The 113,455-nt window shown below is 63.1% G+C and carries 103 protein-coding genes, 1 tRNA gene and 1 other RNA gene (1 of these 105 cut by a window edge); 48 read left to right on the forward strand and 57 right to left on the reverse strand.

Annotation, left to right across the window (positions count from 1 at the left end):
* The 7 genes from ABIE35_RS07885 to ABIE35_RS07915 form a co-directional block, all read left to right on the forward strand.
* Nucleotides 1-1,662: alpha/beta hydrolase (locus ABIE35_RS07885; RefSeq protein WP_354513851.1), on the forward strand; the 1,662-nt coding region annotated here is incomplete at its 5' end.
* A gap of 122 nt (nucleotides 1,663-1,784) precedes the next feature.
* The gene (locus ABIE35_RS07890; RefSeq protein WP_354513853.1) at nucleotides 1,785-2,177 is read left to right on the forward strand and encodes a hypothetical protein; all 393 of its coding nucleotides are present in this window, start codon (nucleotides 1,785-1,787) and stop codon (nucleotides 2,175-2,177) included.
* 151 nt (nucleotides 2,178-2,328) lie between these two features.
* Nucleotides 2,329-2,634, forward strand: a complete 306-nt coding sequence (locus ABIE35_RS07895; protein ID WP_354513854.1) for a hypothetical protein — start codon at nucleotides 2,329-2,331, stop codon at nucleotides 2,632-2,634.
* Between the two features lie 289 nt (nucleotides 2,635-2,923).
* Nucleotides 2,924-3,319, forward strand: coding sequence for a hypothetical protein (locus ABIE35_RS07900; protein WP_354513856.1), 396 nt, complete (start codon nucleotides 2,924-2,926; stop codon nucleotides 3,317-3,319).
* Between the two features lie 132 nt (nucleotides 3,320-3,451).
* The gene (locus tag ABIE35_RS07905) at nucleotides 3,452-3,844 is read left to right on the forward strand and encodes a hypothetical protein (RefSeq protein WP_354513858.1); all 393 of its coding nucleotides are present in this window, start codon (nucleotides 3,452-3,454) and stop codon (nucleotides 3,842-3,844) included.
* Between the two features lie 127 nt (nucleotides 3,845-3,971).
* On the forward strand, nucleotides 3,972-4,892 hold the full coding sequence (locus ABIE35_RS07910) for a Cof-type HAD-IIB family hydrolase (protein WP_354513860.1): 921 nt from the start codon (nucleotides 3,972-3,974) through the stop codon (nucleotides 4,890-4,892).
* Between the two features lie 222 nt (nucleotides 4,893-5,114).
* On the forward strand, nucleotides 5,115-6,530 hold the full coding sequence (locus tag ABIE35_RS07915) for a stealth family protein (protein WP_369745986.1): 1,416 nt from the start codon (nucleotides 5,115-5,117) through the stop codon (nucleotides 6,528-6,530).
* On the opposite strand, the gene ABIE35_RS07920 is transcribed toward ABIE35_RS07915, so the two are convergent.
* From ABIE35_RS07920 to ABIE35_RS07940, 5 genes are all read right to left on the reverse strand, one after another.
* Nucleotides 6,508-7,491 carry a phosphodiesterase gene (locus ABIE35_RS07920; protein WP_354513862.1) on the reverse strand — a complete coding sequence of 328 codons (984 nt, stop codon included), beginning with the start codon at nucleotides 7,489-7,491 and terminating at the stop codon, nucleotides 6,508-6,510. The two genes, ABIE35_RS07915 and ABIE35_RS07920, sit on opposite strands and share 23 nt — an antisense overlap.
* 141 nt (nucleotides 7,492-7,632) lie before the next feature.
* Nucleotides 7,633-8,115, reverse strand: a complete 483-nt coding sequence (locus ABIE35_RS07925; RefSeq protein WP_354513864.1) for a glutathione peroxidase — start codon at nucleotides 8,113-8,115, stop codon at nucleotides 7,633-7,635.
* 120 nt (nucleotides 8,116-8,235) lie between these two features.
* Nucleotides 8,236-9,927 carry a M23 family metallopeptidase gene (locus ABIE35_RS07930; RefSeq protein ID WP_354513865.1) on the reverse strand — a complete coding sequence of 564 codons (1,692 nt, stop codon included), beginning with the start codon at nucleotides 9,925-9,927 and terminating at the stop codon, nucleotides 8,236-8,238.
* 326 nt (nucleotides 9,928-10,253) lie between these two features.
* Nucleotides 10,254-11,351, reverse strand: coding sequence for a phenylacetaldoxime dehydratase family protein (locus tag ABIE35_RS07935; protein WP_354513867.1), 1,098 nt, complete (start codon nucleotides 11,349-11,351; stop codon nucleotides 10,254-10,256).
* Nucleotides 11,352-12,386, reverse strand: a complete 1,035-nt coding sequence (locus tag ABIE35_RS07940; RefSeq protein WP_354513869.1) for a carbon-nitrogen hydrolase family protein — start codon at nucleotides 12,384-12,386, stop codon at nucleotides 11,352-11,354. It lies immediately after the preceding gene.
* Between the two features lie 186 nt (nucleotides 12,387-12,572).
* On the opposite strand from ABIE35_RS07940, the gene ABIE35_RS07945 reads away from it, so the two are divergent.
* The gene (locus ABIE35_RS07945; RefSeq protein ID WP_354513871.1) at nucleotides 12,573-13,544 is read left to right on the forward strand and encodes an AraC-like ligand-binding domain-containing protein; all 972 of its coding nucleotides are present in this window, start codon (nucleotides 12,573-12,575) and stop codon (nucleotides 13,542-13,544) included.
* Nucleotides 13,545-13,610: 66 nt separating this feature from the next.
* On the opposite strand, the gene ABIE35_RS07950 is transcribed toward ABIE35_RS07945, so the two are convergent.
* Entirely contained in the window at nucleotides 13,611-13,988 is a 378-nt protein-coding gene (locus ABIE35_RS07950; protein ID WP_172324606.1) for a MarR family winged helix-turn-helix transcriptional regulator, read from the reverse strand.
* 115 nt (nucleotides 13,989-14,103) lie between these two features.
* Here ABIE35_RS07950 and ABIE35_RS07955 point away from each other — a divergent pair, with 115 nt between their 5' ends.
* Both ABIE35_RS07955 and ABIE35_RS07960 read left to right on the forward strand, forming a co-directional pair.
* Nucleotides 14,104-15,546, forward strand: coding sequence for an MFS transporter (locus tag ABIE35_RS07955; protein WP_354513873.1), 1,443 nt, complete (start codon nucleotides 14,104-14,106; stop codon nucleotides 15,544-15,546).
* 99 nt (nucleotides 15,547-15,645) lie between these two features.
* Entirely contained in the window at nucleotides 15,646-16,569 is a 924-nt protein-coding gene (locus ABIE35_RS07960; protein ID WP_354513875.1) for an oxygenase MpaB family protein, read from the forward strand.
* Between the two features lie 207 nt (nucleotides 16,570-16,776).
* On the opposite strand, the gene ABIE35_RS07965 is transcribed toward ABIE35_RS07960, so the two are convergent.
* Nucleotides 16,777-20,250, reverse strand: coding sequence for a bifunctional proline dehydrogenase/L-glutamate gamma-semialdehyde dehydrogenase (locus ABIE35_RS07965; protein ID WP_354513877.1), 3,474 nt, complete (start codon nucleotides 20,248-20,250; stop codon nucleotides 16,777-16,779).
* A 123-nt stretch (nucleotides 20,251-20,373) separates the two neighbouring features.
* Between ABIE35_RS07965 and ABIE35_RS07970 the strand changes: the two genes are divergently transcribed.
* Nucleotides 20,374-21,303, forward strand: coding sequence for a LysR family transcriptional regulator (locus ABIE35_RS07970; RefSeq protein WP_354513879.1), 930 nt, complete (start codon nucleotides 20,374-20,376; stop codon nucleotides 21,301-21,303).
* Nucleotides 21,304-21,368: 65 nt separating this feature from the next.
* On the opposite strand, the gene ABIE35_RS07975 is transcribed toward ABIE35_RS07970, so the two are convergent.
* Nucleotides 21,369-21,453 (reverse strand) — tRNA-Ser (locus ABIE35_RS07975).
* 304 nt (nucleotides 21,454-21,757) lie between these two features.
* On the opposite strand from ABIE35_RS07975, the gene ABIE35_RS07980 reads away from it, so the two are divergent.
* The 5 genes from ABIE35_RS07980 (at nucleotide 21,758) to ABIE35_RS08000 (ending at nucleotide 26,824) form a co-directional block, all read left to right on the forward strand.
* On the forward strand, nucleotides 21,758-22,081 hold the full coding sequence (locus tag ABIE35_RS07980; RefSeq protein WP_354513881.1) for a YqfO family protein: 324 nt from the start codon (nucleotides 21,758-21,760) through the stop codon (nucleotides 22,079-22,081).
* Between the two features lie 88 nt (nucleotides 22,082-22,169).
* Nucleotides 22,170-22,266, forward strand: an RNA gene (gene ffs, locus ABIE35_RS07985) — signal recognition particle sRNA small type.
* A 33-nt stretch (nucleotides 22,267-22,299) separates the two neighbouring features.
* The gene (locus ABIE35_RS07990; RefSeq protein ID WP_354513883.1) at nucleotides 22,300-25,563 is read left to right on the forward strand and encodes a DNA polymerase III subunit gamma and tau; all 3,264 of its coding nucleotides are present in this window, start codon (nucleotides 22,300-22,302) and stop codon (nucleotides 25,561-25,563) included.
* 33 nt (nucleotides 25,564-25,596) lie between these two features.
* Nucleotides 25,597-26,196, forward strand: coding sequence for a recombination mediator RecR (gene recR / locus ABIE35_RS07995; RefSeq protein ID WP_354229015.1), 600 nt, complete (start codon nucleotides 25,597-25,599; stop codon nucleotides 26,194-26,196).
* Between the two features lie 37 nt (nucleotides 26,197-26,233).
* Nucleotides 26,234-26,824, forward strand: a complete 591-nt coding sequence (locus tag ABIE35_RS08000) for a dihydrofolate reductase family protein (protein WP_354513885.1) — start codon at nucleotides 26,234-26,236, stop codon at nucleotides 26,822-26,824.
* On the opposite strand, the gene ABIE35_RS08005 is transcribed toward ABIE35_RS08000, so the two are convergent.
* Nucleotides 26,821-27,906: a hypothetical protein gene (locus ABIE35_RS08005; protein ID WP_354513887.1), complete on the reverse strand. Its 1,086-nt coding sequence runs from the start codon at nucleotides 27,904-27,906 to the stop codon at nucleotides 26,821-26,823. The two genes, ABIE35_RS08000 and ABIE35_RS08005, sit on opposite strands and share 4 nt — an antisense overlap.
* Before the next feature lie 251 nt (nucleotides 27,907-28,157).
* Between ABIE35_RS08005 and ABIE35_RS08010 the strand changes: the two genes are divergently transcribed.
* Nucleotides 28,158-28,538: a DUF427 domain-containing protein gene (locus ABIE35_RS08010; RefSeq protein ID WP_354513889.1), complete on the forward strand. Its 381-nt coding sequence runs from the start codon at nucleotides 28,158-28,160 to the stop codon at nucleotides 28,536-28,538.
* 148 nt (nucleotides 28,539-28,686) lie between these two features.
* Nucleotides 28,687-30,033, forward strand: a complete 1,347-nt coding sequence (locus ABIE35_RS08015; RefSeq protein WP_011773413.1) for an aspartate kinase — start codon at nucleotides 28,687-28,689, stop codon at nucleotides 30,031-30,033.
* 72 nt (nucleotides 30,034-30,105) lie between these two features.
* Here the strand turns inward: ABIE35_RS08015 and ABIE35_RS08020 are convergent, their stop codons facing one another.
* A complete protein-coding gene (locus ABIE35_RS08020) occupies nucleotides 30,106-30,702 on the reverse strand; it encodes a TetR/AcrR family transcriptional regulator (protein WP_354513891.1) in 597 nt (198 codons plus the stop codon).
* A gap of 134 nt (nucleotides 30,703-30,836) precedes the next feature.
* Here ABIE35_RS08020 and ABIE35_RS08025 point away from each other — a divergent pair, with 134 nt between their 5' ends.
* The 3 genes from ABIE35_RS08025 to ABIE35_RS08035 all read left to right on the forward strand — a co-directional run bounded on the left by ABIE35_RS08025 (nucleotide 30,837) and on the right by ABIE35_RS08035 (nucleotide 35,067).
* On the forward strand, nucleotides 30,837-32,117 hold the full coding sequence (locus ABIE35_RS08025) for an MFS transporter (RefSeq protein ID WP_354513893.1): 1,281 nt from the start codon (nucleotides 30,837-30,839) through the stop codon (nucleotides 32,115-32,117).
* A complete protein-coding gene (locus ABIE35_RS08030) occupies nucleotides 32,118-34,613 on the forward strand; it encodes a beta-glucosidase family protein (RefSeq protein ID WP_354513895.1) in 2,496 nt (831 codons plus the stop codon).
* 154 nt (nucleotides 34,614-34,767) lie between these two features.
* On the forward strand, nucleotides 34,768-35,067 hold the full coding sequence (locus tag ABIE35_RS08035) for a DUF4193 domain-containing protein (protein ID WP_011773410.1): 300 nt from the start codon (nucleotides 34,768-34,770) through the stop codon (nucleotides 35,065-35,067).
* Between the two features lie 123 nt (nucleotides 35,068-35,190).
* On the opposite strand, the gene ABIE35_RS08040 is transcribed toward ABIE35_RS08035, so the two are convergent.
* The 3 genes from ABIE35_RS08040 to ABIE35_RS08050 form a co-directional block, all read right to left on the reverse strand.
* Entirely contained in the window at nucleotides 35,191-35,568 is a 378-nt protein-coding gene (locus ABIE35_RS08040; protein WP_354513897.1) for a LapA family protein, read from the reverse strand.
* 70 nt (nucleotides 35,569-35,638) lie between these two features.
* Complete coding sequence (locus ABIE35_RS08045) at nucleotides 35,639-35,875, reverse strand: hypothetical protein (protein WP_354513899.1); 237 nt, start codon at nucleotides 35,873-35,875, stop codon at nucleotides 35,639-35,641.
* Nucleotides 35,876-36,041: 166 nt separating this feature from the next.
* Complete coding sequence (locus tag ABIE35_RS08050; protein ID WP_026541816.1) at nucleotides 36,042-36,266, reverse strand: hypothetical protein; 225 nt, start codon at nucleotides 36,264-36,266, stop codon at nucleotides 36,042-36,044.
* 105 nt (nucleotides 36,267-36,371) lie between these two features.
* Between ABIE35_RS08050 and ABIE35_RS08055 the strand changes: the two genes are divergently transcribed.
* From ABIE35_RS08055 to ABIE35_RS08070, 4 genes are all read left to right on the forward strand, one after another.
* Nucleotides 36,372-36,839, forward strand: coding sequence for a MarR family winged helix-turn-helix transcriptional regulator (locus ABIE35_RS08055; RefSeq protein WP_354513902.1), 468 nt, complete (start codon nucleotides 36,372-36,374; stop codon nucleotides 36,837-36,839).
* A 136-nt stretch (nucleotides 36,840-36,975) separates the two neighbouring features.
* Nucleotides 36,976-37,494, forward strand: coding sequence for an SSI family serine proteinase inhibitor (locus ABIE35_RS08060; RefSeq protein WP_354513904.1), 519 nt, complete (start codon nucleotides 36,976-36,978; stop codon nucleotides 37,492-37,494).
* Nucleotides 37,481-38,419: a 3-methyladenine DNA glycosylase gene (locus tag ABIE35_RS08065; protein WP_354513906.1), complete on the forward strand. Its 939-nt coding sequence runs from the start codon at nucleotides 37,481-37,483 to the stop codon at nucleotides 38,417-38,419. The genes ABIE35_RS08060 and ABIE35_RS08065 overlap by 14 nt, the downstream gene beginning before the upstream one ends.
* Nucleotides 38,420-38,448: 29 nt before the next feature.
* Nucleotides 38,449-38,850 carry a serine protease inhibitor gene (locus ABIE35_RS08070; protein ID WP_354513908.1) on the forward strand — a complete coding sequence of 134 codons (402 nt, stop codon included), beginning with the start codon at nucleotides 38,449-38,451 and terminating at the stop codon, nucleotides 38,848-38,850.
* 74 nt (nucleotides 38,851-38,924) lie between these two features.
* Here ABIE35_RS08070 and ABIE35_RS08075 read toward each other — a convergent pair whose 3' ends face one another.
* Together ABIE35_RS08075 and ABIE35_RS08080 are read right to left on the reverse strand one after the other, a co-directional pair.
* Nucleotides 38,925-42,101: a S8 family serine peptidase gene (locus tag ABIE35_RS08075; RefSeq protein WP_502921371.1), complete on the reverse strand. Its 3,177-nt coding sequence runs from the start codon at nucleotides 42,099-42,101 to the stop codon at nucleotides 38,925-38,927.
* Nucleotides 42,102-42,306: 205 nt separating this feature from the next.
* A complete protein-coding gene (locus tag ABIE35_RS08080; protein ID WP_354513910.1) occupies nucleotides 42,307-45,249 on the reverse strand; it encodes an exo-alpha-sialidase in 2,943 nt (980 codons plus the stop codon).
* Nucleotides 45,250-45,426: 177 nt separating this feature from the next.
* Here ABIE35_RS08080 and ABIE35_RS08085 point away from each other — a divergent pair, with 177 nt between their 5' ends.
* Both ABIE35_RS08085 and ABIE35_RS08090 read left to right on the forward strand, forming a co-directional pair.
* The gene (locus tag ABIE35_RS08085) at nucleotides 45,427-46,374 is read left to right on the forward strand and encodes a phosphoglycerate dehydrogenase (RefSeq protein ID WP_354513912.1); all 948 of its coding nucleotides are present in this window, start codon (nucleotides 45,427-45,429) and stop codon (nucleotides 46,372-46,374) included.
* Between the two features lie 128 nt (nucleotides 46,375-46,502).
* Nucleotides 46,503-47,474 (forward strand): manganese catalase family protein, encoded by a 972-nt coding sequence (locus ABIE35_RS08090; RefSeq protein ID WP_354513913.1) that lies wholly within the window; start codon nucleotides 46,503-46,505, stop codon nucleotides 47,472-47,474.
* A gap of 61 nt (nucleotides 47,475-47,535) precedes the next feature.
* On the opposite strand, the gene ABIE35_RS08095 is transcribed toward ABIE35_RS08090, so the two are convergent.
* Both ABIE35_RS08095 and ABIE35_RS08100 read right to left on the reverse strand, forming a co-directional pair.
* The gene (locus ABIE35_RS08095; RefSeq protein ID WP_018779990.1) at nucleotides 47,536-47,826 is read right to left on the reverse strand and encodes a DUF1540 domain-containing protein; all 291 of its coding nucleotides are present in this window, start codon (nucleotides 47,824-47,826) and stop codon (nucleotides 47,536-47,538) included.
* A gap of 161 nt (nucleotides 47,827-47,987) precedes the next feature.
* The gene (locus tag ABIE35_RS08100) at nucleotides 47,988-48,173 is read right to left on the reverse strand and encodes a hypothetical protein (RefSeq protein WP_089593594.1); all 186 of its coding nucleotides are present in this window, start codon (nucleotides 48,171-48,173) and stop codon (nucleotides 47,988-47,990) included.
* A 340-nt stretch (nucleotides 48,174-48,513) separates the two neighbouring features.
* On the opposite strand from ABIE35_RS08100, the gene purS reads away from it, so the two are divergent.
* From purS to purL, 3 genes are read left to right on the forward strand one after another with little or no spacing between them, the layout of a single operon-like run.
* Nucleotides 48,514-48,765, forward strand: coding sequence for a phosphoribosylformylglycinamidine synthase subunit PurS (gene purS / locus ABIE35_RS08105; RefSeq protein ID WP_011773385.1), 252 nt, complete (start codon nucleotides 48,514-48,516; stop codon nucleotides 48,763-48,765).
* Nucleotide 48,766: 1 nt separating this feature from the next.
* On the forward strand, nucleotides 48,767-49,537 hold the full coding sequence (purQ, locus tag ABIE35_RS08110) for a phosphoribosylformylglycinamidine synthase subunit PurQ (protein WP_354513916.1): 771 nt from the start codon (nucleotides 48,767-48,769) through the stop codon (nucleotides 49,535-49,537).
* Entirely contained in the window at nucleotides 49,534-51,843 is a 2,310-nt protein-coding gene (gene purL, locus ABIE35_RS08115; protein WP_354513918.1) for a phosphoribosylformylglycinamidine synthase subunit PurL, read from the forward strand. The genes purQ and purL overlap by 4 nt, the downstream gene beginning before the upstream one ends.
* A 77-nt stretch (nucleotides 51,844-51,920) precedes the next feature.
* Here the strand turns inward: purL and ABIE35_RS08120 are convergent, their stop codons facing one another.
* The 6 genes from ABIE35_RS08120 to ABIE35_RS08145 form a co-directional block, all read right to left on the reverse strand.
* Nucleotides 51,921-53,345, reverse strand: coding sequence for a putative bifunctional diguanylate cyclase/phosphodiesterase (locus ABIE35_RS08120; protein ID WP_354513920.1), 1,425 nt, complete (start codon nucleotides 53,343-53,345; stop codon nucleotides 51,921-51,923).
* On the reverse strand, nucleotides 53,342-53,845 hold the full coding sequence (locus ABIE35_RS08125; protein ID WP_354513921.1) for a hypothetical protein: 504 nt from the start codon (nucleotides 53,843-53,845) through the stop codon (nucleotides 53,342-53,344). The genes ABIE35_RS08120 and ABIE35_RS08125 overlap by 4 nt, the downstream gene beginning before the upstream one ends.
* Complete coding sequence (locus tag ABIE35_RS08130; RefSeq protein ID WP_354513923.1) at nucleotides 53,842-55,026, reverse strand: GGDEF domain-containing protein; 1,185 nt, start codon at nucleotides 55,024-55,026, stop codon at nucleotides 53,842-53,844. The genes ABIE35_RS08125 and ABIE35_RS08130 overlap by 4 nt, the downstream gene beginning before the upstream one ends.
* Before the next feature lie 129 nt (nucleotides 55,027-55,155).
* Entirely contained in the window at nucleotides 55,156-57,114 is a 1,959-nt protein-coding gene (locus tag ABIE35_RS08135) for a glycosyltransferase (protein WP_354513925.1), read from the reverse strand.
* Nucleotides 57,114-58,823 (reverse strand): ArnT family glycosyltransferase, encoded by a 1,710-nt coding sequence (locus ABIE35_RS08140; protein WP_354513927.1) that lies wholly within the window; start codon nucleotides 58,821-58,823, stop codon nucleotides 57,114-57,116. The genes ABIE35_RS08135 and ABIE35_RS08140 overlap by 1 nt, the downstream gene beginning before the upstream one ends.
* A complete protein-coding gene (locus tag ABIE35_RS08145) occupies nucleotides 58,813-60,876 on the reverse strand; it encodes a cellulose biosynthesis cyclic di-GMP-binding regulatory protein BcsB (RefSeq protein WP_354513929.1) in 2,064 nt (687 codons plus the stop codon). Before ABIE35_RS08145 ends, ABIE35_RS08140 begins: the two co-directional genes overlap by 11 nt.
* 161 nt (nucleotides 60,877-61,037) lie before the next feature.
* Here ABIE35_RS08145 and ABIE35_RS08150 point away from each other — a divergent pair, with 161 nt between their 5' ends.
* Nucleotides 61,038-61,331, forward strand: a complete 294-nt coding sequence (locus ABIE35_RS08150; RefSeq protein WP_207596162.1) for a DUF503 domain-containing protein — start codon at nucleotides 61,038-61,040, stop codon at nucleotides 61,329-61,331.
* Here ABIE35_RS08150 and ABIE35_RS08155 read toward each other — a convergent pair.
* Nucleotides 61,328-61,969 (reverse strand): GntR family transcriptional regulator, encoded by a 642-nt coding sequence (locus ABIE35_RS08155; RefSeq protein ID WP_354513931.1) that lies wholly within the window; start codon nucleotides 61,967-61,969, stop codon nucleotides 61,328-61,330. The genes ABIE35_RS08150 and ABIE35_RS08155 overlap by 4 nt on opposite strands.
* A 218-nt stretch (nucleotides 61,970-62,187) precedes the next feature.
* Between ABIE35_RS08155 and ABIE35_RS08160 the strand changes: the two genes are divergently transcribed.
* From ABIE35_RS08160 to ABIE35_RS08185, 6 genes are read left to right on the forward strand one after another with little or no spacing between them, the layout of a single operon-like run.
* Nucleotides 62,188-63,543, forward strand: coding sequence for an MFS transporter (locus ABIE35_RS08160; RefSeq protein WP_354513933.1), 1,356 nt, complete (start codon nucleotides 62,188-62,190; stop codon nucleotides 63,541-63,543).
* Entirely contained in the window at nucleotides 63,540-64,334 is a 795-nt protein-coding gene (locus ABIE35_RS08165) for a carbon-nitrogen family hydrolase (protein WP_354513935.1), read from the forward strand. The genes ABIE35_RS08160 and ABIE35_RS08165 overlap by 4 nt, the downstream gene beginning before the upstream one ends.
* 35 nt (nucleotides 64,335-64,369) lie before the next feature.
* The gene (locus tag ABIE35_RS08170) at nucleotides 64,370-65,053 is read left to right on the forward strand and encodes a DUF2848 family protein (protein ID WP_354513936.1); all 684 of its coding nucleotides are present in this window, start codon (nucleotides 64,370-64,372) and stop codon (nucleotides 65,051-65,053) included.
* A complete protein-coding gene (locus tag ABIE35_RS08175; RefSeq protein WP_354513938.1) occupies nucleotides 65,053-66,525 on the forward strand; it encodes a 4-hydroxyphenylacetate 3-hydroxylase family protein in 1,473 nt (490 codons plus the stop codon). The genes ABIE35_RS08170 and ABIE35_RS08175 overlap by 1 nt, the downstream gene beginning before the upstream one ends.
* A 2-nt stretch (nucleotides 66,526-66,527) precedes the next feature.
* Nucleotides 66,528-66,899 carry a cupin domain-containing protein gene (locus ABIE35_RS08180; RefSeq protein WP_354513939.1) on the forward strand — a complete coding sequence of 124 codons (372 nt, stop codon included), beginning with the start codon at nucleotides 66,528-66,530 and terminating at the stop codon, nucleotides 66,897-66,899.
* A 1-nt stretch (nucleotide 66,900) separates the two neighbouring features.
* Nucleotides 66,901-67,425 (forward strand): flavin reductase family protein, encoded by a 525-nt coding sequence (locus ABIE35_RS08185; RefSeq protein ID WP_354513941.1) that lies wholly within the window; start codon nucleotides 66,901-66,903, stop codon nucleotides 67,423-67,425.
* A gap of 78 nt (nucleotides 67,426-67,503) precedes the next feature.
* On the opposite strand, the gene ABIE35_RS08190 is transcribed toward ABIE35_RS08185, so the two are convergent.
* The 15 genes from ABIE35_RS08190 to ABIE35_RS08260 form a co-directional block, all read right to left on the reverse strand.
* On the reverse strand, nucleotides 67,504-67,824 hold the full coding sequence (locus tag ABIE35_RS08190; protein WP_354513943.1) for a putative quinol monooxygenase: 321 nt from the start codon (nucleotides 67,822-67,824) through the stop codon (nucleotides 67,504-67,506).
* Nucleotides 67,825-67,886: 62 nt separating this feature from the next.
* Nucleotides 67,887-68,381, reverse strand: coding sequence for a GNAT family N-acetyltransferase (locus ABIE35_RS08195; RefSeq protein WP_354513945.1), 495 nt, complete (start codon nucleotides 68,379-68,381; stop codon nucleotides 67,887-67,889).
* A gap of 111 nt (nucleotides 68,382-68,492) precedes the next feature.
* Nucleotides 68,493-69,386, reverse strand: coding sequence for a carbohydrate ABC transporter permease (locus tag ABIE35_RS08200; RefSeq protein WP_354513947.1), 894 nt, complete (start codon nucleotides 69,384-69,386; stop codon nucleotides 68,493-68,495).
* A complete protein-coding gene (locus tag ABIE35_RS08205; RefSeq protein WP_354513949.1) occupies nucleotides 69,386-70,405 on the reverse strand; it encodes a carbohydrate ABC transporter permease in 1,020 nt (339 codons plus the stop codon). The genes ABIE35_RS08200 and ABIE35_RS08205 overlap by 1 nt, the downstream gene beginning before the upstream one ends.
* A 5-nt stretch (nucleotides 70,406-70,410) precedes the next feature.
* Nucleotides 70,411-71,820 (reverse strand): N-acetylglucosamine/diacetylchitobiose ABC transporter substrate-binding protein, encoded by a 1,410-nt coding sequence (ngcE, locus tag ABIE35_RS08210; protein ID WP_354513951.1) that lies wholly within the window; start codon nucleotides 71,818-71,820, stop codon nucleotides 70,411-70,413.
* 175 nt (nucleotides 71,821-71,995) lie between these two features.
* Nucleotides 71,996-72,622, reverse strand: a complete 627-nt coding sequence (locus ABIE35_RS08215) for a hypothetical protein (RefSeq protein WP_354513953.1) — start codon at nucleotides 72,620-72,622, stop codon at nucleotides 71,996-71,998.
* A 96-nt stretch (nucleotides 72,623-72,718) separates the two neighbouring features.
* Nucleotides 72,719-73,129: an MmcQ/YjbR family DNA-binding protein gene (locus tag ABIE35_RS08220; RefSeq protein ID WP_354513955.1), complete on the reverse strand. Its 411-nt coding sequence runs from the start codon at nucleotides 73,127-73,129 to the stop codon at nucleotides 72,719-72,721.
* 50 nt (nucleotides 73,130-73,179) lie between these two features.
* A complete protein-coding gene (locus ABIE35_RS08225; RefSeq protein WP_354513957.1) occupies nucleotides 73,180-74,046 on the reverse strand; it encodes a polysaccharide deacetylase family protein in 867 nt (288 codons plus the stop codon).
* Nucleotides 74,047-74,130: 84 nt separating this feature from the next.
* Nucleotides 74,131-74,556, reverse strand: coding sequence for a CoA-binding protein (locus tag ABIE35_RS08230; protein ID WP_354513958.1), 426 nt, complete (start codon nucleotides 74,554-74,556; stop codon nucleotides 74,131-74,133).
* Nucleotides 74,557-74,659: 103 nt separating this feature from the next.
* Entirely contained in the window at nucleotides 74,660-75,526 is an 867-nt protein-coding gene (locus ABIE35_RS08235; RefSeq protein WP_354513960.1) for a hypothetical protein, read from the reverse strand.
* Nucleotides 75,523-76,077, reverse strand: coding sequence for an RNA polymerase sigma factor (locus ABIE35_RS08240; protein WP_354513961.1), 555 nt, complete (start codon nucleotides 76,075-76,077; stop codon nucleotides 75,523-75,525). The genes ABIE35_RS08235 and ABIE35_RS08240 overlap by 4 nt, the downstream gene beginning before the upstream one ends.
* Before the next feature lie 304 nt (nucleotides 76,078-76,381).
* Nucleotides 76,382-77,755 (reverse strand): HNH endonuclease, encoded by a 1,374-nt coding sequence (locus ABIE35_RS08245; protein WP_354513963.1) that lies wholly within the window; start codon nucleotides 77,753-77,755, stop codon nucleotides 76,382-76,384.
* Between the two features lie 142 nt (nucleotides 77,756-77,897).
* A complete protein-coding gene (locus ABIE35_RS08250) occupies nucleotides 77,898-79,172 on the reverse strand; it encodes an alpha-L-fucosidase (protein ID WP_354513965.1) in 1,275 nt (424 codons plus the stop codon).
* Nucleotides 79,169-79,783 carry a TetR family transcriptional regulator gene (locus ABIE35_RS08255; RefSeq protein WP_354513967.1) on the reverse strand — a complete coding sequence of 205 codons (615 nt, stop codon included), beginning with the start codon at nucleotides 79,781-79,783 and terminating at the stop codon, nucleotides 79,169-79,171. The genes ABIE35_RS08250 and ABIE35_RS08255 overlap by 4 nt, the downstream gene beginning before the upstream one ends.
* Nucleotides 79,780-80,826 carry a saccharopine dehydrogenase family protein gene (locus ABIE35_RS08260; protein ID WP_354513969.1) on the reverse strand — a complete coding sequence of 349 codons (1,047 nt, stop codon included), beginning with the start codon at nucleotides 80,824-80,826 and terminating at the stop codon, nucleotides 79,780-79,782. Before ABIE35_RS08260 ends, ABIE35_RS08255 begins: the two co-directional genes overlap by 4 nt.
* Nucleotides 80,827-81,206: 380 nt before the next feature.
* On the opposite strand from ABIE35_RS08260, the gene ABIE35_RS08265 reads away from it, so the two are divergent.
* Entirely contained in the window at nucleotides 81,207-82,343 is a 1,137-nt protein-coding gene (locus ABIE35_RS08265) for an AI-2E family transporter (protein ID WP_354513971.1), read from the forward strand.
* A 31-nt stretch (nucleotides 82,344-82,374) separates the two neighbouring features.
* Here ABIE35_RS08265 and ABIE35_RS08270 read toward each other — a convergent pair whose 3' ends face one another.
* Complete coding sequence (locus ABIE35_RS08270) at nucleotides 82,375-82,830, reverse strand: iron chaperone (RefSeq protein WP_354513973.1); 456 nt, start codon at nucleotides 82,828-82,830, stop codon at nucleotides 82,375-82,377.
* A gap of 119 nt (nucleotides 82,831-82,949) precedes the next feature.
* On the reverse strand, nucleotides 82,950-84,278 hold the full coding sequence (locus tag ABIE35_RS08275; RefSeq protein WP_354513975.1) for an aspartate aminotransferase family protein: 1,329 nt from the start codon (nucleotides 84,276-84,278) through the stop codon (nucleotides 82,950-82,952).
* A gap of 127 nt (nucleotides 84,279-84,405) precedes the next feature.
* On the opposite strand from ABIE35_RS08275, the gene ABIE35_RS08280 reads away from it, so the two are divergent.
* Nucleotides 84,406-85,935 (forward strand): PucR family transcriptional regulator, encoded by a 1,530-nt coding sequence (locus tag ABIE35_RS08280; protein WP_280626438.1) that lies wholly within the window; start codon nucleotides 84,406-84,408, stop codon nucleotides 85,933-85,935.
* Between the two features lie 13 nt (nucleotides 85,936-85,948).
* Here ABIE35_RS08280 and ABIE35_RS08285 read toward each other — a convergent pair whose 3' ends face one another.
* Nucleotides 85,949-87,454: a CoA-acylating methylmalonate-semialdehyde dehydrogenase gene (locus ABIE35_RS08285; protein ID WP_502921372.1), complete on the reverse strand. Its 1,506-nt coding sequence runs from the start codon at nucleotides 87,452-87,454 to the stop codon at nucleotides 85,949-85,951.
* Nucleotides 87,455-87,568: 114 nt separating this feature from the next.
* Here ABIE35_RS08285 and ABIE35_RS08290 point away from each other — a divergent pair, with 114 nt between their 5' ends.
* The gene (locus ABIE35_RS08290) at nucleotides 87,569-88,186 is read left to right on the forward strand and encodes a hypothetical protein (RefSeq protein WP_354513979.1); all 618 of its coding nucleotides are present in this window, start codon (nucleotides 87,569-87,571) and stop codon (nucleotides 88,184-88,186) included.
* 120 nt (nucleotides 88,187-88,306) lie between these two features.
* Nucleotides 88,307-88,441 carry a hypothetical protein gene (locus ABIE35_RS08295; protein ID WP_354513981.1) on the forward strand — a complete coding sequence of 45 codons (135 nt, stop codon included), beginning with the start codon at nucleotides 88,307-88,309 and terminating at the stop codon, nucleotides 88,439-88,441.
* Between the two features lie 95 nt (nucleotides 88,442-88,536).
* Here the strand turns inward: ABIE35_RS08295 and ABIE35_RS08300 are convergent, their stop codons facing one another.
* Entirely contained in the window at nucleotides 88,537-89,067 is a 531-nt protein-coding gene (locus tag ABIE35_RS08300) for a hypothetical protein (RefSeq protein ID WP_354513983.1), read from the reverse strand.
* 233 nt (nucleotides 89,068-89,300) lie between these two features.
* Between ABIE35_RS08300 and ABIE35_RS08305 the strand changes: the two genes are divergently transcribed.
* Nucleotides 89,301-91,007, forward strand: coding sequence for a PHP domain-containing protein (locus ABIE35_RS08305; RefSeq protein WP_354513985.1), 1,707 nt, complete (start codon nucleotides 89,301-89,303; stop codon nucleotides 91,005-91,007).
* Between the two features lie 3 nt (nucleotides 91,008-91,010).
* Here the strand turns inward: ABIE35_RS08305 and ABIE35_RS08310 are convergent, their stop codons facing one another.
* The 5 genes from ABIE35_RS08310 to ABIE35_RS08330 all read right to left on the reverse strand — a co-directional run bounded on the left by ABIE35_RS08310 (nucleotide 91,011) and on the right by ABIE35_RS08330 (nucleotide 96,667).
* Entirely contained in the window at nucleotides 91,011-92,150 is a 1,140-nt protein-coding gene (locus tag ABIE35_RS08310) for an App1 family protein phosphatidate phosphatase (RefSeq protein ID WP_354513987.1), read from the reverse strand.
* A gap of 59 nt (nucleotides 92,151-92,209) precedes the next feature.
* Nucleotides 92,210-92,875, reverse strand: coding sequence for a class F sortase (locus tag ABIE35_RS08315; protein ID WP_354513989.1), 666 nt, complete (start codon nucleotides 92,873-92,875; stop codon nucleotides 92,210-92,212).
* Between the two features lie 85 nt (nucleotides 92,876-92,960).
* On the reverse strand, nucleotides 92,961-94,274 hold the full coding sequence (locus ABIE35_RS08320) for an ice-binding family protein (protein ID WP_354513991.1): 1,314 nt from the start codon (nucleotides 94,272-94,274) through the stop codon (nucleotides 92,961-92,963).
* A gap of 412 nt (nucleotides 94,275-94,686) precedes the next feature.
* Nucleotides 94,687-95,988, reverse strand: coding sequence for a cation:proton antiporter (locus ABIE35_RS08325; RefSeq protein WP_354513993.1), 1,302 nt, complete (start codon nucleotides 95,986-95,988; stop codon nucleotides 94,687-94,689).
* A gap of 115 nt (nucleotides 95,989-96,103) precedes the next feature.
* The gene (locus tag ABIE35_RS08330) at nucleotides 96,104-96,667 is read right to left on the reverse strand and encodes a TetR/AcrR family transcriptional regulator (RefSeq protein WP_354513995.1); all 564 of its coding nucleotides are present in this window, start codon (nucleotides 96,665-96,667) and stop codon (nucleotides 96,104-96,106) included.
* Between the two features lie 95 nt (nucleotides 96,668-96,762).
* Here ABIE35_RS08330 and ABIE35_RS08335 point away from each other — a divergent pair, with 95 nt between their 5' ends.
* From ABIE35_RS08335 to ABIE35_RS08345, 3 genes are all read left to right on the forward strand, one after another.
* On the forward strand, nucleotides 96,763-97,596 hold the full coding sequence (locus tag ABIE35_RS08335; protein ID WP_354513996.1) for an alpha/beta fold hydrolase: 834 nt from the start codon (nucleotides 96,763-96,765) through the stop codon (nucleotides 97,594-97,596).
* A gap of 225 nt (nucleotides 97,597-97,821) precedes the next feature.
* Nucleotides 97,822-99,171, forward strand: coding sequence for an MFS transporter (locus tag ABIE35_RS08340; RefSeq protein ID WP_502921373.1), 1,350 nt, complete (start codon nucleotides 97,822-97,824; stop codon nucleotides 99,169-99,171).
* A gap of 157 nt (nucleotides 99,172-99,328) precedes the next feature.
* Nucleotides 99,329-100,315, forward strand: a complete 987-nt coding sequence (locus ABIE35_RS08345) for a malate dehydrogenase (RefSeq protein WP_354514000.1) — start codon at nucleotides 99,329-99,331, stop codon at nucleotides 100,313-100,315.
* A gap of 6 nt (nucleotides 100,316-100,321) precedes the next feature.
* Here the strand turns inward: ABIE35_RS08345 and ABIE35_RS08350 are convergent, their stop codons facing one another.
* Nucleotides 100,322-101,263, reverse strand: a complete 942-nt coding sequence (locus ABIE35_RS08350) for a LysR family transcriptional regulator (protein WP_354514002.1) — start codon at nucleotides 101,261-101,263, stop codon at nucleotides 100,322-100,324.
* Nucleotides 101,264-101,334: 71 nt separating this feature from the next.
* Between ABIE35_RS08350 and ABIE35_RS08355 the strand changes: the two genes are divergently transcribed.
* Complete coding sequence (locus ABIE35_RS08355; protein ID WP_354514004.1) at nucleotides 101,335-103,083, forward strand: L-aspartate oxidase; 1,749 nt, start codon at nucleotides 101,335-101,337, stop codon at nucleotides 103,081-103,083.
* Between the two features lie 6 nt (nucleotides 103,084-103,089).
* On the opposite strand, the gene ABIE35_RS08360 is transcribed toward ABIE35_RS08355, so the two are convergent.
* A complete protein-coding gene (locus ABIE35_RS08360; protein WP_354514005.1) occupies nucleotides 103,090-105,930 on the reverse strand; it encodes an FAD-binding and (Fe-S)-binding domain-containing protein in 2,841 nt (946 codons plus the stop codon).
* 131 nt (nucleotides 105,931-106,061) lie between these two features.
* Between ABIE35_RS08360 and ABIE35_RS08365 the strand changes: the two genes are divergently transcribed.
* Complete coding sequence (locus ABIE35_RS08365) at nucleotides 106,062-106,730, forward strand: GntR family transcriptional regulator (RefSeq protein ID WP_354514007.1); 669 nt, start codon at nucleotides 106,062-106,064, stop codon at nucleotides 106,728-106,730.
* A 47-nt stretch (nucleotides 106,731-106,777) separates the two neighbouring features.
* Here ABIE35_RS08365 and ABIE35_RS08370 read toward each other — a convergent pair whose 3' ends face one another.
* The 4 genes from ABIE35_RS08370 to ABIE35_RS08385 are packed head-to-tail and all read right to left on the reverse strand — an operon-like array spanning nucleotide 106,778 to nucleotide 110,112.
* Complete coding sequence (locus tag ABIE35_RS08370) at nucleotides 106,778-107,011, reverse strand: DUF6480 family protein (RefSeq protein WP_091465072.1); 234 nt, start codon at nucleotides 107,009-107,011, stop codon at nucleotides 106,778-106,780.
* 35 nt (nucleotides 107,012-107,046) lie between these two features.
* On the reverse strand, nucleotides 107,047-107,922 hold the full coding sequence (locus ABIE35_RS08375; RefSeq protein WP_354514009.1) for an SMP-30/gluconolactonase/LRE family protein: 876 nt from the start codon (nucleotides 107,920-107,922) through the stop codon (nucleotides 107,047-107,049).
* A 10-nt stretch (nucleotides 107,923-107,932) separates the two neighbouring features.
* Entirely contained in the window at nucleotides 107,933-109,390 is a 1,458-nt protein-coding gene (locus tag ABIE35_RS08380) for an MFS transporter (RefSeq protein ID WP_354514011.1), read from the reverse strand.
* On the reverse strand, nucleotides 109,387-110,112 hold the full coding sequence (locus tag ABIE35_RS08385) for a TetR/AcrR family transcriptional regulator C-terminal domain-containing protein (protein WP_354514013.1): 726 nt from the start codon (nucleotides 110,110-110,112) through the stop codon (nucleotides 109,387-109,389). Before ABIE35_RS08385 ends, ABIE35_RS08380 begins: the two co-directional genes overlap by 4 nt.
* Before the next feature lie 121 nt (nucleotides 110,113-110,233).
* Between ABIE35_RS08385 and ABIE35_RS08390 the strand changes: the two genes are divergently transcribed.
* On the forward strand, nucleotides 110,234-110,977 hold the full coding sequence (locus tag ABIE35_RS08390) for a DUF2306 domain-containing protein (protein ID WP_354514015.1): 744 nt from the start codon (nucleotides 110,234-110,236) through the stop codon (nucleotides 110,975-110,977).
* A gap of 40 nt (nucleotides 110,978-111,017) precedes the next feature.
* On the opposite strand, the gene ABIE35_RS08395 is transcribed toward ABIE35_RS08390, so the two are convergent.
* From ABIE35_RS08395 to ABIE35_RS08405, 3 genes are all read right to left on the reverse strand, one after another.
* A complete protein-coding gene (locus tag ABIE35_RS08395) occupies nucleotides 111,018-112,307 on the reverse strand; it encodes an adenylosuccinate synthase (protein ID WP_026005435.1) in 1,290 nt (429 codons plus the stop codon).
* A gap of 226 nt (nucleotides 112,308-112,533) precedes the next feature.
* Nucleotides 112,534-113,064, reverse strand: a complete 531-nt coding sequence (locus tag ABIE35_RS08400) for a hypothetical protein (protein ID WP_354514017.1) — start codon at nucleotides 113,062-113,064, stop codon at nucleotides 112,534-112,536.
* On the reverse strand, nucleotides 113,061-113,455 hold the 3' portion of the coding sequence (locus ABIE35_RS08405; protein ID WP_354514018.1) for a hypothetical protein. Its footprint extends 361 nt past the window's final position; only the last 395 of its 756 coding nucleotides appear in the window; the start codon falls outside the window, past its right edge; its stop codon occupies nucleotides 113,061-113,063. The genes ABIE35_RS08400 and ABIE35_RS08405 overlap by 4 nt, the downstream gene beginning before the upstream one ends.

Below are 113,455 nucleotides of genomic sequence, written 5' to 3' on the forward strand. Positions count from 1 at the left end.
ATGGTCCTGGACCCGAGGCCCGAGAGAACGCCGGTCCCTGCACCGGCTGTTTCAGCGGTGTTTTCTGCGCGGGACCGGCCCCGGTTCGCCGGCGGGCCGGGAACCGGAATCACCTCGGCTGATCCGGGCAAGCTGCGCGGCTTCGCATCAGTATCCCGGACTGCTACGAACACCTTGAACTCACACTTTGTCGCAGTCCGGAACGCTTGGAGCAGCTTCACAGCATCGTGTTCCTGGGTGACCATCGAGACTGAATCGTTTGTTGCTGGTTTTGAGCAGCTGCTCGCCGCCAACGCAGCAGACGCCGATTGGATAGAGCAGGTCGCCACCGCATTCGAAACAGCAGGCAACGGCTCTATCGCGGACAGCATGCTCAACGGGCTCTTCATCCAGTACGCAGCACCAAACCAAGTGGGCTTGAACGACATCGGAACCATGAGTGCAGCGCAACTGAAGGTTTGGCTCGGTAGCGGTGGCACGGCCCGGCTGCGAGAACTCCTGACCCAACCAGGACTGGACCCCGTAGCGACTGCCACGTGGTGGTCTGGTCTCGGCCACACTATCGACCGTATAACCGGCACAGTCACCGTTGGTGAAGAACAGCACCTTCTGATCGATGCACTGCCGGAAGTTATCGGTAATCTGAACGGTGTCACCGCGACCGCCCGGAACCTTGCCAACCGCAAGAAGTTGTTGCAGATGCACGACTACTGGAAGAAGTACCGCGACGAGCACGGCGGAGAAGTTGATGAAGGCTCCCAGGAAGGCATGGTCAACAAAGTCTGGGAATCGCTCTACGACAGCGAGGGCAACGAAAGAGCCGCCCATGCTGATGACAGGTCATCGATCTTTCAACTCGTAAGCTTCGTGCCCTTTGGCCGGGGGCAAGGATCGGAGACTGGGTTCGGTGCATCTATTTCTGTGGGAGACCTTGACGCCGCCAAGCACGTCAGCTTTCAGATCCCCGGGCTGGACACCACCGTCGGCAAGGACATGGCCACCAAAACCGAGCAAGCCAATGATCAGCGGCTTGATCAACGCAAACTCGCCGGTTCCAACGGGCTGGATAAGAACCGGATTGCTGTCGTTGCTTGGATTGGTGTTGAGCCGGCCCAGGGTTTGGGTGTGTTCAGCAACGACCAGGCAAAAGTCGTGGGTCCTGCCCTTCGCACCTACGTGACGGGGGTCAACGCCGTTCATCAGAACCTCGACAATACTGCCATGACAACAGCCGTTGGGCACTCCATGGGTTCCCTCGGGGCCATGGAGGCAGCTAAAGCCGAGCTGCCTGTCGATAACCTTGTTCTCGTCGGTGATGTTGGTGCCCCTGATAACGTGACCTCCGTGAACGATCTCCACCTGAACCCCGGCGGAACCGTTTACCGGGGAACTTACGACTGGGACCACGTAGCTGAAGTCGGGCATGGGCTCGGCTGGCAGCGTAAGAGTACCGCAGACTCCGGATTCGGCGCCGTCACCTTTGGCACGGACGGCACTACGGGACCGGATGGTGCCACAGAACTCCCAACGAAAACCCACGACGGACAAACCGGCGGCAAGGACGGTCTCTACGGGTACTTCGATAGGAGAACGCAATCAAGCTATAACCAAGCCAGGATCGCCCTGGGCTTGGCCGACCAACTCACGAATGCGAAACGATGATAGTCGAAACCCCTATCCGATACAGGCGCGTCCTTCCCGCCGCAGCGGTCCTTCTTCTCACTGTTGCAGGGTGCGGGACAACGCCGAGCACCAATCCACCTACCAGCACCGCGGAGCAGACCATGGATCCGGAACAAGCCCGCAAGGAATACCTCGACATCTTCACGGAAGCCCAAGCCCTCGCCCCTGGTGACTGGACGAAAGTCACACCAGATAAACCAGGCGGGGTCTGTGTCCGCCCCCTCGGCACGGAAGGAACCAAAGTCTCTTTCGACACCAGTAGGAGTCCGCTGAGCCGGGAAGAAATGGACGCTCTGCACGACAAGGTTAAGGCCTTGTTCGAGGCCACCGGCTTCACCGTCAAACAAGAATCCGATGGAGGCCCGAACTTCGTCAGACACACCGACGTGTTCGGGCCCGACAAATTCGTCATGGGACTCACCACTGGAAAGTACGAAATAAACCTTGGCGGAAATACCCGCTGCTTTGCCGACCCGGAAGGCAAATTTCGCTAGGAAACGATGACGACCCTGCACCGCCCCCTTTATTGGCGCGTACTTTCCACGAGTGCCGTCTTGCTGCTGCTCGTGTCCGGATGCGCCCGCCGGGTCTTCGGGACAAGACACTGTTACAGCCCCATCAACCTCTCAAACCGCAGCGAGCAACATGCTTCCCGATGACGGGAAGGGCGTCACCACGACAGCGGATGAGGCCAGAACGGAGTTCTTCGGACTCCTCGATGACATCCAGGCCATGGCCCCTGGTGACTGGGTGAACGAGGACATACCGGCAGGTGGATACTGCAACTACCAGGGAACCGGAAACGGCAAACAGTTCGCCGGCGGCCGGACCACGGGCCCCCTTAGTGTCATGGACCGCGAGACGCTCAGACAAAAAGTCGAGCAGTTCTATGAGGCCCGCGGCTACAGCGTGTCTTTGATCAATCGACGACTTCAAACAAGCTCATCATGACCAATGGATTTGGACCAGATGACCTGGTTATCCAGCTCTATACCGGCGACGTCGGCACAATAATCGATGGCAGCAGCCGCTGCGTCCCAGACCCGGAGGGGAGCAAATACCCTGTCCCGGGCAGGCTAATGATTAGCGGCGAATGAGGGAATCAAGAACGTTGAATCGACTACTGATGGTGTCTAGGTCCAGACATGTCCTTACCGCCGCGGCGGTCCTTCTTCTCACCCATGCTGGGTGCGGGACAACGCCGAGCACCAACCCACCTACCAGCACCGCGGAGCAAACCATGGACCCAGAACAAGCCCGCAAGGAATACCTCGACCTCTTTACCCGAATCCAAGCTCTAGCCCCAGGAGACTGGGGTGTTGTGGTCCCCCCTGACATCAAAGGCGATGTGTGCCGGCTCCCGGACAGGTCTGACGGCACACAATTCTCAATTGATCTCCATCGCGACCCGCTGAGCCGGGAAGAAATGGACATTCTTCACGACAAGGCCAAGGCACTTTTCGAAGCCACCGGGTTCACAGTCAAGCAGGAGTCCGATGGCGGCCCGAACTTCGTCAGACACACCGACGTGTTCGGGCCCGACAAATTCGTCATGGGGCTCACCACCGGCAAATATGGCATTTCCCTCGGCGGAAATGCCCGCTGCGTTCCCGACCCGGAAGGCAAATTCCGCTAGGAAACTATGACAGCCAAACGTAACCGCCAATCCAGGTGCGTCCTTCCCGCCGCAGCCATCATTCTTCTCTTCCTTGCAGGGTGCGGGGCAACGCCGAGCACCAATCCTCCTACCAGCACCGCGGAGCAGCTCATGGACCCGGAAGAAGCCCGAACAGAGTACCTTGAACTCTTCAACAAGGTTCAAGCTCTCGCCCCGGGCGACTGGACAAAAGTCACTCCAGAGGCTCCGGGGGACGTCTGCCATCTGCCTCTGGGCATGGAAGGGACTCAATTCAGCTTCGACAGCATGCACGGCGCGATCTCAGAAGATCAGTCTGAAGCTATACATAGGACGGTAAAGGAAGTCTTTGAAAGCAAAGGGCTAAGAGTTGAACAAACCCAGCCCTCGGGGGCGAACCGAGACCAGATCACCACTGGCTTTGGCGATGGCAAGTTCTCCATGCAGCTTGGAACGAGCAGCTTCGGCACCACGCTCGGCGGCAACACCCGATGCGAGCCGGATCCCGAAGGCAAATTCCGGTAGGAACCAGTGACCAGCAAGGTCCGCCGGTACTGTCGCGTACTTTCCACGAGTGCCGTCTAAATCCTTCGTAGGGCGTCACAGACGTCACAGCTGTGAGCGCACCCGCGCGGACTGACAGAATAGGGGCATGACTCAACCGCTCCAAGGTACTGACCGGACCGCTGCCCACACCACGCCTGCCTTGGCGTTGCTGTTGGATGTCGACGGCCCCATCGCCAGCCCTGTTACGCGGGATGTCAAGCCGGACATCATCGTGGACCTGGTGGCCTTGGCCTCTGCGGGCATTCCCGTCATCTTCAACACGGGCCGCTCGGATGCGTTCATCAGCGAGCAAGTCATGGAACCCATGATTGCCGCCGGGATGCCGGCCAACACTGTTATCCACGCGATCTGCGAGAAGGGTGCCGTGTGGTTCAGTTACACCGCCGAAGGCCCCGGTCCCATCCATGTGGACCACGAACTCGCCGTGCCCAAGGCTTACGGGGACGACATCCGCAGGCTGGTTGCCGAAGACTATTCCGCCCACATGTTCTTTGACGAGACCAAGCGCGCCATGGTTTCCGTGGAGCAGCACCTTGAGGTAGCCAGCGCGGACTACCTGGCGGAACAGAAACTCTTCGACGCCGATGCCCTGGACATCATGGGACGCCACGGCCTCAACGCCGCGATTCTGGACCACCATGCACCGGAATCCGATGACACGGCGGACTACCGGCTGGACCCCACCATCATCTCCACGGACATCGAATCCGTCCGCCTCGGCAAGGACCTCGGAGCCAGCCGCGCCGTCGAACTTCTCGCGGCCCAGGGCATCACTCCGCTCTCGTGGAGGACGGTGGGTGATTCCCGCACGGACTATGCCATGGCAGACTGGCTTCACCACAACGATCACGACGTAAAGCACGTGGACGTCCGGCCCGCAGACGGCGTACCGGTGAAGCCCTACACCATCCTGACGGCCTCTGACCTCCAACTGGCGGACGACGTCATCCACGACGACGCCGGCGGCGCTTTCCTCCGCAGCTGGCGCGAGGCACTTTCCATCTAACAACCAGCGAGTCCAGTTTCACGCACCGACGATCCCGGAGATACAGCCATCACACAAGCACAGGTCGATCCGATTTACCACGGCAGCCCGTCCATTGAAGAGGACACGATTGCTGAGGCGATCTCGCCTGCCGTCGTCGCGCACCTTAAGCACCGGTCCGACGTCGTCCGTCACCGTGGGCGGTATGCCCTGATCAACGCCGACCTCACCCCGCAACAGGCCATGGTGTCCGATCTCCTGGCTGTCAGGGCGGCATTGGACGCTGCCGGCGTCGATTTCATCCTGGTGCGCGGCAATGACGAGAGGCCGGTTGTCGCTGTCGACTGGGAGTCGCGCAAGGAGGTCCGTGAGGCGCTGGTGTCAGCGTTCCGGAACGAGCCCTTCTACTCCATGACAGTGGACGCCAAGAAGAAAACCTCGGTCCTGGTGGCTGACGGCGAGCTGTCCGCCAACCGGAAAGCCCGCATCTTCCGCCTGTACCGCCCGCGTGTCGAAACGGGCGGTGGCCTGTGGTACGGCCCGGCGTTGGGTGTGCAGCTGGAACTGTGGCGGTTTGAAGGCGACCATCTTGAGTTGCCCGTGGAGAACTCGCTGACCCGCCGCACCATGCTGCGGCAAGACGCTGTCCGTGGAACCGTCCAGCGGCACGGCCTGACCTGGCCCACCATCGAGAACATGTTCGCGGACCACGCCAGCGACATCGACTTTGATATCGACATGGTTTTCTCGTGGGTGGACGGCAGCGACCCCGAGTACATCGCCAGGCGGCGCGCGCAGCAGGCCGGTGCAGTTCTGGGCGAGGGTGACGACCATGAGGCCCGCTTCCGCCAGATCAACGAACTGAAATACGCGCTGCGTTCGGTGCACATGTTCGCGCCCTGGGTCCGGCGGATCTTCATCGCCACGGACTCCCCCGCCCCGGAGTGGCTGGCCGATCATCCGTCAGTCACGATCGTTCGCAGCGAGGAGTTCTTCGCCGATACCTCAGTCCTGCCCACGCACAACTCGCAGGCCGTGGAATGCCAGCTCCACCACATCGAGGGGCTTTCCGAGCACTTCCTGTACTCCAATGACGACATGTTCTTTGGCCGCCCCGTGGGCCCGGACATGTTCTTCACTCCCGGCGGCATCACCAAGTTCATCGAGGCTGACACCCGGATCGGGTTGGGCGAGAACGACGCCGAACGCAGCGGCTTCGAGAACGCGGCACGCGTCAACCGGAAGCTGCTCTGGGAGCGCTTTGGCCGGATCACCACCCGGCACCTCGAACACACCGCGGCTCCCCTGCGCCGCAGCGTGGTGGCCCGCATGGAGAAAGAATTTCCGGCGGAATTCGCCAAGACCGCCGGGAGCCGTTTCCGCGCTGCGGACAACATCTCGGTCACCAACTCGTTCTACCACTACTACGCGCTGCTCACGGGCCGCGCCGTCACGCAGACCAACGCCAAGGTCAGGTACGTGGACTCCACCATGTGGGCAGGCCTGCATTACCTGCCCAAGCTCCTGGCGAAGCGCCACATGGACTTCTTCTGCCTGAACGACGGCAGCTTCCCGGAGGTTGAAGCCAATGAGCGCGCGGACCTGGTGACGGACTTCCTGGAGAAGTACTTCCCGGTTAAGGCGCCTTGGGAGAAGTAAAGCCACCGGGAGTAACAAGCGGCATCGACGAGGTGTGCGTGCCCGGCGATGTGTGGGCACCCACCCGCGACTCGTGGGGAATGCGGATGCCGGCTTCAGCCAGCCGACGCTGAACCTCGTCAGCGTCCACGGGCTCGCCCACGGTGACGCCGCCGGACATTGGCACCACCGAATGCACAATCGTGTGCTCGTACACGTGGATCATGTTGTACGACTGTGCACCGTCCCTGCCGCGCTGCGCGCCTGCGCGGACACCAAGGTCCTGCGTGTAACACGTGGCCGAGGCCACCGATACCGGGATGCCGGCGAAGCCCGCCGTCGTGGAGTAATGCAGGTGGCCACCCAGGATGGTGCGGACGTCAGTATTACGCACGACGGCGGCCAGTGCGGCTTGGCCGCGCAGCTCCACCAACACGGCGAGGTCCTGGACGCATGGGACGGGCGGGTGGTGCAGGGCAAGGATGGTGCCATCGGGGGCCGGGGTGGCCAATTCGGCAGCCAGCCATTCGAGTTGGGACTCTGACAGTTCACCGTAGTGGTGGCCGGGGACGGTGGTGTCCAAGGTGATGATGCGGAGCCCGTTGACGAAGTAGCTGCGGTCCACCGGGTCGTGGGGCTTGCTGGCCTCGGAGGCGTCCACGAAGGCGGAACGGAAGTTGGCACGGTTGTCGTGGTTGCCCATGGCCCAGATGGCCTTGGCCCCGAGGGTGTCGCAGACTGGTTCGATCATGTCGCGGAGCCGCTTGTACGCTTCCAGCTCACCCTTGTCCGCGAGGTCTCCGGTGAAAATGATGGCTTCCGGCCTGATCCGGGAGGCGATGATCTGGTCGCAGATCTCCTGGAGCCTGGTGGCGCTGTCCACAGAGCCATAGAGCGTGCCCGGACCACCCACCAGGTGCAGATCACTCAGGTGCAAAAGCACATGACCTGGTTTGGGGTACTCGGCCTCGATGAGCTCCATAGCTTGCCTTAGCGTTTGGTGGGAGACGGCGTCTCCCGTATCAATCCAGTAGGGCCAATCCAACCAGACAACTAGCCAACAACTGGCTAACATCCGGCGGAATGTTGGAAAATTACTTTCCTCCCTTCAGAATTGATGGCTTTACGCCAGCGCCTTTTCCACTGCTTTCACAAGGTCTTCGGAGTCAGGCTCCACTGTGGATGGGAACCTTGCCACAAGATCTCCGCCCCGGTTTATGACGAACTTCTCGAAGTTCCACTTCACCTTGGCAGGCTGGCCATTCTCGTCCTGGGTCAGCTGCGCGAACAGGGGGTGCTGCTGCTTTCCCAGGACGATCGCTTTGCTGGTCAGCGGGAAGGTTACGCCGAAATTCCGCTCACAGAATTCCGCGATCTCCTCATCCGCGCCGGGTTCCTGCCCACCGAACTGGTTGCAGGGCACGCCGAGGATCTCCAGGCCCTGTTCGCGGTATTTGCCGTACAGCTCTTCGAGCCCGGCGTACTGGCGTGTGAAGCCGCACTCGGAAGCCACGTTGACCACCAGGACCGCTTTCCCCTCGAACCGGCCGAAGTCCGCTTCCGAGCCATCGTTGAAGGTGAGGGGAATGCTGTACAGGCTGGTCATGGGATTCGCTTCCTGACGACGTCGGCTGGCGGGCTTGCCGCCATCGAGCTTACGGGAGCTGGCTTTGGGGCGCGAAACGCAGGCGTGCCGGCGTTTCGCGTGCCCTCGGCGTAGGGACCTCTAGGGCGTCGGAGGAAGGACAAGGGTGGACAACAGGACCACCGTGCCGTTGGGCAGCCGGACCTTGTCCGGTGCGACGAGGACATATCCGGGCGGAAGAACCACCACTGGGAGCGTCGTCGGCAGTACCGCGACGGGTGCCGGAGCAGGCACAGGAGCCACCGGCGCAACGGGAGCTGGAGCAGGAGCCACGGCCTGCGTGACGGCCGGCGCAGCAGGTGCTGGAGCCACCACTACAGGAGCCGGGACTACTGCGGCCGGTACTGCCGGAGCCGGTGCGGCCGGGGCAACCACGGCGGGCGCCACCGGCGCTGGTGCGGCCGGTGCCGCAGGCGCTGGTGCCACAGGAGCGGGAGCCGCCGGCTCTGGTGCGGCCGGTGCCGGTGCCGCAGGAGGCACGACGGCGGTCGGCGGGGAAGCGTCGGACGACGTCGCTGGTGGTGCCACAGTTTTCGCTGCCGGCGCCGTGGTCGTAGCCGGTGCGGTGGTGGTGGCCGACGGTGTCGGAGTCGGGGTAGCTGTCTGCGTAGGCGTGGTCGTGGGTGAAGCAGTCGGCGTGGCGGTTGGCGTCGGAGTCGGCGTAGCAGTCTTCGTCGGCGTCGGCGTCGGAGTCGGCGTCGCCGTCACGGACGGTGAGGCGGTCGCCGTCGGACTCTGCGTTGGTGTCGGAGTCTGCACCGGCGGTGTGGTGGTGCCCGGCGTCGTGGTGCCCGGCGTCGTGGTGCCCGGTGTCGTGGTGCCCGGCGTCGTGGTACCCGGCGGAACCACAACCGGGAGTGGCTCATGCTCTTCGTGCTCTCCACCGATGACGGCGCGGTTGGTGCCGTCGGCTACCGGAACGGCCCATACCGGAGCCGCAGACGTTCCCGTACCAACGCCGGGCTGGTAGTTGACCATCGAGATGGTCTGCAGCGGATCAATCTGCCGCATGGGCAGGTAGGTCCAGCCGTTGGGGTTGGTGTGCAGGCCGTTCACGATTGTCTCGAAATGGAGATGGCAGCCTGTGGACCAGCCGGTAGTGCCAACTTGGGCGATGACCTCGCCAACCCGGACGGACTGGCCTTTGGTGACGCCGATGGCCTGCAGGTGGTTGTAGGTGGTGACCAAGCCGTTGCCGTGTTCGATCTCCACGCGGTTTCCGCCACCCCACAGGTGCCAGCCGACGGCCCGGACCACACCGGCGTCGGCCGCGTAAACCCGCGTTCCGCAGGCGGCGGCGTAATCCTGGCCCCAGTGGAACTCGCCGGCCAAGCCCGTCAAGGGGCTGTAGCGGTAGCCATAGTTGGAACTCAGGTTGAGGACCTCGAGGGGTGCGTACAGTGCACCGGCAGGCGGACGGGACAGCCCGGCGGAAGCTACCGTGAGGCTTGTGGAACCGTCTTTGCTGACGGTTCGGACCATAGCGCGGTCAAAGTAGACCATGGGGGTGCCGGGAAGTTGTTCCGGAGGTTCGGGCATGGGATCGATGACGAGCGTCTCGGCCTCCGGCGGCACCAGGGTGCCCAATGCCGTGGGCCCGACGACGCCCTGCGCCAAGGAAGTATCAACCGTGCTGGCGGGGACCGCATTGAGCGGTTGGAAGCCGAAGGCGAAGAAGGCCAGAACTGCGAGGCTTCCCGCGATGAAGACGCGATGGAATCCTTCGGCACGGATCAGGTCTATTGCCCGGTCTGAATCATGATGCTTGCCCACAAAACACTCCCCAAAAGCCAGCGGCACCAAACCCCAGCCTGGCGTGCAAGCACCATTGTTGCGGGAATCACATCAGAAATAAAGGCTTCGCGGGTCCTTGCCGCGGAAAGGTTCCATCAGTTTTTGCTCAAGATGTCTTGAGTGATCAATGGGAACTCCGTGTTGGCCGTTGGATAGTCGTTTTTTGATCTTGATACTGCAGGTCTCGTGCCCATGTTGGATCAGCGGGATTGCGGAAGGCCAGACCAGCCCGGGGATCCTGGGCGCCCCGAATCGGGGAACTGTGAAGTCGCTCGGACAGACTTACTGGCTGGCCACCTTGCGGATCATGTCTTGAGTTGGGGGTGCTGAGTCTGCGGCCTGCTCGCGCCGAGCATGCCTGTTGCAGCGTGGCAATTGTTGTACTCGTAGTACTGCTGTTCGCGTGAGACCACTGCGACTTCATGGCTGAGGAGAAGCCTTGCGCCGGCGTTTGCCTGCAGGAATTTCATGGCAGACATAAAGATGGCAACGTGGGTCGGATGTGATTCCGCCCACCTCTCCATGTCCTCCAGGCTATGCCAGAAGCTCAGTCCGAAGCTCTGTTGAAGCACATTGCCGTTTCCGTCGCTGCTCGTCATGTACCTGTTGGAGTAGCAGCCGATTGACGCACCTTCCGTTGTCAGGAAGTCCATACCAGCTTTGAGTTGGGGTTCCACGTCGCCGAAATAGGAGGCACGTTCCGCGTCGTCGCAAAGGCTCCAGTTTTGACCGGAGCGAATGATCGCCAGGTTGTCGTGGGGTTCCACCCTGACGATCCTCGGGTTCTCGGGGACGAATGGGTTGCCGGCAGGCTCGAGGGCTTCGGATTGAGCAATCGGCAGACGGTCGCGCATGCTGCCCCAGTACCCGTGTTCCTGGATTTCCCCGCTGAATCCTCCGGTGGCCATCCGCGCGACCCCTTCCGGGAACGTGTTGGAAGAATACAGGGTCTCAAACCCGCGTGCTTCCGGGGTGACTGCTTCGATCCAGCGTCCGTAGCCGGCAAGCTTCAGGCCAGCACCGATGACTGCATCACGGTGCTTCTCGAACCAGCGCCTGTAGGCCCCGGCGTCGTCCCAATAGGCAATGATTACCTGGTTGTCGAAACCTTGTTCGTCCGTGTGGACGGCATGCTCTCGGGATATTGGTCCGTTTTCCTGGGCACACAGCTCCCACATTCCAGCGGAGGCTGCTTTCGCCTCCATGGAGAGCGGGTGCCTGCTCTGCACGCCGAGGAAGGCGCAAACAAGACTGCTGACGCCTTCCCCGAATCGCACGGAATAGGACGGGTAAGGCGGTGTGTACCTATCACCTACCCGCTTTGGGCGCGTCCGTTCAACCATGAGGTGTGCCGGGATCGAAGACTCCATAGCCGATTCCTGCCCGCTGGGATCAGGTGCCATCTAGAGTTCCGCCATGACTGGAAGCACTGGTTCTTCTGCGTGGCGGAGCTGTTCAGTACCGGGGGCTGAATCCGTTGGCGGGGCGGTGTGGATGACAGCCCGCCGAGGAGCCTTGTTGAGCACCAGCTGCGTGGCATCGGGGCGGGAGTAGTGGCCTGCAGGGTCGGAAATAGCCTTCGATGCTGGGATAAGACCCAAATCTATCTCAGCGTAGATGAGGCCTTCCTGGTCTTCCGGGAGGGACTCGTGGAGTTGCTGGCCGTCGGGTCCGAAGATGCGGGCATGTCCGCCTCCGGTTTTCAGGAGCGCCTTCTGCATGTCGGTGGTGCACATTTCGTCCACCATGTCCTGGGACACGGTGGCACACGGGGCCAGGACGAAGCACTGGCCTTCCACGGCATAGATCCGCGAGGCGGATGTGTTGACCTCCGGGCCGAGTGCGTGGGCGCCACCTTCGTATAGGGAAAAGCTCGGCCATGCGGCGACGTGGACCTGCTCGTTCTGGGCGTACATGGCGTACTTCGACAACGGCTGCAGGTGCTCCCAGCAGCAGAGCCCGCCGACCCGGCCCAGCCTGGTGTCCCAGACAGCGAGGTCGCTTCCATCGCCTTCGCCGAAAATGGTGCGCTCGACATACGTGGGCTTAAGCTTGCGCCGCTGGGAGATGGTCTGCCCTTCACTGTCGATGAACCATTGAGCGATGTAGAGGCTGCCGTCGTGGCGTTCGCTCAGCCCGACGCTGACCACGATGTTATTGTCCTTCGCGGCCTTCGAGATGCGGTCCGCCTGGGGAGTTCCGTATTCGAGGGAATTATCGAAGTAGCGTTTGGTGTATTGCGGTAGCCACAGGGCAGGCGCATCGAGCCAGGCGTACCATGGGTAACCCGGGAGCCAGGTCTCGGGGAACGCAATGATCTCCGCGCCGTTATGGGCCGCCTCCTCGATCAGTGCAATCGTTTTATCTATGGTCATGTCCAAATTGAGGAATACCGGTGCTGCCTGAACGACGGCTGCTTTGAACTGTGGGTGGTTCATGGTGATCTCCTAAAGCATGTGATGCCAGTCATGGAAGTGGATGTGTTTCCACGGTATGACTCAATTCCGGGGCATTCTTGATCGAGAATCGCAGGAACGTTGACTGCGTGTATCACGTTGCATGCATCCCCCTCTGCCTTGCGAAACCAGCCCCCAGGTGGGCACAAGGCGACGGTAAGATGGGGCATGGCCAAGGTAGTGAGCACAGCGGCGGTGCCTCCTCGGAACAGTGTCTCGTTCTGGACGGAGGCCGTCTCTCATACTTTTGTTGACCTCGACTGCAAGCCGAGTGACGGCCGCGAGTCCATAGACGGCGAAATAGCTGTCCAGACTCTGGCGTCGCTTGATTTGGCCCGTGTACGCGCCTCTGCGCAATCCGTCTATCGCACACCAGCTGCCATCGAGGCTTCCTCCGACGACTACTATCTCGTCGGCATGCAAACCGAAGGCTCATGCCTGGTCACTCAGGATGACCGCTCGGCAGCCCTACACAACGGCGGATTCGCGCTTTATGACACCACTCGACCATATTCACTGCTGCTGACCGACCACTTTGAGCAACTTGTGATCCGCCTTCCGAGAACGGCTTTGGAGCGACACTTGCCCCAAGCCGCCAGACTCACCGCACTGGCAGTGAACGCGGACCCGGGGGCTGCACGTCTGCTGGTAAATACCGTGCAGTTCCTGGCGAACGATATTGACATTCTGCCCCCCGACGTCGCCTTGTCGGTCTCTCAGGGGGTGGAGCATCTGATTGTTGCTGGGTTGGGCGGCCTCGCCCAGGGAATCCCGGACGTTCACCGGATCTCCCGGCGCAAGCTCGTGCAAACCCATATCCTCGAAAATCTGGGCGACGATTCCCTATGTATCAAATCCATCGCTAGAGAGCTTCACTTATCTCCCAGCAGCATCCACCGCGCTTTCGCAGCGGACGGTGAGACAGTGATGGGCTGGGTCTGGCAGCAACGTTTGAACCGGATCCGGGAGACCTTATTGACCGGAACATATGACGGCACACTGACGGACTTGTTCCTTACGTGGGGATTCTCAGACCCCGCGCATTTCAGCCGGGCCTTCCGGCAGCGGTACGGACACGCGCCCTCGGAATTGCTGCGCCCGATAGCCGCCACGCATTTCACGCAGCCTCCGACCCAGTAACGGCCGATCGCTCGCTCGGAGCGCTGCGGTACGCGGTTCAGGGGCCAGAAAGTCCGCCAGTCCGATTCAGCCCAGGTTTTCCTTCAGCAGCGCCCGGTGCTCGACGGCGGCCGTTGAGTGGAGCGCGCGGCCGGCGTCCGTCAATTCCAGGAACAGGGAGCGGCGGTCGTCCACACAGGTTTGGCGAGACACCAAGCCTGCTTTTTCGAGCCTGTCCACCACCTTGGATACGGCGCTCTGCGTCATGGGAGTGCGCTCCCCCAGTGCCTTCATCCGGCACGCCGATTCTTCGCTTTCAGCCACGAGATCCAGGATTTCGAACTCGTTCAGGCCGATGTCGAACTTGGCTTCCAAGGCGCGGTCAATCGCTCCTGCGGTGCGGAAGTAGGAGTTCTGGATGCTGCGCCACTGCTCAACCAGTTGACGGTCACGCGTCGTTGCCATGTGGCGATTCTAGTTCATTACGCGATTTGAATCCACGTCATAAAATTCTGCGTCATCCAATGACATGTCATCGTAGTCCTTGTCATTGAATGACGCGTCATATAGATTGAAGCGCATGACATCACCCACCACCCTCAAAACTTCCGCTGAGCCGCCTTTGGTTTCAGCCGTTCATTGGACCCGCGCCCAGTGGTTGCTGCTAATGGTTGTTTGCACCGTTTTGGCCCTCGACGGGCTGGACGTTTCCATGGTTGGCGTTGCCCTGCCGTCCATCGGACAGGAACTCAATCTCGGAACCGATTCCCTGCAGTGGATCGTCTCCGCCTACGTCCTCGGTTACGGGAGCCTGTTGCTCCTTGGCGGCCGACTCGCGGACCTGTTGGGCCGCCGTCGCATCTTCCTTATTGCTTTGACCGTTTTCGCCGCGGCGTCGCTCCTGGGCGGACTGGTGGACGACCCCGCCATCCTGATCGCCACCCGCTTTATCAAGGGACTCGCGGCCGCCTTCACCGCACCCACCGGCTTCTCCATCATCACCACCAACTTCGCGGAGGGACGCGAGCGCAACAAGGCGCTGTCCATCTTCACGACGTTCGGCGCCAGCGGCTTCTCGCTGGGCTTGGTAGTGGGTGGCCTCATGACCAGCCTCAGCTGGCGCTGGACGTTCCTGGTTTCGGTGCCGATCGCGGTGGTGGTTGTCCTCCTGGGCATGAAGTTCATCCCCAAGGACAAGCCCTCCGTTGAGGACAGCGGGCACGACGTTTGGGGCGCCGTCACCCTCGCACTGGGCATGCTTGGCCTCGTTTACACCTTGGTTTCAGCACCGGAACAGGGCTGGGGATCTGTGGCAACAATCGCCGGATTCGCAGTTTCCGTTGCCGTGCTGGCAGCCTTCGCGGTGATCGAAAACAAGGTCAAGCACCCGCTGATCCGCTTCAGCATCCTCAAGGAAGGCTGGGTGGCACGGGCCAACCTCAGCGCGGTGGGGTTGTTCGGGTCCTACCTGAGCTTCCAGTTCATCGTCACCATGTACCTGCAGTCGGTGCTCGGCTGGACCCCGCTGGGCATGGCGTTGGCCTTGCTACCTGCCGGCCTGTTGGTGGCTACCAGCGCGCCGTTCGCGGACAAGCTCATCGAAAAGTTCGGCGCCACGCAGCTGATCTTGGCAGGCCTCACCGCGATGGGGTTGGGCTACGTCCTGTTCCTCCGCGTCGGCACCACGCCCAATTACGTGCTGGATATCCTGCCGTCGGTGGTCCTGTTGGGAGTCGGTTTTGCGCTGGCCTTCCCGTCCATCAACGTACAAGCGACAGCCGGGATCAAGGATTCGGAACAGGGACTGGCAGCCGGCCTGATCCAGACCAGCACACAAGTGGGCGCCGCGCTGGTTCTGGCCGTCACCACAGCGTTGGTCAGCGGTCACGGCCAAGCCGCCGGAACCGTCAGCGCCCAAGCCATGCTGGAACAGTACCGGCCGGGACTGATCCTGAGTGCCGCCGTCGCCATCGCCGCCCTGCTGGTGGCAGCGGCTCCCTCCCGGCGCCGCGTGCGCTCCTGAACCCCGGAGTTTTTGTACAGCTAATGCCCTGATGCGTCGGTCTTCAGGGCATTACCTGTACACAATCTGCTCTGTACAGCTCCGCTAAATGGAGGTCTCATGGGACCTATGAGGAACTACCTCACCGAGTACAGGCACGAACTGCAGCGCACCTTCACGGGAACGTCGGGCACGCCTCCGGAGTGGGTGCCGCGGCTCGCAGACGGGAACGACGCCGGATATCACCTTCCGGGGTCGGCCGTCTGGGCGGTGCATGGTCACGTGGCCACCATTGTCGCCGGGATACGGGTCCTGCTGATGCAGGCCCTCCATCCCGGCGCGCTTGCTGGTGTGTACGAACACTCCGGCTTCCAGAAGGACCCCTTGGGCCGTCTCGCGAACACCGTGCGGTGGATCTTCACGGTGACGTACGGCTCCACGGAGGCCGCCGAAGCCGCGACCGCACGGGTCCGGAAGATCCACGAGCGTGTCCGGGGAACCTACCTTGACGGGCAGGGTGTGGAGCGCGAATACGCCGCCAATGATCCCGAACTCCTCCGTTGGGTCCACGTCACCTACGCGGACTCCTTCCTCACTGCCAACCGGATCTGGGGCAGGGCCATCCCGGGCGGGCCCGATGCCTACGTCCGCGAATGGGCAGCGGCGGGACGACTCATGGGAGTTCTGGACCCGCCACTCACCCAGGCCCAGGTCCGTGAGGAACTGGAGCAGTGGTACGCCTCGGGGATACTCCGGGCCGATGAGCGGCTTGCCGAGACGGTGTCGTTTATTCGCTACCCTCCCCTGAGCCCGCTCCTCAAGCCCGGTTACACCATCCTGTTCGCGGCCGCCGTCGCAAGCCTTGAGCCCAAGTATCGGGACTTGCTCGGCCTCCGGCCCGCCAGGCTTGGCCCCCTGCCCCTGCCAGCCATCCTGGCGGCGCGTGGCGTGTTGGGGATGGTACGGTTCGCCCTGGGCTCCCACGGCCCCAGCGAGCAAGCAGCGCGGCGCAGGCTGCAAAGGCTGGGCTACGCCGAGGCTTAAGTGCCTTTTCGCCGAGGGGTGGCTTTCAACCCTTCGCTCTTCGCCGAGGGGTCAGATCTCAACCCTTTGAGCCTCCCATAAAGGCGAAAGCCAACCCCTCGGCGGAGGACCCACGTAGTGTGGACTTCGCCGAGGGGCTGGCTTTCAATCTTTTGGTGCGTGCTTACTGCCGAGAGCTCACCCCTCGGCGCATGCCTTGGATGCGTCCTAGATCAGGTGATCCGACAGGTGGTTCGGTGTGCCGAAGCGGTGGGCCGTGATGGAAACGGCCTGCTCGCGGAGGAACGGCAGCATCTCGATCCGGCCCGCCTGGGTCACAGCACCGTGGTAAACCGCCACATCCGGACGGCCACCCATGGCTGCGCTCAGCGCAGCGAAGTCCCCACCGATCAGGCGGATCCGGCCGGCGTCGAAGTTGGCCGCACGGCCCAGCCACGCGGCGTCGTCTTCAACCCGGACGCTGACGCCCAGGTTCGCGAACACGGTCACCACAGCATCAGGAAGTACGACGGCGGAGCTCACCTTGAGGGCCGAGCCCGCCACTGCTCCGGCTGCTGCCACGCGCAGCAGGTCAGCGAGCCGCTCACCTTCGGAGAGGCGGATGGTGACCGGGAGGGAGCGGTAGCGGAAGACGTTGCGCTCTGCGGAGAGGGCGGAGACGTCCTTGCGGGTGCCGAACTCGGATTCCCAGGCTGCGGCGTCGCTGAAGAGCGACTGCTGCAGGGTCTGGAGTTCTTCAGCGGTAACGTCGGCGGACTTTGCAGCAGCGAGGAGCTGAGCGGCTGCACCCTGGAGCACCGTGCCGCGCTTGGCCTTGGCTTCGGCGGGGAGCCAGCTGCCGAGGCCGATCAGGTAGTTCGGTCCACCGGCCTTGGTTCCGGCACCGACTGCCGACTTCTTCCATCCACCGAACGGCTGGCGCTGCACGATTGCACCGGTGATGCCGCGGTTGACGTACAGGTTTCCGGCCTGGATGGTGTCCAGCCAGACGCCCATTTCAGCCGAGTCCAGGGAGTGCAGGCCGGCGGTGAGGCCGTACTCGATCTCGTTCTGGATGGCGATGGCTTCCTCGAGGGTTTCAGCGGTCATGACACCCAGGACCGGGCCGAAGAACTCGGTGAGGTGGAAGTAGGAGCCACGCTTGACGCCCGAGCGGATGCCCGGGGACCACAGGCGGCCGGTTTCGTCGAGGCGCTCGGGCTTAATCGCCCAGCTTTCGCCGTCGCCCAGGGTGGTGAGGGCGTTGAGGAGCTTGCCGTTGGCCGGTTCGATGATCGGCCCCATCTGCGTGGTGGCGTCCTCCGGGTAGCCCACGGTCAGGGAGCGTGCGGCGTCGATCAGCTGGTTGTGGAAGCGGGCGCTCTTGGCGACCGAGCCCACCAGGATCACCAGCGATGCGGCGGAGCACTTCTGGCCCGCGTGACCGAACGCCGAGTACACAACGTCCTTGGCAGCGAGGTCCAGGTCAGCACTCGGGGTGACGATAATGGCGTTCTTTCCGGACGTCTCCGCGAGCAGCGGCAGGTCCTGGCGGAACGAACGGAACAGTTCAGCGGTTTCGTAGCCACCGGTGAGGATGACCCGGTCAACGCTCGGGTGCGAGACCAACTGGGTGCCGAGCTCGCGCTCTTCGAGCTGAACGAGTGCCAGCACCTCGCGAGGCACGCCGGCTTCCCAAAGGGCATCCACCATGACGGAACCGGAGCGGCGGGCCTGCTTTGCAGGCTTGATCACGACGGCGGAGCCTGAGGCGAGCGCTGCGAGCGTCGAGCCTGCGGGGATCGCCACCGGGAAGTTCCACGGCGGGGTTACCACGGTGAGGTTGGCTGGGACGAACGTGGCGCCGTCGACCGTTTCCAGGTCCTTGGCGCGCTCGGCGTAATAGTGCGCGAAGTCGATTGCTTCGCTGACCTCGGGGTCGCCCTGGTCGATGGTCTTCCCGGTCTCCGACGCCATGACTTCCAGGAGTTCAGCGCGGCGGGCTTCAAGGATGTCGCCAGCGCGGTGCAGGATCGCTGCACGCTCCGCGGCGGGACGGGCGCCCCATGCCTTGCCATGTTCCACGGCGGTAGCGATGATGCGGTCCAGCTCGGCTGCGTCGGAGACCTTGGTGGACTCCACGATCTTGTTGCCTGCGGTGGAACCGGGGATGCGCTTGAGGATGTCGCGCCCCCAGGCACGGTTGGCCGGGAGGGCAGGGTCGGTGTCAGGCGTGTTGCTGAAGCCCTCGAGCGGGGCAGGCTCGGCCGGGAGGCGGCGGTCCTGCTTGCGGTTAGGGCCGGGAACTTCGTCCGTCATTCCGGCGAGGGAGTCCAGGAACCGCTTTTCCTCGCGCTTGAACAATGCTTCGTTCTCGCTGAGCTCGAAGACCGCGCTCATGAAGTTTTCCTGGCTCGCGCCTTCTTCGAGGCGGCGGATCAGGTAGGCAATGGCGACGTCGAACTCGCCCGGGTGGACCACCGGTGTGTAGAGCAGGAGGCTGCCGACGTCCTTGCGGACTGCGGTGGCCTGGCCGGTTGCCATGCCCAGGAGCATCTCGAATTCGATGGCTTTCGGTCCCTGCTGGGCAATGCCACGCTGCTTGGCGAGCAACCACGCAAAGGCGACGTCGAACAGGTTGTGTCCTGCGACGCCGATGCGGACCGCGTCAATGCGCTCCGGAGTGAGGGCGTAGTTGATGACGTTCTTGTAGCTGGTGTCCGAGTCCTGCTTGGTACCCCACGTGGCCAGCGGCCAGTCGTGAAGGGAAGCTTCAACCTGCTCCATGGGAAGGTTGGCGCCCTTGACCACGCGAACCTTGATGGGGGCGCCACCCTGGGCGCGGCGGACGGTGGCCCATTCCTGCAGTTCCTGCATGGCACCGAGTGCGTCGGGGAGGTAGGCCTGGAGGACGATGCCGGCTTCCAGGTTCTTGAACTCCGGCATGTCCAGGATGCGCTTGAACACCGCGATGGTCATGCTGAGGTCCTTGTATTCCTCCATGTCCAGGTTGATGAACTTGGGCTTAGGGAAGGACGCGGCAAGTCGGTAGAGCGGGGTGAGCTTCTCCACCACGTGGTCGACGGCTTCGTCGAAGGCCCACGGGGAGTGCGGTGCCACGGTGGAGGACTCTTTGATGGAAACGTAGTCCACGTCATCGCGGGCCAGGAGTTTCAGGGTGCCTTCCAGGCGACGCTGCGCTTCGTGCTCTCCCAGGACGGCTTCGCCGAGGAGGTTCACGTTCAAGTGCACACCGTCCTGGCGGATCTTGGCGATGGCCGGGCCGAGCTTCGCGTCGGTGGCGTCCACAATCAGGTGGCCCACCATTTCGCGGAGGACGCGGCGGGCGATCGGGATGACCACCTGCGGGAGGATTGGGGCCATGACGCCACCTACACGCACCGCGCTGCGCATGTACCAGGGCAGGAATTTGGGCACCTTGGGTGCCAACTCTGCAAGTTTACGGCCGGCGACCGACAGGTCCTCGGGGCGGATGACGCCGTCGACGAATCCAACCGTGAAGTCCAGGCCGTTGGGGTCTTTCAAAACGCCGGCGAGGCGCTGGGCGGAGACATCCACGGGGATCTTACCGGCTTCTGTGAGCCAGTGGCGGACCAAGGCGATGGCTTCCTGCGCCAAAGCATCGAACTGTCCGGAATCCTGGCTGCTCGGGGCGGTGGCATCCGGGATGGTGCTGGTCATGGGGGCTCCTTCTGGGACGGAGAAGTTTGTTTGTTTCCATCAGTATGGATCTACAATCACGTTAGGAAAAGCGATCTTTTCTGACGAATATTGATTACCCATCCCGATCTTTTGGAGGCCCCCGTGCTGGACGTCCGCAGGCTGCGTTTGCTGCACGAGTTGAAGATCCGCGGAACCCTCGCGGAGGTGGCCGATGCCATGCAGTACAGCCCATCTTCGGTGTCCCAACAGTTGACTCTCCTGGAGAAGGAAGCCGGGGTGGAATTGCTGCGCAAGGCCGGGCGACGGGTACAGCTGACGCCGCAGGCGGAGATCCTCGTGGCACACACCGCGGCGCTGCTGGAAACGCTGGAGCGTGCGGAAACCGAGCTCGCCGCCTCGCTTTCCATGGTGACGGGAACGGTTCGCTTGGCCGTTTTCCAGTCCGCGGCGTTGGCCCTGCTGCCGGATTTCCTCACCATCATGCGGCAGGAGTATCCGGAGGTGCGCGTGGAGATGACCCAACGTGAGCCCGAGACCGCCCTGTACGAAACGTGGGCGCGGGACTTCGACCTCGTGGTGGCCGAGCAATACCCCGGCCACGCTGCCCCGCACCACAGCGGGCTGGACCGCGTCACCCTCACCAGCGATGCCATCCGCTTGGCCACTCCCCCGGTGGGACTCGGCGGCGAAACGGTGTCGACCCTCGCGGACACCGCGTCGATGCCGTGGGTCATGGAACCCCGCGGCGCAGCTTCACGGCACTGGGCTGAGCAGGCATGCCGGTCCGCGGGCTTCGAACCCGACGTCAGATACGAAACGGCCGATCTCCAAGCGCAGATCCGGCTCATTGAATCCGGGAATGCCGTGGCACTCATGCCGGACCTTGTGTGGACCGGGCGAAGCCGGACGGTCCAACTGCTGGATCTCCCGGCCCTGCCAAAGCGCACCGTGTTCACCTCCACCAGGACAGCAGGCCGCATCCACCCCGCAACCGCGGCCTGCCGCGAAGTGTTGGAAAGGGTGGCAGCGGCGCAACAGCAGGACGCTGAACAGCACGCGGACGCGGGCTGAGGCCGCGGACGCGGACCAGCTTCAGGAAACGCAAAAGGCCCCAGTCCAAGGACTGGGGCCAACCGCGGAGAATGGGGGATTTGAACCCCCGAGGGCGTTAACCCAACACGCGTTCCAGGCGTGCGCCATAGGCCGCTAGGCGAATTCTCCTTGCTTCCGATTCGAAAGCAGATACTACTGTACCTGAGAATTTCGGCAACGTGTAATCGGGCTGAATGACCACCTTCGGAAAGCCTTGGAAACACGCCCGTTAACGGAAAAATGGACGCCCCCAACGCGCCCATTCTTGCGGTACATCGTTGAGCTGCCGGGTCCGGCCCCTCGCTCCCAGGCCCCGCAGCTCACAATCTTGAGATTGCCCCAATCGGTGTACATACCCATAGTCCGCTGTGATACCGGCTTTTGCAATGGTTGAGACCTGTTTGTAGCCGAAGTTTATTGACAGGATGTTCCCATGACGCAGCTCCACGCCTTGGTCGTTTACGTTCCTGAGACGCATATCGAAGAAGTCCTCCTGGCCATTGGCGACGCTGGCGCCGGGCGGATCGGCAACTACTCCCACTGCGCCTTTACGTCGCCAGGTACTGGCCGCTTCACGCCCCTGCCCGGAGCGCGGCCCTCCGTAGGTGAGGTGGGGATTGAGGAGCAGCTGCCGGAAACCCGGGTCGAGTGTGTGGTGGAGGAGGACATGCTCGACGGCGTGGTGCAGGCCCTGCGGGCCGCCCACCCTTACGAGGAACCGGCTTTCATGACGTGGCCGGTGAATGGGTGGCGGTGATTCACGCAACCCAGCCACCCGCCGTCGAGCCTTATCCTCAGACCTTCAGGCCGATTCGAACCCCAACCCAAGTTCGGGTAAGCTTGTCGACGGCCCCTCATGTGGCGTCATCCTGTTGAACTCCCCCAGGACCGGAAGGTAGCAAGGGTAGATGGGCTCTGGCGGGTGCATGAGGGGTCACTTATTTAAATGTCAGTCTCTATAGGTAGGTTTCACTTGTGACTGTTACAACTGCCCTGTATCGAAGGTATCGCCCGGACTCTTTCGCGGACGTTATCGGGCAGGAACATGTCACGGAGCCGCTGATGACGGCGCTCCGGAAGAACCGCGTGAACCACGCCTACCTCTTCTCCGGCCCCCGCGGCTGCGGCAAGACCACGTCGGCGCGCATCCTGGCCCGCTGCCTGAACTGTGCCGAGGGCCCCACCGACACCCCTTGCGGCAAATGCCCCAGCTGCATCGAACTGGCACGCGGCGGCTCCGGCTCGCTGGACGTCATCGAAATCGACGCCGCCAGCCACGGTGGCGTGGACGACGCCCGCGATCTCCGTGAACGCGCAACCTTCGCCCCGGTCCGCGACCGCTACAAGATTTTCATCATTGACGAGGCCCACATGGTCACGTCGGCCGGCTTCAATGCGCTTCTGAAGATCGTCGAAGAGCCGCCGGAACATATCAAGTTCATCTTCGCCACCACGGAGCCAGACAAGGTCATCGGGACCATCCGCTCCCGCACGCACCACTACCCCTTCCGGCTGGTGCCACCCGAGCCCCTGATGCAGTACCTCGAGCTTCTCTGCCAACAGGAGAACGTGCCGGTGGCTCCCGGCGTGCTCTCGCTGGTCATCCGCGCCGGTGGCGGCTCGGTCCGCGACACCCTGTCGGTGCTTGACCAGCTCATGGCTGGCGCCGGACCGAATGGCCTGGACTATGAACTCGCTGTGGCCCTGCTCGGCTACACACACGCTTCCTTGCTGGACGACATCGTGGATGCCGTTGCAGCCTCCGACGCCGCAGTGGTCTTCAAAGCCGTGGACCGCGTTATCCAAACCGGTCACGACCCCCGACGCTTCGTCGAGGACCTGCTGGAACGCTTCCGCGACCTCATCATCGTCCAGGCGATGCCCGAGAGCGCCCAGGCCATTCTTCGTGGAATGCCGGCGGACCAGATCGCCCGGATGCGCAACCAGGCAACCAACCTTGGCGCTGCCGAACTGTCCCGGGCAGCGGACGTCACCAACACCGCCCTCACCGAGATGACGGGCGCCACGTCCCCGCGCCTTCACCTTGAACTGCTGTGCGCGCGAATCCTGCTGCCCAGCGCTGAGCAGACCGAGCGCGGCATTGCAGCCCGCATCGACCGCGTTGAACGTCGCCTGAATTACACGGGCGACGGCGGCGCGCCGGCCGTTGCAGCCGGCCCGCCGGTTGCTGCGGCTCCTGCCCCTGTTGCACAGCCGACGCCGGCCCCCGCCTCTGCGCCCGTGGCACCAGTTGCCGTTGAGCCCGCACCTTCCGTGCCGGCACCCGCTGCGCCGGCTACTTCGCCGCAGACGCCCGCTTCGGCACCTGCCGCTCCCGCGCCTGCCGCTGACGCCGGGTCCCGCGACGCCATCACAGCACCACGAGTGTCCACCAGCGACTGGCCTGTTGAGGACCGCCAGGCTTCCGGTCGTGCTCCGCAGGCTGCTGCACCTCAGGCTGCCCCCGCCCCGGCTGATCGCGTCCAGGCCACCACCTGGCCCAGTCCTGTTCAAGCGCCGGCGCCAGAACAGTCCCCGGCAGCACCACCTGTTCAAGCCCCACCGCAGGCAGCCCCAGCGCAAGGGGCGCCCCAAGCTCCGCAGCCCGCTACCGCGGGAGGACCTGCTGGTTCTGGAGGAAGCGGAGATGTGGAGGCTCTGCGTCGCGCATGGCCCGACGTCTTGCAGACCCTGACCAAGATCAAGCGCAGCACGTGGGCGCTGGTGGAGCCTAACGCCCAGGTTGCCCAGTTCGACGGCCAGGTCCTGACTCTGGCATTCACAACGGGCGGCCTTGCGGGCGCGTTCGGCCGCGCAGACCACGCCGAGAACCTTCGCCAAGCGATCCACAAAACCCTTGGCATCGACTGCCAGATCGTGGCAGTCGCTGGCGGCAACAGCTCAGCGAGCTCTGAGCCAAACCCAAAAGCGCCTACTAGCCGGGAATCTCCGGCTGCTGCAGCACCAGCGGGCGCCCTGGCGTCGGCGCGTGCTGAATCCCCCGAGGCAGCAGCCGCAAACGTCACGTCGTCGCCTGCGGAAACAGCATCGGTGCCGGCACCGGTGTCAGCTGTCGACTCCGCGTGGGGTCTAGCACCTGCTGCCGCACCGGCAGCATCTGTTCCGGCAGCAGCATCCGTGCCAGCGAGGGCCACCCCTGCCCAGGCAGAACAAACCGCGCCGGTAACCACTCCCGCCCCAGTGACAACGACCGCGCAAGCACCCACAGTCCCGACGCCGGCTGCCCACATTCCGGAACCGGCTGTTTCAATGCAAGCACCGACCACGCCGACCCCCGCCTCAACGCCGACTCCCGAGCCCTCCGGCGACTACTCTTACCCTGACGACGACTGGGGTCCGCCGCTCGACGAGGACGCTCCGCCCCTGGACGAAGAGCCACCTGCGGATTGGGAGCCCCCGTCGGGTTATGGCCAACCAAGTACTGCACCCGCGGCGCCTGCAACTGCGGCACCGGCACCCAGTGTCCCCGCTTCCCCTTCGAGTGCCTCGGCGCCGTCAGCGGCCACCACGTCGGCCCCAGCAAGCAGCGCAACTACGGCTGCATCTTCGCTATCAGCGGGCACCGCCAAGCCCACAGCATCGTCCGACGACCCGTGGTCCAGGGCCGTCGAGCAAGCGCCGGGTACTTGGGTCGTGGGCACAGAGTCCAACGTGGGCAAGAAACCCGCCGAAGCGGCCGAAGAAACCGCAACGGCGCCGGACGCTCCCGACTACGAGCCGGCCGCAGCCCAGGTTCCGGAAGCAACCACCGGCACCTACGGCCACCCGACCAACGCGAAACAGAACCCAAGTTCAAGCTGGGACGTCGCACCGGCGTCGAGTTGGCCCGCAACGCAATCGATGCCCGAGCCCGTCAGCAGCGGCACCCCAGCCGGAAGCAGCAGCGCACCGCCTGCCTGGCCCTCCTTGGCGGCCCAACCCGAGGAGGCGCATGGTTCGGTTGCGACGCTGGAGGAGGCCGCGCCGTCGGGCAATCCGAATGGCCGCCAGAGCCTGTACCAGCGGTTGACCAACAGCCCCGAAGCCCAAGCGGGTCGTGTCCAGGCACCGGTGAGGACGCAGGCGAAGCCGGAGTCGATCGCGGACGACATTCCCAGCCCGGAAGATGAAACCATCGAAGAGTCCCGCGTCTTTGGGCGGGCTGCGGTGGAGCGTATTCTGGGCGGAAAGCTGATTGAAGAGCGCGCCTTGGACGGTTCTCCTCTGCAACCCCGCTGACTCCAGCATTGATTTCAAACTAACGAGGACATTGTGTACGAAGGTGCAGTTCAAGAGCTGATTGATGAGCTCGGCCGGCTTCCCGGTGTGGGCCCCAAATCAGCGCAGCGCCTGGCGTTCCACATTCTTGAGGCCGACCCTGAGGATATGAAGCGCCTGGTCTCAGCCATCACCACGGTCAAGGAACGCGTGAAGTTCTGCTCTGTGTGCTTCAACGTGACCGAGCAGGAAAAGTGCAACATCTGCCGCGACCAGCGCCGAGACCCGTCGGTCATCTGTGTGGTTGAGGAGTCCAAGGACGTCCTGGCTGTGGAGCGCACCCGGTCCTTCCGAGGCCGTTATCACGTGCTGGGTGGGGCCATCAACCCCATTGCGGGCATCGGTCCGGAGCAGTTGCGGATCCGGGAACTCCTCACACGCCTCAATGATGGCGCCATCCAGGAGATCATCATCGCCACCGACCCCAACCTTGAGGGCGAAGCCACTGCAACGTATTTGGCCCGCATGCTCAAGTCGATCGGCATCACGGTGACCCGGTTGGCTTCCGGCCTGCCGGTGGGTGGAGACCTGGAGTACGCCGACGAAGTTACCCTCGGCAGGGCTTTCGAGGGCAGGCGCAACGCCTTGTTGTAGTCTCGCAATCACTAACAACAACCGTGATGGGGGTCCCGTGCGAGAGCTTGTGTACTACGTTGCCGTCAGCCTGGATGGGTACATTGCCGGTCCGGGAGGGGAATTCGACGCGTTTCCGGTGGAAGGTGACCATATGGCCGCCCAAATTGAGCGCTTCCCCGAAGCCATACCCACAGTGGCCGCGGACGCCATGGGCATCGAACAAGGCAAAGCGACCTTCGACGCCGTCGTGATGGGCTGGAACACTTACGCCGTAGGTCTACCAGCTGGCATGACCAGCCCCTATCAGCATCTTAAGCAGGTGGTCTTTTCCCGGTCGCACACCAAGGCGGACATCCCGGGCGAGCACCCAAACCTGGAGCTGACCCACGAGAACCCGGTGGACGTGGTCCGCAGATTGAAGTCCGAGCCAGGTAAGTCGATCTGGCTGTGTGGAGGTGGCCACCTGGCTACGCAGCTTTCAGGTGAAATCGACAGACTGGTTCTGAAACGAAGCCCACTCCTGTTCGGCGATGGCATACCGCTCTTCGCGCCGGGTGCCTACCAGCCAAGCGCCTTCGAAGAGGTTACGACGACGGCGTACGGCTCCGGCGTCGTGATTTCCGAGTACGTGCGCCGAGGGGCCTAGCCAGAGCCCGTCGCCAGTCGCCGGGCCCTCAGCCGCCGGCCAGGTACCAGCACCAGGCCGGCCACCAAGGACTGCATCGCGAGGCCGGTCACGAAGACAGGAACCGAAGGCACCAGCCCGTCACTGGATTCGCCACCGAGGCACGGCACTTCGCGTGAGGGCCCATCGGCGGCCCACTGCAGGCCGGCCAGCAGCCAGCCAAGTTCGTTGTCCGTAGGCACCACGTCAGCGCCCACGCTTCCCAAAAGCAGGGCCGGGTTGGCTGCCGCAAGCCAGGCAACCCGTTCTGTGTGGGCCACTTCAACCGGGCGGAGATTGCCGATGCACTCGTAGGCAATGATCCTGCCGGTATCGTCGCGTTCCACGTTCACCGGGACGGAAGCCTGGTCCATCACCGTGGTCCCGGGAAGGAGCAGGATGGTGGCCACCACATTTCCAACGCACAGGAAAGCCACCACCAAGGCGGTCAATGCCGCCCCCGGCGCCGCTGCAGCAAAGCATGCCCGCGCACCCGCACCGATCAGTCCGAACAGGGCCACTTCCAGGATAATAACGACGACGGCGGCAACGGCCAATGCCGTCGGCCCGCCGACGCTGGCGCCCACCACGAGCAAAACACCACCCGCGGGCGCTCCCAAAGCGACTCCTCGAATACCTCCGGCCAGCAACAGGACAACAAGGCGCCCTTGGGAATGTCGGAAGCCCCACACCGCTCCCAGCACAGCGGCAGCGAGCGCAAGGAAGACCGCCGTGATCAAGTAGATGGCACTTGCAACCCCTGTATCGAACCATCCGTTGGCTTCTGCAAAAGAAACCACGGCCGCGGCCAAGCCCAAGGCGGCGGCAATCCCCAGTGCGCAGCCAAGCCAGAACCACCACGAGGTGAAGGATGTCCGGGCACTCCGCCATGCCTCCGCTGCGGCAGCCCCAAAGTTTCCGGCGGTTCGGGGCGGGGACCCGGCTCCTGGCATAGGGCGGGCCAAGCCGGAGGGCTGATCGTCGATCACACCGCCGATCACTTCGTATTCGGGCTCGTTGCCCGCCGGACCCGATGCGTCCGTGTGGTCAGATAAGCCGGCCATCGCCTGCCGAAGTCCTCATGAAGTGGATGGTACGCCGGGCACGCCATCACCGATACGCCGAAACTTCACGGGCAGATCCCAGCCGAGGGTGCCACCATGGGTGCATGGTCTCCCATCGCAGTGTTTCCGGTGTCTTTCGGCGTCCCCGTCCCATCAAGCCGGCCCCCGGCCAGGAATCGGTATGGGATTACCCGCGGCCGCCCAGAGTGGAGCCTCGATCCGAGCGGATTGTGGTGCGGCTTGGAGGTCAGGTGATTGTTGATACCACTGACTCCGTCAGGGTCCTGGAGACCAGCCATCCTCCCGTCTACTACGTGCCGTTGGACGCCTTCCCGGACGGTGCGCTGGTCCCTGTTGGGGGAACCACTTTCTGCGAGTTCAAGGGCGAGGCCAGTTACTTCACCATCACCGCCGGCGGGACGGTGGTTGAGCGGGCAGGGTGGACCTACCCAAGCCCCACACGGGGCTTCGAAGCGCTGGGCAGCAGAGTGGCGCTTTACCCGGAGCATATGGACTCGTGCGAGGTGGACGGCGAGCGGGTGACGTTCCAGGAAGGCAACTTCTATGGAGGGTGGATCACACAGCAGATCGTCGGCCCGTTCAAGGGTGGTCCGGGCACTGCCGGGTGGTAGTCATCGCAGGCCCTGGCCGCCATGTGGTCACAATTCCTGCAGGGACAGTGCGCGGCGATAAACTGGGCAAATAAGCTACGTTGGCGTGCTCAAATTTGGAATTTGGCATGCCGCGTTCGAACCCTATTGATGCAGTGAGGGTGCGCGCATGACTATGCCCACTACCGAAGTGAAGATCGAAGAGCTCTCCAACGAGGCTGCCATTACCAAGCAGCTGATCGTTCAGAAGTTCGGCGGTTCCTCGGTTGCCGATGCCGATGGCATCAAGCGGGTCGCACAGCGCGTCGTGGATGCGCAGAAGGCCGGCAACGAGGTTGTGGTTGTTGTCTCCGCAATGGGTGACACCACCGATGAACTCCTGGACCTCGCGGGGCAGGTCACTGATTCCGCTCCCGCCCGCGAAATGGACATGCTGTTGTCCGCAGGCGAACGAATTTCCATGGCCCTGCTTGCCATGGCCATCAATAAGTTCGGTGCCTCCGCACAGTCCTTCACGGGATCCCAGGCCGGCATGATTACCGACGGCATCCACGGCAAGGCGCGGATTATCGACGTCGACCCCCACCGCATCCGCACCGCGCTGGACAAGGGACACATCGCCATCGTGGCCGGTTTCCAGGGCATGAGCCGCAGCACCAACGAGATCACCACGCTTGGCCGCGGCGGCTCGGACACCACCGCTGTAGCCTTGGCCGCAGCGCTGGAAGCCGATGTCTGCGAGATCTACACGGACGTGGACGGCATCTATACCGCCGACCCCCGTGTGGTGACGTCCGCCCAGAAGATCGACCGGATCTCCAGCGAGGAAATGCTGGAGTTGGCCGCTTCCGGCGCCAAGATCCTGCACTTGCGCTGCGTCGAGTACGCCCGCCGTTTCGGGGTGCCGCTGCACGTCCGTTCTTCATTCAGCCAGCACGAAGGCACGTGGGTCATCCCGGGCGCCGACGAAAAGTTCAACATTCAAGAGGGAGTTGCCTTGGAGCAGCCAATCATCTCCGGCGTTGCACACGACCGGTCCGAAGCCAAGGTCACCGTAGTAGGCGTTCCGGATATCCCCGGCAAGGCTGCCGCGATTTTCCAGGTGATCGCCGATGCGCACTCGAACATCGACATGATTGTCCAGAACGTCTCCACCCACGGCACCGGCCGCACGGACATCTCGTTCACGCTCCCCATCGTCGAAGGCGCGGACGCCTTGGCCGCCCTGCGCGCCGCCGAGGGCCAGATCGGCTTCGAGAGCATCGAATACAACGAGCACGTCGGCAAGCTCTCCCTGATCGGCGCTGGCATGCGTTCGCACCCGGGCGTCTCGGCCACGTTCTTCAAGGCCCTCTCCGATGCCGGCATCAACATCGACATGATCTCCACCTCGGAGATCCGTATCTCCGTCGTCACCAGCGCCGACGCTCTGGATGACGCCGTCCGCGCCATCCACAATGCATTCGAGCTCGACGGCGACGCCGAGGCTACCGTTTACGGCGGCACCGGCCGCTAGCATCACCACGGGCAGCGCCCGCAAGTAAGTAGCAGATAAGGCCGTTCTGAGCTCTCGGAACGGCCTTATCTGTCACTCAGTTGGGTGGGACGGGGCCAGCAAAACATCAATGAGCTGCCGGAGTCCGTCAGCCATGTCCACATCCTTGTCATACAGCCACTGCAGCTGGAGCCCGTCGAAGGCTGCCACGGTCAGCCGTGCCAGCATGACGGCGTCGACGTCAGTGCGTACCTCGCCGGAGGACTGGCGCCGCTCGATGTCGACGGCGATGTCCCGCACCACTGTTTGGTACCGCTCTTTGAAGTAGCCGTGTGAGGCATGCTCAGGATCGTTGGCAGTAGCTGAGGCGACCGCGTAGAGCGTGGTCAGTCCGGGCTCGCGCACGTTCCGTTCGGCGATGGGCGGCATCAGGTTGAGGCCCACTTCCACCTCGCCGCCAACGGCGAGTGAGCGGCGATCCCGTTCGGCAAGGACTGCGGTCAACAGTTCCTGCTTGCCCTTGAAGTAGTGGAACAGCGTGGCTTCCTTGACGCCCACCAACTCGGCAACGCGCTTGAGTGCGGTGCCCTCAAATCCTTCGGTGGCGAAGACATCGGTTGCCGTCTGGATGATCTGCTCGCGGCGCTCGGCCCCCTTGGCGTACTGGCCCCGGGCCCTCGTCGTAGACATCCGTTCAGTCTATTTCACGGATCGAATATCGAGGGTCACTCGATTTTTTTACCAAAAACCTAGTCACACTAGATTTTTAGGGCTAAAGTCATTGCAGCGGCCCAACGGTGGGCCACCGTTCATCAGGAGGCAATGTGGCCCTCAATATCGATCAGCAGATGGCAGGCGCGGAAACCACCGCTCCGGGTTCCGGAAGCACCCCGCCTCAATCCGCGTCCCGCGCCTACGTCATCGGCATGCCCATCGCGAGCGCCGGCCTCTGGATGGCCGTTCTTGCACCCGCACTTGTGGTCCTCGCCATCAAGGTTTCGGAGATCACCACCCCGGATACGCGCGCCGGAGCACTCAGCCTTGTGGCTGGAGTCGGGGCAGCCGTCGCGCTACTTGCCAACCCATTCTTCGGACGCCTCAGCGACCGCACTACGTCCCGGTTCGGCATGCGTAAACCTTGGATCGTTGGAGGCTCACTGATAGGCCTGGCAGCACTCTTCCTGCTGGGTTCGGCCACGGAAGTCGGGGCAGTCCTCGTAGCCTGGGTTGTAGCACAGCTGGGCTTCAACGCCGCCCTGGCCGCCCTTGTCGCAACCCTTCCCGACCAAGCGGGCCCAGCGGAGCGCGGACGCCTTTCCGGCCTCATCGGCATGACGTTGCCCATTGGCCTCGTGGCGGCGGCCTTCTTCGCGCAGATGTTTGAGACCGCCCTGCAGATGGCCGTAGTCCCCGGGATCGTAGGCACCGCAATAGCCATTGCCTTCGCCTTCACCTTCAAGGACCGCGTCCTCACCGAAAAACCGGCTCCGCTGAATTTCAAGGAAATCCTGGGATCCTTCTACTTCAACCCCAAGGATCACCCCGGCCTGGGGTGGGCTTGGGTCACCAAGTTCTTGGTCTATGTGGGCTACTGTGCCGGTCTTCTCTACCTGCCATACTTCTTCACGGACCACCTCCACGTCGCCGAAACCCAAGTCACCAGCCTGGTGTTCCAAGCAACCCTGGTGAGCTCTGCGGGAACCGTCATCACCAGCCTCGCCGGTGGCTGGATCAGCGACCGCCTTGGCAAACGCAAAAGCATGGTCATCATCTCTGCCCTCATCATGATGGGCGGCTTGGTGGTTATCGCCACCAGCACCGACACCGGCCAGGTCTTGGTAGGCCAAGGAATCCTGGGCTTGGGCCTGGGCGTCTTCAGCGCCGTGGACGTCGCCCTCATCACGGACCTGTTGCCCAAAGACCAGTCGGAGAATGCCAAGACCTTCGGGGTGTTCAACATCGCCCAGGCCCTGCCCCAATCCCTGGTGCCTGCCATTGCCTTTCCTGTCATCGCACTGGGTGGCTACCCCGCATTGTTCCTCGGTGGTGCTGTTGTTGGCATCATCGGTGCCCTTCTCGTCACACGCATCAAAGGAGTCAAGTAGATGAATCCCGCACTTTCGGCCGCCGTCACGGCACCAGCAGCAGGAGCCCAGGATGCGGAAGCCAGAATTCAGGAACTCGCCCGCAGCCTGAGCCTGGAGCAGCAGGTTCAATTGCTGACCGGGGCGGATGTTTGGTCCACCCACGCCATCCCGGAGATCGGGCTGTCCCGCGTGGTCATGTCCGACGGTCCGGCCGGCGTCCGGGGCGAAGACTTCGATGAGCGTCACGACTCGGTCTCCTTGCCGTCGTCGTCCGCTTTGTCCGCGACGTGGAGCGTCGAAACGGCCCACCGCTACGGCCGGATCCTGGGACAGGAAGCCCGCCGCAAGGGCGTCCACGCAGTCCTGGGCCCCACCATCAACCTGCACCGCTCCCCGCTGGGTGGCCGCCACTTTGAGTGCATGAGCGAGGACCCGCGGCTCACCGCCACCATGGCCGCGGGGTACGTTGCCGGCGTGCAGTCCATGGGTGTGGGCGCAACCCCCAAGCACTACCTGGCCAACGAGGCCGAGACCGAGCGTTTCACCGCCGACTCCGTGGTGGACGAACGACCGTTGCGGGAGCTCTACCTGGCAGCCTTCGAGGACGCCATCACCGAAGCCCGCGCCTGGCTGGTCATGAGCTCGTACAACTCCATTAACGGCACCACCGCCAGCGAGAACACGCTTCTTGAAACACCGCTGTCCACCGAGTGGGATTTCGACGGCGTCGTCGTTTCCGACTGGACCGGCGTGCGCTCCGTCGAAGCCGCCAACGCACACCAGGACTTGGAAATGCCCGGCCCGATAGGCCACTGGGGTCCCAAGCTCCTGGCCGCCGTCAACGATGGCCGCGTCAGCCGGGAGGCGATCCTGGAAAAGGTCACCCGGATCCTGCGCCTCGCAGCCCGCGTGGGCTCGCTGGAAGGTTTCGAACCCGCGGTGACCCAGCTCCCCGCAGAACTGAACGGGGCCGCCGTCGCGCGTGAAGTCGCCGTCCGCGGCGCAGTGCTGGTCCGCAACCAGGGCCTGCTACCGCTGGATGCCAAAGCGCTCAGCAGCGTCGCGGTGATCGGCCACAACGCCGACGAAGCCCGCACCCAAGGCGGCGGCAGCGCCACCGTGATGCCCAAGTACACTGTATCGCCGCTGGAAGGCCTGCAAAAAGCACTGCCCGACGACGTCACAGTCACCTACGCCCGCGGCGCCAAGGTGGCAGAAGGCATCCAGGCCTTCCCCCGCACCTCACTCCATAACCCGGTCTCCGACGTCCCCGGAATCCGCGTGACCTTCCTCGCCGAAGACGGCACGGAAATCTCCGGAGAAGACCGCCTTGCCTCACACCTCATCTGGTTCGGCGTAGGAATTCCCGACGGCGCCGCCTCCATCCGCATGGAAGCGGCCTGGACGGCCGAAACAGCAGGCGTCCACCACCTGGGTGTTGGGACTGTGGGACAGATCCGGTTCGCTCTGGACGGGTCGGAAGTCTTCAACGGGGAACTTGAGGACGACACGGACGTTCTGGGCGCCGCCCTCTTCGATCCCCCCAAGACCGTCCATGCCCTGGAGACCACGGCCGGGCAGACTATCCGGCTCGAGGCCGAGTACCAGCTGCCCCAACAGCAGGTCATCCCGTTCACTGCCATCCTGCTGGGCGAGGAAACCGTGGTCACGGACCCGCAAGCCGAGATCGATGCCGCAGTGGAAGCTGCCCGGACTTCCGACGTGGCTGTGGTTGTGGTGGGCACCAACGCCGCCATTGAGTCCGAGGGCTTCGACCGCAAGGACCTGGACCTCCCCGGTTACCAGAACCAGTTGGTGGAGGCCGTCGCGGCGGCCAATCCGCGCACGGTGGTGGTGGTGAACTCCGGCTCGCCGGTCCTCATGCCATGGTTGGACAAGGTGGATGCAGTACTGCTGGGTTGGTTCGGCGGCCAGGAGTTCGGCAGCGCCATCGCAGACATCCTGCTGGGCATCGAAGAGCCGGGCGGACGCCTGCCCACCACCTGGCCCGCCGCGCTGGAAGACGTCCCGGTGTTGAACACCACGCCCGTAGACGGCAAGGTGGTCTACGCCGAAGGAATCCACATCGGCTACCGCGCCTGGCTCAAGCAGGAAGCCGACGGCGGCGCAGCCCCTGCCCTGCCGTTCGGCTACGGACTCGGCTACACCACCTTCGAACTCGGCACAGCCCACGCTCCGCAGTCAGTGCAGGCCGGGAAGGATGTTGTGGTGCACGTTCCCGTCAAGAACACCGGCACACGCACCGGCCGGGAGGTGGTCCAGGTGTATCTTGACCGCGCCGATTCCGCCGTCGAACGTCCCGTCCGCTGGCTGGCCGGCTACGCCGGAACGCACCTCGCCGCGAACGGAACCGAGAGCGTGGAAATACACATCCCCGCCAAGGCGTTTGCACACTACGACGACGGCTGGCAGTTTGAGCAGGGCACGTTCCGCCTGCTGGTGGGTCGCCATGCGGCCGACCACTTCCAATCATTGGACATCGAACTCCGGTAACACATGGCGGAATCACGCTGGGTGGCGGGTTTTTTTGCCCTCCACCCACGTGGTTTTCGCCACAAGCGGTAGAACTGGGGTATGGTATGGAATTTTCGTGGCATGCTGTACGTTGCATACCCGGTAACCCCCTAACACGAAGAGGCATTAAAAAGTGGCAGCCGATTACGACGAACTCCGTACCGATGTAAAAGAGAACCAGGAGCAGTCCCTCCAGGCTCTTCAATCCGCCAGCGCTCCCACGGCCAAGAGTGTCGTGCTTGAACTGGACGAAACCGATGGCCTCGACGCCAACGGCCCCGGTGGCGAAATCGTCGCCGAAGAACTGGTTATCCAGGTTATCCCGCAGGCAAACGACGAGTTCACTTGTCACTCCTGCTTCCTGGTTCGCCACCGCTCGCAGATCGCACGCGAAAAAGATGGCGTCGCCTACTGCACCGACTGCGAAGGCTAAGACAGCCCACCACCCCGGCGGAATCAACATCGTCAGGGAGTGCCGCCGTCGGGATTAAATTGCGGAAGGACCGGAGCAAGCGCTCCGGTCCTTCCGCAGTTAACAGCTGGCAGCTTCGAGTCCCTATGGCACCGCTCCCGGGCCGCCCACAGTCTTCTTGCGGCGGTGGTTGACCATTCTGAGCTGGAGGATCCGCGCGCCTCCAGCAAGGGCCACCAGCACGCCTCCGCCCACGGCCGCGATGAAGAGCGTGGTGCCCAGCGCGAGGGTCCCTTGCAGCCCGAAGAAACGGACCGTGATCATGTCCTGGTTCTGGACAAAGAACACAATCAGCATCACCAGGACCACCAAGCCAACGGCGACTGCCACCCACAAGGCGGCCGTGCGGGTTGGCCTTGCATGACCTGGCGCCGGTGGCGGGATCACCCGGTCCTGGGAACTGCCCCGGTCCGGGCGCGCGGAACTACCCGGAACCCCCGCTGCATCTTCTTGGAAACTCATTGACGACCCCCTCTTGCCCCGACATCACCCTGCTCTTACATACTAAGCATGCTGATGAGTCAGGCGATAGTCAGTGACGCACAGAGTAGTCGGTTGATGTAGGGCCTGGATCGTTGTTACGGACCGCGTAGTGATGGCCTTCAGAGTCGGTCTCGACGTCGAAGTTCTTCAGATCCGCCTCGGAAGCGGTCTCAAAATCGTCATGCCGGTGCACTACGGGGCTGTCCATGTCGCCGTGGGTTGCCGGTCCAAAAACGGACTGCAGCCGCTCGGTCACATGGACGAAACCTTCCATTCTGCGTCCCATGTTCTTCCACCTCCTCTCTTACCGGAGAGAAAGAGCGGCAGGGTCAGTGCGTGCCGTTCAGTGAGGTAATTTTACGCCCAAAATCCAATGCCGAAGAGGCATTTGATGACAATGTTCGTCGAAAACATGGGCATTAACTGCCACCTCGGCGGGGAGTAGCGGGGGTTTACCGCAGGGACTTGTCGTCCGGGTTGCGGGGCACTACGTAGGTGCTGCCGTCGGGGCGCCGGAGTGTCTCCCACTGCTGGGTTTCGGCCTGGCGCTGGGCGAGCAGCTTCCGGTTGGCTTCGGTCATTTCATGGTCGAGGGAACTGCTGTGCGCGGGGCCGAAAACAACCCTGAACTTGCCTGTGGCGCGCATGAACTTCCGGGTGAGGGATTCCTTGGCCACGCGGATCGACTCCTTTTTAGACGGTTCAATGAGTCCATAGTACGCTAATCATTAGTACACTAACTAATTGATCGGCGTGAGCGGATGCAAGCACAGGAGGCAGCCATGACGGCCACAGACCAGAGCACCCAGGAAGTCGACGACCTCCTTTTGGAGCGCCAACTGTGCTTTGCCCTCACCGTTGCCTCCCGCAGCGTGGTGGGCGTTTACAAGCCCGTGCTGGAACGCCTCGGGCTCACGCACCCGCAGTACCTGGTGATGCTGGCCCTTTGGGAGCGGAGCCCCCGCACGCTGAAGGACATCAGCGACAGCCTCCTCCACGAGCCCGCAACACTCTCCCCCTTGCTGAAGCGCCTGGAAGAAGCGGAGCTCATCACCCGGGAACGCGTTCCGGGCAATGAACGCGCCTTGGCCATCACACTGACGGAAAAAGGCGCCGCCCTCCGCGAACAGGCCACCGCCGTCCCCGGTGAAATCCGCGAGCGCCTGCAGCTCAGCCGGGAAGAGGTAGCCGAGCTGCACCAGGCCATGACGGGCCTGATCGCGGCAACCCGGCGGAACAACTCCCTCTAACGGATCAACCCTGCAATCCAGGCAGACCACCCGCGTGCCCCCTAGCCAAGCGCACTGCCCCGGTGGTGTTCTTGAAGCGAACAGAGAAACGGGCACCACAAGTGCCACGTAAAATGGACGCAACCTAGGAGATTCCATGCGCATGCGAGTTGTTCGGCCCCTGTTGGCAGCCCTGGCCGTCGCCGGCTTGGCCGCATGCTCAGGCACCCCAAGCCCAGGTTCCCCGGGTAGCACAAGCCAAGCCCCGTCGTCGTCCCCTTCAAGCACCAGCGCAAGCAGCAGCGCAACTCCCAGTGCGTCAGCAGCCACCGGCGCCGGCAGCGCCGAACTCTCCATCACGCTGGTGGAATCCCCCGAAGCCGCGCCCCAAACTTTCACGCTCGTCTGCGCGGACGGCGTCCCGGCCGCTGAAAGCAACCATCCAACAGCCGCCGAAGCCTGCACCTCCATCAAGAACAACCCCGCCATCCTGAATCCTGCCCCCACCAAAACGGACCAGGCCTGCACCATGCAGTACGGCGGCCCGGCAACGGCCAAGGTGACCGGCGCCGTGGACGGCAAGGAAGTCACCGCGGCCTTCAACCGCACGGACGGCTGCCAGATCGCACTGTGGGACGCCGCAAAGAGCATCCTCGGATCAGATGGCGGACTCTAGGCTGCAGCACCTCCCCCAGGAGCAATGGCTCGGGCTGGAGGCAGCCCACCACGCCCGGGTGGCGCGCTACGCGGACCCCTACCTGGCCAGGCGTTCGGCCGGGAAGAAGCACCCCGTTGAGGACTTCCTGTTCACTTACTACACGCAGAAGCCCGGCCAGTTGCTGCGTTGGCATCCCGGCGACGGAACGGTCCTCAGCGGCCCACGCGCCCTTGCGCGCGCCACATGGAAGTTCTACCGAACGCTCGACGACGGCGAGCTCACCTCACTCGGGCTGCCGGCGGGAACGCCGGCGGTTACCTTTGAGCGCCGCGGCTTCCTGGCCGACCGCTCCGAAGCTGTCCGCTTCGCGGGAATCATCCTCGCGGGCACGGCGAAGCGCCCGGCCCAGTTCGGCTGCTTTGGCCTGCACGAGTGGGCCATGGTGTACCGGCAGGAGAAATTTGAGCTGCGGCACGAATACCTGAAGCTGCGACTTGGTGGTGAAGGAACGGACACCGTGGTGGAGGAGAACCGTATCCGTTGCTCGCATTTCGACGCGTTCCGGTTCTACACTCCGGACGCCATTCCCCTGAACGAGCTCGAACCCACCCGTGAAAACCAGCGGACCATGGAGCAGCCGGGCTGTTTGCACGCCAACATGGACCTCTACAAGTGGGCGTACAAGCTGACCCCGGCGCTGCCCAGCGAGTTGGTGATGGACTGCTTCGAACTCTCGTGGAGGATCCGCGCCATGGATATGAAGGCCTCCCCCTACGATCTCGAAGAATGGGGCTACCCACCCATCAGGATCGAGACACCGCAGGGCAAGGCCGAGTACGTTGAATACCAGCGGGCTTTCGCGGCCGAATCCCAGGAGCTGCGGACCCGCGTGCTCCAGGCAGTAGATCCGCTCCTCCATGAGCTGAGTGGATTGGCCGCCTGAGCACCCGCCGCCACCAGCGAAAGGTCACTATGGTTTCCCCCACGAGCGAGTCACCCAACAGCGAGTACGACGTCGACCTCACAGTCACGCTGACTGAGGCACCTGGCGCTGAGAGCCACGAATTCCACCTCCGGTCCGTGGCCGGTGTCCTCTCCCCGGACCCCGACTCACTGGACTCAAACTTGCCGGACGCACGGGCGGCGCTTGCCGCCGTCGAGCAGTTTGGCGAGGAGATCTTCTTCCCCGAACCCCGGCCGGACCGGATCTGCACGCAGCAATACGGCGGCCCGCAAGTGGCAGTGGTGACGGGCTGGTTCCGTGGACGAAAAGTGCACAGCCAATTCAGCAGGACCGACGGCTGCGAGATCGCCCGCTGGAAGACCCTGGCATCCTTGCTGGGGAACACCGGGGGCTCATCCGGAAACGCCTAGGTGAAACAACAGTGGCCGGCGGGAATTCCGCCGGCCACTGCCGTTTCTGCATCAGTTACTGGATCAAGAATGAACTAGCCGGCGTTGTTGCTCTGCGTCGGCTCGTCGGCGCGGATCTTGCCGCCGTGCTTCTTGTCCTTCTTGTCCTTCTTCGGGTCTTCCTCGTCCGGAACCACTACGGTTCCGCCCGGGTTGACCAGGACGGTGACGAAGCTCGGCTCACTGGTTCCTGCGAACGTCAGGCGGCCAATGTAGGAGCCGGGCTCCAGGTTCTTCCAGTTCAGCGAAATCTGGCCCGTCTTGCCGTTGGCGAGGCGGATCGGATTCGGCGTCACGGTGGCGTTGCCCTGGTTGGCTCCCAGAACTGCAGCATCAACAGTGGCCTTGGTGGCCTGGTTGTTGGGGCTCGCGTAGAGGTTGGCGAAGACGTAGTAGTCGCCGGGTGCCGGGTTGGGCACGGACAGGGTTTCGCTGGCGGACGCCGTTGCGGCCGGCAACTGCTGGCCGGACGGGGTGAGCACCAGCATGTCAAAGTCCGCAGCCTCGTTGGAAGAGATGACCGAGAACTTGGCCAGCGCACTGCCTTGGCCAACCGTCACTTTCTTGACGTAGTTGGAGGCATTGGTCTGGCCCGCGAACGGGCCGGGAACCAGCTCGACAGCCGAGGAATCAGCCTTGGACAGTCCATCAATGGTGACGCCCACCGGGAGGTTGGTGCCGGAGGTGATGTTGATGGTGGCGGAGCCATTGGGGCCCGTTCCCGTGAAGGCCAGGGCCTTGTCCGCGATGACGGACTGCGGCCGGACGGCGATCGGAGAGGTGACAGTCTTGTTGGCGCCCTGCCAGCTCAGGGAACCCATGGCGAACTTGCCCAGCTCGGCGTTTTTGTTTTCGAACTGGACCTTGAAGGTCTTCTTCTCGCCAGGAGCTCCGAAGGTCAGCACGGACGGCGTGACCTTGACGTTGACACCTGGAACGTTGACTGATGCCCGGTAGGTTCCCGCGGTCAAGGCGGTGAGCGTACGCGTCACTTCGATCTTCCCGGCGAGGTTGCCGAGGGCGAAGGAGGGCACGTTCATGTCGCGTGGGGCCGTGGTGCCAAGCCCTTCCATGCCCAGGTCCATGCCCGTGCCCTGGATGAACTTGAGGTAGTCCTCGGTGGTGGCGTCATACACAAGGCCGGGCGAGAGGACCTTTGCGGGGTCAACCTGGCCGGCGCCGGTGGCGAAGACGTCCTTGTTGACGGCGCCGTTGGCCAGCTTGACCGGTCCGGCGGTGGTCATCATTGCGGACTTCACGATGGCCGGGGACCACTGCGGGTTCTTGCCCAGGATCAGTGCGCCGAAACCGGCAACGTGCGGTGAGGCCATGGACGTGCCGGAAAGGAAGCCGAAGTTGTCTCCACCGGTTCCGATTGGCGAGACACCAGCGAGGATCGCGACGCCGGGAGCGGACACGTCAGGCTTCAGCAGGTCCGAGTCGGTTGCGAGCAACGGACCGCGCGACGAGAAGCCGGCAATCTGCGGCTGCGCTTCGGCGGGCAGGCCAGTGGTGTCGCGGTTGAGCAGGGAGACGGTGATGGCCGGGTTGGCTGTGACCTTGTCCTTGATGGTCTGCGTTGCCGGCGGGTTCACGTGGACCGTGGGGATGACGTGCTTGTCCGTGTCCAGCGACGAATCCGTCAGGTTCACCAGGATCATGCCGACGCCACCGCCGCGCAGTACTTCGGCGCTCTTGGCGGTGCGGTCAACCACGCCACGGTCGCAGACTACAACCTTGCCGGCTACTTTGGCCGGGTCCAAGGAGCCCGGAGCACACAGAGCCGCGTTGCCTTCACCGCTTGCAGCGTTGGTGGACAGCACGACGCCGGCCCCGCTCACCTCGCGGTTCATGATGGACGCTCCGCGGAACTTGCTGCCATCGGAGAACTCAACTGTGCCTTGGAGCTCTTGCGAGAACGAGGTCGCGGCAACCGTGGTCAGCCACGGGGCTCCGTGATTCACGGTGCTGGCGGTCGGTCCGGAGTTACCTGCCGAGGTGGCCACGAAGATGCCGGCCGAAGCCGCGGACAGGAATGCCAACGAAACAGGATCCGTGGTGGTTGTGGTGGAACCGGAGATGGAGTAGTTCAGCACGTCCACGCCGTCCAGGATGGCCTGCTCGATCGCGTCCACGGAAGCGGAGCCGTAGCAGCCGCCCGTGGCGGGATCGGTGTCTTCCCAGCAGACCTTGTAGACGGCGAGCTTGGCGGCGGGCGCGATCCCGCTGGTGGTTCCGAAGCTGCGGCCGTCTACTACGGCGTCCACGTTGGCGTTGCCCGCCGCGGTGCTGGCTGTGTGGGTGCCGTGGCTGTCCACGTCCACGGGAGAAATGACTTCTTCCGAAGCACGGTTTTCCGGGGGAACAGTCTCCAGGAACGCGTCTGCGAAGTAGTGGGTGCTGAGGACCTTCGAGTTGCAGGCGCTGCCGTCGTAGTCCGCGCCGGTGTCAGTTCCGGGCTGGCATTCGCCGACGAAAGTATCGCCGTCGGCCTTAAGCATGGCGATCTTGCCGTCTGCTGTGCGGTAGGGAACGCCGACCTGCGGGTTGCCCACCAGCGGGCCGACGGGCTCGCCGGCGAAGAACGGGTTGGAGGGAGTGTAGCCGGTGTCGATCACGCCAACAACGGTGCCCTTGCCGGCGTTGTCCTGGCCACCGTACTGGGTGGCCCAGGTGCCGTTGGGCCCGCTGAGCTTCAGGAAGTCCGTGGTGGAGTAGTCCGGGGCGTATTGGGTGTCCGGTGCCACCATGAGGACCTTGGGATCCTTAGCCAGGTTGATGGCCTGGTCTGCCGTCAGATTGGCGCTGAAACCGTTGACGGCGGTGGTGAAGTCGCGCTCGATGGTGATGTTTTCCTGGGTGGCAATGTCCTGCTGCTGCGTCTGCAGGTGCTGCTGGTATTCCTTCACCTCGGCGCTTTCGGCGTCGAGCTTCTTGCCCTCTTCCGGCTTGGTGGGTGCCAGGCCCGCCGTGCCGCCGTCGTAAGTTGCTGCAGGCTTTTCCGCCAGGACAACCATGTAGCGGCCATCCTTGTAGGCACTGGGGTCAAGGTTCTTCTTGGCCACGCCCGCAACGTTCCCGGGCGTCTCCGGCGTGGGAGCGGCCTGGGCCGGCATCGCCATCGAAGAGAGAAGCAACGGCAAGCCCACGGCCAGTGCCGCGGCCTTTCGAAGCCCCCCGCTTCTGACGAAGCTCTTTCCTTGTGATTTCACGAGTGGTTGCACCTTTCACTGAGGGAGGACCAGGCTCCATCGTCTGGACCTGTCAACTTTTAGTTGGTTGAACCTTTGACAGTTCTTGTCAAAGCCGCGCAACCAGCCGAGTCACAGAGTACCTAGTGAGAGCGGAATATGACATAGAGCACATTTCGGGAATTTTGTCTTGTCACAATCACCCCGGCCCTCCCCCAGCGAAGTGCTAACCCTTCGGCGTCACCTGCAGACGGTCAAAGGAGACCTGAACGCCGTCCGCGTCCAGGACCACTACGTCATCCCGCCCGTTCTTCACTTCAGAGGGAAGGATGAACTCCACAGTGTTGTCCGTGGTCGGGAAGACCCATCCAAGGCGGTAGCCAGTCTTGTTCAGGTAGACGTAATACCAGTCGCCATACACGAGACCGTTCAGCACCACCTTCTGGCCCGTGCGGTACTTGTCCGCAGCTCCCAAGTCAGTGGGCGGCGTGCCCAGTTCCTGGACAGTCAGCGCGGGCTCAGCCATTGGCTGTGGCGGCTGCACGGCCAGCACCAGCGGATCACCCTTGGCAGTTGTGGCTACGTCACGGGAACCGTTGCGCGCCGTCGCCTCGAAGGAAGCAGCACCGAGCGCTCCGGCAACGATGTCTGCCGCCGTCAGCACATGCTCACGTGTTGCGGTCACCGTGGCACCGGCGGCGAGCACCCCCGCCGAGATGCCTGCGTCAGGTGCTTCCAATCCGGTCACGGCGACATTGCCCGCATTGCCCACGGTGTACGTGTACGTCACCGGATCGCCGACGCTGGCGAAGCGGTCACCGTCGGTGTCGATCCACTGGGCAGAAACGGTTCCCTCAAGCCTGGGCTCGCGGACTTTCAGGTCCACTTCGCCGCCGTTCACCGTGATGGTCTTGGTGGTTTGGCCGGCCGAGCTGACTTCCCACGTGCTTGTCGGAACGAAGAACCCCTGCTCAGCTTCCTGTGCAGTCACCGTGTGGCGAGGGGTGGTGCACTGGTAGCTCTGGCCGGCCGGCAGCACGCTGTAGCGGCAGTTGCCCGGCCCCTCCGGAAGGAAGGGGCTGAAGTTACCGGCGGTCGGGACCACCTTCTCAACCAGCGGGCTCGTGTTCTTCACCGTGAAGGTGTACGGGACCAGGTCCCCTGCCGCGTACGGCTGGATCGCAAGGTCACGCCCGACGTCGGCACGCGCCCCGCTGATCCCGGCCGTCAGCAGGCCGTCGCGCAAAGCGACGGCAGCGCCGGTGAACGGCACCGTCTTAGTAAGCGACGGCGTCGAGCTGGCTGTGATGCTGAAGCTGGCTTCCGGCACGAAGTAGCCACGCTCGATGTCGGCTGCCGTGATCACATGTTTGGCGGTGGTGCAGGTGTAGCTGGCACCTGGGGCCAGGTTGTTGAACCGGCAATTCGGGGCAGACGGTGGCAGGAAGCCGGAGTCGAATGTCCCGGAAACCGGTACTGAATTGGCCGTGACGTTCGCGGTGCTCTTGACGTTAAGCGAGTAGCTGAGGACGTCGCCCACCTGGTAGGGGCTGGCCACGACATCCCGGGTGGGTGCCGTTCCCGTGATCGTCAGGCCCACCTGCGGCGCAACCGGCACGGTGGCGGTGAAGGTGAACTGCGAAACCCGGCCATTCGCCGTCGTAAATGCTGCGTTGAGATTCTGCGGGCCACTGGCGTTGGCCGGTGCCGTCAGGGCAACGTTGACGGTCACCGAGGCCCCGGGGGCGACGTCGGGAACCGGCACCGTGGTGGCCGACCATCCGCTGGGGGTGTAGACGGTGGCTGTTGCGCCGGACAGTGTGGCGGCTTCCTGGTTGGTCACTGTCACGGGCACCTGCTGGGTGGCCCCCGGCGTGGTGGTGACGGCCTGGACGGAGAGCGGAGCGCAAGCGTAATTCAGCCAGGCGTCGTCGAACTTCGCGAACGGCATGTTGTCCGTGTAGTTGCCTTCGTAAAGCACCCCGAACTTGCCCTCTTCCAAGCGGGTGACCGTTGAGTAAGCGGAGAAGCCGGAGCGGATGGTGCGGACGCCCGGCCAAGTGGCACCGTCGTCGCAGGAGACACGGGCCGAGACATTTTCACGTCCGGTCTTGGAGTTCGCGTTGGTGAAGATGAGTTTTTTCGCGTCGGCCGAGCCCTGCGCCGCATTGGGGAACATGCGTGCAATGGCCCCGTTGTTGGCGGGATCCTGGAGTTCCGTGTCCTGCGTGACCGGACCGTAGGTAGCGCCGCCGTCCGTGGAAATGGCCACTTTACGGTAGCCCTGGTTGGCATTGTCCCGGGAATTCAGCAGCACCCGGCCATCGGAGAGTTCCACGGTCTTGTTCTCGTCCATCCGGTCACCGACGTTGGCGCCCTTCTTCCACGTCACCCCATGGTCGTCGGAGTAGACGCTGTAGGCCTGCATCTTGTTGGTGCCGTCTGCCTGGCGGATATCACCGGCGTACTGCTGGATGAGGCGGCCCTTGTACGGGCCGTACTTGAGCTGGATGCCCTCGCCCGAGGATGCAAAGTTGGAGCGCACGTCGCCGGCCACCGGGCTGGTTTTGCTGGTTCCGGGTTTGGTGACATTCGTAATAAGCCGCGGCTGGCTCCAGGTGACGCCGCCGTCCGAGGACTCGATGACCGCCGAGGAAATCACTGACCTGTCGGCATCGTTGTTACCGAACTGGCTGCCGCCGAAGCCCTGGTCCTTGGAGTACACAAAGAAATTGAAGACCTTGCCGGCCTCGGCGTCGTAGACGTAGGAGGGGTCGCTGTAGCCGTATTTGGGACCGCTGGCGTCGCCCACGTGCCCGGCGGCTATAACGGTGACAGGTCCCCAGGTCTGTCCGCCGTCAGTACTGCGGCGTTGGACTATCGAGTTGGGGTTCGGAGCATCCGCTGCTGAGCCCGGACGACCGTCCCATGATGCGAGCACCACGTTGTTGCCCAGATACGTCAGGGCGGGGATCCGGTAGAAGAAGTTGGCGGCCGTGCGGTCAGCCGCGATGTTGGCCTCAGTGAAGGTACCCGGCGCTGCCGCAGGGTTGTTGGGTGGGATGGGGGCGGCGGTGGCCGGAAGAGCGAGGCCTCCAAGGAGGCCAAGGCTCAGTGCGCCGGCGGCTGCGGTGCGGGCGAGCGATGGTGCAGGGGGTATGGATTTCAAATCCAAGGTCCTTTCGAATCGGCGCGAGGGACGTTCGTGTTACGTGCTACGTCGAACGTCCTACAACCATAGGGTGTTCGCCGTCACATTGCTAGGGACTTTCGGGCGCACCTCCCCCCGCGCTGAAGCGGTAGCCTCAAGGGCACACCGCCCACCGCTTTTGAACCTGGAGTTGCCGTGAAAATCCTCGTCCCGGACACCATCGAATTGAACCTCGCCGATCTCACCACTTCAGGGGACCACCCGGTGGTGTACGCGGTGGACGAGCCCATCCCCGCCGAACACCGGGATGCCGAGGTCCTGGTGGTGTGGCGGAACACTCCGGAGAACCTCTCGGACGCCGCCGAGGAACTGCCGAAACTCAGGCTGGTCCAAACGCTCGCGGCAGGCCCTGATTCAGTCCTCGCGGCCGGCTTTGCGGAAACCGTCGCCATCACCTCCGGCCGCTCACTTCATGACGGCCCTGTAGCCGAACACGCATTGGCCTTGATCCTGGCCACCATCCGCCGGCTGGATGTCCTGCTCGAATCCCAGAAGGATGCCGTCTGGAACGCGCCTTATAACGCAGCCCAGTCCAACCCGAAGACCGAACAGCTCTACACGCTCGACGGCGCCCATGTCACCATTTGGGGCTTTGGTTCGATCGCCGGACGCCTGGCTCCCCTATTGGCAGCCTTAGGCGCAAAGGTCACTGGAGTGGCCAACTCGAAGGGCGAACGCTACGGCTTCCCGGTAGTGTCAACAGAGGAACTGCCGGAAGTCCTGCGCACCACCGATGTCCTGGTTTCCATCCTGCCCGCCACATCAGAAACCACGGACTCCCTCAACGAATCGATCCTGCGGGCCCTTCCGGATACCGCAGTTTTTGTGAACGTGGGCCGTGGCGCCACGGTTGACGAAGACGCCCTTCTTGCGGCGCTGCAGGAGGGCCGGCTGAGAGCGGCGGCCCTGGATGTCACCAAAGAGGAGCCTCTGCCTTCGGACTCGAAGCTGTGGGATGCGCCGAACCTGATCATCACACCGCACGTTGCCGGCAACCGCCCCAAGGGGTCGGCGCGACTGGTCACCGCAAACGTCACGGCACTCAAGGAAGGCCACCCACTGACCAACCAGGTGGCCGGCTGATACCTCCCCACTTTCTTGCGTGATTTCCTTGCGTGAAAATAATAAGCATGCTTATGGTGAGGTTTCCGGGGTGGCCAGCAGTGGGTTTCCATCCCGCGGACGCAGCATGAACAACGTGAGGAATCGCAATGTATCTGCACACCCAACTTCTCATCAACGAAATTGCCGTAGACGAACCTGATCCCGCTGCAGCCAACGCCCTCCAGGAGGGACTGGGGGGTCAGTTCGGCGAAATGCGGACCATGATGCAGTACCTCTTCCAGAGCATGAACTTCCGTGGCGACCCTGCCTCCAAGCCCTACAAGGACCTCTTGCAAGGGATCGGCACCGAAGAGATCAGCCACGTGGAGCTCATCGGAACCACCATTTCCCAGCTCCTCGATGGTTCTCCGCGATACCAGGGCAAAAAGTCCGATCCCGTGGACCAGCCTGGCGCTGGAGGAGCTACACCGCTGAAGATCGCCCTGGACACCAGCAACATCCATCACTACCTGGTAGGCGCCCAGGGCGCCCTGCCAGTAGACGCGGCGGGTAATCCGTGGAGCGGATCCTACGTTTACAACAGCGGAAATCTCGTCCTGGACTTGCTCTACAACCTGATGCTCGAATCCACGGGCAGGCTGCAGAAGTGCCGCATCTACGAGATGACGGAGAACAAGACTGCTCGTTCCACCATCGCGTACCTGATTGTCCGCGACCAGGCGCATGAGAACGCCTATGCCAAGGCATTGGAGAGCCTGGGAGTGAACTGGGGCAAGGTCCTGCCGATCCCCAAAACCAATGCGGAACAATTCCCTGAAGTGAAGAAGCTGCTGGACACCGGCCTCCAGAGCATCCAGTACACCTTCAGTGCCGACAATCTGAGCGAGGCCGGCAAGTTGTACCGTGGGGCGTCTCCCTCCAACGACGGGACCGAGCTCAGTACCGACGTCATGCCCGACGGATTCCCCATCACCATCTCCCCCGAACGCAAGGAAGAGTTCGCGCCAGGGCTGGACCCGGAACTGCTGGCGCTGATCCAGGCCACGGCCGAGCAGGAACTCAAAGACGCAGACAGCCCCAAGGAAGCCACCAACCCAAAGGCGACCAAGAAGAAGTAGCACCCGCAAAAAGGGTCCCCACCTCAATCGAGGCGGGGACCCTTTTGGTCGTCAGGAAATATCAGGCGTGCTCGTACGTCAGGCAATCGGCGGCTTCGCGACCCGGGCCGACCTTGACGTCATGTGCCTCGCACATGAGGTTGTTGTTGTGGACGCACTCCGAGCGCTGGCAGGCACCTACGTGGGCGAGGACCTTGGGAAGGCCGCCCATGGCATTGGTGTCAATGAAGGTGGCGCAGGAAGCATGGTCCTGGGTTCCACCGATAGTGATTCCAAAGGCGGTGCAGCCATCATGGTTGAATCCGCAGCTGCCAACGCTACAGGCGGATACTTCGGCAATGTGGTCGGTCATTGTTCCTCCTGGTTTGGATCCTGAACAGTACTGGGGCTGAACCCCGGGTGTACTTTCCAAACTACGCCGAAATCACGCCAGTTGACCCGATTGAATAGCGCATTTGTATGTGCCCTAATCCGCGCCATTCCGCCGAAAAACAGCAGTACCAAGGGTAGGTTTCACTTACTTGGGGTACGCAGAGCGTCACTGATTTTGGCTCGCGTTTCAGCGTCCAACGGAGCGGTCACACGGCTGCTCCGCCCAGCCCGGTCCGCCAGGATCTTCTGGATCACCATGCGGCCCAAACCAGCAAAAACTGCAGCGGCCACAACACCCAGCACCATGGATTTCGGTTTCTCAGCCATGCCGCAATCCTAGTGACGCCGGACACCCCCTGCCAGTGCCGGCGCCAGCCCCGCCAGCCGGCACAGCCAGCCCCCGCCGTCGAGCCTTCAGTTGGGTCTTTTGCGCCGCCGCGGCGGGGTGTCCTCGCGCAATCCGCCTGAATAGGGTATGTGAGCCACTCCCGGTAGAATAGGTGTGCAAGCTCGCGGAGCGCCCCCCACGCCGTTCAAACATTGCAGTTCACCACCGTGTTTAACCCTGTGTTCAAGACGCTGTTTGAATGCGGCTGAATGGCGTGAGACGGCACCTCCGCGGCAGCCTTATTTAAGGTTCACCCAACTCACGCACAGGAGTTACCGGATGCCCCGGATCGTCGTTGACGTCATGCCCAAGCCCGAGATTCTGGACCCCCAGGGGAAGGCCATCGTGGGTGCATTGCCCCGCCTCGGCTTCAACAGCTTCAGCGCAGTCCGCCAAGGCAAGCGTTTTGAACTGACCGTCGACGGCGAGGTGACCGACGCTATCCTGGCCCAGGCCCGCGAAGCTGCCGAGACCCTTCTGTCCAACCCGGTGATCGAGGATGTTGTCAACGTCGAGGTCGTCGAGGCCTGATATGACGTCGATTCCCCTGATTGGCGAGGCCGTGGCTGTTGCCGCGGAGCCCCGCCTCGCCGGCGCCAAGATCGGCGTCGTCACCTTCCCCGGCACCCTTGACGACCGCGACGCCGCCCGTGCAGTGCGGCTTGCAGGCGGCACTGCCGTTCCGCTCTGGCATGCAGACACCGAGCTGGGTGATGTTGACGCCGTGATCATCCCCGGCGGTTTCTCCTACGGCGACTACCTCCGCGCAGGCGCCATCTCGCGTTTCGCTCCGTTGATGTCCAAGATCATTGACGCCGCGAACTCCGACGCAAAGCTCCCCGTGCTGGGCATCTGCAATGGTTTCCAGATCCTGACCGAGTCACACCTGCTGCCCGGTTCAATGATCAAGAACGACCACCTGAAGTTCATCTGCCGCGACCAGACGCTGCGCGTGGAGAACGCCAACACCGCTTGGACCGTGGACTACACCGACGGCCAGGAAATCATTGTGCCGTTGAAGAACCAGGACGGCCAGTACATCGCCGACGAGAAGACCCTGGACGCCCTTGAGGCTGAAGGCCGCGTGGTGTTCCGCTACGTGGGCTTCAACCCGAATGGCTCCCGCCGCGACATCGCAGGCATCTCCAACGCAGCCGGCAACGTGGTGGGCCTCATGCCGCACCCGGAGCACGCTGTGGAAGCCGGCTTTGGCCCGGAATCGCTTGATGGAGCTCCCCGCGACACCGACGGCCTGGGCTTCTTCACCTCCGTTTTGACCAAGATTGTGGGAGGCGACAAGTGACCACGGAAACCACCAAGAAGTTCAACATTGACACCGTTGAGCACGCTGCCAAGACCCCGGACACGGAACTCCCGTGGGCCGAGCTGGGCCTGAAGCAGAACGAATTCGATGAGATCGTCAAGGTCCTTGGCCGCCGCCCCACCGGCGCCGAGCTGGCCATGTACTCCGTCATGTGGAGCGAGCACTGCTCCTACAAGTCCTCCAAGAACCACCTCCGCCAGTTCGGCGAGAAGGTCACTGAGGAAATGAAGAAGGACATGCTCGTGGGCATCGGCGAGAACGCCGGCGTCACCAACCTGGGCGACGGCTGGGCCGTGACGTTCAAGATCGAGTCCCACAACTCGCCGTCGTTCGTTGAGCCGTACCAGGGTGCCGCTACCGGCATCGGCGGTATTGTCCGCGACATCATCTCCATGGGCGCCCGCCCGGTTGCCGTGATGGACCCGTTGCGTTTCGGCGCAATCGACCACCCGGACACCGCCCGCGTCATGCATGGTGCCGTTGCCGGCATCGGCGGCTATGGCAACTGCCTTGGCCTGCCGAACATCGGTGGCGAAATGGTCTTCGACTCCGTCTACCAGGGCAACCCGCTGGTGAACGCCCTGGCCGTTGGCGTCATGCGCCACGAAGATATCCGCCTCGCCAACGCCTCCGGCAAGGGAAACAAGGTTGTCCTGTTCGGAGCCCGCACAGGTGGCGACGGCATCGGCGGAGCTTCCGTGCTGGCCTCGGAGTCCTTCGATGACACCAAGCCCTCCAAGCGTCCGGCCGTCCAGGTGGGCGACCCCTTCGCTGAGAAGGTCCTGATCGAATGCTGCCTGGAACTCTTCAAGGGTTCACTGGTCGAAGGCATCCAGGACCTCGGCGCTGCAGGCATTTCCTGCGCCACGTCCGAGCTCGCCTCCAACGGCGACGGCGGCATGGAGGTGGAACTGACCTCCGTCCTGCTGCGTGATCCCACGCTGACCCCGGGCGAGATCCTCATGTCCGAGTCGCAGGAACGCATGATGGCCGTGGTCACCCCGGAGAACATTGCCGCTTTCGAAGCTGTGATGGACAAGTGGGCCGTGGAGTACTCCTGGTTGGGTGAGGTCACCGACACCGGTCGCCTCATCATCACCTGGGAAGGCGAAGTAATCGTCGACGTCGATCCCCGCACCGTTGCGCACGACGGCCCGGTCTACGACCGTCCGTTCGCCCGCCCGGAGTGGCAGGACTCGGTGCAGGCCAACGCCTTCACCGGTTCCGTTGAGGATGCCGGCCGTCCAGCAGCTCCGTCCGAGCTGGCAGCAGCAGTCACCGAACTCGTGGCATCGCCCAACATGTGCAGCAAGGCCTGGATCACCAAGCAGTACGACCGCTACGTTGGCGGCAACACTGCCATGGCCTTCCCGGACGACGCCGGTGTGGTCCGCGTTGACGAGGAAACCGGCCTGGGCGTTGCCTTGGCCACCGACGCCAACGGCCGCTACACCTATCTGGAGCCGTACCAGGGTGCACAGCTTGCGCTGGCCGAGGCCTACCGCAACGTCGCAACGTCCGGCGCTGTTCCGATGGCTGTCAGCGACTGCCTGAACTTCGGTTCCCCTGAGGACCCGGACGTCATGTGGCAGCTCGCCGAGGCCATCCGCGGCCTGTCGGATGCCTGCATGGAGCTCGGCATCCCGGTCACGGGCGGCAACGTCTCCCTGTACAACCAGACCGGCACCACACCCATCCACCCCTCCCCAGTGGTGGCAGTCCTGGGCAAGCTCGACGACGTCGCCCGCCGTACGCCGTCGGGCTGGCGCGAGGACGGCCAGGCCATCTACCTGCTGGGCACCACCGCAGCAGAGTTGGACGGTTCGGAATGGTCAAACCTCCGCGGACACCTCGGTGGCCTGCCCCCGAAGGTCAACCTCGCAGCAGAGCGCGCCTTGGGCGAGATCCTGATCAACGCTTCCCGCGACGGCATGGTTGACGCAGCACACGACCTCTCCGAAGGTGGCCTCGCTGCTGCCCTGGTTGAGTCCTCGCTGCGCTACGGTGTGGGCGCCCGGATCGCCCTTGAAGAACTCATGGAGCGCGATGGCGTGGACCTGTTTACGGCCCTCTTCTCCGAGTCCCAGGCCCGTGCGATCGTGTCCGTGCCGCGCTCCGAGGAAGTCCGCTTCAAGGACATGTGCACCGCCCGCGGCTTCGCCCACCTCCGGATCGGCGTTGTAGACGCTGCCGGTGGAAAGCTGGAGATCAACGGCGTGGACGAGCTCTCCTTGGACGCTCTCCGCGAAGCACACGAAGCCACGCTGCCGAAGTACTTCGGCTAAAGACTGGCCAAGCAAAAGGCCCCTGCACGCGTCCACGAGGACGGTTGCAGGGGCCTTCTGTTGTCTTGCAAAGTAGATCAAGCCGGCCAGGTCCGCAGCCGGGTCAATTGCTCCGTAAACTCAGCCTCGGGCAAGGGCCTGCCAAAGTAGTACCCCTGGCCGCTGGCGCAGCCGATACTCCGGAGCGCCGCTGCTTCCTCGGCAGTTTCAATGCCTTCCCACACTCCTTCCAGCCCACAGGACCGGATGACTTCCTGGATGGCCGCCAGAAACGCGAGCTGGGAGGGGTCCTTTCCGAGGTCCTTCACAAACTGCCGGTCCACTTTCACCCGGTTCACGGGTAGTTTCCGCAGGTAGCCCATGGACGAATATCCGGCACCGAAGTCATCGATTTCAAGTCCCACACCCAGCCTGTGCAGGCTGGCCAGGGTGTAGCGGTCCAGCTCATTGTTCTGGATGATGGCGCTCTCGGTCAGCTCCAGGACCAGCGATTCCGGACGCAGGCTTTCCTCGGCAAGTGCTTCGCTGACGTCATCCACGAACTCCAGGCTCTGCAGGTCCGCGGCGGAGACATTGATGCGCATGGAGAAGTCATGCTGGGCCGTGGCCGGGTTGTCCCGCCACTGCCGCAACTGCCCCACGGCGGTGCGCAGGACCCACCTCCCCAGTTCCGCGATGAGTCCCGTAGCCTCGGCTACGGGAATGAACTGATCCGGCATAATCAAGCCGTGCACAGGGTGGTTCCAGCGGACCAGGGCTTCGCAGCCTTCGATCCTTCCCGTGGCCAGCTCCACGATCGGTTGGTAGTTCAGGACCAACTGATCTGTACGGATGGCCTCGCGGAGTTCACCCACAATCTGCCGCTGGAGCTGCCGGGCGTGCAGCGTGGCGGGATCGAACACCCTGAGCTTGTTCCGGCCCTCGCTCTTGGATTCCTCCACAGCGATATCGGCTTCCTGGAGCAGGTCCTCGAGGGTGTGGTGTGGCTCTGCTGTCCGCAGTCCCATGCTTGCACCGCAGCGGACGCTGTTGTTCCCCAGATCGATGTTCGGTCCCAGCGCGGCCAGGATGCGGTTGCCGACGGCGGCGGCCCGGTTTTGCGGGGTGGCGGGCAACAGCACCGCGTATTCGTCGGCACCCAGGCGGGTGACGACGTCGTTCTCCCGTACGGCCGACTGGATGCGCATCGCCACGGTGACCAGAACCTGGTCCGCCGCGGCAAGGCCGGCGGAGTTTTTCAGTGCCTTGAAGCCGTCCAAGTTCACTAGGAGGAGCGCAGGTTGAGCGGAACCGTGGGCCGCGGCGTTCCGTGCCGCAACGAAAGCATCCACCAAGGCCAGGCGGTTGCCGAGTCCGGTGAGTGCATCAGTGAGCGCTTCGCGGCGCTGCTCATGGCGGACGTGGTGGAGCTCTTCCATGAGCGCCTGGACGTGCCGTTCCAGTTTTTCGATGCGGGAGTCAGCGTCAGCGGGGACAAGTCGTCGGGGCTTGGTGCTGGTCACGATTCTTCCAGGCGTCGCAGCGTGGTATCAGCGACAGCCTGCGGCTTGGCAACGGGATTGCGGCGTTCGTCCAGGAACAGCCGGTAGGAGGCGATGTCCATCCTGCCGTCGGACTCCACCCTCTTGCCTGCGCGGTACACGTGGGTGATCCAGGAGCCGCCGAGGATGGCCTCGATCCAGGCGTCGCATTCGGCCAGCGGGAGGTGGACGCGGGTCCCGGTGTTCCTGCGGTGACCGGCGATGGACACCGTGATGCAACTGCCCAGCAGGCCCTTGTCAGCTGTGAACCAGGCCAGACCTTCCACGTCGGCGACGATGGTCAGGTTGGCGCTCCCGTCCTCCACCGATTGGACGGGACCCATCCGGACTGACCGGCGGTCCGCATTCAGGGACGTCGGCGTTCCGGCCTTGTAGGGAGGGCTGGTGATGTTTTGCCGGAAGGCGGACAGCTCCTGGGTGTGCTGGATCTGGATCCTGGTGGTGAGTTCGTTGAAGGTCATGATCGTGCCTCATCCGCGATAATGGCCGCCTGATGGCGGTCGGCTCCTACAATCCGGTTTCTTCCTTGCGCTTTGGCGCTGTACAGGGCTGCGTCCGCCACTTCGATCATGAATTTCATGTCAGCACCAGCGGGGATGCTGGAGGTGACTCCATAGCTGATGGTGGGAAATGCGACGCCCTCGGGCGCCGGTGTGGCTGCCATCCGGCGGCTGATTTCGGCTGCGATGTCCTCTGCCCGGTCCTGCGTGGCCCCGGGCAGGAACAGGATAAATTCCTCACCGCCGTAACGCCCGATGAGATCGGTGGACCTGACCGAGGCACCGCAGGCTTCAGCGAAGGCCTGGAGTGCCTTGTCCCCGGCCCCGTGGCCGAATTCGTCGTTGACGGCCTTGAAATGGTCAAGGTCCGCAAGGACTACGGCTGCGCCGGATCCTGCGGACTGCAGGCGGTTGAGTTCCGTGGTGGCCATGTCCAGGAAGGTCCCCCGGTTGAGGAGTCCGGTCAGGTGGTCGCGGTCGGCCCGCTCCTTGAGTCCCTTGATGAGTTGGTCGCTGGTGAGGGCGGTCATGCTGAAGGACACAGTGACCAGGAGCACCATGGATATCAAGGCCGAAGGTGCAGGTCCAAAGTAGGTGGTGAACGTATGGCTTGACGGGCCTTCAAGCGCAAAAACCAGCCACCTGCCCAAGTAATAGCCGGCAAGCAGGCCTGCCGCGACGGACAGGGCTTTGTGGACCTGGGAGTGCGAGGACTTGATGAACCACAGGTCGTAGGCGGCCAAGGCAATGCCCACGGTCATCATCGCCAGATAAACGAATCCGCCGGACCACACATTGGTCCCGGGACTATCCAGGAAGGACGCGACGGCGGTGACGGCGGGACCGATGGCCAACTGCCATGGTGCAGCTTTCTGGTCCCGAAGGGTCTTTGCGCCTGCCCAAACGCTGAACGCTCCGGCCACCACCAGGATGTTGCCCACGGGGTTGGCCCACTGCTGGTGAGGGGTGCCGTTGAGCAGGAAAGCTGCGTTGCCCACCATGAATTCCAGCAGGGCCAGGCTCCACCAGCCTGCATAGGGTGAGCGGGTGCGCTGGAAGGAGATACAGAACAGCACCAAGAGCGTCACCGTGACCACGCCTAAACCAACCCGTACCGAGAAAGCATCGAGCACCGTGTCCAACCCCCTCAGCTGGTCATCCTGCGGCTTTGAGTTCAGTGTGGCGAGGCTTCCTCAACCCCACTGCGGCATTTGCTCAGGATTTGCTCAAGATCAGGGGTGGCACCAACGGCGGGAGAAACGGGTGTTTCCTCAACCAACCCAGTGACCGTCGTCGTGGTATTCGGCCTCCAGCCCGTGCGGCGTCTTCTCCCACTTGTGCGGGCTGGTGAGCATTTGCCAGGCCGCCCGCCAGGCAGCTACTGAGTGCAGCACCCAATAAAACGGGTTGAGCAGGGCGAAGATCGCGATCCTCCATCCGTGCCGGCGGAGGGTAGCGAGACCGGAGACGATGATCATCATGGCGTTGCCGAACAGCATGGACACCACTCCGCCCACCAGCAACCATTCGGGCAGGACCAGGCCAACAATGTCGTAGCCGATGTAGGTGACCACGGTGAAGCCCACCACCAGCGGGTAGGCCAGGAACGCCAAGGGTGTGCCAAGGATCAGGCCGAGGAACCCGACGGCGCCGGCAACACCTGTGCTCTTGATGTATCGCACCGTGTTCCGGGTGTTGACGGCCGAGGTGACCATGTAGCCCTTGATCCAGCGGGTGCGTTGCTTGATCCACGCCGGCACCTGCGAGCATGCTTCTTCCCACGTAGTGGAATTGATGACGCCCACGCGGTATCCGTCCACGGCCGCCCGCAGCCCCAAGTCGGCATCCTCCGTGACGTTCCATGGGTCCCACGCGCCGACTTCCTTCAGCAGCGAGGTCACAAAGTGGTTGGAGGTCCCACCCAGCGGCAGCGGGATCCCCGAGTTGTCCAGGCCCGGGAGCATCGAGTCGAACCAGTGCGTGTACTCGATGGTGAACATCCGGGTGAGGACGTTCTGGTCCGCATTGAAGTAGTTCAGTGCAGCCTGCACGCAGATCAGCGGTTTGCGTCCCGGGTTGAGGTGTTCCCGTTCAAAAGCGTCCTGCTTGAACGCGGCGATGGACGCACGCAGCTGGCCGGGTTCGGGGCGGTCTTCGGCATCATAAATGACCACATACTCGCCGCGGGCGAACGTCAGCCCGTAGTTGCAGGCCCTGGGCTTGGTCTGCGGCTCACCTTTGGGCACGATGAGGATTCGGACGTATTCCGGTGGCCGCGAAGCCTTCGCCGCGGCGATGGTCTCGGCGTCGTCTTCTTCAAGGAGGACCAGGACATCCAGCTTGGAACGTGGGTAGTCCAGCTGGCCCAGGTTGGTCAGCAATTTGTCGATGATGTTCGCTTCCCGGAATACAGGAACCAGGATCGTGTAGACAGGCAAGTCGCCATCGGGGACCCGTTCCTCCGCCAAGGGAGGCAGTCCACGAATGGCCCGCTCCTTATCCCTGGCTTTGGCCACGGCGGCGTCACGCATCCTGTCGAAGGGGCTGCGGAGACTGGCGAGCGTCTTGAAGCCGATGCTCACCAGGAATACAACGTTTGCTGCTGCCAGCAGGACGATCAATGCCGTCAGCGGAGAGAGCACGAACGCAGTGATTAGTCCCGTGAGCAGGACCACCGGGAGGTAGCGCTGCCATGGGGTCAGGGCGGTACGCGCGGATTCGCCGGGCCGCTCTTCGGCAAGGCGCTCGGCGGATTCGTAGAGGAGGTGGCGCCGGAAGGAACGCTGGATGGACTGGTTGATGTCCCAGTCGGTGGTGGTGCGGAATTCAACAGATGCGGCGCCGAAAAGACGCGCCGCTTCCTCTGCGATGGCCGTTGACGGAGCCACCGCAGTGGCCACCGTCAGTACGTCACCGTCCATCTTCCATGGCAGCCACTGGGGCTCGCCCACATCGCTGTACCCCAGCACCTCCATCAGCTGGTCGTCCACCGGTTCAGCCACCAGGTCCACCAGCGGCGCGTCCCAATGCTGTGCCAGGACTTCATAAATCCGACGGCGGTCCAGCCCGGCCTCCAGGATCAGGTGCCTGCCCAGCAGCCCACCTTCGCTCGCCGCTCGATCCAGCGCACGCTGCAGCTGTTCCGGGGTGATGAGCCCCGCCGCAAGCAGCGTCTGGCCAATCGACTGCCGGTTGAGCGTGGCGTCCGCCAAGCGTGAAGGTGAAGTCATCAGTGGGAGGACCTTTCATAGATCCGGTGGGTGGGAGTCGAGAAAGCCACGGAGTAGCGGACAGTGAACGACGGGTTCGCCACGATCGCCTGGTACACCAGGTCCGTGGGCCCCGAGTCCCGTGCCCCCGTTCCGGCTTCAACGTTGACGAACACCCACTGCGCATATTTGGCGGGATCCTCCAGCGCCGGAGCAAAGTAGTCTCCGGAGGCGCGGTTGTAGATCTCCTTAAGGGGAATGCCCATGACAGGAAGCACGGCGTTGCCCCTGGCGCTCTCATCCATGAGGATTCCGCCGGACTCGTAGTGCTCGTTGAGCCAGCGCGCCGCTGCCGTGGAATTGGTGGTGGACTCCGCTGACATCCGCCCTTCCGCCAGGACGGCGAGCCGGCCCGTGGGATCCTCAGCCCACCAGAGGTCCTGCACCACGAGTCCAGCCAGCATCGCGCCGATCAGCACCGGCTTGATGCGGGCCGGGCGGGTGAATTCCTCCACCACCACGGCTACCAGGATGGCCACCAGGGGCAGCGCCGTCAGCGCGAAGCGGTTGTTCCACCACGTTGACGGCAGCGAATGGTCGTTGTTGATGGCCGTCTGCCCCAGGAAGAGGCTCAGCACCGCAAAAGCGTACGCACTGCCGGTCACCGCCACCAGTAGGGTGCTGTTGGCAAAGCCCCGCCTGAAGACCAGCACGACGGCGCCGCATGCCGCCAGCGCGAGGACCACCACGCCGACTGTCTCCAGCAGGGACCAATGGAAAGTAGTCAGCGTGAGTCCCAGGTTGCCCTTGGTGGGCAACAGGCCGCCGTCGGTGATGTTTTTCTGCTGCGCGTAGGCGGAGTACTGCCCGAACATGAACTCCAGCGGGTTGCCGTAAATGGCCCAGTTGTAGGAAATCCACCAGAGGACCGCCGCGGCCGGGATCATCACGTAGCCACCGGCCATGATGAATGCCTCCCGCCACGCACCGGTGCGGCGCTTGGCAACGATGAGCACCAACAGTGTTCCAGTCATCACCAGCGCCCAGCCTTCGTAACGGGAGAGCACTGCGGCGGCGGACGGAATGCCGGCGAAGACGGCCAACTCTCCGGCACTCATTCGACGGCGGCTGGTGGCCCAGTGCGCCAGGCCAGCCATGCCGCCCACGATGCACATGATGAGTACCGGCTCGGTCAGCGCTGTGGTGTAGACGTAGAGGACGGCCGGATTTGCGAGGACCACCAGTGTGGTGGCGAGCCGCCCGGCCCTGCCCAATCCGAGGCGGGCTGCGATCAAGTACAGGCCGGTGGTGGTGGCGGACAACGCCAGGATCCCGAGGATTCCGGCCGCCCAGCCCGTGCTGAATAGCCACATGTTCAGCACGAACGGAGCCAGCAACAGGTGCGGCATGGGCAGCCAGACGGTGCCCAGCTGCTCAAAACCGGGCGCTTTGCTGTCGAAGATCCGCCGGGCGATGGTCAGGTGGCTCTGGGCATCCGAATAGTCCAGGTTGGTGCCATGGCCGATCGTGTACAGGCAGGCGAGGTAGCCGACCAGCAGCGAAACCACCGCGACAACCCTGGTGCCGGGAACCTTGCGCCCCACCACGGGGGCACCGAGCCGCGCCCAGGCCCACGTGACCAGCCCGGTCACAGAACGCAGCAGTGTCAGCGACCGCACCGCAGACTGCCGGTGGGCAGCCCGCGGACGAGCGGCGGCGCTAGTTGCCATGACCCGGTTTCGTCGGTCCTGTGGCGTCTGCAGGTTGTCCCGCCTTTTGCTCAGCATCCACATATGCCCGTGCTGCCTGGGCACGACGCCGCAGGAGCACTGTCCGGGCTGCGAACGCCAGGCCCAGGACCACCACTGCCCCGCCGATCCACCAGGCATAGGGACGGTAGTCATCGGTCACGGCCTTCTGCGGAACCAGCACGTTGCTCTCCAGCAGAACGGGAGTTCCCGACGGCTGGGTCACCAGGAGGTTCCGGGACAGCGATGCCCAGCCGCCTTCAACTGCACCCACATGGGAGGCCAATGAAGACTGGAGCGTGGACGCAGCGGCAGCATCTTTTTCCGGTGCCCAAGCACCAAGGAGCAGCAGATTCCGGCCGCCTTGCTCAAAAGCCTCCAACACGCCGTACGGAGCCGAGGCGCCCACGCCGTATTCGACGTCGTCAGGCGAGATGGTGCGGAACTCCGCCAAGCGCAGCGGTGCAGAGAGCCTATTTGCGACGTCGGCGGTGGCACCAACCACCAGCCCGGACTCGCTGGAACCGGCCAGGGCGTCGAGGCCCACTACGCGGGGATCCAACAGGGAAGCACTGTCACGCTGCAGGGAAGCCAGCAGCGTCGCTGCGTTAACGGTGTTGGCTTGGCCGTTGCCATCGCCGAACGCTACCGGAACGCTCTGTCCGAAAGCCTGGGGGAACCGTTCGAAGCCGGCTTTCGTGGATCCGCCACGGACAGCGGTGAGGGTGCTGCCAGCGGTGTCCAGGGTGACTTCCATGGGCATGACACCTGCGGGCCCGGTGCAATCGCCGCCTGCCGGGAGGGCGGCCAGACGGATCCGGAGGCCGTTTTTCGCCTGTAGCTGGCCCGCTGGAACCTCAGCATCCACCGTGAAGGTGTCTCCGCCGTCGAGGTTCTTGGAACTGAGCAGGTAGTCATTCCAGAAGACCGAGAGCTGCGCCTGTGCGTTGTCCGGGACGGCCGTGTGCGTGCCCTTGAGCTGGACTTTCACCGAGGAGACCGGGCCTCCGAACTGCGACTGGGTGACGCCGACAAAGGATTCCGGGGTGCCGTAGCCGGAGAGTTTCAGGGTGGTGCTGCCCAGGTCCTTGAGGCTCTGGACCAGGCCCGGTGCGGCAGGCAGCGCCGAGGTCAGGCCGGTCACGGAGGAGGTCACGGCCAGTGCGGTTTTGTCGCTGGCAAGCGCGCGGGCGGCGGTGCGGAGTTGTTCGTCGTGGCCGCTGAGGATGAGCTGCGGGAGGTCGGCTGCCGTGGCCAGTTTGGTGGCGGTTTCACCCTGGTCTGCGATGACGCTGAGGATCCGGCTGCCGGCAGGGAGGGTGGCAACGCGCGCCACCAGCTCGGCTTCCGGAACCACTGCGACGGCGGCGTCCGGATAGCGTTGGGCCATGGCGGCCGAGGCGGTCATGATGGCGGCGGACACATCCGCGCCGGGATCCGCGGGGACGGGAAGCACGACGGCGGGCACGGACGCCGGGAAGAACTCGCCCACCGTGGTGGGTGCTTTGGCGGTCCCGCTGAAGTCGACCATCATGTTGTTCAGGGTTGCTGTGGCATTGGAGACCACACACATGGTGTGGGTTACCGGTATGAACTGCAGCCCCACCGTAAGTTGCTGGCCAAGAACGTCGGCATTGCTGACTGATTCGTCCAGGGGAACGATGGCTGCAGCGTTCGCTTCGAGGATGACCCGGCCGTTGACCGTTGCCCGGACCGTACCCTCAGGTTTCCCCGAGACCGCGATGGTCCCCTTCACCCGGGTGGGCTCCAACCCTGCCGTCACGGGCACCACTATCAGCTGCTCAGCCTGGCCGGCGAGCGCTGAAACACTGGAGGATGCCCGGACAGCCGTTCCCTGGCCCGGAGTGGCATCTGCGTGTGAGGGATCTGCCGGTGAGGCGGAGGCAGATGCAGCGCCAACACCCAACGCACTGACGGTGGCCAGTGCAAAGCTGGCGGCGCAGGCGAGCAGGATGCGGACCGGATGAAAGGGGGCGCGGGTGCGCGGGCGTAGCCGGGCAGGGGTTTGGGGCACGATGTCAGTCCTGAGTAACTAGCAGCGAATGAGTCCGTCGGCCGTTTTGGGCCAACCTCATAGACACTGCCGAACGGAACTCAAGGCGCCTTGCTGCATTGGCTCAAGATTTGATCAAGTCCGCATGGCCCACGTCACCTGACCTGCGGCGATAATGAACCATGTGGATCGGGTGGATTGAGTTCGACGTCCTTTTGGGCGATGTCCATAGTCTCAAGGAGAAGCGCTCCATGGTCCGGCCCCTCGTAGCCGAGCTCAAACGCCGCTTCGACGTGTCAGCTGCCGAGACCGGGCTCCAGGACCAGCATCGGCGTGCACTGATTGGAGCCGCATTGGTGGCCCCGGATCACGCCCACCTTCAGCAAGTGCTCGACGCCGTTGAACGGTTCGTGGCTGCCCGGCCGGAGTTTGAGCTGCTTAGCGCACGGCAACGGGAGCTGCACAGCGAGGACTAGTACCCGATCACTGCCAGGCGTGTGGAATCCAGGTGCGCGTCGATGGCTTTGTGTGCTTTGTCGAGGCTTCGGCTGCGGAGTGCGTCAACGATCAACTGGTGTTCCCGGAGGACGTCCCCGGCCCGATCCGTGCCCTGGCTGACGGCTTTGACGCCGATCCTGAGTTGTTTCTGCCGGAGTGACGCGTAGAAATCAGCCAGGACGGGGTTGCCGCCAGCACGGACCATGAGGGTGTGGAACTCGGTATCCAGTTCGATGAACCTGGCGGGATCGTCCCGGGCTTCCTGCTGCTGGTCAATCACGCGCTGGAAGGCATCAATCTGCGCATCAAGCATGGTTTCCACCGCCGAGACGGCCCATTTCTCCACAACTGACCTGGCCTGCAGGATGGCACGGACGTCGGGATCAGAGATGGGTGGCACGTAGGCGCCCTTGTGCGGGATCCGCTTGACGAATCCTTCAGCTTCGAGGCGCAGCAGTGCCTCACGTACGGGCGTTCGTGAAGTACCCGTGGTCTTGGCCAGGACTCCCTCGTTCAGGAATGTTTCTTCCTCACGCGGCAGGGCTGCAATGTAGCTTTTCATCCACTGGTAGGCCACTTCTGGCTGCGACTGTGCAGTGGGGGTCATCTGGATCATGCAGAGCCTTTCTCGCGTAGCCCAGTATACGAGTTGCATTCAGCAGCGTGGGGGACATCAAAAAAACTTCTGCTTCAAATATAGACAGGTTGTATACAACGCGTCTACAGTGATCTTAGTGACTCCGCTCACGCATCGGAAATACCCCAATTTTCCTGGGAGCCCGCGGCCCGCCCCACCGGAAGCTACGCGGCTCCCAATCGCAAAGGATCCCCACAATGACCGATATGAAGAAAGCAGAACTCAGGCAACAGAAGCACTCCAGCTTGCCTGTGGTAGCTGCTTCAAGCCTGGCCGGCACAGCCGTGGAATGGTATGACTTCTTTCTCTACGGCACGGCAGCCGCGCTGGTGTTCAACAAGCTCTACTTCCCCACCGATGATCCCCTGGTGGGCACCATGCTGGCACTCGGAACGTTCGCTGCGGGCTTCCTTGCACGCCCGATCGGTGCCATAGTCCTGGGGCATCTGGGCGATAAGCATGGCCGGCGTGCCACGTTGGTGGCCAGCCTGATGCTCATGGGGGTCGCAACCACCCTCATCGCCTTCATTCCGTCGTACGCAGCGATCGGCCTCGCAGCACCTCTGTTGCTCCTGCTGCTCCGCTTGATCCAGGGGTTTGCCTTGGGTGGCGAATGGGGCGGAGCTGTCCTCCTCGTCTCCGAGCACAGCAATGAGAGCGCACGGCGCGCGTTCTGGGCCTCCTGGCCCAATATGGGACCGCCCTTGGGCAACCTGATGGCCGCCGGCGTCCTGGCCATCCTCGCCGCCACCATGCCGGAGAGCGAGTTCCTGGCCTGGGGCTGGCGGATAGCCTTCGGCCTGTCCGCACTCCTGGTGGTCATTGGCCTGGTCCTGCGGCTCTACGTTCAGGAAACCCCGCTGTTCAAGGAAGCACAGCGGAAGCGCGAGGCCGAGGGCAACAAGGAACGGAAGATGCCCCTGACTATCCTGTTCCGCCGTAACTGGCGCGAAATCCTCATCGCCACCGGCAGCCGGATGGGCGAGAACGCAGGCTTCTACATCTATTCGCTGTTCATCATCACCTACGTCACGCAGATCATGGGACTGCAGAGGCAGACAGGCCTCACCGCCGTCATGATCGGGCAGGGCGTGGCTGTCGTCGCTATTCCCATCCTTGCGCTGTACGCGGACAAGGTAGGCCGGAAACCCATTCTGATCGGAGCGTCGATTGCCACCATGGTGTGGGCCTTCGCGTTCTTCGCCCTGCTCAATACCGGACAGACCTGGGGAATCATCGCGGCCGCCGTGGGCGGACTGCTGATCTTCGCGGCATACAGCTCGGTCATCGGCGCCTTCTTCTCCGAACTCTTCCCCACGGACGTCCGGTACAGCGGAACCTCGGTGTCCTACAACCTGGCATCGCTGATCGCCGGTTCGTTGTCACCGATCATTGCCTTGGCCCTCTACAGCGCTTTCGGCACCGGCTATGCGATCGGCATCTACCTGGCCGCCATGGGCCTGATCTCCATGGTCTCGGTGATGTTTGCCAAGGAAACCAAGGGCCTTCGCCTCAGTGACCTGGACGACGAACCCGCAAAGGAAAAAGTATGAAAATCGCACTCGTCCAGGTAGCCAGCCCGGACTCCGAAAGCCGCGAAGACCGCATCCACCGCGTCGAAGACATCCTTCGGAGTATCAATGGCGCCGAACTGATCGTCTTGCCGGAGCTGTGGAGCGCAGGCTACTTCCACTTCGACGAATACGAGGCCTTGGCGGAGACAATCACCGGCCCCACGGTGACCATGTGCTCTCGTGTAGCCAAAGACCTCGGCGTCTACCTTCATCTCGGCAGCATCATCGAGGCGGGCGACGACGGCCGGCTCAGCAACACCTCCATCCTGCTGGGCCCTGATGGCAACGTGGTCCACACGTATCGGAAGATCCATGTATTCGGCTACAAGTCCAAGGAGGCGAGCCTGCTGACAGCCGGGGCCTCGCTTCCCGTGGTTCGCCTGCCCTTTGGAGCGGTTGCGGGCATCACCTGCTACGACCTCCGGTTCCCAGGATTGTGGATGGAGCTGAGCAACCGTAGCGCGGAGATCGTGATCGTTCCCGCTGCCTGGCCGGCGGCCCGGCGTGAACACTGGCGCCTGCTCACCACGGCCAGGGCACTGGAACACCAGATCTTCGTGATCGCCTGCAACGCGGCAGGCACCCAGGAAGGTGTGGACCTCGGAGGGCACAGCAGGGTGGTGGATCCCGCGGGCAACGTCCTGGCCGAAGCGGACGACGCGGAATCAGTGCTCCTGGTGGACATCGATCCCCTGCAGGTCCAGGCGGTCCGCAGCGAGTTCCCCGTCATCGGAGACCGCCTTGCCGCCTACGACACACTCACCGTTTAGAACCAACATCGTTGAGAAGCATTCAAGGAGACGGAATGGAAACAACAAGGCAAGTCCCCCTCACCTTCCGGGTAGTGGGCACAGAGAAGACCATCGTGGTCACGGATTTCCACGCAGTGGTGGCCGGTTACACAGGCCGGGATCCAAAAGCAGTCCAGCACCACATCGATGAACTGGCTGCCATCGGTGTAGCCCCGCCGCCGGAAGTGCCCATGTTCTACCGGATGGACTCGGATCTTTTCGAGACTTCCGGCGAGCATGACGGCTCGAAGAACCTGACCTCAGGTGAGATTGAACCCCTCTACATCCGGCACGACGGCCAGTACTACCTCGGCATCGGATCCGATCACACGGACCGCGACATCGAAGCCCGGGACATCGGCGATTCAAAGCGTGCCTGCCCCAAGCCTGTCGCAGGTGAGGTCATCGCCGTCGATTCCTTGGAAGACCTCGACCTCGACCAGTGCATCGCACGCTCGTGGGTGGACGGCGAGTTGTACCAGGAGGGTTCACTGAGCGGCCTGCGGAAGCCGGCCGACGTCGTCGATCGCCTCCTCGCCCGCACCGACATCGGCGACGCCGACTTCATGTGCCTTGGGGGCACCCTGCCACTGCTGAACGGGAAGTTTGTTGACGGAACTTCCTGGAAGGTGGAGCTCTCCTTCCCGAATGGGACCACCATTGAACATAACTACAAAATGAAGAAAGGCTCACTCTGATGAGGACCGGAAATGAGTATCTGAAGTCCCTGAACGACGGCCGGACGGTGATCCTCGATGGCGAGGTAGTCGGCAACGTCCTGGAACACCCGGCCTTCGCGAAGGTTGCCCGGACCATGTCCGAGCTGTTCGACATCGCAGCCGATCCCGCCAACGGAATGCAATTCCACTCCGAGGAGATCGACGGACCGGCCAACCGGACCTTCGCCGCTCCCCGCACGCAAGAAGAGCTCGTCCTTCGCCGCCAGGCCATCGAAAAGTGGGCCAAGCACACCCACGGCTGGGTAGGCCGCAGCCCCGACCACGTGGGAACGTTCTTCGCCGCGTTCGGTTCCCACCCGGACGTCTTCAAGAATGAGGAACGTGACTTCGCCGGGAACGTTGAACGGTACTACAAGAAGATCCTGTCCGAGAACCTGTACCTTTCCTACGCGATCATTCCCCCGCAGGTTTCCCGCGCAACCACAGCGTCCGGTTGGGAAGGCGAATACCTGCAGGTCGGCGTCGTGCGCGAAACCGAGGAAGGCATCATTGTCCGCGGTTCGCAGATGCTTGCCACGGGCGCCGCGATCGCCGACGAAGTCTTCGTCACCTGCATCAAGCCCTTGGGCCCGGACGACGTGGACTTCGCCGTCAGTTTCGCCATCCCCGTGGCCACCGACGGCCTGAAGCTCTATTGCCGCCGTCCGTTCGCACCGGCCGCCACCAGCGACTTCGACTACCCCCTGACCAGCCATTACGACGAGCCCGACGCACTGGTGGTCTTCGACGACGTCCTCATTCCCTGGGACCGCGTGTTCATCAACCGGAACATCGATACCCTGCGCCGCCAGTTCTTCGACACCGGGGCCCACGCCCTGGGCAACTGGCAGGCCCAGATCCGGTTCTCCACCAAGCTGAAGTTCATCGCCTCCGTGGCCCGCAAGGTCACCCAGGTGAACGGCACGGACAAGATCCCCGGTGTCCAGGAGAAGCTCGGCGAACTCGCCGCAATCGTCCAGTCCGTTGAGTCAGCGGTTCTCGCCGCGGAATACACGGCAACAACGGACGACGCCGGCATGAGGGTTCCCGGAAAGAGCGCACTGTACGGGGCCATGGGCCTGCAGTCCGAGACGTACCCCCGCGTGATCTCGATCCTGAGGGACCTCGTGGGCGGCGGCGTCCTCCAACTGCCCTCCAGCATTGCCGACATGACCAGCAGCGTGACCCGGCCGGACATGGAACGCTACGTCCAGTCGCCCGGCGTCAGCAGCGAGGAGCGAGTCAAGCTCTTCAAGCTCGCCTGGGACATCATTGGTTCCGAGTTCGCCGGCCGTCACCAGCAGTACGAGATGTTCTACGCCGGTGCGCCCTTCGTGGTCCGCGGCGCCTACACCTACCGGAACTATGGCTACGACGCCTTGGTTGCGGAGCTGGACACGTTCCTGGGTTCCTACAGCATTGACGGCGCCACCGCATCGGAGGGGATCTGACCATGGCAAAGCCCGAATTCGAGTTCACCCCTGTTTCCTCGGTGGACTTCGCACCCTGCACCCCGCACGTCGAGGGCCTGTCCGAGGCTATCCTTGCTCGGGATTCTGACAACGACAGCGTTACCCGGATCCTCAAGTTCGAGCCCGGCACGGATACCTCCCCCAACGGCGTCCTGACGCATGACTTCTGGGAAGAGGTCTTCATTTTCGAGGGCTCGTTCGTGGACCAGCGCCTCGGCAGGACGTTCAAAGCCGGAGACTGGGCTACCCGTCCTCCTGGAATGGAGCACGGCCCTTGGGTCTCGGAAAACGGCGCCAAGATGTTCGAAGTCCGGTACTACACGGACCGGGTCCCAGCGGAGCGGAGCAACTGACATGAGCCTGGCACCAGCCTTCACCATCCCCGATGCCATGGGGATGCGCCGCGCCATGGGCCGCTTCCTCACTGGCGTCGCGGTGGTTACCACCCAGCATGAGGATGAGCAGTACGGGATGACCATCAGCTCGCTGACCTCCATCAGCCTGGAACCACCCATCCTGATGATCTCGCTGAACTTCGGTACCCGGACCGGCGAGGCCTTGATGGAAAGCGGCAAGTTCGCGGTGTCCATCCTCGGCGCGAAGCAGGAGTCAGCGGCCCGGCGGTTTGCCGTCCGCGGCGGGGACCGCTTCGGCGACGGCGATTTCGACGTCACTGATAGTGGCCTTCCGGTCATCAAGGGCGCCCTCGCCCAGGCGGACTGCAGCGTGGTGCAGCAGTACGACGTCGGCGATCACCAGGTCTTCTTCGGTCAGGTCACCACGTGCCGGGACCGGGACGGTGAGGTGCTGGCGTTCAAGGCGGGACGTTTCGGCTCGTTCAGCGACTTCGGCCACGCAGAGATCCCCTGGATGTTCTAAAGAGTTGTGCTTAAGCAGGTGGTGCCGGGCTCAACGAGTCCGGCACCACTTTGTTGCATCTGGCTGGTGATGTTCAGGCTACTCGATGGTCAGCTCGCCCATTCGGTCCCAGCCGCTGCCTTCGAACTGGCGGCTGATGATGTGCGGAGTCTCCACGAGGGCCTGGGGCATGTCGGCCATGGCCTTCTTGAAGTGTTCACTGTTGACGTGGGCCTCAGCGGCATCATCCTGAAAAGCTTCCACCAACACGAACTCGTTGGGGTTTTCCACACTGCGCGACCAGTCGAACCACAGATTGCCGGGCTCCTCGCGGGTCGCCTTGGTGAAGTCGGCCACCAGGTCCAGCCAGCGCTCGGACCAATCGGGCTTGACGTTGAACTTGACCACAATAAAGATCACGGGCTGCTGCCTTTCGTTGCACTACAGATCTGTTCCATCTTTTCAGAGTCAAGGGTCCACAGTCACGGGCCGGCCAGCGTCAACGCGTAGCCAGTGAAGGCACGCCCGGTGTCCTCGAAACGTCCCTGCCCTGAGAGAAACCACCCCGCAGCTTCGTAGAGGCGACGGGCTCCAGTGTTGGCAGTCAGCACTCGCAACGTCAGCTGGCCAATCCCCTTGGCACGGGCTTCGTCCTGGGTGGCGGCAAGCAGACGGGTTCCCAGCCCGGAACCCTGTATATCCGGTGCAACCGCCAGCATTGACAGATGAGCAGACCTAACGCTTTGGTCATTGTCTTCAGGCACCAGCAACGAAAATCCGATAATGTGTCCGTCGTTGGCTGAAGCCACCACCAGGGCAGCCCACTCCCGGCCCAACTTCCCAATAGCTCGACCCTCGATTTCCTCCGCGGAACGACCCACGTCTCGATGGGCAATGGCTGCACCCCACAGCTGTGCGCAGGCCGCGGAATCGTCAGGCTTACCAGCTCTTATGGTCACGGGCTCGAGTCTGTCCATGCCGCCCAGTTTTGCACGCCTGCCTGCGCAGCCATGCTTCGGCTTAAACCCGACGACGGCCGCCACCTTAGGTGACGACCGCCGTCGAATGCTGTTTTTAGCTTGGTTGTACTACTTCGAAGTGCCCTGCGAAACGGAACCCTGCAGCTGGCGCTGGAAGATCACGTAGACAATGAGCACCGGAATGACGGTGACGCTAACGGCTGCGAACAGGGCGCCGTAGTCCACTGCATAGCCCATCTGGCCAGCGAAGGCCGCGAGTTCCTGCGAGAGGACCCGCGGTCCGGCGGCGTTGATGGACACCGGAATCAGGAACTGGTTCCAGAGGCCCAGGAAGTTGAAGATGGCAACCGAGGCGAGGCCCGGCTTGGCCATCGGCAACATGACTTGGAAGAACGTCCGCCACTCCCCTGCGCCGTCAAGGGCTGCTGCTTCGGTGATTTCGTGCGGCAGGGACTTGAAGAAGGAGAAGAGGAAAAACACCGTGAACGGCAGCGCGAAGCCCACGTACACGAGGATCAGGCCCGGCAGTGTGTTCAGCAGACCCATGTTCTTCAGCACGAAGAACAACGGCACCATGGCAAGGAAGATCGGGAACGTCAGCCCGGCGAGCATCAGGTAGTAGATGGCCCTGCTGCCCCGGAAGGTGTACCGGGCCAGGACGTAAGCACACATGGCACCAAGGACCATCACGATGACCAAGGCCACAGCGACCACGATCACTGAGTTCAGGAAGGCGCTGCCGATGCCCGCTTCGCTCCACGCCTTAACGTAGTTATCCAGCTTCCATTCACCCGGCAAGGCGAACGGCGAGGCAAAGATCTCGCTGGACGTCTTGAAGGACGACATGAAAGTCCACAAGAGTGGAAGGATGACGATGAGCGTCCAGACGGTCAACGCAGTGTGCGAAACAGCTCCCACCACTTTGTCGCCCGGGGTGGTTGCCGGTTTCCGCGGCTGGAAGTGCAAGGACTTCATTTCCGGAGTTGAGACTTTGGTTGTCATTACAGGCTCACATCCTTATCTCCGCCGGTGAGCCGGTTAACCAGGAACACCAGGCCGGAGAAGATCAACGTGGCAATGGCAAGCACAACACCCATGGCGCTGGCCAGGCCGAACTGTCCCTTGCTGAATGCGGTGAAGAACAGTTGCTGCGCCATCACCAGCGTGGAGTTGTCCGGGCCGCCGCCTGAGTTCAGCGCCGCCATGTAGACGAAAGCGTCCAGCGCGAGGATGCCCATATAGATGTAGGCCGTCTGGATGTTGTCGCGGATCAAGGGAATGGTGATGGACACGGCGGTGCGGAAGCGACCGGCGCCATCAATCCTTGCGGCCTCGAAAAGTTCGGCCGGGATGCCCTTGATGCCTGCCACGAACAGGACCATGTAAAAGCCAACGAAGCCCCACACAATCACAAACATGGTGGCGATCATGGCCGTGTTCTTATCGCCAAGCCAAGCGAAATCCTTGAACTGGTCGAACCCGAGTCCGGTGAGGATGCCGTTGAGCAAGCCACCCGAAGGATCGTAGATCTGGCCCCACATGATGCCGATGGCCACTGCGGGAATGGTGTACGGGAAGAACGAGACCACCCGGTAGAAGCTGGAATTGCGCAAACCCTTGATCTGGCCCTTGCTGCTTCCACCCACCGTCACCAGTGAAGCGAGCACGAGGCTCAGGACGATGGTGATGATCGGGAGGAAGATGACCAGGACGATGTTGTTCGACATGGCCTTCATGAAGATGTCATCGGTAAAGATCTTCACGTAATTCTCGAGGCCAATGAAGTTCTGGTTCGGCGAGAAGCCCGACCAGTCCGTCAGCGAATACCCGAAGGCCTGAATAAAGGGCCAAATCACGAACAAGAGATAGATCGCCAACGGCAGTCCAAGGAACACCGCGAAGAAACTGACCTTGTCCCACGTCAACGGCTTCCGCCGCCGCTTAATGACCTGCGGTGGAGCCGGCGCCGGAACGACGGCGGCGGTCAGGCCGTCGTCGTTCCGGCTCTGCTGAGTTTTCACTGACGTCACTTCACTTCGATCTTCTTGACCGAGCTGTCGTTACGGACCTTGTCGGTGATGTTCTGCAGCGCGGAGGTCAGGGTGGCAACATCGGACTTGCCGTCCAGGAAGGTGTTCCAGACAACCAGCTGGTCCTTGTTGGTGCCGTAGAGGTCGATGAAGTTCCAGGTGTAGATGTCTTCACCGGCATCACTGAGCATCTTCGTCTGCGATACCAAAGCAGTGGAGCCAAATCCGTCAGCCGGGACAGTGTCCTTGACGATGGTGGGAGCCAACTTGGTCTTGGCGAAGTTGGTGGCAGCTTCCTTGGAGAGCATGATGCGGAGCAGTTCCTTGCCACCGGCGGCGTTCTTGCCCTGCGAGGGGACAATGTACGGCTCGCCTGCTGCACTGTGAAGTGCAGTCTGGGGCATCTTGGGGCTGGACGTCACGGACGGGGCCGGGGCACCCATCATGTTGAAGCCTGCCTTGGTCTGGTCCTTCATTTCGTTTTCGATCCAGGAACCCGAAGGGTAGAACACGGCTTCCTGGGCGTTGCTCCACTGCGCCTGTGCTGCGGTGAACTGTGTACCCGAGCCGCCGGGCTTGAAGAAGCCGGCCTTGACGATCTTGTCCAGCGCGGTGAAGACAGACTGGATGGCCGGGTGCGACCAGCAGTCGGCCTTGAGGTTCTCCAGGGCGAGGCGGACTTCATCCCCTCCTTCCTTGATGGCGGAGGCAATGGCCAGTTCCTGGTAGTACGTGGCAGCTTCCTTGCCCCATACGAACAAGTACTTGCCCTTCGCTTTGGCCTGCTCGCCGAGTGCGTACATCTCGTCCCAGGTCTTCGGCACTGTCCAGCCGTTTTCCTTGAGCAGCGAGTCCGAGTACCAGACGGCGAAGACCGTCAGTACGTAGTTCAGGGCCGCAAGCTTGCCGTCGAATGTCCCCGGAGCCAGTACGCCTGTGTACAGGGTGTCCTTGATGACCTTGCCCTCAAGGTTCTTCGCCTCCACGACACTGGTGAGGTCTTCGAGCTGGGCAAGGATGGTGCTGAAGCCAATGGCCTTTGCACCGGAGTTGTCGATCAGGTCCGGCGGGTTGCCACCGACGAAGCGCGGCTGCAGCTCCTGGGCAATGTCCGTGGACGGAGAGATCTTGGCGGTGGAGCCCTCGTGGGTCTTCTCGAAAATCTTGCCTGCGAACTCGACGTAGTCGATGCCGTAGCCACCCTTGAAGATCACGGCGTCGAGGGCGGCTTTGTCAGCCATGCCGAACGGGTTGGTGTCGGAGACGGTGCCCGTGGGACCGGTGGTAGTGGTACCGCCGCCTGCGGCACATGAAGCAATGGTTCCCCCCATGGGCACGAGCACGGCTGCTGCGAGTGCTCCGCGCAGGAATCCACGGCGACCGACGGACTGGTGCTGAACGTTCATTTCTAAACCCTCCAGTGACTCGTAGTGTCGACTGTGCGGCGGAAAAGCCGTTCAGTCAGACAGTCTGGGTTGACGCTCTGGCAGCATCAACCTTCTGTGACATAATTCACCACGAATGATCGAAAATCAATATTTCGCGGTAGTTTCGATCAACATATGTCAAAGCGTGATCTTTCTATGGTCCCTCGGCGAGGGCTTTTCCGCACTCCGTGATGGCCTCCCGGGCCATTGCCTTCTGCCCCTCGGATCCCAGTCGTTCCGCCCATTGTTCGGCCAATTGGAACTCCACCATGGCCTCCGTGAGCCGCTTTTTACCGCGCAGAAACGTCCCGAGGCTAACGTGCAAAGCAATCATCCAGCGCTTGGTCCGCTCATCGCGTGCTGTCGAGGCATATTCGAGGGAGCTTCGCATCCAAACCTCGGCGTGCGCGGCATCTGCGAGCGAGAGCATGTGCAGTGCATCGACGGCCAGGAATTCCTCACCTAGGTGGTCCGCCAGCTCGGCAGCTTGTTCCAGGAGGGGAACGGCCATGGCGGGGCGTCCACCGGCGTTCAAAACCCGCCCGCGCTCCAGGAGGATGCGTACGCCCACGGTGGGCTCGTCGTCGTCGATGTCGTCCAGAAGCGCATCGGCTTCCTCAAAGCGGCCTTGCAAACCAATGGCCCGCCCAAGCTGGGTTGCCAACTCAGCACGTTCGTCGGCGTCGTACATTTCCTCAATCATCGCGGCGCGGAATCTGGCTTCCGAGGCAGCAGGATCGCGAAAGTTCCATAGGTGGTCCAGTGTCTTCTGATCCAGCATCAAACCGCTCCTGACCAGCCCGTAGCTGAGGTCTTTAGGTATGCAGTATCAATCTAGCCCCATGTCAGCGCCGTGGGGAGGGTGTGCGCGGGCGTGTCAGTTGCCCTGCGGCTTTGCGAGCCGGGCCCAGCCCAGTTGCTCCTGCTGCTTGCGGCTCAACGTAGCCACCACCAGGTCGTAAGAGTCCTCCACCATGTCCCTCACCATATGGTCGGACAAGGCACCATCCAGGCGGACACCATTCCAATGGGTCTTGTTCATGTGCCAGGCACCCGTGATTTCGGGGTTCGCCGCCCTGAGCTGCTCCGCCAATGCGGGCTCGCACTTGAGGCTCACGGACCAGTTGTCCGGATCCATCGTGGAAAGGGCGAACATCTTTGCCTCGTGGCGGGCACCCCCGGCGACGGCGGCCCGCACCTTGAACACGGACGTCTCAGGTCCGAACGGGAAGTCTTCAAAGGCGCCTGGAAAGCCCAGGCAGATGTCGCGAAGGGTGGAAACGTCCATGGAGCGAGCCTACTGGCGCTCCGGGCCCGGGGCCACGTCTACGCCGCTGCCTATGCCACGCCCAGGAAGTCCTCCAGCAGCACTACTTCCAGCCCCGCAGCCAACTGGGCCGCGCGGAAAGCAGCGAGGTCGGCGGCGAATTCGGCTCGGAAATGCATGAGCACAATGTCCCCCGGGCGCAGGGAGTTCCCCACCTGATAGTCCATCTTGCCCGCGTTGGCCTTGGCTTCCCAGGTGACGATCGCCTTCATGCCCGATGCCGCCACGGCTTGCCGCATCACGTTGGAGTAAGCCCCTCCAGGCGGCCTGAAGAGCGTGGGCCGGCGGCCGTAGTGCTGGAACGCGTACTCCTGCATTCCCACCATGTCGTTGACCTGCTGCTGGTAACCCCACTGCCGGACCATGTTGATGTTGTGCGTGACCGTATGGTTCTCAATCAGGCTGCCTTGGGCTTTGAAGGCGTTGAAGAAAGCTGGGTTGTCCGCCACGGTGTCCTTGGTGAGGAACAGGGATGCTGGGTAGTCGTACTCCGTCATCAGCTTCACAGATTCCGGCGTCTTGATGTTGCCGTCATCGATGGTCAGGAACACCACCGGGTGCTTGGTCTCGATCTTGCTGATCACTGGCGCCAAGCCGCCCACGATCGGCGGGAGTTGGTAGTCCGGAATGAAGGTGCGCCGGATGCGCTTGGTGGGGGTGGGCGTTGTGGTTGGCGTCGGGGAAGCGGACGACGTCGGAACCTCGCCTCCGACGCCCAATGCACCGTTCTGCCCCGGCGCCTCGGGCGACCCGGCGGCGCCAGTGGGCGTTAGCGCCGGCGTCGAACTTTCCGCTGCTTTACAAGCTGTCAGGCCGGCCACCACGGAAGCGCCAAGGATGCCGAAAGCGGCCCGCCTGCTGGGAGTGGAAAATGGCACCGCAGAATGGCCGCCGAACATGGCTGTCCCCCAAGACTCAAGAATTGATTCAGCTGAAATCTAACAGAGGAATCGGGCCTGGAATCACAAGCCGTAGTGCCAGCCTTCGCGCGCCGGGCAGGAGTTCACTACCACTTCGAGGCCCGCGTCCTTGGCGCGCTGGGTAGCTTCGTCGTCGAATACGCCCAACTGGAGCCACACGGCCTTGGCGCCGATCTCGATCGCCTGGTCGATCACCGCGCCAACCCGCTGGGAGTTGACGAAGCACTCAACAACGTCGATGGGATGCTTGGCTGCCGGAATGTCCGCCAGGGTTGGGTACCCTTTCTCGCCGTGCACGTCCTCGCCCTTGAGATTAACGGGAATTATTTCCATGCCCATTGTGTCCCTGACATAGAGCGAGACCTCATAGGCGGAACGCCATTGGTTGGTGCTGAGGCCCACGATGGCCCAGGTGCCTTTTGTTCGCATCAAGCGTTCCACGACGGCAGGATCGTTGACATGCATCATGCCCCCAGACTACCCCGCCACCGGCGGACATCTTGACCGAATATTCTGCATCTGTTGACGCCGCTGAGGCGGCAAAAGGAGCTCCGATCCAGGTGGCGAGCGTCTATCGGTGACCCTGCTTCAGCCACTTCTTCCACTTGTCCACCCCGGGCTGGAACTGTTCTTCGGTGTGCCTGTCAGACAGCGCCGGAAGCAGCGCTCCCTGCTTGCCGCTGAGCCCGGGCTTTACCGGTTCTCCAGTCTCGGTTTTTGATGCTTCAGCCGTAGGGGAACCCGCGCCCTGCCGCCCGAGCCGGTTCTCCTTGGCCTGCGGCCCCGGGGCGGCGCCGTCAAGTAATTTGTTCGGCTTGGCAGTTCTTGGTTGGGCAGCGCTTGCGTCGGCAGCGCCCGGCTGCGAAGCGCCGGTGTCGGCAGCGCCGGTGTCGGCAGGCTTTGGCGCAGGCACTGCCGGGACGGCGTTGGGCGCCTGTGCCTGTGCCTGTGCCACGTTTTCAGCGGAAGCAGCCGCGGGCACGGGGATGGATGAGGCTTCCGGGGCAGGTGGAATCGCTGCGGGGTCTACAGCAGGAGCCGGCTCCGTGGTGACCCTGGGAGCGTCAGGCGATGGCAGTTCGGGCGCCGCGACTGATGGTCGGGGGTGGAAATTGTTGATGAGCTGGTCAATGAAGGAAGGGTTCCGGGTGAATCCCGAACTGGCCGCGGCGACGCCGCTCACCCCAAGTCCCATTGCAGCCACTACCGCGATGCTGACCACCGTGGTCCGGTGCTTATGACGCCAGCGACGCTTGGACAGTTCATCGTGCGGGCCGGCGATCATGGCAGCGAGTTCCGCGCTGGGAGCGGGAGCCGGAATGTTGGCCAAGGTACCCAGCGAAACCAGCGCCTGGCGGACGTCTGAAGCGTCGGCGAGTTCGGCGTCGAGCAGTAACTCGTCCACGATCGCTTCGCGTTCCATATCCCTGTATGTCATGGCGACACATATTCCTTTACTGCCGAATGCTCACGGAGCGCAATGAGGGCCCGGCGCTGTAATTGCTTGACTGCGCCAGCGGATTTCCCCATGATCTCGGCTACCTGTTCAACCGTCAGCCCGGCCACGATACGGAGATGCAGGACCTCCCGCTGGTCGTCACGCAGATCGTCCAGGAGCGCCGCAACCTCATATGGCGCCAGTCTGGACAAAGCTTCGGCCTCCGCAGAGCTCGATTCGCGTGTGTCCCGTTCGGGCTCGAACTCGTGCTGTATCGGCGCCCGGTTTTGCTTCCGATGCTCATCCACCATTCGCGCATGGGCCACCGAGAAAATGAAAGTCCGCAAGCCATGTTCGCCGCCGCTGAGCTCGTCGAGCCGCGGCAACACGGCCAGGAACACGTCCTGCGTACTTGCTTCAGGATCGGGCACGCCTTTGGCCGTCAGGTATCCGAGAACCTGGCCCGCGTAGGCCTGGTAGACGGCGCTGAACAGTTCCGCGGTATTGCCCTTGAGCGCATGAAGCGCTTCGTCGGTCAATGCGTCGGTCACAATTGTGGGACTTTCGATCGGCGGCAGGTCCGTGGCTTTCCAGCCAGGTTGCCCGCGTTGAACGACGGACAACCCCACCAAGGGTATCTGCTCTGCCGGGTCATCCCCAGGGAGGACCCGCTTGTCCGGAAAACTACTTTGGACAGTCTATTCCGGACAAGGAAGAGCCGAGCTGGAACATGATGGGGGACAAATTCCAGCTCGGCCCTTTCACAGACGTAATCGACGACGTACGCCAAAGGGTTACGCGGGGTACAGAGTTTTTTGAAAACTTTTTGAGGGCAGCTGTCTTTATTTTCCTGCTTTACGTTCTGGTGGGTCGGTGTCCGGGGAGTGGTGGGGCTTTGGAGTGGTAGGTGTGTCCGGTGGGTGTGGTGATGTGCAGGGTGTGGGTGGCTGCGGGCAGGGGTGTGGCGGTCCAGCCGGGGTTTTCTTTGGTGTGGTTGCACGCTTCGCACAGCCCTGCGCCGTTGGCGAGGGTGGTGGTTCCGCCGGAGTGCCAGGGCACGATGTGATCGATGTGCCGGATGGGCGCGTCGCAGTACGGCGTCCTACAGGTGTGGTCCCGGGCCTGGATGAATCGCCGGTGTCGGTGCGGGAAGAGCCGGGCTTTGGAGTCCATGGCCAGCAGTTCCCCGCTCCCGGGTGCGGTGTAGAGCCGCCGGACCCAGACCGCGAAGTCCTGCTCTTCGTCAGCCCGTGCTTTGGTCCCGGCCCCGGCGAGGGGTTCTTCCGCACCGATCAGGGTTCTGACCCACTCCGCGGGGACGATGCCGTAGCCGTGGAGGCGGGCCGGTTCGGAGTCGCCCTGGAACAGGGTCCGGTCGGTCATGACGAGCTGGAGTTCAACACCGGCGATCCCGCTGGGTGTGCCGGTGAGGCGTTCGGCCAGGGTGTCGGCCATGACCTGCCCGCGGCCCCGGGGATCACCACTGGAACGGGCCGCATCAGCGGCCCGGGTCAACGCCGCATAGGCGGCCACCCCTTGGGCGACCGGCAGCAGCGCGGTCAGATAAGTCATGGTGTCCGGCGCCGGGCGCAGACTCACCGACCGTTCCGTCGCGGCGTGGCTGGCCCGTTGCGCCACCGACCGTGGATCACGACGGTACGCAGCCGCTTTCACCGCAGCGACCAGGGCCCGGTCACCGAAACCCTCGAAAGTCCCGGTATCAGGGGCAAGTTCGGCATCCACCGCAGCCCGGTCCTCCACCGACAAACACGCTGTTTCCTTCACCAGCAGCGTCGCCCGCCACTCGTTCAACTGGCCCTTGCTCAGCGCCGCCAGGGTGCGCGGCATCTCCATCACCAGGGCCTTCGCCAAGCCCAACAACCTCGCTCCCCGGTTGGGGGATTCCCGCCGCGCCAACGCCACCTGCGCCCCCACGCCCTTGCCACGCTCCGCCGCGGGCACCCCGGCCCCGGCCTGCTCGGCCCGCTGCGCCAAATCAAACGCCACAGCAATCTGCGCCTGCAAACCGGAGATAGCCGACTTCATCTCCTCCAACACCCGCAACTGAGTAATCAAATCGCCGCTGATAGTGCCGGACTGAACTGAACCGGACTGAACTGAACCGGACTGAACTGAACTCCCAGACCGGCCCACGCCCCGGGAAACAGCAAGAAGCGGCACAGCAGACACCCCCGCCGTCTTCGCCTGCCCTTCCCGGATCTGCTCCATGCCCCAACTCTCCCAGGAGGCACCGACATTATTGGAGGCTTCGCCCAACCCAGTGAGCGAGCCACCGCGAACCAGCCTTCGTCGCGCAGTTTTGCCACTCGGGAGCAACTTACACGGCAGGGTTCAGTGTTGCGCCGTGCTGCTAGTCCGGCGCGTCCGTAGGGGCTTCGTAGCCTTCGGGAATCATCGGCACTGCGGCGTCCAGCGCTCCGGTGTAGACACGCGCTGAGCTAAGGCGGCCGCCGCCACCCTTACCGCTTAGTTTCACGTGCAACCTTTTTGCGGTGACAACGGGCATCTGGTGAATGCGTCGGTGCCCCACCGTCTGCCCCTCAACAAGGCCCGCTCCCCCAACGCCGTCATCCCCAAACACTGCGTGCTGAGTGATCCGCTGCCCCGAACTCAGGTCCTCCACGAGCTCCAGGTGGTTGAATGTCACCGCAGCCGGGAAGCTCAGGGTCGCTCCGCCGTCGTGATGTTCAATAGTGGCCTCAACCGCGCCGGAGAAGCGACGGTCCAGCTCGGCCTTCCACTCCTGGAGCGTCGCGACGTCCTGCTCCGGAAGCAGCCCCCGCGTGTCTGGAGGAAGGTTCAGCAGGAGGTTCGCACCCATTCCCACCGATTGGTAATAAATCGCCAGCAGGTGTTCGGTGGATTTGGGCTCGTCGTCCGGGTGCCAGAACCAGCCGCGGCGGAGGGAAACATCGCACTCCGGCGGTAGATAGTGTTCGATCCCCAGCCCGGAGCTGGACTCCGTGTACTGGGTGTCGGACGTGCGGTCAACCACGTAGTTCACGGGGTCCGACGCCAGCCCATTCTCATTGCCTACCCAGCGGATGGTGGGCTGGCCCATGTTGAAGATCATGGCGTCCGGCTGGTGCTCCACAACAACAGCGATGATCCGTTCCCAGTCGTACTCGCGGCCCACTGAACCCGCGCCGTCGAACCACAGTTCCATAAGCGGGCCATAACCGGTGCAAAGTTCCGTGAGCTGCTGAACGTAGAAGTCGTCGTAGGCTGCGGGATCGCTGTAACAGTCCGCGTTCCGATCCCAGGGTGACAGGTAGAGCCCCAGCCCGATGCCATGTTCTGCACAGGACTCGGCAACGTCGCGAACAACGTCCCCTGAACCACCGCGCCACGGCGAGGACGCGACGGAGTAGTCTGTCGTCGCCGTGGGCCAGAGGCAGAATCCGTCATGGTGCTTGGCAGTGAGGATCAAGTACCTCGCGCCCGCCTCCTTGGCCGCACGGACCCAGCTGCCGGCGTCGAGTTCTGTCGGGTTGAACTTCGACGGCGGAATGGTGCCGTCGCTCCACTCCTTGCCGGCAAAGGTATTGATGCCGAAGTGGATGAAGGCGCCGAATTCGAGTTGCTGCCACCTGAGCTGCGCGGGCGTAGGCGTCAGGCGGGTCACTGGACGGCTTCCTGTCCGTGGATCAACCACTGCGCGGTGCGGATGATGGCATGATCGCCTTGTTCGGTTCGTAGCCCCGCGATGTCGGATCGTGTCACGGACGCTCCCTCAAAGAGGCTGACGATCGCGGCCGCGACTCCCCTCAGGGACGGCTCCGACAGTTCCGGCCGGCCCCGCCGGACAACGCCTTGTACGTGCGCAGCGTATTGGGCATAAAAGGACCGTAGAGCACCAGCCGCCTGATCATCCGAGGCAGCCAGTGCCCAAATCTCCAAGTGCATCCTCACATCAGCCAACTCCGAATGCTCCAGAAGCAGCGCGGTGAGCAGACGGTAGGAATCCTCCCGGGATAACGTGCCTGACGCGTCTGAGCCGAGGTCGAACCCGGCTGTCTCTTCGAGCCGCCGCAGCGAGCGCTCCAGGGCTCGCTCAAGGACCGCGCGGATGAGGTCTGAACGGGTTGGAAAGTAGTGCTGCAGATGTCCGAGCCGAACCCCTGCAGCAGCGGCGAAGTCGCGCATTGCAGCGTTCGCGTTGCCCATGGTGACCAGTACTTCTTCAGCAGCGTCAAGGAGCGCAGCCTTTCTCAGGGCGCCCTTGCTTTCGGTCATGACCTCAATATTGTCACACCGTGTGATTCAAGTTCCGCGAGCCGGGATGCGGGATCCGGCGCAGATTCGGGGAAGGAAACACCGGGCCGCGCGTCCTCCGCGAGAACTGCGCGCAGCCCCAGCAATCCGCCCAACGCGGTCAGGTGGGCCTGGCCCTGCGGATCTGAAATGACGGCCGTTCGTGTTCCTGCGGGCCCTTTCACGTCAACACGGATGTGCGCCGTGCCGCCCGCACCGGGCGAGTACAACAGGGAGCGTCGCAGCGGTGACCACCGTTCCCCACTGCCCCAACGGAACAGTCCCACCGCACGTGCGGCGAGCAACGCCGTCGTGGACGCATTGGAGCTGAACCCGATCCGGGTTGCCACCGATCCGGCGCCAAGCGTGAGCGGCAAAGTGAACTGTTCGGGCGTGTCGAGCCGCGCCACTTTGGTGCGGTGCCCGGCAATGTCCACCCAGCGGGTGTCGCTCAAGGGACGCACGACGGCGGCCTTGCCGCCTTTGCGGACTTCAAAGTCCAATCCCAGCCGATCCATAAAGTCCACTGAATCAACTCCAGCGCGGTCGTTGATGTCGTAGCGGATGGCTACATCAATCTGGTTACTGCCGCCCGCGTCCTGGGCCAAGGCTGCTGCCACGATGTTGATCACGCCGCCCATCCAGCCCGAGCTCAGCAATACAGGAGCAGTTGGCCGCAGGAGCGTTGCCAGGGTGGCTGCCCTGGTGACGCGGCTGGTCCAGCGGGTGACGTCGACGTACGGAATGCCGGCGCTGACGGCAGCACGGAGAACCCTGTCGTCGGGGTCGTTGACCGTGCTGATCACCGCCCTGACCTTGGCTTCGAAGGGTTCCGGGCGGCTGAGGTCCCACCTTTGGACGGTCACGTCTCTGCTTGCCAGGTGGCTGCCGCGGTCCGGATTCCTGCCTGTGAGGAGCAACGGCCATTGGGTACCGGCGAGTCGCGTGAGTGCCGTACCGACGGTGCCGTAACCCCCGACGATCAGGATGGGACCGGTGGGATCAGGTTCAAGGAGATCGTTCATGAAAATCACTTTAGGTCATATGACCTAAAAATTCACAAACGCTGGAACCCTGTAGCTGCCACACAACCGGGAGTAGGCTGCAAGCATCTGCCCGGAGCACGACACCCGCGTACGCAAAGGAGAGATCATGACCCTTCCTCCCACTCACGAGCCCGAGCCATTTCCCCCGGACCCGGGGCCGGTGCCACCACCACCGGACCCCACCACACCGTTTCCACCCAGCCCCATTCCAGATCCAAACCCCACGCCCGGGCCATCGCCGGTTCCCGACCCAGGCCCGGTACCACCACACCCCGACCCGACGCACTAGGAAGGGGTATTAGTCAGTAGGCTTATGTTTGATCAGCTCGGTTGACCGCTGCGAACGAACAGGAGCCCCCATGACGGCACACGAGGAAACAGCGCCCGTTTCCGTCCGCAAGCAACGCAAGCCCGACCCCTGGAAGGACTCCCTGGGCCGCGCATCCGTCCGGGCAGCGCAGATACTGCTCATTCTGACCCTGACGGTGGTGGCGATCTTTGGGCTGCTCCAAATCCGCCTGCTCGTCATCCCGGTGCTCATATCCCTGATCCTGGCGGCGGCCATAGGGCCGTTCGTCAACATGCTTCGACGGCGCGGCTGGCGCGGCGGCCTGGCCACCGGCGTCGCTTTCCTGGGCCTCCTGATAGTGCTCGGTGGGGTCATCACGGTGATCGTCCTGTCGGTGCGCAGCCAGTGGGACGAACTGATCAGCCAGGCCGCGGCTGGACTGGATGAGTTGGAGAACTTCCTGCTGACCGGGCCGTTTCCGATCGACCGGGAGCAGTTGAACCAGGCCCGTGAAGCGGCAGTGGAATTTGCCCAGAGCAGTCAGGTGCGTTCAGGGGCGGTTACCGGGTTATCGGTGGTGACCGAGTTCCTCGCGGGCGCCAGCCTGGTGGTTGTGATCCTGTTCTTCTTCCTCAAGGACGGCGCCAAGATCTGGGAGTTCTTCATGCGACCCTTCTCCGGCCTGAGGGAAGCCAAGCTGCGCCGGGTTGGAAAGCGAACCATGGAGGTCCTGGGTGGCTACGTCCGAGGCACGGCGATCGTGGCGTTGGTGGACACGGTAGCGATCGGCACGGTCCTGCTCATCCTCCAAGTGCCGCTGGCCATACCCCTGGCCATCATCGTGTTCATTGGAGCCTTCATCCCCTTGGTGGGGGCGACGGTCGCCGGGATCCTGGCAGCTTTGGTCGCGCTCGTCGCCAACGGGCCCATCGTGGCGCTGATCGTCGTGATCGCAGTGATAGCCGTCAACCAACTCGAAGGTGACTTCCTTCAGCCCGTGGTCATGGGCAAGTCCTTGGAGCTGCACGCACTGGTCATCCTGATGGCGCTGACAGCTGGCACCATCCTCGCCGGGATCATCGGCGCCGTGTTGTCGGTTCCCATTGCGGCGGTTGCCTGGGCCATTGTGCAGGTGTGGACGGCAGAAGATCCGGACCTGGAACCCATGAATCCGGACCTGCCACCGGCCAACAGCCAACCGGCCTAGGGCCGCGGAAGAGGGCCGCGGAAGCCAGCGATTATCCCAGCGCCCTCTTGATCAACTCCACGATCTTTGCCTCGACCTCCGCCGTGATTTCCTTGAGGGCGAACGACGTTGGCCACATGTCGCCCTCGTCGAGCTTGGCATTTTCTTCAAACCCGAGCGTGGCGTACCGGGCCTTGAACTTGTGGGAGCTTTGGAAGAAGACGATGTTCTTTCCGTCCTTGGCGTAGGCCGGCATCCCGTACCAGGTCTTGGGCGTGAGTTCGGGCGCATGCTCCTTGACGATCGCGTGAAGCGCCTCGGCCATGGCTTTGTCCCCCTCGGGCATCTCAGCAATTTTGGCCAGGACGTCAGCCTCGCCGTCGGCTTTGGACGCCTTCTTGCGCGGTGCCTTCTTCAGTTCCTGGGCGCGCTCCTTCATCGCCGCGCGTTCTTCCTCCGTGAAGCCGTCGTAGGACTTGGTCTTGTCAGTGGTTCCACTATCAGCCATGGTGGTTTCCTTCGTCTCTGCTGCGTGATCGTGCGGTTAACCCAAAGCTACGGGGCCGGCGGGCCGGAGGCTTCTCCGAAACTGCTCAGTTGGGGTTGCGACGGGTCGAAGGGAAGCCGTCAGCTGACGGCGGTCAGGGCGTCGTCGTATATCGCCAACGCCTGGCGTACTTCTTCGGGGGTCACGACGGCGGGCGGCACCACGTGCACGCGGTTGTCGGCGATGAAGGGCAACAGCCCGCGATGGAGCAGGTCCGCTTTCAGTTTGCCCATGAACGCTGCACTGACCGGCCTCCGGGCCTGGCGGTCCTCCACGAGCTCGAGTGCCCAGAACACGCCGCGTCCCCGGACTTCACCGATGACGTCGTGCCGATCAGCCAAAGACGCCAGGCCGGGCTCGAGGTGGTCGCGGCCGATCCGGGCGGCGTTCCCTATGATGTCTTCTTCTTCAAATGCCTCGATCGAGGCAACAATCGAGGCCGCAGCCAAAGGATGCCCGGAGTAGGTGAGTCCGCCGGGGAAGACACGGTCATCGAACGTGGCTGAGATTTCTTCGGAAATGATGACGCCGCCCACCGGGACGTAGCCCGAGTTGACGCCCTTGGCGAAGGTGATGAGATCGGGCCTGACATTGAAGGCGTCCAGGGCGAACCAGTCACCTGTGCGTCCGAAGCCGGCCATGACCTCGTCCAGGATCAGGACGATTCCATGCTGATCGCAGAGCGCACGGACGCCCTCGAGGTAGCCGGGCGGCGGGAGCAGAATGCCGGCCGTCCCGGGAACGGTCTCGAGGAGCACAGCGGCAACGGACTGCGGCCCTTCCAGTTCAATGGTGCGGCGCAGGTGCTGCAGGGCGCGCTCCGCTTCCTGTTCCGGAGTCTCGGCCCAGAACTCGGAACGGTAAAGGTACGGCCCAAAGACGTGGACGTGTCCGCGGGAGTATTCGTTGGGGATGCGGCGCCAGTCTCCCGTGGCCACGATGGCTGCGCCGGTGTTGCCATGGTACGAGCGGTAACGGGAGATGACCTTGTCCCGCCCTGTGTGCAAGCGGGCCATGCGGATGGCATTCTCGTTGGCGTCGGCGCCGCCGTTGGTGAAGAACACCTTGTCCATAGTTGACGGCGCGTGGGACAGGACCTTCCGGGCCGCCAGGGCGCGGGTGTGATTGGCGTGCGCGGGAGCAACCGTGGTGAGCGTGTCCAGTTGCTGCTTGATGGCTTCGATGAGGCGCGGGTGCTGGTGGCCGATGTTCGTGTTGACCAGCTGGCTGGAGAAGTCCAGATACGTCCTGCCCTCGTGGTCCCAGACAGTGCTACCGGAACCACCGGCTATGGCCAGCGGTTTCAGCGTCTTCTGGGCCGACCAGGAGTGGAAGACATTGTTGGTGTCCAGCGCGGCGACCTCTGCGTTGGAGCTGGGAACAGCCAGGGCGGTCCGGGTGGGAGACATTGGAGGGTCCTCTCGAAAGGGCGGGCGGGCTTCCCCTTCATCTTGAGCTTTTGAACAGAGCAACACCCCAGGACATTTGTATAGTTGGCGGGATGTGGAACTACGTTTTTCCAAGGAGTGCCTGAGTATGCCGCCAACCATTAACACCATCCTTCGCAACAGCTCACTGAACCTGAGGCTGGTGACCCCGAAGGCAGGTGATCCTGCGGTGGAAGCGTCCGTGTCCTGGGTCCACAGTTCCGACCTTGACGATCCCACGCCGTTCCTCGATCCCGGGCAGCTGCTGCTGACAGACGGAACGCAGTTCCCGGTGGGCGACGGTCCCGTGGCGCTCTACAACGACTACGTGTCGCGGTTGGTCAAGCATGGGATCAGCGGCCTCGGTTTCGCCACCCAAGTGATTCACGGGGTGCTGCCACCAGGCCTGGTAGAGGCATGCCGCAACCACGCGTTGCCTTTGCTGGAGGTCCCCGACAGGACGCCGTTCATCGCTGTCATTCGATTCGTTGCAGATTTGCTGGCGAGGGAACAGAACGCACGGTCCGAATGGTCGCTCCAAGCACAACGGGCCATCGCGCGGGCTGCCCTGCGTCCCGACGGACTGCGCTCCATCCTGGCCGAGCTCGAGCGGCAGCTGCATGGCTGGGTGGCGATGTTCGACGCCGCGGGAAACCATATCCTGATGCCCAACAACCGTCCCGTGCCGTCGTCGATCATGCCCGGCGTGATGGATGCCGTACGGAAATCCTTGGACCAAGGCTCGCGATCGGTCTCGCAACTGACGGTCGACGGCGAGCAGATCACCTTACAGACGCTGGGCCGCCGGCATCATTTGCGCGGAGTGCTGGTCCTGGGTGCCATCGAACCTTTGGATCCGGCCCGCACCGACATCATCAACAGTGTGATCGCGCTGGCAAGCCTCGCCCTGGAGCAAACGCGCACCCTCGATACCGCACGCCGCCACCTGCGTGCAGGCGTTTTCGAGCAATTGCTGGCAGGAAGCACGGATGTTGCCGAGCGCACGGCCCGCCAGGTCTGGGGCAGGCTGCCCGCCGACCCCGTTGTGGTGACCATGGCCCAACCTCCCGGGCAAGGACAGAACCTCCTGGAGGCGCTGGAACTGTTGTCGGACGACCACCGTGGCGCCGTCTTCTACGCCCAACGGAACGAGAACATCGTGGTGCTGGCAGGTCCGGCACTCCAACAAAAGGTCACAGTCCTCCTGGAACGGTACGGCGCTACGGCGGGCACGTCGGTGGAGACGGACTTCGTTCACCTCGCCAAGGCGTTGAAGGAAGCAGAGCGATCACTGCAAAGGGCTCGGGAACTCACCCGCCCCCTAGTGGCCTTCGAGGAAATCTCCCGGGGCGGGATGCTGGGCCTGCTGCACAGCGATGAAGCCGGCTCCGTTGCCCGGCGACTCATTCAGCCGTTGGCCAAGCACGACGAAACCGAACAGACCCAGCTGCTGCCAACAGTTTCGGCGTGGTTGGCGAACAACTGCGTCTGGGATCGGACGGCACGGCAGTTGGGGATCCACCGGCACACTCTCAGGAACCGGATCGATACTGCGGGCACCGTCCTGGGACTCAACCTGGACAGCCTGCGCGACAGGCTGGAACTGTTCGCCGCCGTCGAGTTCCTGGAAGAGCGTTAGCCCCCACTCCCCTCTAGTTCTGGGGGAAGCCGAGGTTGATGCCGCCGTGGCTGGGGTCGAGCCAGCGTGAGGTGATGGCTTTTTCGCGGGTGAAGAACTGGAAACCCTGCAGGCCGTAGGCCTTGGAGCTGCCGAAGATGGAGTCCTTGAAACCGCCGAAGGAGTAGTAGGCCACTGGCACGGGGATCGGCACGTTGATGCCCACCATCCCCACTTCAACCTCGGTCTGGAAGCGGCGGGCGGCGCCGCCGTCGTTCGTGAAAATGGCCGTGCCGTTGCCGAAGGCGCCCGAGTTGATCAGGTGCAGGCCCTCTTCGTAGCTCTTGACGCGGACAACGGCCAGGACCGGGCCGAAGATTTCCTCGGTGTAGACGGGGGAGGTGACCGGGACGTCGTCGATCAACGTGGGGCCGAGCCAGAAGCCGTTCTGGTCGCCGTCCACCTCAATGCCGCGTCCGTCCACCACAACCTTGGCGCCGTCCTCGATGGCCACGTCGATGTAGGAGGCCACTTTGTCGCGGTGCTGGCGGGTGACCAGTGGGCCCATGTCGCAGTTGCGGCGTCCGTCGCCGATCCGGAGCGTGGACATGCGGGCGGTGATCTTCTCGATCAAGGCATCGGCGACAGGCTCGACGGCGACCACCACGCTGATGGCCATGCACCGCTCCCCCGCAGAACCGAAGCCGGCGTTGATGGCGGCGTCGGCAGTCAGTTCGAGGTCGGCGTCGGGCAGGACCAGCATGTGGTTCTTGGCACCGCCAAGAGCCTGGACGCGCTTGCCGTTGCGGGCCGCGGTCTCGTAGATGTACTGCGCGATCGGGGTGGATCCAACGAACGAAATCGCCTTCACATCCGGGTGCTCCAGCAGTCCATCGACGGCTTCCTTGTCTCCATGCAGGACGTTGAAGACCCCATCCGGAAGTCCCGCCTCGGTGAAGAGGGCAGCGAGCCAGTTGGCCGCCGTCGGGTCCTTTTCGCTCGGCTTCAACACCACGGTGTTGCCGGCGGCGATGGCGATCGGCAGGAACCACAGCGGCACCATGGCGGGGAAGTTGAAGGGGCTGATGATGCCAACGACGCCCAGCGGCGACTTGGTGGAGTAAACATCGACGCCGGTGGAGACATTCTCTGAATGCTCGCCCTTGATGAGGTGCGGGAAGCCGGTGGCCAGTTCCACGACTTCCTGGCCGCGCGTGATTTCCCCGAGGGCGTCGGAGATCACTTTGCCGTGCTCGGAGGTGATGATCTCCGCGAGTTCACCCTTGCGCTCGTTCAGCAGTTCCCGGAAGCGGAAGATGATCTGCTGGCGCTTGGTGATGGACATGTCGCGCCACGTCGGGAAAGCCTTGTTCGCCGAGGCGATGGCCGACTCGATGTCCTCGGCATTGCCAAGGTTGACCAGCTTGGTTTCCCGGCCAAGGGCGGGATCGAAGACGGGGGCCGTGCGGTCCCCGGCCGACGGCGCCTCAGCGCCCCCGATCCAGTGCGGGACCACCTGGAGTTCGTTGATTTCAGACACTGCGTACTCTTCTCTGCCGACGGGATCGATGTGAAGCATCTGGTTCAACCGTAGGGAAGGGACCGGCAGTAGGGGGCACGACATTGAGCGAAAATTCACCAGCAGGGTCGACATATGTCGATCACCAGTTACGCGACGGAACGGGGAACTCAGTCCCTGATTTCCATCGCAGGGGAGCAAGCCCCGAAGGAGTACAGGTTCTCACTGGACCTTCCTGAAGGCTTCTCCACAAAACCCAGCGCTGACGGAAGTATTTCCATTACCACTTCCACGGGAGAGACCCTGGGTAACGTCGAAAAGCCTTGGGCTTACGACGCAACAGGCGCAGCCGTTCCTACCAAATTCTCGATCGAGGGTTCAACCCTGGTGCAAACCGTTGAGCACACCTCTTCGACGGTCTACCCGGTAGTGGCCGATCCGAGTATTCAATGGGTTCCCTGGCCTGTATTGGTGAGCGGTATAGAAATCAAGATGTTCTCATCGATTGCGGTTGCTATCGGAGCCGGTGGTGCGTGGGCTGGTTGTATGTTCAGCAAGGTCTCCGGAGTTGCTGCCAAGATCGTGAACCAAATCTGCACCGTTGTTGGCGTGGGCGGAGTTGCAGGTGTCGTCAACTACGTGAGCAACACCTATGCGAACTCCAGCGTCCAACCGCTAGGCTGCTACGGAGTGTACATAACCAATCCGGGATGGGGCCTCCGGTCAATGCCCGCCCGGGACTGCGGCTTCTGATGAAACCGGCTAACGAAAGAACGCAATGACATGAAGTGGTACCGATACGTACATAGTGTCCTATTTGTCGCTTCCTTCATCCCACTCGTGCTCTCCCTATGGCCTTTCTGGCAGGGAATCATGCTGCCCTTGATCGTGCTGATCCCTTTCACGATCAACGAAATCGCGATCGACCGGCGTGAGAAAAGGGCGCAGGAAAAAACCCCTGCCCAGACCGGCCGGCAATCCACCTTGGCCCACGCCTACCGCGACTAACCCGCGGCAAAGTCACTGAACCAACGAAAGGCCGACGCCGGGTCACCCGGCGCCGGCCTTTCCCGTTCCCCCGGCCAGGTCCGGCATGGTTCCCGTCAGCGAACGGTATGAGCGATCCTCGCTGACGATATAGTCACTCCGGAATTGAACACCTCACCAAATATTCTTCGTAGGAGGCGGCTCCGGTGGAAGATAATCGCTAGCCGGCGGAAAGTGAGCCGCCGGACGTCATCACGGCGCTCGTTCAGCCACACCTGTTGGTCTCTGAGGCTGGCGCGATCGACGGCGTTGAGCTCTGTTCTGCCAAGAAAGTCGTAGTACTTTTCCATTTGGACGTGCATCTCTGTGAGGACGGTCAGACCTCGCTCCCGACGCACATCGCGCTCTTGGGGTCCCAAGATGTATACAGCTTGAGACGCGCCGACCAGGGCCCCTCGCAGCACCGTGAAATGTGACGAGGGGTAGAGCTGCTTCGCTTTGATGGCGTCGAGCGCGAGGCGAACCGCGAGCTCGCTTCCGCGCTCAGGTTCTTCCACTCGGTGAGCCCTGAGTCGCCAACGATCGAGGTCGGCCGCTGTGTCGAGCATTTGGGTCAGAGCTGCGCGCTGTGTTTCGGTGATCCCCATGGTTGGCACCATGGTTGCAAGTTGAGGTCTACAACGACTGCGTGGTGGTCAGGGCCCGCGACTATCGACGAGGTGAATGGATCAAGGAAGTTCAGATTCCGCTTTTCTAACAGGGCCCAACTCCCCCAATCGTTCCCGCCCGGTTAACCTTCGTGCCACCCAGCTTCCCTACTGTGATCCCGCTGGGGGGATCGGAATCGACAGAGGGAAGCGCTATGTGCACTGGAGAAGAAATGACGACCACCCACAGCCAGAGTGTGAAACTGGCCGATGCTGAACTAAGGAGCATGGGGCTGAGCCGCCGGCGCATCCTGCAGTCGGCCGGCATCATAGCCGCAGGCACCGCTGCCACGGCTGCCACGGCCCGGCCGGCGATGGCGAACCCGGGCGGGAACGACCCCCAACTGAAGTGGCTCGTGGGTGACCACCACGTCCACACGCAGTACAGCCACGACGCGAAGTACATGGTCAAGCAGCAACTCGATACCGCCCAGTCCTATGGCGTGGACTGGCTGGCCTTGACGGAACACAGCAACTTTGGCCATGCCAACAACGGCGGCGCGGTGAACACCAACAAGGAAATCCAGGCGCAGCGCGCTGCCCGCCCCGAGCTGCTGATTTTCCAGGGACTCGAGTGGTACATCCCGGGTGCGGAGCACGCTTCGGTGCTGGTGGCACCGGGGCCCAACGAAGTGAACCTCCTGCGCACGTTCGAACTGGTGTGGGACGGCAAGCTGAACCAGTGGGAAAAACCGACGCCGGGAACGGCCCAAGTGGAAACCTTTGAACGCAAGGCTGTGGAAGCCATCGCCTGGTTGGCCAACCAGAAGCGTTCCGGCTACATCAAGGACGTGGTGGCTTTGGCCAACCACCCCATGCGCCTGGGCATCGATTCCCCGCATGAGCTCCGCGCTTGGCGCGACGCCGCCCGCGACGTCATGATCGGCATGGAAGGTGCACCCGGGGCCCAAGGCTCGGGGGTCAGCCAGTTCTCCAGGGCCGGAGACCAGCGCGGCGAGTACACCAACAACCCCACCCAGTTCAGCTTCCCCGGTTACCCGGCGGACGCCTTCCGTCCCTACGGCGGTTTCGACTGGGCCACGGCAACCGTGGGCGGCGTGTGGGATTCCATGCTCGCCGAGGGCCTGCCGTTCTGGATCACATCCAACTCGGACAACCACCTCACGGTGAAGGACACGTGGAAGACCGGCCCCTACCCGGCAGAGGAGCCTTATCTCAGCCTGCCCAACGAGTTCGACCGGTGGTCCGTCACCGGCAAACGGCCGGACCCGTTCGACTCCGGCGAAAAGCAGGGCGGCAGCGACTACTGGCCCGGACAGTTCAGCCGCCTGCACACCGGTGTCACCGAGCGCTCCTACACAGGCGTATTGGAAGCCATGCGCCGTGGACGCATGTGGGTGGACCACGGACACCTGCTGCAAGGGTTGGATGTCCGCGTCCGCGAAGTCCGCGGCAATGGCGCAGGCAACAGCAACGGACGCAACGGGGTCACCCTCGGTTCCCGGCTGCAGGTTCGGCGAGGCGCCGACGTCGAAATTTCCATCACCATTACGACGACGGACTACCGCAACTTTGCGGGGATTCTTCCGAAACTCGCCCATGTGGATGTGATCGGCGGCGCTGTGACCGGTGCTGTGACGGATCGCGACACGTTGAAGGCGCCGGGAACCACTGTGTGGAAGCAGCTGGACGTTTCAGGGCGCAGCGGCACGTTCACCATCAAGCACGTCATCAAGGACGTCCAGAAGTCCTGCTATTTCCGTCTTCGCGGGAGTGATGGAAACCGGCACGGCGCTGGATACTACGGCGCATCCGTAGACCCCGCCGGCCCCATCCGGCACGGTGACAACCTCGGGGATGCTGATCCGTGGACGGACACCTGGTTCTACGCCAACCCGGTGTTCATCGACGTCGTGTAGTCATCACTCCGATGCCGTGCCCACTTCGCCTTCCTCCGGATCATCGGCGGAGCGGACCTCGCTCCGGATAACGCCCAACTCCTCAAGCCGGGCCGACATTCCTGCGCCATCCGGAGCATAAATCCATGGCACGCCGGGTGTCGGCTGGCCGCCGGACTTTGAACGACCACCCGCAAGCACCGCTTCACCGGCAGAGAGTTGTCGGATGGCGATGGCCTTGACGTTCTCAGGATGCCGTTGGGCGAACTCCGAGTAGATGGCTTCATCATGTTGTCCGTCGTCGCCCACCAACAACCATTTGATGTGGGGGAACTCTTCCGCGAGTCGCTCAAGGGAGTTCCTCTTGTGCTCCTGGCCGCTGCGGAACCAGCGGTCAGGAGTAGGGCCCCAGTCAGTCAGCAGCTTAGGACCCGCGGGATACAAATTACGGGAGAGGAACCGCGACAGCGTCGGAGCGACGTTCCAAGCTCCGGTGGACAAATACAGCACGGGCGCCGAGGGGGCAGTCCGGGCAATGCGCTCGTACAGTACAGCCATGCCCGGGGTGGGCGTCCGCGCATGCTCGTTGAGGACGAAGGTGTTCCAGGCGGCCAGGAAGGGACGCGGCAGGGCGGTCACCATCACTGTGTCGTCGATATCGGAGACCACACCGAAGTCGGCATCGTCCGCGACGATCTCGATGGGAGCCTCCACGATCCGCGATTCCCCGGACCGGAGGGTGATGGTGTGCCAGCCGGCGTCAAGAACGACAGGAATCCGCGCGTCCACCACACCTCCACGGTCGGCGACCACCTCGTGAACGGTCCCTGCAATCGTCACCTGCACGGCTGCGTTTGCCACGGGCGCACTCGTGAAGTTGCGCCAACCACGCATGCTTTCCTGCAGCGGTTTGGCGTGGCCTGCCGCATCCCTGGGATCACTGCGGACTACGCGCGCCAACACCCGAACCCAGGATGTGGAGCCATAGCCGGTGTACGGGATCACGGTCTCCACCCGGCCACGCCGGATGGCAAGACGTGTCTGAAAACCAAGCCACGCGTCGTCGAGCCTCAGCGCGAGGTGGCGCCGCCCGCTGCTCTGCGGTTTGCCTTGACTATCAACGGCATGGGATTGGGGTCGCGGTTTCATGGGACGGGGAGACATGCGTCCAGTCTTCCATGCCCCCAGGGTTCACCGCAGTCCGGCATGCATGTAGCCATCGACTAGTGCGGTGGCAAAGGACTCGCCTGAACGATGATGTTCTTACCCCAAAGATCAGCCGTAAAGCACGTGATGACCATCAGGCGCCCTGGCTGCTTGTCCCAGATGGCGCTGTCCTTCAAGGTGTCCTTGTACTCGGTGGTGACCGCATCAATCCTGTAACCCAAGTGCCCTTCTGCCGTGGTGACGGTGAGTAGATCACCCGGCTTTGCGTGTTCGCTGATGTTGTTGAATGGAGAAGGCTGACCCTCCAGGCTGTGGCCAACAATGTAGGTGGTGTTCGTGGAGCCTCCGCCCGGCATCCCATAAGGGCTGAGCCAATAGGCATTCGATGTGTGCGGCGGGACGATTGCGCCAAGCCGGAGTTCCTCCGCGGTGGGAGTCAGCGGCACCACATTTTGGTCCAGCCCCACCGCTCCGTAGGTGATGTGCAGTGGCGGAGAACCGTCCTTCAACCCACCTTTCTGCTTCGGCTCTTGGGACGGTCCGGACGATACAGGTGGCGTCAGGGCTGGGGACTTCGCGGGTAAAGGGTCAGCAGCCGTCGAAGCCGGGGCATCTGACGTGACAGTCAGGGCGCCGCGGTTGGCTGAGGTTGCCTGCGCTGACCACCATGCAGGAAACAGGAGGGCCAGCAGCGCCGCGGTGAGGAGGGTGGCGAACGCCACCCTCCTCCACCGTTTCCTGCCTATCAAGGCCGAAACAAGCGTGCGGCGGTGCCTCCCGCGTTGGACGGGTTGACGCCGCACCCCGCTACTTCTCCTGGCTTCGTACGCGTCCGTTCATCAGCAGCCGGACTGCCAGGAAAAGGATGCCCGCCCCGCCAAGGACGACGAACGTTGTTCCAAGGATTGTTGTCCGGCTTACGGAGCTGGCCTTGGACACAGTGGCAGTGTCCACGTTCGTGCCCTGGTTGCGGCCGCCGGTTCCAGCCAAGGGAACCGCCTGATCCGTAGTGGTGGTCTGGGTAGTGGCCGTATCGGAAGGCCCTGTCACAGGTGCCGTCCTGGTAGCAGTCGCTGTTCTCGTCGGTCGACTGGTCTCAGTCGCCGTTTCGCTCGCAGTCGCCGTCGCCGTCGCAGTTTCGGTCGCCGTTTCGGTCGCCGTCGGCGTCGCCGTCGCGGTTTCGGTTGCCGTTTCGGTCGCCGTCGGCGTCGCCGTCGCAGTTTCGGTCGCCGTCGCCGTCGCCGTCGCCGTCGCAGTTTCGGTCGCCGTCGCCGTCGCCGTCGCCGTCGCCGTCGCCGTCGGCGTCGCCGTCGCCGTCGCGGTCGCCGTTTCAGTCGCGGTTTCGGTCACAGTCGGCGTCGCCGTCGCCGTTTCGGTTGCCGTTTCGGTCGCCGTCGGCGTCGCCGTCGCCGTTTCGGTTGCCGTTTCGGTCGCAGTCGGCGTCACAGTCCCGGGGGGTGCTGACGTCGTCGGAGTCGTGGCGCAGGCAGGGGTAGTGATCACGTTGGTGTCGAGGGCCACCTGTCCATTCCGGGCCAGGAGCCGCCCCTCAACCCTCGCGTTGGTTTGTGCAGTGATGGACGTCAGGGCCAGAACAGAACCCTTGAACCTCGAAGCGGTGCCCAATGTAGCCGAGCTGCCCACCTGCCAGAACACGTTGCAGGCTTGGGCTCCGTTAATGAGGACAACGCTGCTGGCTGACGCTGTGATCAGAGTCGAGGCAACCTGAAAAACGAACACAGAGGCCGGGTTGCCCTGACCATCCAACGTCAACTGTCCGCTGAGCGCCAAAGAAGACGTTGACTTGTACACGCCCTCCCTCAGCGTTTGGCCTACCAGGTCGCCGGACACGCTGGCCGTGAGCGGCCGGCCTGCGGCGTTGTTGTACGCCGTCGTCAGGTCTGATTGTGCCTGCAGAGCGACAGCGTCCGCTGCGTGCGTAGTCCCGGCAGCGATGCCAGGCGGAAACCCGGTGATGGCAGTGCCCGGGCTGAGGCCCAGGTCTCCCTGGAGAGTGCTCGGACCCGTGTTGGTCACGGTGGTGGCGGCCAACACTGAATACGGCGCTGCGGTGCCCAGTTGGACAGTCGTGGCCGCGAACGCGGGAACCTGTTGCAACATGATGGCTCCCGCAAGGAGAAGCACTCCTGATGCAGCCCCAATCGCGGTTCCTGTTCGGCGGCGGCTCGATCCAGTGGCTCGAACACGTGGGTCTTTTTGCGCAGAGCTGTGGCGCACGGCAGTTCCTTCCCCAGCAGGGCAAACGCCCCAAAGCAACTGCCCGACAGAGTGTGGGGGAGCTATACAGCGGACTGTACGCGCACACATTTAGCGTGCCTAGGGGGCCACGGAGCCGAAAGAAGCTCGGCGTGCAGGTCAGCATGCAGCCGAAAATACTGCCGGAAGAACATCGCGCCTGTTCAGACCATCAGCATGCTGATAAATAGGCGTTCATGAAAGAACAAAAGCAGGCGAATAATTTCTCCAAAATATTTATTAAAGTGCGGATTTTGGTCCTCCCGCCGTCCTTGTCCTATACGGCAGTGGTTGGAGCGCGACCTTCATCGCCATGTTGCTTGCGCGCTTCGGCAACACGCAAACGGTCCAGTCGATTCATCAAGGGCGCAGTTGTGGCGCCATGCACCACGATCGACAAAGACACCACCAAACCGACCAGCGCCCACAATTCGCGGGCCTCGGCCTCGAAGTTTCCATGGCTCAGCGCGAAGGCAACGTAGAAAAGGGACCCGATCCCGCGAATTCCGAAGTAGGAAATAGCCAGGCGTTCGCGGGGACCTGTCTTTCCGCGCATGAGCCCGAGCCATCCAGCCAAAGGTCGGACAACCAAAAGGAACGCCAGGGCGACCATCAGCTCCGTCCAGCCAATCCCCTCCAATAAGCCGCGGGCTATGGCGCCCCCAAGGAGGACCAGGATCACTACTGTCATGAGGCGTTCCAACTGCTCCACATAGCTGTGCAGCACTTGGTGGTACGCGTGGTTGCGTTCAGCGGATCGAATGGCCAGGGCGCAAATGAAAACTGCGACGAACCCATAGCCCGACACCATCTCCGTTGCTCCGTAGGCCAGGAAGGTCGCCGCCAAGGCCACAAAACCTTCAGAATGCTCGGATAGGCGAAGACTCTTGCGTTTGGCAGCGAAAAAGACCAAGCTCAGCAACTTGCCCGTACCGTACCCAATCAGCACACCGGCAACAGTTCGCCACAGAACGTCCACAGCAACCCACTCCCCCAGCCAACCGGCAGGGGAGGCCCCCACCAGGCTGATGAGAATGGCGAGATATACGAACGGGAAGGCGAGCCCGTCATTCAAACCCGCCTCGGAGGTCAGGGCGAAACGAACCTCGTCTTCGTCCGGGTCCTCCTCGCTGTCCGCGGGCCTGCCTACCTGCACTTCCGAAGCGAGCACAGGGTCCGTGGGCGCGATCGCGGCTGCCACGAGGATGGCTGCGGCGAGCCCCAAGCCCAGCACCCACAGCCCCAGGAGCGTCATCACCAGGATGCACAAGGGCATGACGATACCGAGCAAGCGCCACGTGGTGGACCATCCACGCCAGCGGAACGGACGGTCCAACGCCAAACCGGCCCCCATCAGGGAGATGATGACGCAGATCTCCGTCAGATGCGTGGTGAACTCGCCATACTGAACGGGGTCCGGGTCCGGCAGCTCGGGAAGCAAGGTGAACGCGAGCATGCCGCTGCCCAGGAAGACCATGGGCATGGACAGCGGCATTCGTTGCAACAACTTCGGCAAGACAGCAGCGGCCAACACCGCAACGCCTGCCGAAAGGAACAGGATGCTGGGGACTTCAAACACGAATGGTCTTCTTCCTGACGCGCCGTTCGGCGCATCCCAGAAGCCTAGTCCCGGCGACGCCGTTCTGCTATCCCGCCAATCGAGCCGGATACGCTCCAGCCAGTCCTAATCCAGCCTAGGCAACACCCAAGGCCGCGTCGATGAGGACCTCGGCCGCCTGGCGCGCTTGTCCGGCAGCGTCGGACGTTCCAGCGATGGCCGCCGTCGTCTGCGCGCCCTCCGCGAGGATTGCCAGTTGCGGCGCCAAGTAAGCCGGGGCGCCGGCCTCTACCGCCAGGCGGGCGACGTACTCTTGGAACGACTCCTTGTGCTTCCGCGCATAGTCGGCAACCTCGGGGCTCACGGCACCCAGTTCGGCGAAGCTGTTGATGAACCCGCACCCGCGGAATGAGTCCTGGCAGAACCAGCCGGCAAGGTAGTCGAAGATGGCAAGGAGGCGCTCCCGCGGCGTCCCGGCCTGCTGGACTGTAGCGTCCAGCCCTTCGGTCCAGGACTGGTGCCGATGCTCCAGCACCGCCATGACAATGCTGCTCTTTGACGGGAATTCCCCGTAGAGCTTCTTCAGCGAAACCCCGGCAGCGGAACGCAACTCGTCCATCCCAACGGCCTGGATTCCCTTGGCGTTGTAGAGCTCGTCAGCAGTGGCAACGATGCGTTCGCGGACCTCGGAAATATTCATGTATCCATTCTACTTGCAAAGAGAACGAGCGTTCTCTACTATTGAGAACACAGACGGAGAACGAACGTTCTCCACTTTGAGAAAAGGGACAAATCATGGGTTTCATCAAGGTTGGCACGGAGAACACCACGGACATTGAGCTCTACTACGAAGACCACGGAACAGGTCAGCCCGTAGTCCTGATCCACGGTTACCCACTGGACGGCGGCTCTTGGGAGAAGCAGTCCGCAGCCCTCCTCAACGCCGGCTACCGCGTCATCACCTACGACCGCCGCGGGTTCGGCAAGTCCAGCAAGCCCACCACCGGCTACGACTACGACACCTTTGCAGCCGACCTCAACACCGTCCTTGAAACCCTGGATCTGCAGGACGTCGTGCTGGTGGGCTTCTCCATGGGAACCGGCGAAGTCGGGCGCTACATCGGCACCTACGGCGAGGCCCGGATAGCCAAGGCCGCCTTCCTCGCCTCCCTTGAACCCTTCCTCCTGCAGACCGAGGACAACCCCACCGGCGTCCCGTCTTCGGTGTTCGACGGCATCCGCAACGCCGCGATCGAGGACCGCTATGCCTGGTTCACCAACTTCTACAACGACTTCTTCAACACCGATAACTTCCTGGGCAACCGCCTCAGCGAAGAAGCCCTGCGGAATTCATGGAACGTGGCCGCAGGCTCGTCCTGGTACGCATCCTTCGCCGTAGTGGATTCCTGGCTCACCGACTTCCGCTCGGACATCGAGAAGGTCACCGTTCCGTCGCTGATCATCCACGGCACCGACGACCGCATCCTGCCGATCGATGCCACTGGCCGTGAATTCACCAAGCGGCTTCCCTCCGCCGAATACGTCGAAATCGAGGACGCCCCGCACGGCATGCTCTGGACGCACGGCGCTGAAATCAACGAGGTCCTCCTCCGCTTCCTGGCGAAGTAGCCCTCACACCTCAAAACAAGACGCACGACGGCGGTAGGCCAGCTTTGGTTCCATGCGAACCGAAGGCGCCTGCCGCCGTCGTGCGTTGACGTAGTGCACATCACGTTCTATGCTTTATGAATCGATTCAAGATGTAACCTTCCTCACGCTGAATAACCACTTTGTTCAGTCCTGGATGGGAAGAGTTCTTGTTCCTTGCCAACGACGCCAGAGGAGTACAGCGACGTGACAGTCACGCACCGGAGGGACCTCAGCACCTCCCCCCAACCCGCAACGGGCCAAAAAGATCCCAAGAAGGCCGCCATGAGCGGTTGGATTGGAAGCGCGCTGGAGTATTACGACTTCGCCCTGTATTCACTGGCGGCCACGCTGCTGTTTCCCACCATCTTCTTCCCTACCGAAAATCCCACGGTCGGCATTATCGCCTCGTTGGCGACCTACGCGGTGGGATACGTTTCCCGCCCGCTCGGTGCCGTGATCCTGGGAGCCTATGGTGACCGGCACGGACGCAAGCAGGTGCTGGTTTTCGCGATGCTGCTCATGGGCTTCGCAACCTTCGCCGTGGGGCTGCTGCCCACATACGGGCAAGTGGGCCTCCTCGCCCCCGTCCTCTTGGTGATTCTCCGGCTGATTCAAGGATTCGCCGTCGCAGGGGAACTCGGTGGCGCCAGCGCAATGATCGTGGAGCACTCGCCTGATGCGAGGCGCGGCTTCTTCGCCAGCTTCAGCCTGCAAGGTACGCAGGTGGGATCCATTTTGGCCACAGCCGTCCTGATTCCGCTCGCTGCGCTCCTCCCGGAAGAGCAGTTCCACTCCTGGGGCTGGCGCCTGCCGTTCCTGCTCAGCGCCGTGGTGATCATCGCAGGCTACGTCATCCGCCGCCGCGTGGAAGAGCCTCCCGCCTACCTGGCACAGTCCGAGGACGCCGCCGCCAAACGACGCTTCCCGCTGGTGGACCTCCTGCGCACCCACCCCTGGGTTCTGGTCCGATGCATCATCATGACCTTCACCAACGTGATCGGCATGGCAACCCTCATCTTCGGTGTCTCCTTCGCTACCCAGAAGGGGTACGGCATCGGCTTCTCCAGTAGCGAGTTCCTCTGGGTAACTTTGGCAGCCAACGTGGCCGCAGTGCTGACCATCCCTCTGTTCGGCGCCCTGTCCGACAAGATCGGCCGGCGGACGCTGATGGTGGCCGGCGGCATTGCCGGCGGATTGCTGACCGTGGGCTACCTGTGGGCCATCGAACAGCGCAGCCTGCCCTTGGTGTTCCTCTGCGTGGTGATCGTGCAGGGCATCCTCTTCCAGATGTGGAACGCCACGTTCGCCACGTTCTTCCAGGAGCAGTTCCCCATGCGGATGCGGGTCACCGGCTTCGCGGTCTCCCAGAACATCGGGCTCATGATCGCGTCCTTCTTCCCCAGCCTGTTCACGGCGATCGCTCCCCCGGGATCAGCGAACATCCCCCTGGTCATCGGCCTGACCACCCTCGGGATCTGCCTCGTCTCAGCCGTAGCCACCCTCATGTCCTCTGACACGAAGGGCAAGTCACTGGAGGACCTCGAAGCCCGCTGACAGGTGTCCGTGCACCGAAATCCCCGGAAAGCTGCCAGATCGATGGCAACTTTCCGGCGATTTCGCGTTCTTCCAGCTAGGTCGCGGTTAGTCCTTGACCAGCCCTGTGGCAGCATGACATACAGCTTGCAAAGCCCACCAGCAAGGAGAACGCGACATGAGCACGCCCATTAAGATCGCTGTGACTGGCGCGGCCGGCCAGATCGGCTACAGCCTCCTCTTCCGGATCGCCAGCGGCGCCCTCTTTGGCGCCGATACGCCAGTGCAACTCCGACTCCTGGAGATCACGCCAGCGTTGAAGGCACTGGAGGGTGTGGTGATGGAGCTCGATGACTGCGCGTTTCCCGCACTCGACTCGGTTGAAATCGGCGACGACGCCGACCACATTTTCGACGGCGTCAACCTTGCCTTGCTCGTTGGCGCACGTCCGCGCACCCAAGGCATGGAACGCGGCGACCTGCTCAGTGCCAATGGCGCTATTTTCACAGCACAAGGCAAGGCGCTGAACCGGGTCGCCGCCGACGATGTCCGTATCGGCGTGACGGGCAACCCGGCCAACACCAACGCCTTGATTGCGATGAGCAACGCCCCGGATATCCCCGCCGAGCGGTTCAGCGCCCTGACCCGCCTTGATCACAACCGCGCCATTGGACAGCTCGCTAAAAAGACCCAAGTCAAGGTGGGGGATATCCGCAAAATGACTGTCTGGGGCAATCATTCTGCGACGCAGTATCCGGACATCTTTCACGCAGAGGTCGCCGGCCGGAACGCGGCCGAGGTAGTGAATGATCAGGACTGGATCGAGAATGACTTCATCCCCACGGTTGCCAGGCGAGGTGCCGCGATCATCGATGCCCGGGGTGCGTCCTCAGCGGCATCGGCAGCGTCAGCAACCGTCGACGCAGCCCGCGACTGGCTGCTCGGCACACCCGAGGGCGATTGGGTTTCCATGGCGGTCGCGTCCGATGGATCATATGGGGTCCCCGAAGGTTTGGTGTACTCATACCCGGTGACTACCTCGGGCGGAGACTGGGAAATTGTCCAGGGCCTGGACGTGAACCCGTTCAGCCGCAGGAAAATGGACGCTACTGCCGCTGAGCTTTCCGAAGAGCGGGCTGCCGTAGCTGAACTCGGCCTGATCTGACGTCCGTTACCGGCGCCGCGTTGGGGTGACCAAACGTGCAAGCTCGGTGCCGGGTGCGGCGAGCCGGTCCACGGTGCCGAAAATGAACTCCTGCATTGCTGCCGTAGCGGCGGATGGAGCGATGTCATGACGGCGTGCCAGGTTGACGGTTCGGCTCAGCGAAGGGTTGACCAGGCGGGTGCTGCGCAACCCGGGCCGGCCGATGACCACCATTGCTGGAACCACTGCCACTCCCAGTCCCCTTTCGACGAAGCGCAGCACGGCATCCATCTCAGCGCCCTCGACGGCGATCACCGGCTCCAGGCCTCTGGCGGAGAAGGCGGCGTCGGTGGACATCCGCAGCTCATAGCTGCGGTTGAATGCCACCTGCGGGATGTTGGCCAGTTCTTCCAGGGTGATTTCTTCCCGCGACGGCATTTCCGTGGCGGAGACAACCACCAGTTCCTCGGTCAGCAGCGGAATCAGTTCGGTGCCCTGCACGGCGGGGTCTGCGCCTCGGGTAACCACCAGGGCCAGGTCCAGAGCACTCTCATTCAGGGCACCAACCAAGGAGCGCGAACCGCCTTCGGTGATATGCAATTCAACTCCGGGATGCGCACTACGGAAAGCGGCCAGAACATCGGCCACGAGTGACACGCACAGAGTAGGCGGGGCGCCCAGGCGAACGCGCCCCCTGCGCAATCCCGTGAGCTCGTTCATCTGCTCCTGTGCAGTCTCTGCGTCACCGAGCATGCGCCGGGCTATGGGGAGCAGGAGCTCTCCCGCAGTTGTCAGGGTGGCCCCGGAAGGCCCGCGGTGGAACAAGGCCACTCCAAGATCGGATTCCAACGCCGCTATCTGCCTGCTGAGGGAAGGTTGTGCGAGGTACAGTTGCTCGGCCGCGCGTGTGAAGTGCCCCACTCTGGCGATTGCCTCAAATGAGCGCAAGTGTTCCAGCTTCATCTTCATAGCATAAATGCATCAAGCTGACTCAAATAATTCATTGGATACATGAAGCGGCTCCTTCTACCGTGGAAAACATGAACTCCACCACCACTCCAGAACGTCTTATGTCCACTTCGGTATTGGTTATTGGTACCGGTGGCGCCGGTCTGCGCGCCTCGATTGAACTCGCCGAGCGAGGGGTCCAGGTGCTGGCTGTGGGTAAACGTCGCAAGCACGACGCCCACACGAGCCTGGCCGCCGGCGGCATCAACGCTGCACTGGGCACCATGGATCCCGAGGACAGCTGGCAGCAGCATGCCGCCGATACCTTGCGGGAGTCCTACTTCCTTGCCGACCCCTCCATTGTGGAGACGGTAGCCCGCAACGCGGCTCAAGGCATCGAGGACCTCGAACGGTGGGGAATGCCGTTCGCCCGGGAGGAGGACGGGCGCATTTCCCAGCGCTTCTTCGGCGCGCACAAGTATCGCCGCACGGCCTACGCCGGGGACTACACCGGCTTGGAGATCCAGCGCACGCTGATGCGCCGGGCGGCAGAGTTGAACATACCCATCATCGACACTGTCTACATCACGCGCTTGCTCGTGGCCGACGGCACCATTTTCGGCGCCTACGGATTCGACATCGTGGACGGCACCCCTGTGCAGATCCACGCCGATGCCGTGATCCTGGCCGCTGGCGGACATACCCGCATCTGGCGGCACACCTCATCCCGGCGGGATGAGAACACCGGCGATTCCTTCCGCCTCGCGGCCTTGGCCGGTGCACGGATCCGCGACGCCGAACTGGTTCAGTTCCACCCGTCAGGGCTGTTGGAGCCCGACGACGCCGCCGGCACCTTGGTCTCGGAGGCAGCGCGAGGCGAAGGAGGCATTCTCACCAACGCCCTGGGAGAGCGCTTCATGGAACGCTATGACCCCGAACGCATGGAGCTTTCCACCCGGGACCGGGTCGCGCTGGCCGCCTTCACCGAAGTCGCCGAGGGCCGAGGGACCCAGAAAGGCGGCGTTTACCTGGACGTGTCCCACCTGCCGCGGGAAACCATCATGGAAAAGCTGCCACGGGTCTACCGCACCATGATCGACCTGCAAATGCTGGACATTACCACCACCAAAATCGAAATCGCTCCCACTGCCCACTACTCCATGGGTGGAGTCTGGGTTGCACCGGAGGACCATGGCACAGGCGTGAACGGCCTCTACGCCATTGGCGAGGCCTCTTCCGGGCTGCACGGTGCCAACCGCCTCGGCGGCAACTCCCTGATTGAGCTGCTCGTTTACGGTCGTATTACCGGCGAGCATGTGTCCGGCTACGTCCGTTCGCACACCCATATCGTCAGGGATCCTGCCATAGTGGGAATAGCCCGCAGTGAAATGCAGTCACTGCTCAATGACCGCGGAACAGAGTCCGCCCGGCGACTCCAGCGTGAACTGCGGAACCTCATGACCGAGCATGCGGGCGTGGTGCGCACTGAACAGGGACTGGAACAAGGACTGGCGAAATTGGCAGCGCTGGAGGAACGCGCCCAGCTGGTCACCGCCCACCCGGACATCGCAGGTTTTGATGACCTGGCCCACGCCTTCGACCTTCTTGGTTCCCTTTTGGCGGCACGAGCCACACTGGAGTGCGCGCTCGAACGACGCGAAACCCGTGGCGCCCACAACCGTGCTGACTTCCCCGCGGCAGATCCGTCACTGCAGGGCAACTTCATCTGGTCAACGGATGAGGGCGTCACGTTCGAAAGTCTGCCTCCGGCTCCGGATTCCTTCCGGGACCTGGCCGAAGCCGATGCTGACGACTCCGTGGCCGGCAAGCTTGTGGAGTAACAGTGGTCAGGGTCGGGTGACCTCTTCCAGTAGCTCCAGCACATGCCGGTATTGGGAACCCGTTGCCCGTGTCATGCCAAGTTCGCAGGTTCGGTTGCAGGAGGCGTGGGCTGCAGCGTTCAGGTCCACTACCTCCGCTGCTTGACGCGCGGTTGCCGATTCCGTCAGTTCCGGATGCAACATTCCCCTGTCACCGGCGAACGCACAGCAACCCCAGTTTTCCGGGATGTCCACGCGTTCCGCCACGGCACCGGCAACCACGCCCAGCGCCTCATTGAGACCCATTCGGGTCGAGGAGCACGTGGGGTGCAGGGCAAGGGATTGGAGCTTTTGGTGCTCGGGCAGCCGTGGCAGTATTTGTTCTGCGGCGAAGTCCACGGCGTCCACGATTCGCAGCGGAGCCTGGCCCTCCTCCGGGACGTCCGATTCCACCGCATGGCGCAGGCCTTCCGTGCAGGACGATGCGTCACAGACGATGGGCAGCTCGCCATCACGTGTCGCTTGCCGGAGCGCTGCCACGGTTTTCGCTTTCATGGTTTCCTGGCCGTCCGCCATCCCCTTGGAGGACCACGGCGTTCCGCAACAAAGGCCGTCAATCCCTTGCGGCACCAGAAGCGTGATGCCTGCCCGGGCGGAAAGCTGCTCGAAGCTGTACTGCACGCCGCGTCCGCCGGCTTCAGGTGATGCCACTGCCGGCCCGAACATGGTGTTGACGCAGGCAGGGAAATACACAGCGTCAACGTGCCCCGACTGCGCAGGGCGTTTCCGCGTTGAACCTCCGCCCGGAAGCTCCGCGGAGTAAAGGGGTACAGTATCTGTCCCCAGGACAGCGCGCGCCGCTTTATTGGGTGGCTCGATGACGGCGGCCGGAAGCTTGTCCACCACCGTCAGGGCAAGGGCTGCCCCTCGGGTGACCCCTTCCCAATGCTTGGCAGCAGCGTTCCACGCGCCGTTGGCGAGTTTGCCGGCGTCGTTTTTCCTCAGGCGTTTCACCAGCGATCCTGTGTTGATGTCCACCGGGCAGGCAGTTTGGCACATGCCGTCCACGGCGCAGGAGTCCACGGATTCGTACCCGTAGTCGCTCTCAAGCTCCTTCACCAGCGCCATGTCCCCAACCAGTCGCGCAGATTCGATGGCACGCAACGTGACGATTCTCTGTCGCGGAGTGAGCGTGATGTCCTTGCTGGGACACACCGGTTCGCAATAGCCGCAGGAAACGCAACGGTCCACTTCCTCCGCTACTGGCGGCGCTGTCTTGATATGCCGGAGGTGGGCCACCGGGTCCTCATCCATCACCACACCCGGGTTCAGCATGCCTGCGGGGTCGAAGAGCCGCTTGATGGTGCGCATGACGTCGTAGAGTTCGTCGCCGTATTGCCGGCGGACGAACGGGGCCATGACCCGCCCCGTGCCGTGTTCGGCCTTCAACGATCCTCCTTCGGCAAGGACGAGGTCCACCATGTCCTCGGTGAAGGCGCTGTATCGGTCCAGTTCGGACGTCGAAGCAAAGCCGTCGGTCAGCATGAAGTGGACGTTGCCGTCCTTGGCATGGCCGAAGATCACGCTGTTGCTGTACCCGTACTTGTCAAACAGCCCTATCAGGCCCCGGCAGGTACGGCCCAGCACGGGCACCGGCACCACAATGTCTTCCAACAGGGCCGTGGTGCCTTGGGGGCGCGCGCCGGCTACGGAAGCATAGAGTCCCTTTCGCAGCTGCCACAACTGGCCGCGTTCCTTGGCATCGGCGGTGAAGTGCGCGGGTGCTGACAAGCCCAGGCTCTGCAGAATACCCGAACCGCCGGCCTGAAGTTCGTCCAGCTGACCCGCGCTGCGTGCGGAGTACTCCACCAGGAGGGCGGCATGGTCACGGACCGCTATGTCATGGACGACGGCGGGCGTTCCCTTGAGCGTCTGGCCCACCTTGAGTGACAACGCATCCATCAGTTCAATGGTGGCCGCTCCTGTTTCCACCAGCCCGGGCAGCGCGGCGTTTGCTGCCTCAAGGTCCGGGAATACCAGCAGGCCCGCCGCAGCATGCTGGAGCCGCGGAATGGTCCGGAAAACCGCCTCAGCCACGAATCCCAGGGTGCCTTCGCTGCCGATGATCAGGTGCGCCATGATGTCTACCGGGTTCCGGAAGTCCAGCAGGGAGTTCAGCCCGTAGCCCATGGTGTTCTTCATGGAAAACTGCTGCCGAATCCTTTGGGCAGAGTCCGGGTTGGTCCGGACCCGCTCGGCCAGCTGCGCCAGGCCTTGGTAGAGATCCGGCTCAACGGTGCGGAGCTTTTCCCCGGCATCGGGCGCCCCGGTGTCTATGACCGTCCCGGAAGGCAGCACTACGGTCAGCGACTCCAAGGTGCGGTACGTGTTGTCCACGGTGCCGCAGTTCATGCCGGAGGAATTGTTGGCTACTACCCCGCCTATTGTGCACGCCGCTTCGCTGGCCGGATCGGGCCCGAACTTCCGGCCGTAGCGCGCGAGCCTCGCATTCAGGGCCCGAACGGTAACGCCAGACTGGACGCGAACGCGGGCGCCGTCGTCGAGCACCTCAATGTCCCTGAAGTTCCGGCGAACATCCACCAACACGCCATCGGTGACCGCCTGCCCGCTCAAGCTGGTTCCTCCGGAACGGAACGTCAGCGGCACGCCCTGGGCTGCGCTGGCTCGCAACAAACCTCCGACGTCGGAAGCCGACTTCGCTGTGATCACAGCCTGGGGAATCAACAGGAAATGCGAGGCGTCATGGGCATTGGCGTGGAGATCGATGGCCCGGGTACTTACTGCGGCGGGATCCGGCACCGCGGCACGGAAGCCAGCAAGGCTTAGTGAGGCCAACCAGGGCACCATCCAATTAGGTGTGGGAGCGGTCAAGTCGTGAGTTAATTGTCTAACAAGTACACATGGTGGTCAAGCTTGCGTTGTTGACTTGTCTGGCAAAATTGACTCGAAAGAGCCTTTCTCAACTCAAGGAGACCTTGTTGCCGGGCCGAGTTTCAGCCGTATCAATAGTCGATGCCGTCGCGGCCGATCTGCGGAGCCGCATCTTTTCAGGCGACCTGCGTCCCGGCGATACGTTGACGGAAACGGACGTCGCCACATCCTACGAAGTAGCCCGCCCCACGGCCAAAGCTTCGATCGAGAAGCTTGTACCCGAGGGTCTGCTGGAGCGGGGAACGCACAAAACCGCGCGCGTGGTGGAGCTCGGACCGGCGGCAGTGCGCGACATCTATCTCGCACGGGCCTACCTCGAAAGCGAGGTGTTGCGGCGGCTTGCCCTCAAGAAGGAAGTGCCGGAGGCAGCAGTCCAGGCCAACCGTGACATTGCTGCGCTGCGGAGCGGCACTCCTTTGGACGTGGTGGAACCTGACATGCGCTTCCACACCAGCTTGATTGACGCCGTTGGGAACCAGCGCATCAGCCGGATGTACCGTTCCTTGGTGGGTGAGGTCCGCATGTGCATGGTCCGGGTACAGACGCTGCACCTGTTGGACACCTCGTTGATTCACGCAGAACACCAGAAGATCCTGGAACTGATCGAATCCGGCCAGCCCGACGCCGCCGCCGCTCTACTCGACGAACACCTGGGCCGGGCGCGGGAACGTCTGGTGGACGCTATGGGAGGGAACTCACAAGAGGCCACCGCCTAGGCCAAGGGCGGCCCGTTCCACCGAATGATGCCCCATCCCACCGCGGCTTAGTCGAAGAAGCCGACGATGTAGCCGATGAAGAACAGCAGCGTCAGCAGGACGCCGGCACCGATGGCCGCCAGCCACAGGAACTGCGTGCCCTTTCGTGGGCCACCCTCGTCATGGCCCTGGGGGCCGGCGGTGGAGGCTTCGCCGGGAGGGGTCTCCCCTGGCGGCACCCCTCCACCCGGCTCCAAGCCGGTGATTTTGTCTTCGTATGGATCGGGGTTGCTGCCTGACACGTTCACTCCCTCGATAGCAGTGGCGGGTGCTGTGTTCAGGGTACTCTCATGGTCGTGTCCCGTGTCGAGGTCCGGAGCCGGTACAAGGACGTTGTGGCTGTGAGGTAAAGATCTTGACCGTCGGCCCCTCCGAAGCAGAGATTGGAGACCTTTTCAGGGACTTCGACGGCGGCCAGCAGCGCACCGCTGGGGGCGTAGACGCGCACTGACGAGCCCGCCGATGTCCACACGCGACCCTCGATGTCCACACGGAAGCCGTCCGAGGCCGAATCGTCTTCGAGCTCAACGAATGTGCTGCCAGTGCCGCACGAGCCACCGTTGACCGGGTAGACAGCAATCCGGAACGGCACTCCCAAGGCCGGACCCGCCGTGTCAGCCACATACAGGAGCGACTCATCCGGGGAGAACGCCAGCCCGTTGGGGTGGACCAGATCCGTGACCACGGGAGTCAGCTCTTCCGTTTCCGGGTCGAAGCGGAAGACGTAGCAACCGCCGTACTCCTGCTCACCTTCGTGCCCTTCCACCGTCCCGGGAAGAATTCCATAGGGAGGATCGGTAAACCAGACTGTGCCATCCCCAGCCACGACAACATCGTTGGGCGAGTTGAGCCGATGCTCACCGAACGCTTCAACGATCGGCGTCACCACGCCGTCGTGGTCCCGCTCAATGCGCCTGCGGCCGTGGCTGCACTGCACCACGCTGCCGTCACGGTCCAGCGTCCGCCCGTTGGTGTATTCGACGCCGGCGGCGTACTCGCGCGTCGCGCCGGTAGAAGGCGAGAACTCAAGGATCCTGTTGTTGGGAATGTCGCTCCAACGAACGGTCTGCGACTGCGGAATCCAGAGAGGACCCTCCGCCCAGACGGTTCCTTCAAACAACTTTTCCAAGGTGCCGGTGATCAGTTCATCCATGCCTTCGAGACTAATCGTTCGCGGGTTCCGAGCTGGGCTTCGCGGCCGGTTCGGCGGTGTTGCCCTTCCCCTCAGCAGGCATCGCCAGCACCGCAGCTACAGTAAGGACTGCGCTGACAAGCACAGCCACGAATACCGCAGTCGAGGCCGAAACGGTGGTTTGCGGATCGGGACCGCCGCTGGCGCCGTTGGCATAGATAGCGTTGGCAATGGCACCGAAAACGGCCACGCCAATGGAACTGCCGATGGAACGGGCAAACAGGTTGGTACCCGTGACCACCCCGCGTTCGTTCCATTTGACGCTGGTTTGCGCGGCAATGAGGCTCGGCGTTGCCACCAGCCCGAGTCCGAGTCCAACGATGAAGCACGCCACCGCCACCAGGATGACGCTGGGCGATGAGGCCGTGACGGCAAGGACAGCCGTGCCGATGACCGTAATCACGATGCCGATGATGCCTGTGTTCCGAAATCCGATCCGGAGATACAACCGGCCGGCTTGAGACGCACTGATGGGCCAGCCAATGGTCAAGGCTGCCAAGGCGAGCCCGGCCAAAAGGGGTGAGGTTTTCAGGGACCCTTCCAGGAACGTTGGGACGTAGGAAGTAAGCCCAAGCATGACGGCACCAACGCCGAAAGAGATCATCGCCGTCGTCGCCAGCAGCCTGCGGGAGACAACCCAAGGTGGCAGGACCGGCTCAGCAGCCTTCCTTTCCACCAAGAGAAACGCTGCGAACAACATGGCCCCGCCGGCAAAAACAGAGATGCTGATCGCGGAGTCCCAAGGCCATGCCTGGCCGCCCTGAAGCGCCCCCAGAATGAGCAGGCTCAACGAAACCGTCAGCAGCCCCGCCCCCAAATAGTCGATGCGGTGCCTGGTCCGCTCCACCTCCTCGTGGAAGGTCCGCAGGAGCATCCAACCCGCCAGAAGGCACAACGGGATGTTGATGAGGAAGATCCCGCGCCAGATTCCCAGCGATGCGAAAACGCCTCCCAACGTTGGTCCCACCACGGAGGAAACCGCCCACACGCTGGCCAGGTAACCCTGAACTTTGGCCCGCTCAGCCAGCGTGTAGATATCGCCGGCAATCGTGATCGCCACAGGTTGGACTGCCCCCGCACCGAGGCCTTGAAGGACCCGGAACGCGATGAGCGCCGGCATGCTCCAGGCCAGCCCGCAGAGAATCGAGCCAAGCAGGAACAGGCCAATCCCGCCCAAAATCATCGGCTTACGTCCCACAACGTCCGAGAGTTTGGCATAGACGGGCACCGAGACCGCCTGCGCCAACAGGTACGCAGAAAAGAGCCAGGGGAACGAGGCAAAACCGCCAATGTCCTCCACAATTGACGGCACCGCCGTGGCAACAATGGTGGCATCGATCGCCACCAGGCCCGTCGCGAGCATCAGTGCAATCAGAATAGGTCCCCGCCGGGATCGGAACCCGACTCCTTCTTCAGCCACTGTGCTCATGCGCGCTTACCCCCGCCTGATGTCCAGTTCCGTTGGTGGAGTCGCTCGAATCCGTCAAGAAGCAGGTCCAGGGCAAACTCGAACTCGAACTGGTCGTCACAGCCATTCCCCACCACAGACTCTTCGTCATGCGCTGCCGCCACAGCGATCCGAAATAGATTGGGATAGCTCTCCTCCATGTGCCGGGCCATCGCAGCCTGGGCTTCCGCCGTGATACGTGGCTGGTCCTTGGTGCCTTTCCCTGCCGAGGCGTCAAAGACCTCTTGGGTGAACCCCCACATCCGACTACCCAGGGCATGCATCACGTGGTGCGTCAGGTCCTCGGAGAATCCGCCCGCCAGGAACATGCCCACGAAGGAGTCCATGTATTCGAGGACCGCCGGCGTGGTGTTGGTGCGGGTTTCGATGACAGGGCGGGCCCAAGGATGTCGAAGGAGCGCCACCCTGGCCGAAAGCACCCGTAGACGGACCATGGTCTTCCACGGGGCATCGGGCACAGGTGGGTCGATCTCGCCGACGATGGTGTCCACCATGCCGTCCAGGAGTTCTTCCTTATTGGCGACGTGCTTGTAGAGCGCCATCGGAACTACGCCGAGTTCTTGGGCAAGCCGGCGCATACTCAGTGATTCGAGACCTACTTCGTCAGCGAGCGTGACGGCAGCTTGCAGCACTCGGTCGCGGTTCAAGGGCACGCGCCGCGCGGCCTCCGCCAGCTGGGTCATGTGTTCGTCCCTCCCCCTTCTCAGCCAAGGTCCGGGCATGGCCTTGACAGGTATACAGCGTACACCTAGTGTTTCGATCATAAAGGTGTACGCCGTACACCAAGAGCCTCGAGGCGGAGCCATGCGATCGAAAACCACCACATCTTTCCGGAGTCGCCGCATGGGGTGGGCCGTGCCTGCGGCGCTGATTGCCCTCAGCCTCATTCCTGTCGTCGCCGGCGCGGCGCGTCTTACTCAGCTGACTGGTGGCGCAGCCGTCACTCCGGAGAATGCCAGGTTCTTCGCCTCGCCCATCCCGGTGATAGCACACATCGTCACAGTCACGGTGTACAGCCTGCTGGGGGCTTTTCAGTTCGTCCCTGCCCTGAGGCGGGTCACCGGACTTCGCCGAGGCAGGCGGTCCTGGCATGAAATATCCGGGCGTATCCTAATTCCTGCGGGGCTGCTCGCCGGCCTGTCCGGCCTGTGGATGTCCCTGTTCTACGCCCTGCCGGAAACTGACGGTGAGGCACTGCTGGTTCTTCGGATGATCTTTGGTACTGCCATGGTTTTGGGCATCATCCTCGGAGTCCTGGCGATCCGCCGACGGGACTTCGCTGCGCACGGAGCCTGGATGACGCGCGCCTACGCCATCGCACTGGGAGCTGGAACGCAAGCCCTGGTGCTGCTGCCGTGGATCCTGATGGTGGGCCCCACCGACGAGACCACGCGTGCAGTCCTGATGGGGGCGTCCTGGGTCATCAACCTGGTGGTGGCCGAGTACGCCATTCGACGGCGCCATGCTGCGGCCGGTCGCAGACCCCGCCCGGCGGGTCGCGTCCTCACCCCTGAGACGACGACGGCGGGACACCGGTCGGTTCCGTGAGGAACCAAGGTGACCCGCCGTCGTCGTGGTTGAGTAAGACTTAGTCGTTGATCAGGTCGTGAACAACAATCGTCTGGTCGCGGTCCGGGCCGACGCCGATTGCCGAGAAGCGCGTGCCGGAGAGCTTTTCCAGGGCCAGCACGTAGTTGCGGGCGTTCTCCGGGAGGTCTTCAAGCGTGCGGGCGCCGGTGATGTCCTCGGTCCAGCCGTCAAAGTACTCGAAGACGGGCACTGCGTGGTGGAACTCCGTCTGCGTCATGGGCATTTCGTCGTGGCGAACACCGTCGACGTCGTAGGCAACGCAGACGGGGATCTGCTCGATGCCCGTGAGGACGTCCAGCTTGGTGACGAAGTAGTCCGTGAAGCCGTTCACGCGGGCAGCGTGGCGGGCCAGGACGGCGTCGTACCAACCGCAACGGCGGGGACGGCCGGTGTTCACGCCGAACTCGCCACCGGTCTTCTGCAGGTAAACGCCCATGTCGTCGAACAGTTCCGTGGGGAACGGTCCTGCGCCAACACGGGTGGTGTACGCCTTGATGATGCCGATGGAGCGTGAGATGCGGGTGGGACCAATGCCGGAGCCGACCGAAGCGCCGCCTGCCGTGGGGTTGGACGAGGTGACGAACGGGTAGGTGCCGTGATCGACGTCCAGGAACGTTGCCTGGCCACCTTCCATGAGCACAACCTTGCCCTCGTCCAGGGCGTTGTTGAGGACCAGCGTGCTGTCGATGACCAGCGGACGCAGGCGCTCAGCGAAGGCGAGGAAGTACTCCACGATCTCGTCCACCACGATGTCACGGCGGTTGTAGACCTTGACCAGGAGTTCATTCTTCTGGCGCAGCGAGCCTTCCACCTTTTGGCGGAGGATGGACTCGTCGAAGACATCCTGGACCCGGATGCCCAGGCGGGCCACCTTGTCCATGTAGGCGGGGCCGATGCCACGGCCGGTGGTACCGATGGCGCGGCTGCCAAGGAAACGCTCAGTCACCTTGTCCAGAACCTGGTGGTAGGGCGCAACCAGGTGGGCGTTGGCCGAGACGCGCAGGCGGGACGTATCCGCGCCACGGGCTTCGAGGCCGTCGATCTCCTGGAACAGGGCCTCGAGGTTCACCACGCAGCCGTTGCCAATAATAGGAATGGCGTTGGGGCTCAGGATGCCCGCGGGAAGGAGCTTCAGCTCATACTTCTCACCGCCAACAACCACGGTGTGCCCGGCGTTGTTACCGCCGTTGGGCTTGACCACGTAGTCAACGCGGCCACCGAGCAGATCGGTTGCTTTGCCTTTGCCTTCGTCGCCCCACTGGGCTCCGACGATCACGATAGCGGGCATGGGATCCTCCCCCATTCTTTCGGGCCAAGCCGCGATGGATTGGCGCCGTACATGAGAATGCCCCGACGATACCGGTGCAGCCTGCCATGAGGGCTGGCATACGCAAGAGTTCGGGGCTCTTACCAGCCAAGTTTAGCCGATGACGCCGGTTTCAATGGTGTCAAGGCGTCTTGAAAGGCGGCCGGGTGAAGTTTTCCCGAGGGAAACTTCGGCAGGCTTGCGACCACTACGCCGCGGGCAGATTCCGGCAGTTTCCGCCGAGACCGCCCACCAAGCCGGCGTTCGAGGCGACGGAGGCGGACTTGGACGTCCACCCGAGGTCCTTGATCACGATGGCGATTTGAAGCTCCGTTCCCAGGCCCAAGAACCCGCCCAACAGGTTGGTCTGGACGTCCGTGACGTATCCGGAGGTGGCATTCCCCGTGGTATTGCCGGCCAAGTTATACCCCGTCAGTGGAGCCAAGGCCGATCCCAGCCCGCTGGTGGACACCTGCACTTCGGCGTTGGCCAAGGTGTATCCCGCTGGTGGTTTCCAAAGAATACGAACGTAAGCACCGGCGCCAAGAAAACCGGGATCATAGGTGCACTGGCCATTCAGCGTGGGCGCTGGAATGGTCACCGTCCCGAAACTGCCTGCCGAAAACTGCCCCCGCTGCCAAGCCGCCTCCGTGACGGACGGCGGGTTCACCACCGAAAACACCACGGCAAGGGGCAACGCCAGCAATAGTCCCACCCGCGCCCGCTTGAACACAGTCACTGCACACCACCCCGCAGCCGGGCCAGCCCGAAACCGGCCGCGACCGCAACGACGCCAAGGAGCGCGAATCCTCCCAGCCGAAACCCCGTATCGGCCAGAGCGCCCGACGACGGCCCGGCCGGGTTTCCCGGAAAGCCTCCACTCCCGGCGTTCCCACCTGAACCGGCCCCGCCGCCCGCTCCAGCACCGTTGCCGCCGCCCGCTCCAGCACCGTTGCCATCCCCGTCCCCTGAACCGTGAAAGCCCACAACGATCTGCGTCCGGCTCCCCTGCACTTCACGGGGAACATCTTCCGCCAAGGTTGCCGTCAGCAGGACGTGGGCATCGGCCGATTCGGAGCTGCCAGGGCCCATGAGGTCCACCCGCACCCCACCCACACTGTTCAGCGATG

Origin of the sequence: Paenarthrobacter sp. 4246 (assembly GCF_040546855.1) — a bacterium.
Lineage (GTDB): Bacteria > Actinomycetota > Actinomycetes > Actinomycetales > Micrococcaceae > Arthrobacter.

What these genes read in the sequence shown, in the direction of transcription:
- ABIE35_RS07890 (WP_354513853.1), top strand. Translation starts at nt 1,785, where the DNA reads ATGGATCCGGAACAAGCCCGCAAGGAATACCTCGACATCTTCACGGAA.
- ABIE35_RS07895 (WP_354513854.1), top strand. Translation starts at nt 2,329, where the DNA reads ATGCTTCCCGATGACGGGAAGGGCGTCACCACGACAGCGGATGAGGCC.
- ABIE35_RS07900 (WP_354513856.1), top strand. Translation starts at nt 2,924, where the DNA reads ATGGACCCAGAACAAGCCCGCAAGGAATACCTCGACCTCTTTACCCGA.
- ABIE35_RS07905 (WP_354513858.1), top strand. Translation starts at nt 3,452, where the DNA reads ATGGACCCGGAAGAAGCCCGAACAGAGTACCTTGAACTCTTCAACAAG.
- ABIE35_RS07910 (WP_354513860.1), top strand. Translation starts at nt 3,972, where the DNA reads ATGACTCAACCGCTCCAAGGTACTGACCGGACCGCTGCCCACACCACG.
- ABIE35_RS07915 (WP_369745986.1), top strand. Translation starts at nt 5,115, where the DNA reads ATGGTGTCCGATCTCCTGGCTGTCAGGGCGGCATTGGACGCTGCCGGC.
- ABIE35_RS07920 (WP_354513862.1), bottom strand. Translation starts at nt 7,491, where the DNA reads ATGGAGCTCATCGAGGCCGAGTACCCCAAACCAGGTCATGTGCTTTTG.
- ABIE35_RS07925 (WP_354513864.1), bottom strand. Translation starts at nt 8,115, where the DNA reads ATGACCAGCCTGTACAGCATTCCCCTCACCTTCAACGATGGCTCGGAA.
- ABIE35_RS07935 (WP_354513867.1), bottom strand. Translation starts at nt 11,351, where the DNA reads ATGGCACCTGATCCCAGCGGGCAGGAATCGGCTATGGAGTCTTCGATC.
- ABIE35_RS07940 (WP_354513869.1), bottom strand. Translation starts at nt 12,386, where the DNA reads ATGAACCACCCACAGTTCAAAGCAGCCGTCGTTCAGGCAGCACCGGTA.
- ABIE35_RS07945 (WP_354513871.1), top strand. Translation starts at nt 12,573, where the DNA reads ATGGCCAAGGTAGTGAGCACAGCGGCGGTGCCTCCTCGGAACAGTGTC.
- ABIE35_RS07950 (WP_172324606.1), bottom strand. Translation starts at nt 13,988, where the DNA reads ATGGCAACGACGCGTGACCGTCAACTGGTTGAGCAGTGGCGCAGCATC.
- ABIE35_RS07955 (WP_354513873.1), top strand. Translation starts at nt 14,104, where the DNA reads ATGACATCACCCACCACCCTCAAAACTTCCGCTGAGCCGCCTTTGGTT.
- ABIE35_RS07960 (WP_354513875.1), top strand. Translation starts at nt 15,646, where the DNA reads ATGGGACCTATGAGGAACTACCTCACCGAGTACAGGCACGAACTGCAG.
- ABIE35_RS07965 (WP_354513877.1), bottom strand. Translation starts at nt 20,250, where the DNA reads ATGACCAGCACCATCCCGGATGCCACCGCCCCGAGCAGCCAGGATTCC.
- ABIE35_RS07980 (WP_354513881.1), top strand. Translation starts at nt 21,758, where the DNA reads ATGACGCAGCTCCACGCCTTGGTCGTTTACGTTCCTGAGACGCATATC.
- ABIE35_RS08005 (WP_354513887.1), bottom strand. Translation starts at nt 27,906, where the DNA reads ATGGCCGGCTTATCTGACCACACGGACGCATCGGGTCCGGCGGGCAAC.
- ABIE35_RS08015 (WP_011773413.1), top strand. Translation starts at nt 28,687, where the DNA reads ATGACTATGCCCACTACCGAAGTGAAGATCGAAGAGCTCTCCAACGAG.
- ABIE35_RS08020 (WP_354513891.1), bottom strand. Translation starts at nt 30,702, where the DNA reads ATGTCTACGACGAGGGCCCGGGGCCAGTACGCCAAGGGGGCCGAGCGC.
- ABIE35_RS08030 (WP_354513895.1), top strand. Translation starts at nt 32,118, where the DNA reads ATGAATCCCGCACTTTCGGCCGCCGTCACGGCACCAGCAGCAGGAGCC.
- ABIE35_RS08040 (WP_354513897.1), bottom strand. Translation starts at nt 35,568, where the DNA reads ATGAGTTTCCAAGAAGATGCAGCGGGGGTTCCGGGTAGTTCCGCGCGC.
- ABIE35_RS08045 (WP_354513899.1), bottom strand. Translation starts at nt 35,875, where the DNA reads ATGGGACGCAGAATGGAAGGTTTCGTCCATGTGACCGAGCGGCTGCAG.
- ABIE35_RS08055 (WP_354513902.1), top strand. Translation starts at nt 36,372, where the DNA reads ATGACGGCCACAGACCAGAGCACCCAGGAAGTCGACGACCTCCTTTTG.
- ABIE35_RS08060 (WP_354513904.1), top strand. Translation starts at nt 36,976, where the DNA reads ATGCGCATGCGAGTTGTTCGGCCCCTGTTGGCAGCCCTGGCCGTCGCC.
- ABIE35_RS08065 (WP_354513906.1), top strand. Translation starts at nt 37,481, where the DNA reads ATGGCGGACTCTAGGCTGCAGCACCTCCCCCAGGAGCAATGGCTCGGG.
- ABIE35_RS08070 (WP_354513908.1), top strand. Translation starts at nt 38,449, where the DNA reads ATGGTTTCCCCCACGAGCGAGTCACCCAACAGCGAGTACGACGTCGAC.
- ABIE35_RS08090 (WP_354513913.1), top strand. Translation starts at nt 46,503, where the DNA reads ATGTATCTGCACACCCAACTTCTCATCAACGAAATTGCCGTAGACGAA.
- ABIE35_RS08095 (WP_018779990.1), bottom strand. Translation starts at nt 47,826, where the DNA reads ATGACCGACCACATTGCCGAAGTATCCGCCTGTAGCGTTGGCAGCTGC.
- ABIE35_RS08100 (WP_089593594.1), bottom strand. Translation starts at nt 48,173, where the DNA reads ATGGCTGAGAAACCGAAATCCATGGTGCTGGGTGTTGTGGCCGCTGCA.
- purS (WP_011773385.1), top strand. Translation starts at nt 48,514, where the DNA reads ATGCCCCGGATCGTCGTTGACGTCATGCCCAAGCCCGAGATTCTGGAC.
- purQ (WP_354513916.1), top strand. Translation starts at nt 48,767, where the DNA reads ATGACGTCGATTCCCCTGATTGGCGAGGCCGTGGCTGTTGCCGCGGAG.
- ABIE35_RS08125 (WP_354513921.1), bottom strand. Translation starts at nt 53,845, where the DNA reads ATGACCTTCAACGAACTCACCACCAGGATCCAGATCCAGCACACCCAG.
- ABIE35_RS08135 (WP_354513925.1), bottom strand. Translation starts at nt 57,114, where the DNA reads ATGACTTCACCTTCACGCTTGGCGGACGCCACGCTCAACCGGCAGTCG.
- ABIE35_RS08140 (WP_354513927.1), bottom strand. Translation starts at nt 58,823, where the DNA reads ATGGCAACTAGCGCCGCCGCTCGTCCGCGGGCTGCCCACCGGCAGTCT.
- ABIE35_RS08150 (WP_207596162.1), top strand. Translation starts at nt 61,038, where the DNA reads ATGTGGATCGGGTGGATTGAGTTCGACGTCCTTTTGGGCGATGTCCAT.
- ABIE35_RS08155 (WP_354513931.1), bottom strand. Translation starts at nt 61,969, where the DNA reads ATGATCCAGATGACCCCCACTGCACAGTCGCAGCCAGAAGTGGCCTAC.
- ABIE35_RS08160 (WP_354513933.1), top strand. Translation starts at nt 62,188, where the DNA reads ATGACCGATATGAAGAAAGCAGAACTCAGGCAACAGAAGCACTCCAGC.
- ABIE35_RS08165 (WP_354513935.1), top strand. Translation starts at nt 63,540, where the DNA reads ATGAAAATCGCACTCGTCCAGGTAGCCAGCCCGGACTCCGAAAGCCGC.
- ABIE35_RS08170 (WP_354513936.1), top strand. Translation starts at nt 64,370, where the DNA reads ATGGAAACAACAAGGCAAGTCCCCCTCACCTTCCGGGTAGTGGGCACA.
- ABIE35_RS08175 (WP_354513938.1), top strand. Translation starts at nt 65,053, where the DNA reads ATGAGGACCGGAAATGAGTATCTGAAGTCCCTGAACGACGGCCGGACG.
- ABIE35_RS08180 (WP_354513939.1), top strand. Translation starts at nt 66,528, where the DNA reads ATGGCAAAGCCCGAATTCGAGTTCACCCCTGTTTCCTCGGTGGACTTC.
- ABIE35_RS08185 (WP_354513941.1), top strand. Translation starts at nt 66,901, where the DNA reads ATGAGCCTGGCACCAGCCTTCACCATCCCCGATGCCATGGGGATGCGC.
- ABIE35_RS08195 (WP_354513945.1), bottom strand. Translation starts at nt 68,381, where the DNA reads ATGGACAGACTCGAGCCCGTGACCATAAGAGCTGGTAAGCCTGACGAT.
- ABIE35_RS08200 (WP_354513947.1), bottom strand. Translation starts at nt 69,386, where the DNA reads ATGACAACCAAAGTCTCAACTCCGGAAATGAAGTCCTTGCACTTCCAG.
- ngcE (WP_354513951.1), bottom strand. Translation starts at nt 71,820, where the DNA reads ATGAACGTTCAGCACCAGTCCGTCGGTCGCCGTGGATTCCTGCGCGGA.
- ABIE35_RS08215 (WP_354513953.1), bottom strand. Translation starts at nt 72,622, where the DNA reads ATGCTGGATCAGAAGACACTGGACCACCTATGGAACTTTCGCGATCCT.
- ABIE35_RS08220 (WP_354513955.1), bottom strand. Translation starts at nt 73,129, where the DNA reads ATGGACGTTTCCACCCTTCGCGACATCTGCCTGGGCTTTCCAGGCGCC.
- ABIE35_RS08230 (WP_354513958.1), bottom strand. Translation starts at nt 74,556, where the DNA reads ATGATGCATGTCAACGATCCTGCCGTCGTGGAACGCTTGATGCGAACA.
- ABIE35_RS08235 (WP_354513960.1), bottom strand. Translation starts at nt 75,526, where the DNA reads ATGACATACAGGGATATGGAACGCGAAGCGATCGTGGACGAGTTACTG.
- ABIE35_RS08245 (WP_354513963.1), bottom strand. Translation starts at nt 77,755, where the DNA reads ATGGAGCAGATCCGGGAAGGGCAGGCGAAGACGGCGGGGGTGTCTGCT.
- ABIE35_RS08255 (WP_354513967.1), bottom strand. Translation starts at nt 79,783, where the DNA reads ATGACCGAAAGCAAGGGCGCCCTGAGAAAGGCTGCGCTCCTTGACGCT.
- ABIE35_RS08260 (WP_354513969.1), bottom strand. Translation starts at nt 80,826, where the DNA reads ATGAACGATCTCCTTGAACCTGATCCCACCGGTCCCATCCTGATCGTC.
- ABIE35_RS08265 (WP_354513971.1), top strand. Translation starts at nt 81,207, where the DNA reads ATGACGGCACACGAGGAAACAGCGCCCGTTTCCGTCCGCAAGCAACGC.
- ABIE35_RS08270 (WP_354513973.1), bottom strand. Translation starts at nt 82,830, where the DNA reads ATGGCTGATAGTGGAACCACTGACAAGACCAAGTCCTACGACGGCTTC.
- ABIE35_RS08275 (WP_354513975.1), bottom strand. Translation starts at nt 84,278, where the DNA reads ATGTCTCCCACCCGGACCGCCCTGGCTGTTCCCAGCTCCAACGCAGAG.
- ABIE35_RS08280 (WP_280626438.1), top strand. Translation starts at nt 84,406, where the DNA reads ATGCCGCCAACCATTAACACCATCCTTCGCAACAGCTCACTGAACCTG.
- ABIE35_RS08290 (WP_354513979.1), top strand. Translation starts at nt 87,569, where the DNA reads ATGTCGATCACCAGTTACGCGACGGAACGGGGAACTCAGTCCCTGATT.
- ABIE35_RS08295 (WP_354513981.1), top strand. Translation starts at nt 88,307, where the DNA reads ATGCTGCCCTTGATCGTGCTGATCCCTTTCACGATCAACGAAATCGCG.
- ABIE35_RS08300 (WP_354513983.1), bottom strand. Translation starts at nt 89,067, where the DNA reads ATGGGGATCACCGAAACACAGCGCGCAGCTCTGACCCAAATGCTCGAC.
- ABIE35_RS08305 (WP_354513985.1), top strand. Translation starts at nt 89,301, where the DNA reads ATGACGACCACCCACAGCCAGAGTGTGAAACTGGCCGATGCTGAACTA.
- ABIE35_RS08310 (WP_354513987.1), bottom strand. Translation starts at nt 92,150, where the DNA reads ATGTCTCCCCGTCCCATGAAACCGCGACCCCAATCCCATGCCGTTGAT.
- ABIE35_RS08320 (WP_354513991.1), bottom strand. Translation starts at nt 94,274, where the DNA reads ATGTTGCAACAGGTTCCCGCGTTCGCGGCCACGACTGTCCAACTGGGC.
- ABIE35_RS08330 (WP_354513995.1), bottom strand. Translation starts at nt 96,667, where the DNA reads ATGAATATTTCCGAGGTCCGCGAACGCATCGTTGCCACTGCTGACGAG.
- ABIE35_RS08335 (WP_354513996.1), top strand. Translation starts at nt 96,763, where the DNA reads ATGGGTTTCATCAAGGTTGGCACGGAGAACACCACGGACATTGAGCTC.
- ABIE35_RS08345 (WP_354514000.1), top strand. Translation starts at nt 99,329, where the DNA reads ATGAGCACGCCCATTAAGATCGCTGTGACTGGCGCGGCCGGCCAGATC.
- ABIE35_RS08350 (WP_354514002.1), bottom strand. Translation starts at nt 101,263, where the DNA reads ATGAAGATGAAGCTGGAACACTTGCGCTCATTTGAGGCAATCGCCAGA.
- ABIE35_RS08355 (WP_354514004.1), top strand. Translation starts at nt 101,335, where the DNA reads ATGAACTCCACCACCACTCCAGAACGTCTTATGTCCACTTCGGTATTG.
- ABIE35_RS08360 (WP_354514005.1), bottom strand. Translation starts at nt 105,930, where the DNA reads ATGGTGCCCTGGTTGGCCTCACTAAGCCTTGCTGGCTTCCGTGCCGCG.
- ABIE35_RS08375 (WP_354514009.1), bottom strand. Translation starts at nt 107,922, where the DNA reads ATGGATGAACTGATCACCGGCACCTTGGAAAAGTTGTTTGAAGGAACC.
- ABIE35_RS08380 (WP_354514011.1), bottom strand. Translation starts at nt 109,390, where the DNA reads ATGAGCACAGTGGCTGAAGAAGGAGTCGGGTTCCGATCCCGGCGGGGA.
- ABIE35_RS08385 (WP_354514013.1), bottom strand. Translation starts at nt 110,112, where the DNA reads ATGACCCAGCTGGCGGAGGCCGCGCGGCGCGTGCCCTTGAACCGCGAC.
- ABIE35_RS08390 (WP_354514015.1), top strand. Translation starts at nt 110,234, where the DNA reads ATGCGATCGAAAACCACCACATCTTTCCGGAGTCGCCGCATGGGGTGG.
- ABIE35_RS08395 (WP_026005435.1), bottom strand. Translation starts at nt 112,307, where the DNA reads ATGCCCGCTATCGTGATCGTCGGAGCCCAGTGGGGCGACGAAGGCAAA.